Annotated in this window: 76 protein-coding genes, 1 tRNA gene and 1 pseudogene (1 of these 78 cut by a window edge); 22 read left to right on the top strand and 56 right to left on the bottom strand. The window is 71.5% G+C overall.

Annotated elements, in window-relative coordinates:
• Nucleotides 1-72: 72 nt before the first annotated feature.
• A complete protein-coding gene (locus ACFYOP_RS07840) occupies nucleotides 73-822 on the bottom strand; it encodes a helix-turn-helix transcriptional regulator (RefSeq protein WP_356896515.1) in 750 nt (249 codons plus the stop codon).
• A 143-nt stretch (nucleotides 823-965) separates the two neighbouring features.
• Here ACFYOP_RS07840 and ACFYOP_RS07835 point away from each other — a divergent pair, with 143 nt between their 5' ends.
• Nucleotides 966-1298, top strand: a complete 333-nt coding sequence (locus ACFYOP_RS07835; protein WP_356896513.1) for a hypothetical protein — start codon at nucleotides 966-968, stop codon at nucleotides 1296-1298.
• A gap of 71 nt (nucleotides 1299-1369) precedes the next feature.
• A complete protein-coding gene (locus tag ACFYOP_RS07830; protein WP_356896537.1) occupies nucleotides 1370-1579 on the top strand; it encodes a hypothetical protein in 210 nt (69 codons plus the stop codon).
• On the opposite strand, the gene pglW is transcribed toward ACFYOP_RS07830, so the two are convergent.
• Complete coding sequence (pglW, locus tag ACFYOP_RS07825; protein WP_356896511.1) at nucleotides 1548-6191, bottom strand: BREX system serine/threonine kinase PglW; 4644 nt, start codon at nucleotides 6189-6191, stop codon at nucleotides 1548-1550. The genes ACFYOP_RS07830 and pglW overlap by 32 nt on opposite strands.
• A 184-nt stretch (nucleotides 6192-6375) precedes the next feature.
• On the opposite strand from pglW, the gene ACFYOP_RS07820 reads away from it, so the two are divergent.
• From ACFYOP_RS07820 to ACFYOP_RS07805, 4 genes are all read left to right on the top strand, one after another.
• Nucleotides 6376-7494, top strand: a complete 1119-nt coding sequence (locus tag ACFYOP_RS07820; RefSeq protein WP_356896509.1) for an AAA family ATPase — start codon at nucleotides 6376-6378, stop codon at nucleotides 7492-7494.
• Nucleotides 7491-8159 (top strand): DUF4276 family protein, encoded by a 669-nt coding sequence (locus tag ACFYOP_RS07815; protein WP_356896507.1) that lies wholly within the window; start codon nucleotides 7491-7493, stop codon nucleotides 8157-8159. The genes ACFYOP_RS07820 and ACFYOP_RS07815 overlap by 4 nt, the downstream gene beginning before the upstream one ends.
• A gap of 57 nt (nucleotides 8160-8216) precedes the next feature.
• Nucleotides 8217-8687 carry a hypothetical protein gene (locus ACFYOP_RS07810; protein WP_356896505.1) on the top strand — a complete coding sequence of 157 codons (471 nt, stop codon included), beginning with the start codon at nucleotides 8217-8219 and terminating at the stop codon, nucleotides 8685-8687.
• Nucleotides 8688-8860: 173 nt separating this feature from the next.
• Nucleotides 8861-9568, top strand: a complete 708-nt coding sequence (locus ACFYOP_RS07805) for an LPXTG cell wall anchor domain-containing protein (protein WP_356896503.1) — start codon at nucleotides 8861-8863, stop codon at nucleotides 9566-9568.
• A 67-nt stretch (nucleotides 9569-9635) separates the two neighbouring features.
• On the opposite strand, the gene ppc is transcribed toward ACFYOP_RS07805, so the two are convergent.
• A complete protein-coding gene (gene ppc, locus ACFYOP_RS07800) occupies nucleotides 9636-12365 on the bottom strand; it encodes a phosphoenolpyruvate carboxylase (RefSeq protein WP_356896501.1) in 2730 nt (909 codons plus the stop codon).
• Between the two features lie 216 nt (nucleotides 12366-12581).
• Here ppc and ACFYOP_RS07795 point away from each other — a divergent pair, with 216 nt between their 5' ends.
• Together ACFYOP_RS07795 and ACFYOP_RS07790 are read left to right on the top strand one after the other, a co-directional pair.
• On the top strand, nucleotides 12582-13592 hold the full coding sequence (locus ACFYOP_RS07795; RefSeq protein WP_356896499.1) for a fatty acid desaturase: 1011 nt from the start codon (nucleotides 12582-12584) through the stop codon (nucleotides 13590-13592).
• Nucleotides 13589-14278 (top strand): TetR/AcrR family transcriptional regulator, encoded by a 690-nt coding sequence (locus ACFYOP_RS07790; RefSeq protein WP_356896497.1) that lies wholly within the window; start codon nucleotides 13589-13591, stop codon nucleotides 14276-14278. The genes ACFYOP_RS07795 and ACFYOP_RS07790 overlap by 4 nt, the downstream gene beginning before the upstream one ends.
• Before the next feature lie 106 nt (nucleotides 14279-14384).
• Here ACFYOP_RS07790 and ACFYOP_RS07785 read toward each other — a convergent pair whose 3' ends face one another.
• A complete protein-coding gene (locus tag ACFYOP_RS07785) occupies nucleotides 14385-15206 on the bottom strand; it encodes a trans-aconitate 2-methyltransferase (protein ID WP_356896495.1) in 822 nt (273 codons plus the stop codon).
• Between the two features lie 132 nt (nucleotides 15207-15338).
• Here ACFYOP_RS07785 and ACFYOP_RS07780 point away from each other — a divergent pair, with 132 nt between their 5' ends.
• Complete coding sequence (locus ACFYOP_RS07780; RefSeq protein ID WP_356896493.1) at nucleotides 15339-15836, top strand: MarR family transcriptional regulator; 498 nt, start codon at nucleotides 15339-15341, stop codon at nucleotides 15834-15836.
• On the opposite strand, the gene ACFYOP_RS07775 is transcribed toward ACFYOP_RS07780, so the two are convergent.
• The 15 genes from ACFYOP_RS07775 to rsmI all read right to left on the bottom strand — a co-directional run bounded on the left by ACFYOP_RS07775 (nucleotide 15795) and on the right by rsmI (nucleotide 34684).
• A complete protein-coding gene (locus tag ACFYOP_RS07775; RefSeq protein ID WP_356896491.1) occupies nucleotides 15795-16577 on the bottom strand; it encodes a response regulator transcription factor in 783 nt (260 codons plus the stop codon). The two genes, ACFYOP_RS07780 and ACFYOP_RS07775, sit on opposite strands and share 42 nt — an antisense overlap.
• A 272-nt stretch (nucleotides 16578-16849) precedes the next feature.
• Entirely contained in the window at nucleotides 16850-17962 is a 1113-nt protein-coding gene (gene galK, locus ACFYOP_RS07770; RefSeq protein ID WP_356896489.1) for a galactokinase, read from the bottom strand.
• The gene (gene galE / locus ACFYOP_RS07765; protein ID WP_356896487.1) at nucleotides 17959-18927 is read right to left on the bottom strand and encodes a UDP-glucose 4-epimerase GalE; all 969 of its coding nucleotides are present in this window, start codon (nucleotides 18925-18927) and stop codon (nucleotides 17959-17961) included. Before galE ends, galK begins: the two co-directional genes overlap by 4 nt.
• The gene (gene galT, locus ACFYOP_RS07760; RefSeq protein ID WP_356896485.1) at nucleotides 18928-19968 is read right to left on the bottom strand and encodes a galactose-1-phosphate uridylyltransferase; all 1041 of its coding nucleotides are present in this window, start codon (nucleotides 19966-19968) and stop codon (nucleotides 18928-18930) included.
• A 96-nt stretch (nucleotides 19969-20064) separates the two neighbouring features.
• A complete protein-coding gene (locus ACFYOP_RS07755; RefSeq protein WP_356896483.1) occupies nucleotides 20065-20754 on the bottom strand; it encodes a LuxR C-terminal-related transcriptional regulator in 690 nt (229 codons plus the stop codon).
• A gap of 269 nt (nucleotides 20755-21023) precedes the next feature.
• Nucleotides 21024-22808 (bottom strand): PQQ-binding-like beta-propeller repeat protein, encoded by a 1785-nt coding sequence (locus ACFYOP_RS07750; RefSeq protein WP_356896481.1) that lies wholly within the window; start codon nucleotides 22806-22808, stop codon nucleotides 21024-21026.
• Nucleotides 22809-22863: 55 nt separating this feature from the next.
• A complete protein-coding gene (locus ACFYOP_RS07745; RefSeq protein WP_356896479.1) occupies nucleotides 22864-24678 on the bottom strand; it encodes a PQQ-binding-like beta-propeller repeat protein in 1815 nt (604 codons plus the stop codon).
• Nucleotides 24679-25220: 542 nt separating this feature from the next.
• Nucleotides 25221-27029, bottom strand: a complete 1809-nt coding sequence (locus ACFYOP_RS07740; RefSeq protein WP_356896477.1) for an ABC-F family ATP-binding cassette domain-containing protein — start codon at nucleotides 27027-27029, stop codon at nucleotides 25221-25223.
• A 43-nt stretch (nucleotides 27030-27072) separates the two neighbouring features.
• Nucleotides 27073-28386 (bottom strand): acyltransferase, encoded by a 1314-nt coding sequence (locus ACFYOP_RS07735; protein ID WP_356896475.1) that lies wholly within the window; start codon nucleotides 28384-28386, stop codon nucleotides 27073-27075.
• Between the two features lie 433 nt (nucleotides 28387-28819).
• Nucleotides 28820-29716 carry a 4-(cytidine 5'-diphospho)-2-C-methyl-D-erythritol kinase gene (locus tag ACFYOP_RS07730; RefSeq protein WP_356896473.1) on the bottom strand — a complete coding sequence of 299 codons (897 nt, stop codon included), beginning with the start codon at nucleotides 29714-29716 and terminating at the stop codon, nucleotides 28820-28822.
• Nucleotides 29713-30573 (bottom strand): 16S rRNA (adenine(1518)-N(6)/adenine(1519)-N(6))-dimethyltransferase RsmA, encoded by an 861-nt coding sequence (gene rsmA, locus ACFYOP_RS07725; protein WP_356896471.1) that lies wholly within the window; start codon nucleotides 30571-30573, stop codon nucleotides 29713-29715. Before rsmA ends, ACFYOP_RS07730 begins: the two co-directional genes overlap by 4 nt.
• Entirely contained in the window at nucleotides 30570-32096 is a 1527-nt protein-coding gene (locus ACFYOP_RS07720) for a ubiquitin-like domain-containing protein (protein WP_356896469.1), read from the bottom strand. Before ACFYOP_RS07720 ends, rsmA begins: the two co-directional genes overlap by 4 nt.
• A 123-nt stretch (nucleotides 32097-32219) precedes the next feature.
• Nucleotides 32220-33119, bottom strand: coding sequence for a TatD family hydrolase (locus ACFYOP_RS07715; protein ID WP_356896467.1), 900 nt, complete (start codon nucleotides 33117-33119; stop codon nucleotides 32220-32222).
• A gap of 33 nt (nucleotides 33120-33152) precedes the next feature.
• Nucleotides 33153-33674: a hypothetical protein gene (locus ACFYOP_RS07710; RefSeq protein ID WP_388451047.1), complete on the bottom strand. Its 522-nt coding sequence runs from the start codon at nucleotides 33672-33674 to the stop codon at nucleotides 33153-33155.
• A 131-nt stretch (nucleotides 33675-33805) separates the two neighbouring features.
• Nucleotides 33806-34684, bottom strand: a complete 879-nt coding sequence (gene rsmI, locus ACFYOP_RS07705) for a 16S rRNA (cytidine(1402)-2'-O)-methyltransferase (protein ID WP_356896465.1) — start codon at nucleotides 34682-34684, stop codon at nucleotides 33806-33808.
• A gap of 62 nt (nucleotides 34685-34746) precedes the next feature.
• Between rsmI and ACFYOP_RS07700 the strand changes: the two genes are divergently transcribed.
• The 3 genes from ACFYOP_RS07700 to ACFYOP_RS07690 are packed head-to-tail and all read left to right on the top strand — an operon-like array spanning nucleotide 34747 to nucleotide 37350.
• Complete coding sequence (locus ACFYOP_RS07700) at nucleotides 34747-36468, top strand: phospholipid carrier-dependent glycosyltransferase (RefSeq protein WP_356896463.1); 1722 nt, start codon at nucleotides 34747-34749, stop codon at nucleotides 36466-36468.
• 34 nt (nucleotides 36469-36502) lie between these two features.
• Nucleotides 36503-36928 carry a helix-turn-helix transcriptional regulator gene (locus ACFYOP_RS07695; RefSeq protein ID WP_356896461.1) on the top strand — a complete coding sequence of 142 codons (426 nt, stop codon included), beginning with the start codon at nucleotides 36503-36505 and terminating at the stop codon, nucleotides 36926-36928.
• Nucleotides 36929-36933: 5 nt separating this feature from the next.
• Nucleotides 36934-37350 (top strand): VOC family protein, encoded by a 417-nt coding sequence (locus tag ACFYOP_RS07690; protein WP_356896459.1) that lies wholly within the window; start codon nucleotides 36934-36936, stop codon nucleotides 37348-37350.
• 16 nt (nucleotides 37351-37366) lie between these two features.
• On the opposite strand, the gene ACFYOP_RS07685 is transcribed toward ACFYOP_RS07690, so the two are convergent.
• Complete coding sequence (locus ACFYOP_RS07685) at nucleotides 37367-38143, bottom strand: DUF817 domain-containing protein (RefSeq protein ID WP_356896457.1); 777 nt, start codon at nucleotides 38141-38143, stop codon at nucleotides 37367-37369.
• 154 nt (nucleotides 38144-38297) lie between these two features.
• Here ACFYOP_RS07685 and ACFYOP_RS07680 point away from each other — a divergent pair, with 154 nt between their 5' ends.
• A complete protein-coding gene (locus ACFYOP_RS07680; RefSeq protein WP_356896455.1) occupies nucleotides 38298-39944 on the top strand; it encodes a penicillin-binding transpeptidase domain-containing protein in 1647 nt (548 codons plus the stop codon).
• 144 nt (nucleotides 39945-40088) lie between these two features.
• On the opposite strand, the pseudogene ACFYOP_RS07675 reads toward ACFYOP_RS07680, so the two are convergent.
• The 7 genes and pseudogenes from ACFYOP_RS07675 to ACFYOP_RS07645 form a co-directional block, all read right to left on the bottom strand.
• A pseudogene (locus tag ACFYOP_RS07675) lies at nucleotides 40089-40319 on the bottom strand (SDR family NAD(P)-dependent oxidoreductase); the annotation flags it as partial.
• A complete protein-coding gene (locus ACFYOP_RS07670; protein WP_356896453.1) occupies nucleotides 40316-41506 on the bottom strand; it encodes a serine hydrolase domain-containing protein in 1191 nt (396 codons plus the stop codon). The gene ACFYOP_RS07670 and the pseudogene ACFYOP_RS07675, both read right to left, overlap by 4 nt.
• Nucleotides 41507-41561: 55 nt before the next feature.
• A complete protein-coding gene (locus tag ACFYOP_RS07665) occupies nucleotides 41562-42023 on the bottom strand; it encodes an organic hydroperoxide resistance protein (RefSeq protein ID WP_356896452.1) in 462 nt (153 codons plus the stop codon).
• A 118-nt stretch (nucleotides 42024-42141) separates the two neighbouring features.
• Nucleotides 42142-42639 (bottom strand): MarR family transcriptional regulator, encoded by a 498-nt coding sequence (locus ACFYOP_RS07660; protein WP_356896535.1) that lies wholly within the window; start codon nucleotides 42637-42639, stop codon nucleotides 42142-42144.
• A 2-nt stretch (nucleotides 42640-42641) separates the two neighbouring features.
• A complete protein-coding gene (locus ACFYOP_RS07655; protein ID WP_356896450.1) occupies nucleotides 42642-43424 on the bottom strand; it encodes an ABC transporter ATP-binding protein in 783 nt (260 codons plus the stop codon).
• Nucleotides 43421-44182 (bottom strand): cobalt ECF transporter T component CbiQ, encoded by a 762-nt coding sequence (gene cbiQ, locus ACFYOP_RS07650; protein ID WP_356896448.1) that lies wholly within the window; start codon nucleotides 44180-44182, stop codon nucleotides 43421-43423. Before cbiQ ends, ACFYOP_RS07655 begins: the two co-directional genes overlap by 4 nt.
• Nucleotides 44183-44194: 12 nt before the next feature.
• Nucleotides 44195-45307 carry an energy-coupling factor ABC transporter permease gene (locus ACFYOP_RS07645; RefSeq protein WP_356896446.1) on the bottom strand — a complete coding sequence of 371 codons (1113 nt, stop codon included), beginning with the start codon at nucleotides 45305-45307 and terminating at the stop codon, nucleotides 44195-44197.
• 167 nt (nucleotides 45308-45474) lie between these two features.
• Between ACFYOP_RS07645 and ACFYOP_RS07640 the strand changes: the two genes are divergently transcribed.
• Nucleotides 45475-45816, top strand: coding sequence for an SsgA family sporulation/cell division regulator (locus tag ACFYOP_RS07640; RefSeq protein ID WP_356896444.1), 342 nt, complete (start codon nucleotides 45475-45477; stop codon nucleotides 45814-45816).
• Between the two features lie 175 nt (nucleotides 45817-45991).
• On the opposite strand, the gene ACFYOP_RS07635 is transcribed toward ACFYOP_RS07640, so the two are convergent.
• Both ACFYOP_RS07635 and ACFYOP_RS07630 read right to left on the bottom strand, forming a co-directional pair.
• Nucleotides 45992-48157 carry an MMPL family transporter gene (locus tag ACFYOP_RS07635; protein ID WP_356896442.1) on the bottom strand — a complete coding sequence of 722 codons (2166 nt, stop codon included), beginning with the start codon at nucleotides 48155-48157 and terminating at the stop codon, nucleotides 45992-45994.
• Nucleotides 48158-48271: 114 nt separating this feature from the next.
• Nucleotides 48272-48844, bottom strand: coding sequence for a TetR/AcrR family transcriptional regulator (locus ACFYOP_RS07630; protein WP_356896440.1), 573 nt, complete (start codon nucleotides 48842-48844; stop codon nucleotides 48272-48274).
• Nucleotides 48845-49043: 199 nt separating this feature from the next.
• On the opposite strand from ACFYOP_RS07630, the gene ACFYOP_RS07625 reads away from it, so the two are divergent.
• Complete coding sequence (locus tag ACFYOP_RS07625; RefSeq protein ID WP_356896438.1) at nucleotides 49044-52430, top strand: S41 family peptidase; 3387 nt, start codon at nucleotides 49044-49046, stop codon at nucleotides 52428-52430.
• Between the two features lie 103 nt (nucleotides 52431-52533).
• On the opposite strand, the gene ACFYOP_RS07620 is transcribed toward ACFYOP_RS07625, so the two are convergent.
• A complete protein-coding gene (locus ACFYOP_RS07620) occupies nucleotides 52534-53160 on the bottom strand; it encodes a MerR family transcriptional regulator (RefSeq protein ID WP_356896533.1) in 627 nt (208 codons plus the stop codon).
• Nucleotides 53161-53330: 170 nt separating this feature from the next.
• On the opposite strand from ACFYOP_RS07620, the gene ACFYOP_RS07615 reads away from it, so the two are divergent.
• The 4 genes from ACFYOP_RS07615 (at nucleotide 53331) to ACFYOP_RS07600 (ending at nucleotide 57034) form a co-directional block, all read left to right on the top strand.
• Nucleotides 53331-54881: an NAD(P)/FAD-dependent oxidoreductase gene (locus ACFYOP_RS07615; RefSeq protein WP_356896531.1), complete on the top strand. Its 1551-nt coding sequence runs from the start codon at nucleotides 53331-53333 to the stop codon at nucleotides 54879-54881.
• Nucleotides 54878-55816: an alpha/beta hydrolase gene (locus ACFYOP_RS07610; RefSeq protein ID WP_356896436.1), complete on the top strand. Its 939-nt coding sequence runs from the start codon at nucleotides 54878-54880 to the stop codon at nucleotides 55814-55816. Before ACFYOP_RS07615 ends, ACFYOP_RS07610 begins: the two co-directional genes overlap by 4 nt.
• Complete coding sequence (locus tag ACFYOP_RS07605; protein WP_356896434.1) at nucleotides 55813-56694, top strand: SDR family oxidoreductase; 882 nt, start codon at nucleotides 55813-55815, stop codon at nucleotides 56692-56694. The genes ACFYOP_RS07610 and ACFYOP_RS07605 overlap by 4 nt, the downstream gene beginning before the upstream one ends.
• 106 nt (nucleotides 56695-56800) lie before the next feature.
• Nucleotides 56801-57034, top strand: coding sequence for a hypothetical protein (locus ACFYOP_RS07600; RefSeq protein ID WP_356896432.1), 234 nt, complete (start codon nucleotides 56801-56803; stop codon nucleotides 57032-57034).
• Between the two features lie 118 nt (nucleotides 57035-57152).
• Here ACFYOP_RS07600 and ACFYOP_RS07595 read toward each other — a convergent pair whose 3' ends face one another.
• On the bottom strand, nucleotides 57153-57950 hold the full coding sequence (locus tag ACFYOP_RS07595; protein WP_356896430.1) for an exodeoxyribonuclease III: 798 nt from the start codon (nucleotides 57948-57950) through the stop codon (nucleotides 57153-57155).
• A 50-nt stretch (nucleotides 57951-58000) separates the two neighbouring features.
• Here ACFYOP_RS07595 and ACFYOP_RS07590 point away from each other — a divergent pair, with 50 nt between their 5' ends.
• Entirely contained in the window at nucleotides 58001-58486 is a 486-nt protein-coding gene (locus tag ACFYOP_RS07590) for a GNAT family N-acetyltransferase (RefSeq protein ID WP_356896428.1), read from the top strand.
• A gap of 111 nt (nucleotides 58487-58597) precedes the next feature.
• Nucleotides 58598-59548 (top strand): peptidase, encoded by a 951-nt coding sequence (locus ACFYOP_RS07585; protein ID WP_356896426.1) that lies wholly within the window; start codon nucleotides 58598-58600, stop codon nucleotides 59546-59548.
• A 130-nt stretch (nucleotides 59549-59678) separates the two neighbouring features.
• Here ACFYOP_RS07585 and ACFYOP_RS07580 read toward each other — a convergent pair whose 3' ends face one another.
• The 22 genes from ACFYOP_RS07580 to ACFYOP_RS07475 all read right to left on the bottom strand — a co-directional run bounded on the left by ACFYOP_RS07580 (nucleotide 59679) and on the right by ACFYOP_RS07475 (nucleotide 81043).
• On the bottom strand, nucleotides 59679-59861 hold the full coding sequence (locus ACFYOP_RS07580) for a hypothetical protein (RefSeq protein ID WP_356896424.1): 183 nt from the start codon (nucleotides 59859-59861) through the stop codon (nucleotides 59679-59681).
• A gap of 83 nt (nucleotides 59862-59944) precedes the next feature.
• Nucleotides 59945-60904: a ScbA/BarX family gamma-butyrolactone biosynthesis protein gene (locus tag ACFYOP_RS07575; RefSeq protein WP_356896422.1), complete on the bottom strand. Its 960-nt coding sequence runs from the start codon at nucleotides 60902-60904 to the stop codon at nucleotides 59945-59947.
• Nucleotides 60905-61172: 268 nt separating this feature from the next.
• On the bottom strand, nucleotides 61173-61649 hold the full coding sequence (locus tag ACFYOP_RS07570; protein WP_356896420.1) for a flavin reductase family protein: 477 nt from the start codon (nucleotides 61647-61649) through the stop codon (nucleotides 61173-61175).
• A gap of 90 nt (nucleotides 61650-61739) precedes the next feature.
• On the bottom strand, nucleotides 61740-62849 hold the full coding sequence (locus ACFYOP_RS07565; RefSeq protein WP_356896418.1) for an LLM class flavin-dependent oxidoreductase: 1110 nt from the start codon (nucleotides 62847-62849) through the stop codon (nucleotides 61740-61742).
• 221 nt (nucleotides 62850-63070) lie between these two features.
• A complete protein-coding gene (locus tag ACFYOP_RS07560; RefSeq protein WP_356896416.1) occupies nucleotides 63071-64327 on the bottom strand; it encodes an ATP-grasp domain-containing protein in 1257 nt (418 codons plus the stop codon).
• A complete protein-coding gene (locus ACFYOP_RS07555; protein WP_356896414.1) occupies nucleotides 64324-65661 on the bottom strand; it encodes a PLP-dependent aminotransferase family protein in 1338 nt (445 codons plus the stop codon). Before ACFYOP_RS07555 ends, ACFYOP_RS07560 begins: the two co-directional genes overlap by 4 nt.
• A gap of 61 nt (nucleotides 65662-65722) precedes the next feature.
• Nucleotides 65723-66025 (bottom strand): YciI family protein, encoded by a 303-nt coding sequence (locus tag ACFYOP_RS07550; RefSeq protein WP_356896412.1) that lies wholly within the window; start codon nucleotides 66023-66025, stop codon nucleotides 65723-65725.
• Between the two features lie 32 nt (nucleotides 66026-66057).
• On the bottom strand, nucleotides 66058-66831 hold the full coding sequence (locus tag ACFYOP_RS07545) for an SDR family NAD(P)-dependent oxidoreductase (RefSeq protein ID WP_356896410.1): 774 nt from the start codon (nucleotides 66829-66831) through the stop codon (nucleotides 66058-66060).
• A 7-nt stretch (nucleotides 66832-66838) separates the two neighbouring features.
• Nucleotides 66839-68098, bottom strand: coding sequence for an MFS transporter (locus tag ACFYOP_RS07540; protein WP_356896408.1), 1260 nt, complete (start codon nucleotides 68096-68098; stop codon nucleotides 66839-66841).
• A complete protein-coding gene (locus ACFYOP_RS07535; protein WP_356896406.1) occupies nucleotides 68098-69345 on the bottom strand; it encodes a transposase in 1248 nt (415 codons plus the stop codon). Before ACFYOP_RS07535 ends, ACFYOP_RS07540 begins: the two co-directional genes overlap by 1 nt.
• Before the next feature lie 147 nt (nucleotides 69346-69492).
• Nucleotides 69493-70779 (bottom strand): hypothetical protein, encoded by a 1287-nt coding sequence (locus ACFYOP_RS07530; RefSeq protein WP_356896404.1) that lies wholly within the window; start codon nucleotides 70777-70779, stop codon nucleotides 69493-69495.
• Complete coding sequence (locus ACFYOP_RS07525; protein ID WP_356896402.1) at nucleotides 70776-71669, bottom strand: FAH family protein; 894 nt, start codon at nucleotides 71667-71669, stop codon at nucleotides 70776-70778. The genes ACFYOP_RS07530 and ACFYOP_RS07525 overlap by 4 nt, the downstream gene beginning before the upstream one ends.
• A 138-nt stretch (nucleotides 71670-71807) precedes the next feature.
• A complete protein-coding gene (locus ACFYOP_RS07520) occupies nucleotides 71808-72944 on the bottom strand; it encodes an enolase C-terminal domain-like protein (protein ID WP_356896400.1) in 1137 nt (378 codons plus the stop codon).
• Complete coding sequence (locus ACFYOP_RS07515) at nucleotides 72937-73815, bottom strand: alpha/beta fold hydrolase (RefSeq protein ID WP_356896398.1); 879 nt, start codon at nucleotides 73813-73815, stop codon at nucleotides 72937-72939. The genes ACFYOP_RS07520 and ACFYOP_RS07515 overlap by 8 nt, the downstream gene beginning before the upstream one ends.
• Nucleotides 73816-73827: 12 nt before the next feature.
• Nucleotides 73828-75498 (bottom strand): GH3 auxin-responsive promoter family protein, encoded by a 1671-nt coding sequence (locus ACFYOP_RS07510; RefSeq protein WP_356896396.1) that lies wholly within the window; start codon nucleotides 75496-75498, stop codon nucleotides 73828-73830.
• A gap of 314 nt (nucleotides 75499-75812) precedes the next feature.
• Nucleotides 75813-76019: a transcriptional regulator gene (locus ACFYOP_RS07505; RefSeq protein ID WP_356896394.1), complete on the bottom strand. Its 207-nt coding sequence runs from the start codon at nucleotides 76017-76019 to the stop codon at nucleotides 75813-75815.
• Nucleotides 76016-76654 carry a hypothetical protein gene (locus ACFYOP_RS07500; protein WP_356896392.1) on the bottom strand — a complete coding sequence of 213 codons (639 nt, stop codon included), beginning with the start codon at nucleotides 76652-76654 and terminating at the stop codon, nucleotides 76016-76018. Before ACFYOP_RS07500 ends, ACFYOP_RS07505 begins: the two co-directional genes overlap by 4 nt.
• A 371-nt stretch (nucleotides 76655-77025) precedes the next feature.
• Nucleotides 77026-77823 (bottom strand): carbon-nitrogen family hydrolase, encoded by a 798-nt coding sequence (locus tag ACFYOP_RS07495; RefSeq protein WP_356896529.1) that lies wholly within the window; start codon nucleotides 77821-77823, stop codon nucleotides 77026-77028.
• Nucleotides 77824-77855: 32 nt separating this feature from the next.
• Nucleotides 77856-78617: an SDR family NAD(P)-dependent oxidoreductase gene (locus tag ACFYOP_RS07490; RefSeq protein WP_356896390.1), complete on the bottom strand. Its 762-nt coding sequence runs from the start codon at nucleotides 78615-78617 to the stop codon at nucleotides 77856-77858.
• Between the two features lie 14 nt (nucleotides 78618-78631).
• On the bottom strand, nucleotides 78632-79267 hold the full coding sequence (locus tag ACFYOP_RS07485) for a TetR family transcriptional regulator (protein WP_356896388.1): 636 nt from the start codon (nucleotides 79265-79267) through the stop codon (nucleotides 78632-78634).
• A 91-nt stretch (nucleotides 79268-79358) separates the two neighbouring features.
• Nucleotides 79359-80390, bottom strand: coding sequence for an NAD-dependent epimerase/dehydratase family protein (locus ACFYOP_RS07480; RefSeq protein ID WP_388451033.1), 1032 nt, complete (start codon nucleotides 80388-80390; stop codon nucleotides 79359-79361).
• A 17-nt stretch (nucleotides 80391-80407) separates the two neighbouring features.
• A complete protein-coding gene (locus tag ACFYOP_RS07475; RefSeq protein ID WP_356896384.1) occupies nucleotides 80408-81043 on the bottom strand; it encodes a ScbR family autoregulator-binding transcription factor in 636 nt (211 codons plus the stop codon).
• Between the two features lie 130 nt (nucleotides 81044-81173).
• Here ACFYOP_RS07475 and ACFYOP_RS07470 point away from each other — a divergent pair, with 130 nt between their 5' ends.
• On the top strand, nucleotides 81174-82154 hold the full coding sequence (locus ACFYOP_RS07470; RefSeq protein WP_356896382.1) for a ScbA/BarX family gamma-butyrolactone biosynthesis protein: 981 nt from the start codon (nucleotides 81174-81176) through the stop codon (nucleotides 82152-82154).
• A gap of 142 nt (nucleotides 82155-82296) precedes the next feature.
• On the opposite strand, the gene ACFYOP_RS07465 is transcribed toward ACFYOP_RS07470, so the two are convergent.
• The 3 genes from ACFYOP_RS07465 to ACFYOP_RS07455 form a co-directional block, all read right to left on the bottom strand.
• Nucleotides 82297-82370: transfer RNA gene (locus ACFYOP_RS07465), tRNA-Ala, on the bottom strand.
• Between the two features lie 96 nt (nucleotides 82371-82466).
• Nucleotides 82467-83591 (bottom strand): gephyrin-like molybdotransferase receptor GlpR, encoded by a 1125-nt coding sequence (glpR, locus tag ACFYOP_RS07460; protein WP_356896380.1) that lies wholly within the window; start codon nucleotides 83589-83591, stop codon nucleotides 82467-82469.
• Nucleotides 83592-83727: 136 nt separating this feature from the next.
• Nucleotides 83728-83891, bottom strand: the 3' end of a protein-coding gene (locus tag ACFYOP_RS07455) for a GNAT family protein (RefSeq protein ID WP_356896527.1). 448 nt of this gene lie beyond the right edge of the window; 164 of the gene's 612 nt are visible here — the last part of the coding sequence; its start codon lies beyond the right edge, outside the window — the gene reads right to left on this strand; it ends in the stop codon at nucleotides 83728-83730.

Below are 83891 nucleotides of genomic sequence, written 5' to 3'. Positions count from 1 at the left end.
GCCGGGCCCTCACCATGCCCAAGCACCGAAACCGCGTCCCCTACCCGAAAGCTGACGACCAGCGACGTCTCATCATCCCAACTGAAAAGCGGAGGCTAGAGCCGGTTCCTCCACCAGTTGTCCGGTAAAGGCGCTCTCCGTATAGACGACCCGCGGCGCCTCGTCAAAGGTCATGTGGATGGTCGTTCCGTTGAGGAAGGCTGCCGCACCTGCCTCGAAGGGGAGCACCTGCACCAGCAGGCGCCGACTGGTTCGAGCCACTCCTACCAGTGTCGTGAGCTGCTCAGCCATGACGTCGCAGTCGCCGACGCGGACCCGAAGCGCAGACTCGTGCAGGACGACCCACAACAACGGCGCCGTTGGGCTGTCGAGAAGAGCTTGTCGGTCCATGCGGGTGCGGACCAAGCGCTCCACCACCTCCTGGGCTTCGAAGCGCTGGGCAGCGCTCACCAAGGCCCGCGCGTACCCCTCTGTCTGCAACAGCCCCGGCACCAGCATCGGCGCGTACTCGCTGATCGTGCGCGCCTGTTGCTCAAGCTCCGCCGCGTCCGCGAAGTACTCCGCGTGCTTGGACTTACGCGCCAGGTGGCACAGGCGCTGGAAGTGCTCGCCCGACTCGAAGACCTCGTCCAGCAGCCTCGACACGTCCGGCTGGGGCAGCCGCTTCGCGGCCTCGAACTGGCCGATGTACGTGCCGGAGCAGAAGACCCGCTCCCCCAGCTGGTCCTGCGAGAAGCCGCCGGCCTCACGTTTGCGGCGCAGTTCGGAGCCGTAGAAGGTCCGCGGCGATGCGTACGGGTCGAGCTGGTTCTGGATGGTCATCGGCCGCGTCCCCTCGGTGTGCCCACGGGCATGCGCGTTCCCCGCGCCGCCACGTCCTCGTGCCGGGGCGAACGCCTGCCCGCAACGCTGTTGTTGGCGCGCACCCCCTACTGAGCGTAGCGCGATGCGGTCACGCTGTGAGCATGAACCGAAACACCCAACCCCGTCCGTCCGCCGACGCTGCCGCCGATCACGTCTCCTCCACCGAGTCGGCCATCGCGGCCAACCCACTGGCCACCGCGCTCGTCGCCGTGGACGAGCTCGCCGAGGTGCTGCACCGACTCGGCATCACGCTGCCGTCGCTCAGGCCGGACCTCGCCTCGTGCACCACGACCACGGCCCCGCGCCCGCTCATCGAGCTGGGACGGGTCAATCTCTACACCGCCGCGCTGCTGACCGCCGCCCTGCGCACCGCGCATACGGCGTCCACGGCAGCCGACGCGAACACCGGCCCGGAGGCGGGCGGCTCCGTGTGAGCGGGTGCCCCCCGCCGGTCCCGGTCGGCTCCGTCGCCGTGGACGGGCGGACCGGCCGGATCGGCGAGGTCATGGGCTTCGTGGGGCCGTACGTACAGCTACGGCCCCTCGGGGGCGGCCGGGAGTGGGACGCGACGCCGGAGGCGGTCCGTCCGGCGTCGCCCGAGGAGCGACTGCGCGCCGCGCTCTCCGTGATCAATGCCCGAAGCAGCCGCGGCCCGCTCCTCCCGCTGCCGCCTCCGCCGTCGGCTATGCCGCCTGGTCCTGCCCCGGGTCGTTGACCACCCATGCGTGGTTGAGGCGGATCCACTCCTCGCGGTCCTCGAGTGCGACCGTCGCGTCGTCCAGCCGTGGCGCGGCGGTCGGATCCGACAGCGGGCTGAGCAGCCACAGACCGCGTCCGCCGGCACTGCCGCTCCGCCGGGCCCGGTCCGCGATGCGTTGCAGGACACCCATGCCGCCGTAGCGGGCCATGACGGACCCGTCGTGCAGGAGAAGGGGCCTTGCGCCTGTACCCGGTCCCGGCCGGCGGGGGCCGACTCCGTCGCCGTCGTCAGCGGGCTCCGCCGCCAGTCGGCGCAGCAACTCCTTCTCGACGTCGCCCCAGGCTGCCGCCGTGTACTCGCCGAACTTCATCGCGTCGCGTGACCCCGGCTCTGCGTTGTCGGCCTCCAGGATGGTCTCCCAGGTCGGTCTGGGACGCGCCTCCACCAGGCGGCGCAGCGAGGTGAGGAACAGGACGCTGACGTCCACCGGCTCGGCCCGCCACTCGCGTCCCGGTTCGGTGAGGGTCTCCAGGGCCATGCGCTGATCGTCGTAGCGGACGGTCAGGAGCCGGAAGCCGGGACGCGTGGCCGATTCGACGAGCTGGGCGTTGGCCCGCAGGCGGAGCCGCTGCTCCGGATCCCGCACCGTCCAGTGGTCGGTGACGGGGGCCCCCGTGAGGCGGCGCCGGGTGACGGCCGAGGTGCGGTCCGCGGTGCTCTCGCCCCGCTCCGGCAGGAACACGCCTCTACGCGGCTTGCGGCGGGTCTGCCACGTGAGTGGGAAGCCCGCCTCGCGCAGCAGGTCGCCGAGAGGCTTGGGGGTGTCGGGCAGTCGGGTCGTCAGGTCGGGGAAGCGGGTGCGGACGCGCTCATGGACGGTTTCGATGGTCAGCCCGTCCTGCTCTGCCCAGGACTTGCCCGCGAGCGGAAGGAACAACCCCGCCTGGGTGAGGCGCAGGGCGCGCACCGGTTCAAGGCCGCGGCTGTAGATCTCCAAGCGTGGATTGACCGCTGCATCCTCGGAGGCGGCTGCCGCCAGGGTGACCATGCGCGCCTCGTCCAAGGAGATGTGGGTACCCGGTACGAGGTTGTGGAAGGCTGCGTCGGCGGCCACGATCTGTTCCAGCACGGTGGCTGGGCTTGCCAGTACGTCACGGGCGGCGAGCTGGTCGGCCGCCTTGCCGAGTCGGTCGGCGTAGTTGAGGAGCGCAGGGCCCGACGGGGTGTCCGGGGCATCGTTGCCCTCGTCGACCTCCAGGGCGAGCAGCATCCGGTTGGCACCGGCGTCGCCGTGCCGGCGGCTGCGCATCCGTCTGGGGGTGAGTGCCCAGTCGACCTCGTAGGCGGCGCGGGCGGCGGCGAAGCCGAGGGCGCGGCGGATTTCGGGGGCGCGCTGGGTGACACCGCGGCGGCCGACGAGGGCTTCGCCTAGTTCGGTGACGGAAGCGACTCGGCCGAGCGTCGCCAGTATTTCCACCGCCTCGTCGCGCAGCGCGACCAGGACGGGGTTCTTGGCCCAGCGCTTGCGCTGCGCGCCGAGGATCTGGGCGATGCGGCCCTCGGTGACCTGCTCGCTGGTGAGCGGGGCGACCGACTTGTTCAGTGGCCAGTCCGGCAACTGACTGGGGACCGGGCCACCCGTTTCATCGGGCAGGCGCAGCAGCAGTCGGACGGCTTCGATCTCGGTGGCGTTGCGGCCCTTGGGAGCGGGCTTCGGTACGAGGAGCGAGACGAGGGCGTCGAGGGTGACGCGGCGCAGGGCGCGGTCGTCGCCCTCCTCCCGGTCGGCAAGGGCCTCGGCGATCTCGTCGGCCGAGTCGGAGCGTTCGCCCGCGGACAGTGGGGACGGTTCGGGGGCGTCGAGAGCCAGTCGCCACTGCTTGATGCGGCGGTTGATCTCATCACGGGTTCGGTGGCCGAGGCCGGGCTGGTTGACCAGGCGGCGGGTGGAGTAGTCGAGGAGGTCGCCGACGGTGTTGAGGTCGAGACCGTTGAGGAACGACACCGCACGAGGGGTGAGACCTGCGACGAGCAGCCGGGTGTCGCGGTCGGCCTTTGCGGCGTCCGCGTCCAGGCGGGAGGCGTCGTCGGCCGTCTCGTCCGGGGGCAGGATGCCCACAGCCTGCCCGGTCTCGTCGGTGCCGTCCTCGGGGTGGCCACTGGAGCGGGCCGGGACGGGCTGGTCGGCGAGGGCGAACACGCGCTGCCAGGCACGCTGCATCTCGTGGAGGTCGGCGAAGCGCTTGCGGGCGTCACGGTGGAGCGCGGTGCGGAAGAAGTCCGTGAGGCCCTCGCGCACGGCGGAGTCGAAACCGTCCGAGGCGATCTTCGGGTAGGGCCACTGCTTCGGGTCGGTGTCCTGCGGCCGGACCGAGCCGTCCCCCCACTGGGGCAGTTCGCCGGAGGCCATCTCGTGGAGCGTCGCGGCCAGGGCGTAGCACTCGGCGTGGGCGTCGTAGCGGCCGCGGGTGATGTCCTTGTCGACGAACGGGTCGAGGTATCCCTCGGTGCCCGCCTTGGTGGCGCGGACGTCGATGCCGGCCAGGGAGAAGTCGAAGAGGACGAGCTGGCGGGTGTTGTTGGTCCGCACCCGGATGGCGATGTTGTCCGGCTTCAGGTCGCGGTGCCAGATGCCCTCGCCGTCGAGGAAGTCGACGGCCGCGAAGAGGTAGGTGGCGTAGGTCTCCAGCTGGTCGGTGAGGAGACGGCCCCGTTCGCGGAGCTGACGGGCGACGGTGGAGTCGCCGGCGTGGTCGAGGACGAGGACGGTGCGCGGGCCGATGCGGATCGGCTCGTCCACGGCGAGGTGGATGACCTTGGAGTCGTTGCGGAGCTTGGACAGGACGTCGGCCTCGCGGCGCAACGCCTCGGAGTACTTGTCGGCCCGGGCGATCTTGAGGACGACCTTGTTCTTGCCGTCCTTGTCCTCGCGGGTGAGGTCCTTGGCGAGCAGCGCACGGGAGGTGGAGCCCTGACCGAGGCTGCGAAGGATCTCGAAACGCCCCCCGCCGATGACATCGCCGGGTGCGGCGTCCAGCGGGTCGCCCTCCTCGACGGCGGCCGGCTCGGTGAGCGGCGCACCGACGGCGTGGGGGGCGAGGTCGAGGTCGACGGCGTCGAGCGACTCCAGGAACTCCGCGGCGGTGCGCGGGCGGAGAAGGGGGTTGTAGTTCGTCGCGTTCTGCACGAGCTCGTCGACGTAACCGGACAGGCCGTCGACGAGGGCCGAGGGGGTCAGGCCGTTGCCCTGTTGCAGTCGGGCGCCGAGTTCGGCCTGGCTCGGGGCCGGCGGTCGTCCGGTGAAGATCAGGTAGGCGAGGACACCGAGGCCGAACATGTCGAGGGCGACGGGGTCAGGGGTGCGGGCGGTCAGCTCGGGCGCAAGATACGGGTCGGCGGCCTCTGACACGTAGGCGGCCAGGCTGTGCGAGGGGACTATCTCGTGGCCGGTGCTCAGCGTGCCTCCGGAGCCGCCCTGGCCTCCTGTGGTGCGGGGCCGTCGCACAGCCGTCTGCCATTCGGCGAGCTGCAGGACGGGCCGCAGCCAGCGGTCCTCGTCGCTGCCGCCCCGGCGGCGCGGGCCGGGCAGGACGTGGACGGCCCGGGCGTGCAGGGCTCGGTGGTAGAGGCGGTGACGGTGTGCGTAGTGCACTGTCTCGGCAAGCTGGCGCAGCAGAGCAGAGCGGGCCTGGGCGTCGAGGCGGTCGCCGTACTGGAGGAGGTAGTCGTCCAGGCGCAGGGTCTGCGGGTCGTACTCGTAGAGCAGAGCGGGGCCCGCGCTGTGCCCGTTCTCGTCGAAGTTCTCCAAGGCGACGAGTCCGGGGTGGCCGAGGCCGTCGAGTGCCTTGGCCTCACGCTCGGCGGTGTGGCTGATCGACTGACGGGTCGGGAGGTCGGCGCCGCGCTCGCGCAGATAGATGCGTACGCGGCGGGTCCGGCGCAGCGACTCGTGGCGGCCCAGGTAGTCGGCCCAGTTCGGGCCGGTGTCGAACGGTGTGCGGTCGAGCTTGTAGGGGCCGAGGTGGTACTCCGCGTCGGAGCGGCCGATGCCGACGCTGTCGAGGATCTTGCCGAGCTGCCGGGAGAACTGCGGGTCGACCCCCCCGTGGAGATCGCGTGCCGGGCGCTTCAGCTCGCGGAGGATGTCGGGCAGGCCGGTGTGGCCTTCCTTCCCGAAGACGCCTGCGAGGTCGTTGGGCGCGAGGCGGACACGCAGGCCGGGATTGGTGAAGTAGACGATCTCCTGGACGTACGGGGCGGGGCGGCGGATGCCCGCCCGGTCCATCGCGTCTTTGATCAGCCCTTTGAGCTCCTTCGCCTTCTGGTTGGCGAGGTGGCGGGGGTTGCGGTGCACACGGGTGCGGCCGTCTGACAGCGTCTGCACCCAGCTGGAGCCGGACGAGGCGACCGTGCCCTGCCAGCTCTTCAGCTCGACCAGGTACAGCGCGGAGGGGGCGGCGACCAGCAGATCGACTTCGCGGACATGCCCGCTGTGCGCGGTGAAGGTGAAGTTCGACCAGGCGCGATAGGGCTCGTCGTCGGGCAGCAGCTCCTTGAGATGCAGCAGCCCGCTGCGCTCGTGCTGGAACTGCGACTCGGTGAGTGTGGTCCACCGGCCGTCTCGCATTGCCGCGATCGCCCCTCTCCTTGTTCAGGTCCTGTGGCTGCCTATCAGCCGACGTACCAGCGTATCGGCCACGACGGACACGTCGGCGGGCGGCTGCACGCTGCATTTACGCGTGCGTGGCAACAGATCACGTGTTGGCACTGTGCAGGCCGTTTGCCGCCGCGCCTGGCCTAGGGTTGGGCCCATGCCGCCGTACAAGCTCTCTGAGGTGACCGTCGAAGGGTATGCCTCCATCCGGTCCAGCACTCTGGAGCTGGGGGACGGTGTCACCGTGCTCGTGGGGGCCAACGGTGCGGGCAAGAGCAATGTCGTCGGGGCGCTGGAGCTGCTCGGCCGGATGGCGGACGGCGATCTTGCACTCGAGGTGGGGCTGCGGGGCGGGGCCCAGGCTCTGCAGTTCGCCGGGCCGGGTGCGGACAAGGGCATCCGGCTGAAGGTCAGCGCTTCTCCGTACCGCTATGAGGCACACCTGCTCCCAGCGGCGAACGACACGTTCGTCTTTGGCGAGGAGAAGGGCCACTTCAACGAGTGGGGCCACCCCCTGGTCGAGGACTTCGGGCGCGGCCACCGAGAGTCACTGCTGCGGGAGAAGGAAGAGGAACAGCTGTCCAGGCTGGCGGGCCCGGTGCGCTCCATCCTTGCGGGCTGCCGTGTCTTCCACTTCCAGGACACAGGGCGGGAAGCACCCGTCAAGCGTTTCAGCCACACCGCGGACAACGAGTCGCTGCGGCCGGACGCGGAGAACCTTGCGGCGTTTCTGCTGCGCATGCGCGAGGGAGAGCCAAGGGCATACCGGCGCATCGTCCGGGCTGTGAAGTCGGTCGCGCCGTTCTTCCGGGACTTCGTGCTGGCCGAGGAGCCAGGAGGAAGAATCCGGCTGCGCTGGACGCAGGAGGGCGTGGACGCGGTCTTCCCTGCCGAGGCACTGTCGGATGGCACGCTGCGGTACATCTGCCTGTGTGTCCTGCTCCTGCAACCCGATCCGCCGGCGCTCCTCACGCTCGACGAACCGGAGTTGGGACTGCATCCATTCGCGGTGGTCCAGCTGGCCGACATGCTGCGAGCGACCGCGGTACGGTGCCAGATCGTCATCGCCACGCAGTCTGTGACCCTTCTCAACCAGTTCTCACTCGACGATGTCGTGGTAGTGGAGCGGGAGGACGGGGCAAGCGTGCTCAGGCGACCGGAGCGTGAAGCCCTCCAGGAATGGCTGGAGGACTATTCGCTCGGTGAGTTGTGGGAGAAGAACGTCCTCGGTGGCCGCCCCTCGCCGGAGCTCCCCTTTCGGAGCCGCCCGGCATGATCACAGTGGGGGTGCTGTGCGAGGGGCAGACCGAAGAGAACATGGTCAACGACTTCCTTGGCCCTGAGCTCTTCCAGTTCGGCATCAGTTTGGTGCCCACGATTCTTCTGACCAGGACCGCTGCCGGGGGGACGACCGGGCGTGGCGGGGTCAGTAAATGGTCCAAGATCGAAAAGGACCTCCGAAACCGCCTCAACAGCAGCCCTCACTGGGCTGCAGTCACCACTCTGCTCGACTACTACGGCTTACCTCAGGACACTCCCGGCATGGCCGACCGCCCCGCCACGACGGCACGGGCCAAGGTCGAGCATGTGGAACGCCGGATCGCCGAGCACATCGGCCATCCCCGTTTCATCCCGTATCTGGCCCTGCATGAGACGGAGGCCTGGGTTTTCGCAGCTGCGGAACAGTTGGCCTACTGGACAGAGGACCCGGCACTCGGGCAGAAGGTGCAAGGCGTCGCCGATGCTCTCGGGGGGCCGGAACAGGTCAACGAGAAGCCTGAAACAGCACCGTCCAAAAGGCTGTTGAAGCTCTACCCCGAATACATAAAGACGTTTCACGGACCGGCCGCGGTGACGGACCTCGGGCTGGCTGACCTGCGAGCGTCTTGTCCGCATTTCAGCACCTGGATCGAAAAATTGACCAATTTGACTACTATGTGACGTGCATCGAAACCAGCGGTTGACCGCGCGTAGTCCCATGGCCAAGGATCGCGGCCCATGAAGCGGAACTCGTCCGGCCGGATACTGGTCCACGCCCGCAACGCGGCGATGACGCTCGTCGCCCTGCTGCTGCTGATCGCGGGCGTGTGGGCGTCGTGGGGCACCGCGCAGCACATCCTGCTGTCCAAGGGCCGTGAGCACGGCACGCTCGCCGTCTCGCGCTGCGACGAGGACGTCTGCACGGGTGCGTACGCGCCGCGGGCTCCGGCGCCCGAGCGTGCGAAGGTGACGATCGAGAGGTCGGTCGCGGTGAAGAAGGGCACGACGCTGGCCGTCGTGCTGAAGCCGGGGACCACCGAGGCGGTGCGTACGGGACCGGGGGGCGGTCTGTACGCCTGGGTGCCGCTGGGCGGGGCGCTGCTGCTGGCGGCCCCGGTGCTCGGCGGCGGGCTGCGGCTGACGCGGACCGCCTGGGGTGCGGCAGGTGCGGGCGGCGCACTGCTGCTGGCGTCGTTCCTGGCGCTGTGAGCGGCCAATCTTCTTACCGGACGGGCGCATTCACCTTATCGTTATCAGGGACTATCGGGATGAGTCGGCACCCTTGTTACAGAAGCGGCGCGCGAGGCTTGACCTGCCCTCCCGTTCATGATGACGCTTAGCCGCCCCCCACGGCTTCCTCCCTCTCACCCATGGACTCCCCTATGCGCATTCTTCGTTCCACCGGCGCCGTGGTAGCCGCAGCGGCGCTTTCGCTGACGGCCGCTCCCGCCGCCTTCGCGACCAACGGCGACAACGGCAACGTGAAGATTCACGATGCCGTGACCGGTGAGTTCGACCAGCGGAACGTGCCGAAGGTCTGCACTTTCTACCTCGACGGCTTCAAGTTCGACGACGCTCAGAAGGTCGACTGGCACATCGAGGCCTGGGCGAAGAACGAACTCGAAAAGGGCGAGGTCGTGAAGTCCGGATCGCTCACCCTCGACGGCTCCGGCCACGAGCGCACCGAGGTCATGACTCTGGCCGACGGCCAGTACAAACTGTTCTGGAACTTCGACGGCGAGAACGGCCGCGCCAAGCACAAGGTCTTCAAGGTCGACTGCCCGGACGCCGAGACTCCGGGTGGCGACAAGCCGGGTGACGACAAGCCGGGTGACAAGCCGGGTGACGACAAGCCGGGCGACGACGGCGACAAGTCCGGTGAGGACGCCGGCAGCACGCCGTCCGCCCCGGCGGAGTCGGGCGACGCCACGGACCCGGCGGCTTCGGAGAGCCCCGCGGCCGACGTCGCGGGCGACCTGGCCGAGACCGGCAACGGCGCGCCGATCGGCGTGCTCGCCGCGGTCGCGGCCGCGCTGGTCGCCGGTGGCGGCTACCTGGTGGCGCGGCGCCGTACGGCCCGTCAGCACTGACGCACCGATGAACGGCAGTGCCCCCCACCTTCGCTGAAGGTGGGGGGCACTGCCGCGTCGCCGTGGTTCAGCCGGTGTTGCGCAGTCCGGCGGCCACTCCGTTGACGGTGAGCAGCAGGGCGCGGGACAGCAGCGGGTCCGGCTCCTCGCCGCGTGCGGCGGTGTCGCGCTGGCGCTTGAGCAGCGCGACCTGGAGGTAGGAGATCGGGTCCAGGTAGGCGTCGCGGATGGCGAACGTCTGCTGGAGCACCGGGTTGGAGCCGAGCAGTTCTTCGTGCCCGGTCACCTTCAGCACCTCGCTGACGGTGAGGGCGTGTTCGGCCTCGATGGTCTCGAAGACGTGCTTCAGATGACCGGGCACCAGGGTGTCGACGTAGTGGCGGGCGATCCGCAGGTCCGTCTTGGCCAGCGTCATCTCGACGTTGTCGAGGAAGTTGCGGAAGAAGTGCCACCGCTCGTGCATCTCGGTCAGGACGGTGTCGAGACCCGCTTCGCGCAGCGCCCTGAGACCGGAGCCGACGCCGAACCAGCCGGGCACGATCTGCCGTGACTGGGTCCAGCCGAACACCCACGGGATGGCCCGCAGTCCGTCGAGCGAGACGCCCGAGCCGGGGCGGCGGGAGGGCCGCGAGCCGAGGTGGAGCTCGGCGAGCTGGTCGACGGGGGTGGAGGCGAGGAAGTACGCCGGCAGGTCCGGGTCCTCGACCAGTCTGCGGTACGCGGCGTGCGCGGCGTCGGAGACGGTGTCCATGGCCGCGTCCCAGCGGGCGAGCGACTCGTCGGACTGGCGCGGCGCGGTGTGCAGGGCGGAGGCCTGGAGCGTGGCGGCGACCGTCAGCTCGAGGTTCTCCCTGGCCAGGGACGGGATCAGATACTTGTCGGAGATGACCTCACCCTGCTCGGTCACCTTGATCTCGCCCTCGAGGGTGCCCCAGGGCTGGGCGAGGATCGCGTCGTGCGAGGGGCCGCCGCCGCGGCCGACGGTTCCGCCGCGGCCGTGGAAGAGCCGCAGACGGACGCCGTAGCGGTGGGCCACGTCGCGCAGCCTGCGCTGGGCGCGGTGGATCTCCCACTGGCTGGTGGTGATGCCGCCGAACTTGGAGGAGTCCGAGTAGCCGAGCATGACCTCCTGGACGTCGCCGCGGAGCGAGACGAGCCGGCGGTAGGAGGGGTCGGCGAGCATGTCGTCGAGGATGACGTCGGCGGCCTTGAGCTCGTCGGTGGTCTCCAGCAGCGGCACGATGCCGATCTTGGCCCAGCCGGCGTGCAGGTCGACGAGGCCGGCCTCGCGGGCGAGGACGGCGGCGGCGAAGACGTCGTCGGCGCCCTGGCACATCGAGATGATGTACGACTCGATGACCTCGGGCCCGAACCGTTCGAAGGCTTCCTTGACGGTGTGGAAGACGCCGAGGGTCTTCTCGCCCGCGGCGTCCAGCGGGGCCGGGGTCGGGGCGAGCGGGCGGCGGGAGCGGAGCTCCTTGGCGAGCAGCTTCTGCCGGTAGTCGCGCGGCATGTCGGCGTACCGCCAGGACTCCTCGCCGAGCCGGTCGAAGAGCTGGCCGAGTGCGTGGTGGTGGGCGTCGGCGTGCTCGCGTACGTCCATGGTGGCGAGCTGGAGGCCGAAGGCGGACAGGGTGCGGATGACGCGGTCCATCCGGCCGTCGGCGAACAGGCCGCCGCGGTGGGCGCGCAGCGAGGTCTGGACGAGGGTGAGGTCGGCGATGAGCTCGGCGGTGCCGAGGTAGTCGCGGCCTTCCTCGTGCGGGGTGCCCTTGGCGAGGCGTTCGCGGGTGTTGACCAGCTTCTGGCGGATGCAGGTGGCCTTGAGCCGGTAGGGCTCCTCCGCGTTGAGGCGCTTGTAGCGGGGGCTGATCTCGGGCAGCCGCTCCAGGTCGGTCTGGAGGGAGGCGAGCAGTTCCTCGGTGGCCCCGGCGTAGCGGATCGAGTTCGACAGCAGGCCGCGGAGGTAGTCGATGACCTCGATGGCGTCGGTGATGCCGTGCTCGTGCTGGAGGATCAGCACGTCCCAGGTGACGGCGGGGGTGACGTTCGGGTTGCCGTCGCGGTCGCCGCCGATCCAGGTGCCGAAGGTGAGCGGCCGGGTGCCCGGGGGCAGCTCGACGCCGACGCGCTCGAGCTCGGCGGCGAGGTCCTCGAGGACGTCGCCGACGGCGCCGGTGTGCAGCTCGTCGAGGTAGTAGATCGCGTTGCGGGCCTCGTCGGCGGGCTCCGGGCGGACGACGCGCAGTTCGTCGGTCTGCCAGATGAGGTCGATGTGCTCGGCGAGCCGCAGGTCGTGGCGGCGGCGGTCGGCCGCGAGGCCCGGGTTCTCCAGCAGTTCGGCGATGCGGCGCAGCTTGTTGAGCACGGAGCGGCGGGCCGCTTCGGTGGGGTGGGCGGTGAAGACGGGCCGTACGTTCAGGTTCTTCACGGTCTCGCGCAGGTGCTGCGGGTCCGCGTCCTTGAGCCGGTCGGCGGTGCGGGCCAGCAGGCCGCCCTCGGCGGCGCGCTTCTCGCGCATCTCGTGGCCGCGGTGCACCTGCTCGGTGACGTTGGCGAGGTGGAAGTAGGTGGAGAAGGCGCGGACCAGCTTGGCCGCGGTCTCCAGGTCGGTGTCGCCCAGCAGCTCTGCTGCTGCGGCACCGTCGGTGCGTGTCAGCGCGCGGACCCGCTCGACGAGGTCGAGGAGTTCGGGACCTTCCTGGCGGACGAGGGTCTCGCCGAGAAGATCGCCCAGTCGGCGGATGTCGGCGCGCAGTTCTGCACTGGCGGTGGGTGTCTGGTCGGCACTGCTCACAGGTGCGGCTCCTTGCAGTGTTTGAGCACGTCTGGAGGGGTACTGGAGGCTTGCGGACCGCGCTGTCCGACGTCACCCAGGATAGGTGTCCATTTCCTCCGCGTGGTCCGCAGGTCTCTTGCCGCGCCGCCGGGCACTGCCATACTTACGATGCCGTAGGTTACGCACCCGTAGCCAGGCGCCCGTCCCCTCTCTCCCCACCCCCAGGGAAGCCACATGACCACAAGTCCCGATCTGCTGGACGATGCCCCGAAGACCCCTGACCCCGACGTCGCCTACGCGACCCTCAGTGGTGACAGCAAGCGGTCGATCGAGCAGATCGCCCTGCTGCTGTTCATCACGGTCCCGTTCCTGGCCGTTCTCGCGGCGGTGCCGCTGGCCTGGGGATGGGGGGTGAGCTGGCTGGACCTCGGACTGCTGGTGGCGATGTACTACATCGGCTGCCACGGCATCACGATCGGTTTCCACCGGTACTTCACGCACGGTTCCTTCAAGGCCAGGCGGCCGCTGCGCATCGCACTGGCGATCATGGGCTCCCTCGCGGTCGAGGGGCCGCTGGTGCGCTGGGTGGCCGACCACCGCAAGCACCACAAGTTCTCCGACGCGGAGGGCGACCCGCATTCGCCGTGGCGGTTCGGCGAGAGCGTGCCCGCGCTGATGAAGGGCCTGTGGTGGGCCCACATCGGGTGGATGTTCGACGAGGAGCGGACGCCGCAGCACAAGTACGCCCCGGATCTGATCAAGGACCCGGCGCTCCGCCGGATCTCGCGCGACTTCATCTACTGGACGGCGCTCTCGCTGGCGATCCCCCCGCTGGTCGGCGGGCTGGTGACGATGTCGTGGTGGGGCGCGTTCACCGCGTTCTTCTGGGGCTCGCTGGTCCGGGTGGCGCTGCTGCACCATGTGACCTGGTCGATCAACTCGATCTGCCACGCGGTGGGCAAGCGCCCCTTCAAGTCGCGCGACCGCTCGGGCAACGTGTGGTGGCTGGCGGTCCTGTCGTGCGGCGAGTCGTGGCACAACCTGCACCACGCCGAGCCGACGAGCGCCCGGCACGGTGTGCTGCGCGGGCAGCTCGACTCCAGCGCGCGGCTGATCCGCTGGTTCGAGAAGGCCGGCTGGGCGTACGACGTGCGCTGGCCGCAGCAGTCCCGCATCGACGCCCGGCGCACCGGCTCCGAGGCCGATGAAACCCGCCGCGAGGATGATGCCGCGAAGACGGCATGATTGACGTCGTGGCGAGTGACGGAAGTATCGGCAGTCCGGACAAGACCAGGGTGCCCGGCGGCAGGCGTGCCCGCCGCGTCCGCATGACGGGCGCCGAGCGCCGTGAGCAGCTGTTGGACATCGGCCGTGCGCTGTTCGCGGAGAAGGGCTTCGAGGGCACGTCCGTCGAGGAGATCGCCGCCAAGGCGGGCGTCTCCAAGCCGGTCGTGTACGAGCACTTCGGCGGCAAGGAGGGGCTGTACGCGGTCGTCGTGGACCGTGAGATGCGCCAGCTGCTCGACATGGTGACGGGGGCGCTGACCGCCGGTCATCCGCGTGAGCTGCTGGAGCAGGCGGCCTTCGCCCTGCTGGACTACATCGAGACGTACACGGACGGTTTCCGCATCCTGGTGCGTGATTCGCCGGTCGCCCAGTCGACGGGCACGTTCGCGTCCCTGATCAGCGACATCGCCACTCAGGTCGAGGACATCCTGGGCATGGAGTTCAAGAACCGGGGCTTCGATCCGAAGCTGGCTCCGCTGTACGCGCAGGCGCTGGTCGGGATGGTGGCGCTGACGGGCCAGTGGTGGCTGGACGCGCGCCGTCCGAAGAAGGCGGAGGTCGCGGCGCATCTGGTGAATCTGGCCTGGCACGGGCTGGACGGTCTGGAGCAGAAGCCGCGGCTCATAGGGCACCGCAAGAGCTAGGGTCTCTCCCGGCGCGAGCAAGCGCCGGCACCGGAGAACGCAAGGGCGCCCCGCAGGCCGCGGGGCGCTTTTCCGTTGCCACCGGTCCGCTGTCACCGGCGCGGCGTCACGACACCTTGCGCGCGACGGCGAAGATCCGCCGGAAGGGGAACACCGTGCCGTGCGGGCCCGGCGGGTACGCCTTGCGGAGCAGGTCCCGGTACTGGCCGAGGAACTCCGCCCGGGCCTCCGGGTCGTCGGCGAGTTCGGTGAGCACGGGCCGCAGGGCCGTGCCCTTGACCCATTCCAGTACGGGGTCCTCGCCGCCGAGGAGCTGGAAGTAGGTCGTCTCCCAGGCGTCGGCGTCGCAGCCGAGGTCGGCGAGGCGGCACAGGTAGTCGGCGGGCTCCAGGATGTGGACGTAGCGCCGGCCGTGGTCGCCGAGGCGGGCGCGCCACCGGGGGGTCTCGCACAGTTCGCCGAGGAGCGCGTGGCTGGGGGCGGTGAAGTTGCCGGGGACCTGGAAGGCGAGGGTGCCGCCGGGGGCGAGTCCGTCGATCCAGACGGGGAACGACTCGGGGTGGTTGGGCACCCATTGGAGGGCTGCGTTGGACACGATCAGGTCGTACGGCTCCTCCGGGGTCCAGTGCGCGGCGTCGGCGGGCCGGAAGTCGAGCAGGCCGCCGCCCGCGGTGGTGCCGGCGTACGCCTTCTCGGCCTGGGCGAGCATCTGGGGCGAGAGGTCGAAGCCGGTGATGCGGGCGTCGGGCCAGCGGTCGGCGAGCAGGGCGGTGACATTGCCGGGACCGCAGCCGAGGTCGGCGATCCGGGCGGGGCGGCTGCCGGAGGGCAGCGTGGGTATACGGGCGAGCATGTCCAGGAAGGGACGGGTGCGGTGCCCGGCGTGGCGCAGGTACTGCTCTGGGTCCCAAGTGGGTGCGGAATACATGTTCGAGTCCCCCTCGCAGGAACGGAAGTCCGAAACGGAACGTGCTCCGGGGCCGACCATGCCCAATAGTCCAGCCGACTATATCTTGACATCAAGAGACTTCACGTCGACAGACCCTCTACACTGATCGACATGGAGGACGAGGTCGATCGACTGGTCGCAGCATGGCGCCGTGAGCGCCCGGACCTCGACGTGGAACCACTCGAGGTGCTCAGCCGCGTCTCCAGACTGGCCCGCCATCTCGACCGCGCCCGGCGCATCGCCTTCTCCGAGCATCAGCTCGAGCCGTGGGAGTTCGACGTGCTCACCTCGCTGCGCCGCGCCGGGGCGCCGTACCAGCTCTCCCCCGGCCAGCTGCTCACCCAGACGCTGGTCACCTCCGGCACGATGACCAACCGCATCGACCGGCTGGCCAAGAAGAACCTGGTGGAGCGGCTGCCCGACCCCACTGACCGGCGCGGGGTCCTGGTCCGGCTGACGGCCGAGGGCCGCGACCGGGCGGACCAGGCGCTGGCCGGACTGCTCGCCCAGGAGCGCGCGATCCTCTCCGAGCTGTCCCGCGCGCAGCGGGCCGAGCTGGCCGCGCTGCTACGCCAGTTGACCGCCCCGTTCGACAACATCCCCGGATAGGTCGGCGGGCCCCACGCCCGCCCGGCGGGCCAGGGCGACGGCGGCGAGGGTGGAGTGGACGCCCAGCTTCCCCAGCACGTTCTGCATATGGGTCCGGACGGTGTGCGGGGACAGGAAGAGGCGCTCGGCGACGGCTTTGCGCCCCAGGCCCGCGACCATGCAGCGCAGCACCTCCTGCTCGCGCGGCGTCAGCGACTCCACCAGCCGCTCGCTCTCGGTGCGGTGCTTGCGGGCCGCCGTCATCTCGCGCAGCACGCCGGTGAGCAGGGCCGGCGCCAGATGCGTCTCGTCGCGCAGCACCCCGCGCACCACCGCGAGCAGGCGCTGCAGCGAGCAGTCCTTGGCCACCCAGCCCCAGGCGCCTGCCTGCAGCGCGAGCGCCGCCCGGCGGGCGTCGTCCTTCTGCGCGAGCACCACGGAGCGCACCGCGGGCTGGACGGAGCGGACGCCCGCGACCAGCGAGATGCCGTCGACAAGACCGTCGGCCGCGCCGTCGGGCACCGCGCGGGCGAGCGCGACGGACCCGGGCCGCGGCACAGCGGCGGCGGCTCCCAGGTCGGCGTCGACGAGCATCACGTCGAATCTGCGGCTCTCCGCCGCGGCGCGCTCCAGGCAGCGCAGCGCGGCGGGGCCGCTGCCGGCCGCGGCGACCTCGACGTCGGGCTCCGCCGCGAGGGCCGCGGCGAGCGATTCGGCGAAAATCCGGTGGTCGTCCACGACCAGAACCCGGATACGGACCACAGGACACCCCCAGTCTCCAAGGACAGACCGGCACGGGCACGCCGCCCGGGGGGACGGAGGATCCGGCACGCGCACGGCCGCCGCCGTGCTGTGACCGATACCCCCGCCCCGGGCGCCGTACCCGGCTGTTTCGCCCCCTGATCGACACCGGCCCCCACCGGTGCTGTGGTTCAGAGTACGGACGCGGGGCGGCGGCGGAAGGCTATTCGCGGAACTGGCCGGCCGCGGTGTTCATGGTGTGATCCCTGTGTCTGCTGGGGCGTCGCGGCGCCTCAGGAGAGCCGGCGCGCGCCCTGGGACGGGGTCGCGGCGAAGACCCGCGGGGCCAGGAGCGAGGAGGCCTCGAAGGCCGCCAGGACCGACTTGGTCACGGTCGCCGACGCGGACGTCTCCGTCAGCACGATCGCCGAGCCGCCGAAGCCGCCGCCCGTCATCCGCGCGCCCAGCGCGCCGGCCGCCAGCGCCGTGTCCACGACCAGGTCCAGCTCCGGGCAGGAGACCCGGAAGTCGTCCCGCAGCGAGGCGTGCCCCTCGGTCAGCACGGGGCCGATGGCCCGGACCTCGCCCGCCTCCAGACGGTCGATCACCCGCTCCACCCGGTGGTTCTCGGTCACGATGTGCCGCACCAGGGGCCGCACCTCGGGGTCCTCGATCCGGGCGAGAGCCGCGTCCAGCCCGTCGTACGGCACGTCCCGCAGCGCGTCCACGCCGAGCGCCGCCGCACCCGCCTCGCAGCCCGCGCGCCGCTTGCCGTACTCGCCGTCGCTGTGGGCGTGCTTGACGCGGGTGTCGACGACGAGGAGTTCGAGACCGTGGGCGGCCAGGTCGAAGGGGATCTGCCGCTGGGAGAGGTCCCGGGTGTCCAGGTGCAGGGCGTGGCCCTCGGTGCAGCAGGCGGCTGCCGTCTGGTCCATGATCCCGGTCGGGGCGCCGACGTAGACGTTCTCCGCGCGCTGGCACAGGCGGGCCGTGCGCCAGGGCTCCAGGCCCAATGCGTACAGGTCGTTGAAGGCGAGGGCGGTGACGACCTCGATCGCCGCGGACGAGGAGAGGCCGGCGCCGGTGGGCACGGTCGACTCGTAGTGGATGTCCGCGCCGCCGACCGGGTGGCCGGCGTCGCGCAGCGCCCAGACGACGCCCGCCGGGTAGTCGGTCCAGCCGCCGGGGCCACCGGGGGCGAGGTCGTCGACGCGCAGCTCGACCGGGCCGCCCTCCATGTCGGCGGAGGACAGCCGCAGGACGCCGTCGTCGCGGCGGGCGACGGTCGCCACGGTGGTGTGCGGCAGCGCGAAGGGCATCACGAAGCCGTCGTTGTAGTCGGTGTGTTCACCGATCAGGTTCACCCTGCCGGGTGCCGCCCACACACCCTCGCCCGTGAAGCTCATGAACCGTTCTCCCTCCTGCGGGCGAATGCCCAGGCGTCGGACACGATGCCGGCCAGGTCGGCGCGGCTCGGCTTCCAGCCCAGGCGTTCCTGGGCCGTCGCCGCGGAGGCGACCAGTACGGCGGGGTCGCCGCCCCGGCGCTCCGCGACCACCTCGGGCACCGGGTGGCCGGTGACCTCGCGGACGGTCTCGATGACCTCGCGCACCGAGAAGCCGTTGCCGTTGCCGAGGTTGCAGATCAGGTGCTCGCCCGCGGTGGCCGCCCGCAGGGCGAGGAGATGGGCCTCCGCCAGGTCGGCTACGTGGATGTAGTCGCGTACGCAGGTGCCGTCCGGCGTCGGGTAGTCGTCGCCGTAGACGGAGATCGACTCGCGCCGGCCGAGGGCGACCTGGAGGACCAGCGGGATGAGGTGCGACTCGGGGTCGTGGCGCTCGCCGCATTCGCCGTAGGCGCCCGCGACGTTGAAGTACCGCAGGGAGACCGCCGCGAGCCCGTGGGCCGCCGCCTCGCCGGAGATCATGTGGTCGACGGCGAGCTTCGTCGCGCCGTACGGGCTGGTCGGCGCGGTCGGGTCGGACTCGGTGATGGGGGTGGAGACCGGCTCGCCGTAGGTGGCCGCGGTGGAGGAGAAGACCAGCGTGCGCACACCGGCGCCGCGCATGGCGGCCAGCAGCTCCATGGTGCCGCCGACGTTGTTCGCCCAGTACTTCTCCGGCTTCGCGACCGACTCGCCGACCTGCGAGAAGGCGGCGAAGTGCAGCACCCCGTCGTACGAGGAGTCCAGCCACCTGGCGGCGTCCTGGATCCGTCCCTCGATGAACTCGGCGCCCGCCGGGACCCCTTCCCGGAAGCCGGTGGAGAGGTCGTCCAGCACGGTCACCCGGTGGCCGGCCTCCAGCAGATGCCGCGCCACCACACTGCCGACGTATCCCGCACCGCCGGTGACCAGGTACTTGTTGCTCACTTAGCTCGCTACCTCTCGCAGTCGCCGCGCCGCGGCCTCCGGCGGCACATCGTTGATGAACACGTTCATACCGGATTCGGAACCCGCGAGGAATTTCAGCTTGCCGGCAGTGCGGCGGATGGTGAAAAGCTCGAGATGGAGACCGAAGGCGTCCCGCCCCCCGGCCCGGAACGGCGCCTGGTGCCAGGCGGCGATGTAGGGGGTCGGCGGTTCACCCGGGCCGAAGATCCGGTCGAAGCGCCTGAGCAGCTCCAGGTAGAGCCCCGGGAACTCGGCGCGCGCCGCGTCGTCGAGCCCCCGCAGGTCCGGCACCCGCCGCTTGGGGTGGAGGTGCACCTCGTACGGCCAGTGCGCCGCGTACGGCACGAAGGCGATCCAGTGCTCGCCCTCCAGCACCACCCGCTCGCCCTCCTCGCGTTCGCGTGCGACGACGTCGTCGAAGAGGTTGCGGCCGGTCTTCTCGTGGTGGGCGGCGAGGGAGCGGAGCATCAGCCCGGTGCGCGGGGTCACGAACGGGTAGCCGTAGATCTGCCCGTGCGGGTGGCCGAGGGTGACACCGATCTCCGCGCCGCGGTTCTCGAAGCAGAAGACCTGCTCGACCTGGGGCAGTTCGGCGAGTTCCGCGGTCCGGTCCGTCCACGCGTCGAGGACGAGACCGGCCTGCTCCTCGGTGAGGTCGGCGAAGGACGCGTCGTGGTCGGAGGTGAAGCAGACGACCTCGCAGCGGCCCGCGTCGCCGGCGAGGGAGGGGAAGCGGTTCTCGAAGACGGCGACGTCGTAGTCGGCGGCCGGCACCTCGCTGAGGCGGCCGTCGCGCGAGGGGCAGAGCGGGCACTCGTCGGCCGGCGGGTGGTAGGTGCGGGCCTGGCGGTGCGAGGCGATCGCGACCGAGTCGCCGAGCAGCGCGTCGCGTCTGATCTCGGCGGTGGTGGCGACGGCGTCGAGGGGGCGGCTGTCCACCGCGTCGCGCACGGCGTCGTCGCGCGAGTCGTAGTAGATGAGCTCACGGCCGTCGGCGAGCCGGATCGACGTCTTCTTCACACGGAGCTCCCTCAACCACTCCCATTCCAACAGAACCGAACACAAGAAACCACGACTCAACAGGTGGAGTCAATGTGAGTGAGCCGGGAGCCGCTGTTAAGCCGGGCCGGGCCGCCCCGTCCCGTACGCCGCCCGGTCCAGCAGACCGGTCCGGGCGGCCAGCGCCGCCGCCTCCAGCCGGGAGCCGACGCCCAGCTTCATCAGCACCCGCTGCACATGCGTACGGGCCGTGCTCGGCGCGATCCCCATGCCGACCGCGATCAGCCGGGTGTCCTCGCCCTCCGCGACCCGCACCAGCACCTCGACCTCGCGCGGCGTCAGCAGCTGGAGCAGCCGCCGGCCCTCGTCGTCCGGCTGGGCGGCCGGGTTGAGCAGCTCCGCGAAGGCGCCCTGCAGCAGCTGCGGGGCCACCGCCGCCTCGCCCGCCCGCGCCTTCACCAGCGCCCGCTCGACGCCCTCGATGCGTTCGTCGTGGCGCACGTAGCCGGACGCGCCCGCGGCGAACGCCGCGGCTATCCCGCGGGGGCTGGGCACCGGGCCGAGCACCACGACCGCCACCTGCGGCCGCTCCCGCTTGATCCGTACGACCGGGTCGAAAGCGCCCGGCTCCGCGGGCGTCGCCGTGCCCAGCAGGCACACCTCGGGCGACCGGGCGATCACCAGCTCGGCCGCTCCGGCCGCCGGCGCCGCCGCCGCGAGCACCCGGTGCCCGCGCAGTTTCAGCGCGGAGGCGAGCGCCTCCGCGAGCAGTCTGTGGTCGTCGACCACCATGAGCCGAACGCCCATAGACCCATCCCCGTCCCGCCGGCCCGGCCCCCCGGCCCTCCCCGCTACCCCGTCAGTCCCGGCAAGTTACACGCTCGTTCGACGGTGCGCGCCCCTATCTCCGCAGAAGCCCCCCAGAATGCCGAATTCCTCTCCAAACAGGCCCACTTGCTCGACAAGGCGTGGCGAACCTGCTGTACGGCGCCGTCCGGCACTGGAAACGGCGACGGCCCGGTCCCTCGCCGAAGCGAGGGACCGGGCCGCGGTGCGCGCTGTACCGCCGGCGGGCCTCAGCCCTTGGGGGCGAAGGAGATCGCCAGGTACTTCGAGCTGGTGCTGCTGCTGTTCGGATCGCTCAGGGTGTCGTCCGCGATGAACAGCCGCCCGTTCCTGAAGTGGTACTCGGACCCGGACTCGACGAAGCTCGTCTCCGCCTCCCGCACCGTCTTGTCGCCCGGGTTGTTCAGCAGGAGGGTCTCCTTGAGCGTGGCGCCGTTGATGCTGACGACCTGGCCGCCCTTGTCGTACGGGGGCCACTTGTAGGCGATGATGTCGCCGCCGTCCATGCGCAGCGGCAGCAGGTGGTAGCCCTCGCCGGCGTCGGCGCGGCCGCTGACGGACTTTCCGGTGGCGAGGTCGAAGGCGACGATCTCGTTGGTCCGCGAGTACGACTCCCCGGTGCCCTCGTGCTCCTCCGTCGGCAGATAGAGCCGGTCGTTGCCGACGACCACGAACTGGCAGCCCTCGACACCGTCGCTGGCCGGGCACCGCGCGAGGTACTTGTCGCCCGGCGCGGCGATCTTGGCCCGCAGCTTCCCGGTCTTGATGTCGATCGAGAAGAAGTCCGAGATGCCGAAGGTCCCCGTGTCGCCGACGTCGGCCGCGACGACCAGCGGGTCGGAGGAGACGACCCGCGCGTCGTCGACGCCCGCGGGCATCTTGAACGACGAGAGCGGGGTGCCGTTCTCGGGGTTGAGCGCCTGGATGGTCACCTGCCGGTCGTCGTACGAACCGCACTGGCGCACCGCGATGAGCGCCTTGCCGCCGCCGTAGCCGATGTCCTTGCACTGGTCGGCGTCGACGGTGGGCTTCCAGCGGACGGCGCCGGTGGCCAGGTCGAAGGCGGCGCTGCCGCCGAGGTAGCCCGCGGCCACCGTGTTGCCGCTGATGGTGACCTGGTCGAAGCGGGACTTGCCGTCACCGCTCGAGCCACCGGTGACGGACTTGCTCCACAGCAGCTTGCCGGCGGTGAGGTCGACGACGCCGACCTCGGAGCACGTCGGATAGCCCTTGTCGCTCTTCGTCCGCTTCCTGGCCTCGAACACGACGGCGGTCTTGTCGTCCTCCGTCGTCCGGCGGGAGGCGGCGCACACCTGGCCGGGCAGCGGCAGGCTCCAGAGCTTCGAACCGTTGGCGACGTCGTACGCGTCGATCGTGTTCACGCCCGTCTTGACGTACGCCTTGTCGGTGACCCAGGAGCCGGGCACGCCGGTCACGTCGATGCGCGGCGGGATCGGCAGCTGGAAGTTGACCTTGGACGCGGGGTCGGCCGGGGCCTTCTCCGTGCCCGGGCCGTCGGCGGCGGCCGGCTCCTCGCCGTCCTTGCCGTCCTCGCCGTCCTCGCCGCCCGAGCCGTCCGTGCCGGTCTTGGCCTGGTCCTGCTTGCCGCCGTCGTCCTTGGTGGTGGAGTACCAGAAGCCGCCGCCGATGATCAGGACGATGGCGAGGCACGCGGCGACGACGATCTGCAGCTGCGTCTTGTTCAGGAACCCGCCGCCGCCCTCCGGCGGGGCGGGCTGCGCCTGCATCGGCTGGGTCGGCGCGCTGTAGGCCGGCTGGCCGGGCGCGCCCTGCTGCGGGTAGCCGTACGGCGCGGCCGGCGGCGGGGTCTGCGGCGCGGCCTGCGGATAACCGTAGCCGGGCTCGGCCGGCGGCGGCGTCTGCGGGTACCCCGGGGGCCCGCTCTGCGGAGGCGGCGGGGTGCCGTACCCGCCGGCGGGCTGCTGCGGCGGGTTCGGCGGCTGTCCCGGCGGCGGGCCGGGCGGCTGGTTCGGCGGTGGCGGCGGCTGCGTCATGGCGTGATTACCCCTGGGGAGCGGAAGGTGGGTCCTGCGGCGGTGAAGGAGTCTGTCACTGGCCGAAGCCCATCATGGTCTTCGTCTCCTTCTCCTCCGAGTCCTTGCTGGCGCTCACACGACCGCTGGCGATGAAGAACCGCCCGTCGGCGAAGGCCATCTGCGGCGAGTAGAAGGAGTTCTCGATCTGCGCCGTCGAGGCCGGGTGCTGGAGCAGCGTCTTCGGCGCCCCGCCGGTCGGCTCGACGACGGCCACGCCGCCGCCCGTGTCGTACGACGGCTGCAGGTAGACGAGGACCTTGCCGCCCTCCATGCGCAGCGGCGTCATCTTGCGCTCACCGCCGGCCGGCGCGCGCCAGGCCTCCTTGCCGGTGTCGAGGTCGAAGGCGACGAGCTCGTTGGCCTTGCCGTAGTCGGTCTCCGTGGCCATGTAGAAGTGCTTCGCGTCGGCGGCGACACCGGTGCAGCCCTGGAGGTTCTTGCCCCAGATGATGAGCCCGCCGCCGCAGCGCGGCTGGAACTTGTCGTTCTTGCCGCCCGAGATCTGCGAGCGCAGCTTGCCGTTGTCGGTCAGCGCGATGATCGACCACTTCTTCTCCGGCTCACGCTGGGTGATGGAGACGACCAGCGGGCTGACGGAGTAGACCTTGGTGACCTCCCAGCCCTCCGGCGTGTTGTACGTCCACTGGGGCTTGCCGGTCGCCGGGTCGATCTGCTGGATCTGGTGCTTGGGCTTCTCCGGGTCGGAGTCGCAGCGGGCGCCGGCGATCAGCTTCGGCCCGCCGGCGAAGGCGAACGGCTCGCAGCCGCTCTTCGGCTTGCTGAAGATCTGCTTGCCGGTGGCCAGGTCGAAGCCGTACGAGTTGCTGCCGCCGCCGACCGCGAGGGTCTTGCCCGAGATGGACAGCGTGTAGTCGGCGAGGCCGGCGAAGATACCGGTCGGCTTGGGGATCGACTTCGTCCAGCCGGCCTTGCCCGCCTTCGTGTCGATCATCTGCATGTCGTTGCACTTGGCCTTGTCGGTGAGGCCGTCCATCACACCGATGACGATCTTGCCGTCGGCGGAGGGCTGCACCGTCGCGGAGCACACCTCGGTCTTGACCGGGACGCTCCACTTCTTCGTGCCGTCGGTCACCGAGTAGCCGGCGACCTCCCGGTACATGGCCTTGACGACCGTGTCACCGGTGATCCACGGGCCGAAGACCTCCGCGCCGTTACGGGGCAGGTCGACGTCGTTCTTCGTCAGGAAGAGGACCTTGGCCTCGCCGTCCTTGCGCCCGGCGTTGAGGTCGCCGTCGTCCTCACGGCCGGTGCCGGTGCCGTCGCCCTGGTCGACGGAGGCGGAGCCGGTGGGCTTGGGATCCTCGCTGGACTTGCTGACGCTCGGCTTGTCGTCCTTCTCGTCGTCGCCGCTCAGGGCGAACCAGGTGCCGCCGCCGACGACGAGCAGCGCGGCGGCCGACGCGGCCACGACGATCCCCGTCTTCCCCTTGAAGAAGCCGCCCGCGCCGCCGCCTCCGGGGGCCGGCGCGCCCGGGTACTGCGGCTGCGTCGGGTAACCCCCGTAGGGACCGGGCTGGTTGTACGGGCCCGCCTGCTGGCCGTACGGCCCCGCCGGCTGGTTGTACGGGCCCGGCTGGCCCGGAGGCTGCGCCGGGTAGCCGTAACCGGGCTGGGCCGGGGGCTGCTGGGGGTAGCCGTAACCGGGCGCGGGGGCGCCGGGAGGCGCCGCCGGGGGCGGCGTCTGCGGCGGGCCCTGCGGCATCTGCGGCGGCTGGGCGGGCGGCTGGGGCTGCTGGGGAGTTCCCTGCTGAGGATCCTGTGGGGCTCCGAAGCCTCCCTGCGGGGGCTGGTTCGGGGGCTGCGTCATGGCCTGCTACCTCGTGGGGTGGGAGATGCGAGTGGGAGTCGGGGATGTCCGGACGACCCGGACCGCGCTCATCTGCCGAGAGCCGTCATGGTGTTCGTTGCCAGTCGGGCCCGGGCCGGTCGGATGCACCCGGCCTCACCGCCGCCGGCGCGTGAGCGCCCCGGCCTCGCGGCGGGGACGGCGGGTGCGGGTGCCCGCGCGGGGCGGCCTGGGGCGGTACGGACGGCCGGGGAGCGCCCTGCCGCCGGCCCTGCGGGCACGGCGGAACGGACGGCGGCGACTGCCCCATCTGCGCTTCCCCCTTCGTACGGTCTGCTGCCCGGACGAACTCCCCCCGCTCCTCCGGCAAGCGCATCGACCGGAAGGAGTGAATCGGACATGAACCCCGTTGTTGTACGTCAGTCGAGCGGGCCTTCTTTGTATCACTGGTGACGCACACCGAACGGGCTCGGCCCTTCCCTGTTCCCAAGGGAGGACCGGCCCGTGATGGGGTTGTTACGCGCTCTGCACGCCTTCTCTACGGCTCGGGCGGAGGCTCTCGGTCAGGCGTCCTCCGCCAGTTCCAGCCAGCGCGTCTCCAACTCTTCGCGCTCGCCCACCAGTTCGCGGAGCTCCGCGTCCAGTTTGGCCACTTTACCGAAGTCCGTCGCGTTTTCAGCGATTTGCGCATGGAGCCTGCTCTCCTTGTCGGAGACCTTGTCGAGCCGGCGCTCGATGCGCTGCAGTTCCTTCTTCGCCGCCCGGGAGTCGGCCGCCGACTTCTCCCCGCCCGCCCCGGCCGGGGCGGGCGGCGGGCTCGCCGGCACGGCGGCCTCGACCAGCCGGGCCCTGCGCTCCAGGTACTCCTCGATGCCGCGCGGCAGCATCCGCAGCGTGCCGTCGCCGAGCAGCGCGAACGTGCGGTCCGTGGTCCGCTCGAGGAAGAACCGGTCGTGCGAGATGACCACCAGCGAACCGGGCCAGCTGTCGAGGACGTCCTCGAGCTGCGTCAGCGTCTCGATGTCGAGGTCGTTGGTGGGCTCGTCGAGGAACAGCACGTTCGGCTCGTCCATCAGCAGCCGCAGCAGCTGGAGCCGGCGCCGCTCGCCGCCGGACAGGTCGCCGACCGGCGTCCACTGCTTCTCCTTGCCGAAGCCGAACTGCTCGCACAGCTGGCCGGCGGTCATCTCCCGGCCCTTGCCGAGATCGACCCGGTCGCGGATCTGCTGGACCGCCTCCAGCACCCGCATCGCGGGCGGCAGCTCGGTGACGTCCTGCGAGAGGTACGCGAGCCGTACGGTCCGGCCGACGACGACCCGGCCCGCCACCGGCTGCTCCTCGCCCTGCGAGAAGGCCGCGGAGGCGAGCGTACGCAGCAGCGAGGTCTTGCCCGCGCCGTTGACGCCGACCAGACCGATGCGGTCGCCCGGGCCGATCTGCCAGGTCAGATGCTTCAGCAGCACCTTCGGCCCGGCCTGGACCGTCACGTCCTCCAGGTCGAAGACCGATCTGCCGAGCCGGGCGGAGGCGAACTTCATCAGCTCGGACGAGTCGCGCGGCGGCGGCACGTCGGCGATCAGCTCGTTCGCCGCCTCGATGCGGTAGCGCGGCTTGGACGTACGGGCGGGGGCGCCGCGCCGCAGCCAGGCCAGCTCCTTGCGCATCAGGTTCTGCCGCTTGCTCTCCTCGGTCGCGGCGATGCGCTCGCGCTCGGCGCGGGCGAAGACGTAGTCCGAGTAGCCGCCCTCGTACTCGTACACGTCACCGCGCTGCACGTCCCACATCCGGGTGCAGACCTGGTCGAGGAACCAGCGGTCGTGGGTGACGCAGACGAGGGCGGAGCGCCGCGCCTGCAGGTGCTTCGCCAGCCAGGCGATGCCCTCCACGTCGAGGTGGTTGGTCGGCTCGTCGAGGACGAGCAGGTCCTGCTCGTCGATCAGCAGCTTCGCCAGCGCGATACGGCGGCGCTCGCCGCCGGACAGCGGGCCGATGACGGTGTCGAGGCCCTGCGGGAAACCGGACAGGTCCAGCCCGTCGAACAGCCCCGTCAGCACGTCGCGGATCTTGGCGTTGCCCGCCCACTCGTGGTCCGCGAGGTCGCCGATGACCTCGTGCCGGATCGTCGCCTCCGGGTCGAGCGAGTCGTGCTGCGTGAGGACACCGAGCCGCAGCCCGCCGCTCTGGGTGACCCGCCCGGTGTCGGGCTCCTCCAGCTTGGCGAGCAGCCGGATCAGGGTGGTCTTCCCGTCGCCGTTACGGCCGACGACGCCGATACGGTCTCCCTCCGAGACGCCGAGGGAGACCCCGTCGAGCAGGGCGCGTGTTCCGTACACCTTGCTGACTGCCTCGACATTGACCAGGTTGACGGCCATTTCTCTCCTGACAGGGGGAACGATCGACCTCCCAGCCTACTTGTCAGGTACGGCTGCCCCGTCCGGCGCGTTCCACCAGCAGCCAGCCGACGAGCGCCATGGCCACGGCGGCGGGCGCGCTGACGTGCACGGCGACCAGCATCGCCGTCCTGCCTTCGAGCAGCCCGCCGAAGCCGACCATGGACAGGCCGAGGATGCCGAACAGACAGAGCGCGATCCCCACGGCGGCGACCGGCCCGGTGCCGGGGACCGGGGCGGCACTCCGGCGCGCGGGGCGTTCGAACCGCCGGAACGCGGCGACGAGCAGCGCCGTCACCCCGGCCGCGACGGCCAGACGCAGCGGCGTCTGCGCCCACCAGGCCGCCGTCGCCGGCTCCGGCAGCGCGACGCCGGCGGCGATCATCACCCCGTAGACGCCCAGCATCGCCGTGAGGTGCCACAGGAACGCGGTCATGGCGATCCCGTTGGCGGCCACGACCCCGCGCCACACCCGGGCCCGTCGCACGAACCGGGTGCCGGGGCCCTTCAGCAGCTCCACCGCGCCGACCAGCCACAGGCCGTGGAACAGCAGGGCGAGCGTCGGCGGGGCCATGTTCGAGACCTTCTCGCCCGGCATCCCGACCATGGACAGCGGATACGGCCCGACGGCGACCAGCGCGGCGGCCCCGGCCAGACCGGTCGCCGCGAGAGCGGCGGGCATCCGGATGCGCCCGTCGGCACGAAGGAAGCCCAGCTGGTGGACGGCGAGCCAGACGAAGGCGAAGTTCAGGAACTCGACGAAGGGGACGCCGGCGGCGAACCGCAGCACGTCCACGGCGGCCGCCGCCGCGACGAGCCCGCCGAAGGCGCCCCAGCCGAAGCGCTCGTGCAGCCTCAGCAGCGGTGGCGTGACCGCGACCATCGCGAGATAGATCCCGATGAACCACAGCGGCTGCGCCACCAGCCGCAGCGCGACGCCCGTCATCCCGCCGCCCCCGCCGAACACCTGCACGACGAGCGCGGCGGCGCCCCACACGAGGACGAACGCCATGGTGGGCCGCAGCAGCCGCTGCAGCCGGCCGCGCAGAAAGACGGCGTAGACGGGCCGGTCCTGGTGCCGCCGGCTCAGGGACCGGTAGGAGAGGGCGTGCGAGAACCCGCCGACGAAGAAGAACACGGGCATGACCTGCAGCACCCAGGTGAGCGGCTGCAGCTCCGGCACGACGGCGAGCAGATTCCCGACGCCGTCGCCGGTGACGGCGGCCATCAGCCAGTGCCCGCCGACGACGACCCCGAGCGAGGCGACCCTCAACAGGTCGACGTACCGGTCCCGGGCGTCGGGAGTGCCGGCGTCGAGCTCACGAGCGGTTGTTCCCATGGGGGTACGGTGCCGGGCGGCGGGGTGGGTGCGGGAGAGCGCTCGTACTCAGGTCGGGACCTGAGTACGCGGGCGGTGGGCGCGTTGGCGCCTGCGGCGGGCTTGCCCCTGCCCTCCCCCCCTGCGGCCTGGCGGCCGCGGGCGGCCCCAGGCCGGGCTCGATGTGCCGCTGCGCGGCGACCCGGCCGCCGGGCAACCCTGACCTCGCTGCGCGGAACAGGGCGCCCACGGGGCCACCCGGCCCCGCCGGTGCTCGACGCGGCGGGCCCGGCAAAGAACCGGCAACTCCAGCCCCGCCGGCGATTGAGGCGCGGGGCTCGAGGCAACGCCCCGACAAGACGGCCAACCAAGCCCCGTCAGGGGCACCTCCCACGGCCGCCAGGCCGTAGGGGGAGACTGAGGCGCAGGGCGGACCGGGGGCAGTGCCCCCGGGTCAGGACACGCGCCGCGCGCCCCCCGCCGGCGCCCCCGCAACCCGTGCGGTCCGGCAGGTGCCCGACGACGTCAGCGCCGACGCCACCGCCTCCGCCGCGTCCTCGTCCTTCGTGAGGAACGCCGTCGTCGGGCCCGAGCCCGAGACGAGGGAGGCGAGCGCGCCCGCCGACGCGCCCACGGCGAGCGTGTCCGCGAGGGACGGGCGCAGGGAGAGGGCCGCAGGCTGGAGGTCGTTGGAGACGGTGTCCGCCAGCGCGAGGACGTCGCCCGTGCGCAGCGCGTCCAGCAGCCGCGGCGAGGCGACCGGTTCCGGCACGGCCACGCCCTCGTTCAGCCGGTCGAACTCGCCGTAGACCGCGGGGGTGGACAGCCCGCCGTCCGCGACCGCGAACACCCAGGAGAAGCCGCCGCCGACCTCGAGCTCGGTCAGCCGCTCCCCGCGCCCGGTGCCGAGCGCCGCCCCGCCGACCAGGCTGAACGGCACGTCGGACCCCAACTGCGCGCAGAGGAAGAGCAGTTCGTCCCGCGTCGACCCCAGCCCCCACAGCATGTCGCACGCGAGCAGCGCGCCCGCGCCGTCCGCGCTGCCGCCGGCCATGCCGCCGGCGACGGGGATGTCCTTGGCGATGTGGATGTGGACGTCGGGCGCGATGCCGTGCCGGGCGGCGAGCAGTTCGGCGGCGCGGGCGGCCAGGTTCGTACGGTCCAGGGGCACCTGGTCCGCGTCCGGCCCGTCGCAGGTGATCGTCAGCGACGGGGCGGGACGTACCGTCACCTCGTCGTAGAGCCCCACCGCCAGGAAGACGTTGGCCAGGTCGTGGAAGCCGTCGGGGCGGGCCCCGCCGACCGCGAGCTGGACGTTGACCTTGGCCGGCACCCGTACCGTGACGCTCACTGCTTCGCCTCCGCGATCCGCGCGAACTCCTCCACCGTCAGGGCCTCGCCCCGTGCCTGCGGCGACACGCCGGCCGCGACGAGCGCCGCCTCCGCCGCGGCCGGCGAGCCGGCCCATCCGGCGAGCGCGGCCCGCAGGGTCTTGCGCCGCTGCGCGAAGGCCGCGTCGACGACGGCGAAGACCTCGGCCCTGGTCGCGGTCGTGGCCACCGGGGAGGTCCGACGCACCAGGGAGACCAGCCCGGAGTCCACGTTCGGCGCGGGCCAGAAGACGTTGCGGCCGATGGAGCCGGCCCGCTTGACGCCGGTGTACCAGTTGGCCTTCACGGACGGCACTCCGTACACCTTGTTCCCGGGCCGGGCGGCCAGCCGGTCGGCGACCTCGGCCTGGACCATGACGAGGGTGCGCTCGATCGTCGGGAAGTGCTCGAGCATGTGCAGCAGCACCGGGACGGCGACGTTGTACGGCAGGTTCGCGACGAGCGCGGTCGGCGGCGGTCCGGGCAGCTCCCGCACGTGCATGGCGTCCGAGTGCACCAGCGAGAAGCGCGGGGCCCGTTCGGGCAGGCGCGCCGCGACCGTCGCCGGCAGCGCGCCGGCGAGCACGTCGTCGATCTCGACGGCGACGACCCGGTCGGCCGCCTCGAGCAGTCCGAGGGTCAGCGAGCCGAGTCCCGGCCCGATCTCGACGACGACGTCGTCGGGCTTCACCTCGGCCGTGCGGACGATCCGGCGGACGGTGTTGGCGTCGATGACGAAGTTCTGGCCGCGCTGCTTGGTGGGGCGTACGCCCAGCGCGGCGGCCAGCTCGCGGATGTCGGCGGGGCCGAGGAGTGCGTCGGGATCAGTGGTGCTCACCGATACAGCCTACGGCCGCAGTGCGGCCACGGACTCGCCCCCCGTTGCACATAGAGTTTCTTCGCCCGGTACGTCTGCTCTTCCGCGGGTGCGTCCTGCGGGCGTCCGGTGCCGCCCAGGGAGCGCCAGGTCGCGGTGTCGAACTGGTACAGCCCGCCGTAGGTGCCGGAGGGGTCGACGGCGTCGGGCCGGCCGCCCGACTCGCAGGCGGCGAGCGCGGCCCAGTCGAGGCCGTCCGCTCCGCGCACGGAGGACGGCGGCTGCCGGGTGCCGACCCGCACCCGCTCGGTGACGGGTTCGCGGACGACGTCCTCGTCGATCCGCCGCGGCTTCTGACGTACGCCGTTGACCGTCCGCAGGGCGTAGGTGACCCGGCGTACGCCCGGCTCGCCCTGCCGGTCGACGACCTCGGTGCCCTGGAACAGCTCGGGGTCCGGGGTTCTGACGACGGCGAAGGGGATCGGCTCGTCCCGCACCTTCCGCCCGTCGGTGATCCGCATGACCGTGATGCTCTGGCCGTCGCGCGGGAAGCCGGTGGCCGCCACGGAGGTGGTGTCCTGGCCGCGCAGCACGATGCCCGCCTCGGTGAGCGCCTGGCCCACGGTGGCTGCGTTGGTGCGGACGGTGCGTTCACGTCCGTCGGCCATGAAGGTCACGGCCCGCTCGGTGCGGACGTCCAGGACGAGGCCGGTGCGCGGGATCGGGGTGGAGCGGGGCACGGAGAGGTACGCGCCCTGGGCGCGCACGCCGAGTTCGCGCAGGGCGCCCGCCACGGTGCCGGCCGTCGTCCAGACCTGGACCCGGCGGCCGTCGAGCGTGAGGGTGAGGGGCCTGCCGTGGCGCACGGTGATCTCGTCGCCGCTGTCGAGCGCGGCGTCGGGGCCGGGGGCGACGACGTCGTGCGCGCCCAGCTCCAGGCCCTCCTCTTCGAGGAGTTCGCGTACGTCGTCGGCGAAGGTGTGCGTGGTCCGCGGGACGCCGTCGACGGTGAGGCGGACGTCCTTGTCGTCGGCGACGAAGGCGGACGTCCCGCCGGCGAGGAAGGCGACGACGAGGGCCCGGGGGAGGAGCCGGCGCAGCGCCTCCGGCCGCTGCGCGGACCGGCGGCGCCGGGCGCCGCGCCGCGCCGTCCGGGGTCCGGGCACTGCGGGCGGGGGCGCGTCGTCCGTGCCTCCGTCGCGCCGGCGGGTCCCGCCCGCCGGTGACCACTGCCACGGGAGCCGGGCGCGGACGGTCTCGGTGAGGTCCAGGTACGGCACGGTCGGCGCCTGGGCCACGGCGTGCCGGCGGCGGCGCACCCCGGCGGAGTCGGCGGAGTCGGCGGTGTCGGCGGTGTCGGCGCGGAGGTCCAGGTACGGCAGGGTGGGCGTGTAGGCCGCCGTGAGCCGGGCGGCGATGACGGTGGGCTGCGGGGCCGGCCAGTCGTACGGCGGTGCGGCCGGTGCGGCGGCGTCACCGGCCGGTTTCGTACCCGCGCGCCGCGCGCCGCGCACCGCGCGGTGACTGCCCTGCGAATGACTCACGCTCAACGACGCTCCGTAAGGTCCGGTCAGCCACGTGGCAACGGACAGTAGCGGAGCGGTCGTCACTCTCCAAAGCGGCGCGGACACGCGGCGTCACCCATACGGAAAGACGGCCCGATCCGGTCAGTAGCCGAATGCGCGCGCGGTATTGGCCGCGACCGCCCCTGCCAGGGCGTCCTCGTCCATCCCCTTGACCGCCGCCATGGCACGGAGCGTGACCGGGATCAGATACGGGGCGTTGGGCCGTCCGCGGTACGGCGCCGGGGTGAGGAAGGGTGCGTCCGTCTCGACGAGTACGAGTTCCGCGGGCGCCACCGCGAGCGCGTCGCGCAGCGGTTGGGCGTTCTTGAAGGTCACGTTTCCCGCGAACGACATGAAGTAGCCTGCGGCCGCGTAGACTTGGGCCATTTCGGCGTCGCCGGAATAGCAGTGGAAGACGGTGCGCTCCGGTGCGCCTTCCTCGGCCAGAATCCGCAGCACATCCGCGTGTGCGTCGCGATCGTGGATGACGAGTGCTTTGCCGTGCCGTTTGGCGATCTCGATATGGGCGCGGAAAGACCGTTCCTGTGCGGCGATTCCCTCGGGCCCGGTGCGGAAATGATCGAGGCCGGTCTCGCCGACGGCCTTGACCTCGTCGAGCGCGGCGAGCCGGTCGATCTCGGCGAGCGCGTCGTCGAGCGCGGCGTCCCCGCCCGCGTCCCGCGCCCCCTGCCGCGACCGGCCTCCCCCAGCCCCGGGGGGCTGGGAGGTGCCCCCAGGGTCCCCGAGCACGATGCGCGGCGCTTCGTTGGGGTGCAGGGCGACCGCGGCGTGGACGCCCCGGTGCGCGGCGGCGGTCTCCGCCGCCCAGCGGGAGCCCTTGATGTCGCAGCCCACCTGGACGACGGTCTCCACACCGACCGCGGCGGCCCTGGCCAGGGCCTCCTCGACGGTGCCTTCCTGCATGTCCAGGTGGGTGTGCGAATCGGCGACCGCGACACCGAGCGGCTCGGGCAGCGGCGGCGGGGCGGATTTCGAACTCATGGGCGCGATCCTACGGAAGCCGCGCCCGGCGGATCATTTGCGGTGGTGGAAGGGGTGCAGCAGATGGGAGAGGTGCCAGTGACCGTCCTCGGGCGCCCCCTCCGCCCCCTCCGCCCGTTTGGCCTCGGCCTCACGGTCCATGGTCGACCCGTCGGCGGTCGCTCCGCCCTCGGCGGACCCGGCCTCTGTGGATCCGCCCTCGGCCGGTTCCGGCGCGGACGCCGCGGGAGGCGTCACCGGTGCCACCGGACCCGCCGGGGAGACGGCTGACACGGGCGAGTCGCCGTCCTTCTCGCCCAGCCCCATCAGGGTCCGCACCGTGGAGACCCGTCCCGCCCGCATGATCCGCACGACGTGTCCGCCGCAGTTGGCGCAGGTCGGGCTGGACAGGGGGGACGGAACACGCTTGCCGTCCGCCTTGTACACGACAAAGTCACCGCCCGCCGGGTCGGTGTGGTGCTCGATCTCGTAGGACTGCTCCCACCCGTGCCCGCAGCGCATGCAGGCAAAGGAATACGCCTCATGGACCTTGGCAGCGCCTGTGGTCTCACTCATGCCAGCTCCTCTCCACCTGGGTCCAGTGGACGCCTTTTCGGGCGGGAGCGCATCAGCGCCTGTCGATTGATTGTGCGGTCTTTGGTTTTTCCATACGTAAACAGGGCAGCACACGGTCTGCGCTTTGCCTTTTACGATAGACCTTTACCCTCGCCGGACGCCGGGCGTGCCGCGTTCTTCGCCGCCACGACCGCGTCGAACACCTCGCGTTTGGGCAGCCCCACGTCGGCGGCGACGGCCGCGATGGCCTCCTTGCGCCGCTCCCCCGCCTCCTCGCGCACCCGCACCCGGCGCACCAGTTCCTCGGCGTCCAGCTCCTCGGGCCCGGTCTCCGGCGCGCCCTCGACGACGACGGTGATCTCGCCGCGTACGCCCTCGGCCGCCCAGGCCGCCAGTTCGCCGAGGCCGCCCCGCTTCACTTCCTCGTACGTCTTGGTCAGTTCCCGGCACACGGCGGCCCTGCGGTCCGGTCCGAAGACCTCGGCCATGGCGGCGAGCGCGTCGTCCAGCCGGTGGGGGGCCTCGAAGTAGACGAGGGTGCGGCGCTCGCGCTCGACCTCGCGGAGCCTGCCGAGCCGCTCGCCCGCCTTGCGCGGCAGGAAGCCCTCGAAGCAGAAGCGGTCCACGGGCAGCCCGGACAGGGCGAGCGCGGTCAGCACGGCGGAGGGGCCGGGCACCGCGGTGACCTTGATGTCCTGCTCCACGGCGGCGGCGACCAGCCGGTAGCCGGGATCGGACACGGACGGCATGCCCGCGTCGGTCACCAGCAGCACCCGGGCCCCGCCGGCCAGCGCCTCCACCAGCTCCGGCGTGCGGGCGGCCTCGTTCCCCTCGAAGTAGGAGACGACCCTTCCCTTGGTGTGCACCCCCAGCGCCTGGGTGAGCCGGCGCAGCCGCCGGGTGTCCTCGGCGGCGACGACGTCGGCGCCCTCGAGCTCGGCGGCGAGCCGGGGCGGCGCGTCCGCCACGTCGCCGATGGGGGTCCCTGCGAGTACCAGCGTTCCAGTCACACACGCCATCCTCCCAGGACGTGGAGCACCGATCGCACAGCCGTGTTCCTTACGATGGCGCGGTGACCAGTACCGTGCCACAGCCCCTGCGGGGCAAGGACGACGCCGACCAGCAGCCGCCCGGCTGGGAGAGGCGGTTGCGCCGCTTCGGCTACGCGCCCCGGCCAGTGATCGGGCTGCGGGACCGCCTGGTGCCGCCGTACACCCGGCAGGTGTGGCAGGTGTTCGGCATCCCGCCGCAGGCCGCCGGGCCGCTGCTGCGCGCCGCCGCCTGGGGCGGGCCGCTGCTGGTCGCGCTGGTCGCGGGGGTGCTGCGGTTCTGGAACCTGGGCCGGCCCCACGCGGTGATATTCGACGAGACGTACTACGCCAAGGACGCCTGGGCGCTGATCAACCAGGGGTACGAGGGGAGCTGGCCGAAGGACGTCGACAAGTCGATCCTCGCCGACCCCTCGGCCGTCGCGGTCCCCACCGATCCCGGGTATGTGGTGCACCCGCCGGTCGGCAAGTGGGTGATCGGCCTCGGCGAGTGGCTGTTCGACTTCACCCCCTTCGGCTGGCGGTTCATGGTCGCCGTGCTCGGCACGCTGTCCGTGCTGATGCTCTGCCGTATCGGCCGGCGGCTGTTCCGCTCGACGTTCCTGGGCTGTCTCGCGGGGCTGCTGCTGGCCGTGGACGGTCTGCACTTCGTGATGAGCCGCACCGCGCTGCTCGACCTGGTGCTGATGTTCTTCGTGCTGGCGGCCTTCGGGGCGCTGGTCCTCGACCGTGACCGGGCCCGGTCGCGGCTCGCGGCGGCGCTGCCCGTGGCGGCGGACGGCACGCTGCGGCCGGACGCGCGGGTGGCGGAGACGCTGCGCCTGGGCCGGCGGCCGTGGCGGCTGACGGCCGGGGTGATGCTGGGGCTGGCGGCCGGCACCAAGTGGAACGGCCTGTTCATCCTGGCGGCGTTCGGGCTGATGACCGTGCTGTGGGACGTGGGCTCGCGCCGCACCGCCGGCGCGGTCAGCCCGTACCTGGCCGTCCTGAAGAAGGACCTCGTGCCGGCGTTCGTCTCCACCGTCCCGGTCGCCTTCGCGACGTACATGGCCTCGTGGTCCGGCTGGCTGGTCACGGACAAGGGCTACTACCGGGACTGGGCGTCCACCGGCGCGGGCAGGGACAGCAACTGGAGCTGGCTCTTCCCCGACTGGTGGCGCAGCTTCTGGCACTACGAGAACCAGGTGTTCGACTTCCATGTGGGCCTCACCTCCGGTCACACCTACGAGTCGAACGCCTGGAGCTGGCTGGTCCTCGGCCGCCCCGTCTCGTACTACTACGAGGACCCGAAGCCCGGCGTCGACGGCTGCCCGACGGACACGGTCGACAAGTGCGCCTCCGAGGTCCTGGCCCTCGGCACCCCGCTCCTGTGGTGGGCCGCCTGCTTCGCGATCTGCTACCTCGCCTGGCGCTGGCTCTTCCGCCGCGACTGGCGGGCGGGCGCGATCCTGTGCGGCATCCTGGCGGGCTGGCTGCCGTGGCTGCACTACCAGGAACGCACGATCTTCCTCTTCTACGCGGTCGTGTTCGTCCCGTTCCTGTGTCTTGCGGTGGCCATGATGATCGGCGCGATCCTCGGCCCACCCGGCTCCGACGAACGCCGCCGCGCGGTCGGCGCGATCGGCGCGGGCGTGCTGGTGCTGCTGATCATCTGGAACTTCATCTACTTCTGGCCCATCTACACCGGCACCCCGATCCCGGTCGACGAGTGGCGGGGCCGCATGTGGCTGGACACCTGGGTCTAGACCGTGGTGGGCGGCGCTGTGGGATGGTGATCGGGTGACGTTGGAGGACCTCGTCCGGCTGCGCCGGGCCCGTGACCTGATGGACCGCGACTACGCGAAGCCGCTCGACGTCGCGGCGCTGGCGCGCTTCGCCCTCATGTCGCCGGGCCATTTCTCCCGCAGCTTCCGCGCCGCGTTCGGGGAGACGCCGTACAGCTATCTGATGACGCGCCGGATCGAGCGGGCGAAGGCGCTGCTGCGGCGGGGCGACATGTCGGTGACGGACGTCTGCTTCGCGGTCGGCTGTACGTCGCTGGGGTCGTTCAGCTCGCGGTTCACCGAGCTGGTCGGCGAGAGCCCGAGCTCGTACCGGGCCCGCGACCATGAGAGCGGCGCCGCCGTCCCGGCCTGCATCGCGAAGATCCACACGCGACCGGTCAGGAACGGAGAAGCGGGACCGGCTCCCCCACCCGTAGCGTGAAACGCATGGACATCAAGCTTGCACAGTGCTTCATCGCCGTCGACGACCACGACAAGGCGCTCGCCTTCTACCGGGACGTACTGGGCCTGGAGGTGCGCAACGACGTCGGGTTCGAGGGGATGCGCTGGGTGACCGTCGGGTCGCCCTCGCAGCCGGAGGTGAACATCGTCCTGGAGCCGCCCGTGGCCGACCCGAACGCCTCGCAGGCCGACCGGCAGGCCATGGCGGAGCTCATGGCGAAGGGCCTGCTGCGCGGCGTCATCTTCGACACCGAGGACTGCGACGCCACCTTCGAGCGCATCCGCGCGGCGGGTGGCGAGGTGCTGCAGGAGCCGGTCGACCAGCCGTACGGCGTCCGCGACTGCGCCTTCCGCGACCCGTCGGGCAACATGCTGCGCTTCAGCCAGCCCCGCGGGCGGTGAGCGCGGGGCCGTACGGCTACGCGCTTTGTGGCCGGTGGCCGGGGCGGGACCTGGCCACCATCACGAAGGTGACCGTGATCAGCAGGGCCCACGCGCCGAACTTGGCCACCGACACCGGCTGCCAGCCGCCCAGTTGGTCCGGGTAGCTCCAGGCGCCCACGTAGGTGGAGATGTTCTCCGCGATCCACAGGAAGAACCCGATCAGCACGAAGGACAGGGCGAGCGGCATCCGGTGGTCCCGATCCCCCACCCTGAACCGCACCCACGTGCCCGCGGTCGCGCAGAGCAGCAGCGCCGCCAGTATCCAGCGGGCGTCGGGCAGCCAGTGGTGGGTGAAGAAGTTCAGATAGACGGCGCCGGCCAGGACCGCCATGGCCCCGGGCCGGTAGCCGTCCAGGCGCAGCTGGAACAGGTGCCAGGCGCGGCAGACGTAACTGCCGACGGCCGCGTAGAGGAAGCCTCCGTACAGCGGGACCCCCGCGATCTTGGTCACCGCCTCCTCCGGGTAGCTCCACGAGCCCATCCGCACCTTGACCAGCTCGAAGAGCAGTCCGATCAGATGGCACGCGGCGATCACCGCGGTGTCGCGGGCGCTGTCCCAGCCGGCCTTCCTCGCGAGTACCGCGAGTCCGACGCCGTAGACCAGCAGCAGGTCGTAGCGGGCGATCGGCAGCTGCGGCAAGGCGGTGGAGACGGCGATGCCGCCGATCAGGGCCATGGCGAAGGCGCAGCAGCGCAGTTCGAGCAGCCCGAAGCGGAGCAGCTGGCGTATCCAGTAGGAGAGGGTTCCCATGGGTGCTGGGACGCCTGCGGCGCCTGTCCGGTTCGGCCGCGTCCCGGTCCGATAACGACCGCAGACTCCGACACTCCTGTCACGTAAAGTTTGCCCTGACTCATGCCCTTGAACGCGTTCAAGGGCATGCAACTCTGGGGAGGGGGCTGCGTTCATGCGCAGTGGAGCAAAGGTCGCCATCGTCGGCGGCGTCTTCGCGGTGGTCGCGAGCGGCGTCGGATACGGGGGCTACAACCTGTACAACGGGCTGACCGGTTCCGGTGGGAGCGGTTCCAGCACCAAGTCGGAGTCGACGGAGAAGAGAACCGGACCGCCGAGCGCGGACGAGATCGAGCAGACCGCGAAGGACTTCCTGACCGCCTGGGCCGAGGGCAGGGGCCTCGAAGCGGCGCAGCTGACGAACAACCAGGCAGCGGCCGAACCGCTGCTGACCGGTTTCAGCGAGAAGGCCCACGTCACCGACGCGGTCATCGAGCCCGGTCCGGCGATGGGCGCGAACGTGCCGTTCACGGTCAAGGGAACAGTGAGCTACCAGGGGAAGAGCAGCCCCTGGTCGTACGCCTCCTCACTGACCGTGGTCCGCGGGGTGACGACGGGGAAGGCGCTGGTGGACTGGCAGCCGTCCGTGGTCCACCCGGAGCTCACGGAGGGCACGTCGCTGGTGACGTCGGAGGCGTCGGCCCCGCAGATCAAGGCGGTGGACGACGACGGTGTCGAGCTGACGCGGGAGAAGTACCCCTCGCTCGGCCCGGTCCTGGACCAGCTGCGCAAGAAGTACGGCGCCGACGTGGGCGGCACGCCGGGGATCGAGCTGGCGATCACCTCCGCGTCGGAGGGCGTGCCGGACCGGACGCTGCTCACACTGAGCGAGGGCAAGGCGGGCACCCTGCGCACGACCCTCGACGCGGGGGTCCAGGCCGCCGCGGAGAAGGCCGTGAAGAAGTACTCCGCGGCGTCCGTCGTGGCGATCCAGCCCAGCACGGGTGAGATCAAGGCGGTCGCCAACACCAAGACCGGCGAGTTCAACCCGGCGCTGCAGGGCGCCCAGGCTCCCGGGTCCACGATGAAGATCGTCACGGCGGCGATGATGATGGACCGGGGCCTGGTGAACGGGCCGAACTCGCCGGTCGAGTGCCCGTCGACGGTCCCCTGGGAGCGCGTCTTCCACAACCTCAACGACTTCTCGATTCCCGGTGCGACGTTCCAGGAGGCCTTCGCACGCTCCTGCAACACCACCTTCATCAAGCCGGTCAAACCGCTCAGCGCCAAGGGCGTCGCGGGCACCGCGCTCGGCGAGACCGCCCGCAAGTACTTCGGCATAGGTCTCAACTGGCAGTCGGGCGTCGTCACCGTCGACGGGAAGGTGCCGGAGTCCACGGGCTCCGAGACCGCCGCGTCGTACATCGGCCAGGGCCGGATCCAGATGAACGCGCTCAATGTGGCGTCCATCGCCGCGACGGCGAAAAACGGTGGGTTCAAGCAGCCGATCATCGTTCCGAAGAGTCTGGACAACCGTGAACTGGCCCAAGCCACGCGGCTGCCCGACGGCATCGCCGCCTCGCTGCGGCAGATGATGCGCGCCGCCACGGCCGGCAAAGGCACCGCCGTCGGGGCCATGGCCTCCGTCGGCGGGGACAAGGGCGCGAAGACCGGCTCGGCCGAGGTGGACGGCCAGGGCGACTCCAACAGCTGGTTCACCGGGTACGCCGACGACCTGGCCGCGGCGGCGGTCGTGCAGTCCGGCGGGCACGGCGGCGACAAGGCGGGCGAGACGGTCGCACAGGTGCTGAACGCACGCTGACCCTTTGGGGTCAATGAGTGCTCATGGCCCGCACGGCCCCGCCGGCGTGCGGGCCATGAGCACTCACGACACCGCCGGCGCGCATCCCCGTTTCGCCGAGGCCCTGCGCGAGCTCGGCCTCGACGTCCCCGTACGCCGCTTCCGGAAGCGTTCCACCGCGTACGCGACGGCCGCCTCCGCCGACGCCCGGTCGCCGACGTCGCAGCGGACGAGGGCCGCGCCCTCGATCCGGGCCGCGGCCGCCTCGGCCGCCTGAGTGCCGACGTCGGCGATGAGCACCCGGGCGCCCTCGGACGCCAGCCGCCGTGCCGTGGCCTCGCCGATGCCCCGTGCCCCGCCCGTGACCAGTGCGCCGCAGCCCTCGAAACGTGTCATAGGGCCGAACGTACCGCCCGGATCAGCGCCTGGGCACGGGGATCGGCGGTAACGCCCTTGCGCATCCCGTTCGTTGTGTAGCCGAGCGCGATGCCCGACTCGCCGTCGGCGAAGCCGAGGGAGCCGCCGCGGCCGGGGTGGCCGAAGGAGCCGGGGCCGAGCAGCGGCGACGCGGGACCGTGCAGCATGTAGCCGAGTCCGAAGCGGGTGGGCACGACCAGGACCCGGTCGGGTCCGGCGGACTCCTCGGTGCGGGCGAGGGTGAGCGTGGCCGGGGCGAAGAGCCGGGGCCCGCCGTCGACGGCCCCGATGGTCGCGGCGTAGAAACGGGCGAGCGCGCGGGCCGTGGATATCCCGCCGGACGCCGGGAGTTCGGCGGCCCGGTAGGCCGGGTCGTTCTCGTCGGGCAGCGGGTCGATGGCCTCGAAGGCGCGGCGGGTCAGCGAACCGGGGTCGCGGTACGCCTCGGCCACGGCCCGCTTGGGCCGCAGCTTGAGCCCGCCGCCCTCGGCGGTCGGCGGCTCCGTGATCTGCCCGAGCCGCCCCACCCGGTGGGCCTCTTCCGCGGGCAGCCCGATCCACAGATCGAGGCCGAGGGGGCGGGCGATCTCCTCCGCGACCCAGCGGCCCAGGGTGCGTCCGGTGACGCGGCGCACCAGTTCGCCGATGAGCCAGCTGTAGGTCTGCGCGTGGTAGCCGTGTTCGGCGCCGGGCTCCCACGCGGGCGCCTGCGCGGCCAGCGCGGCCGGTCCGCTGACGCCGTCCTGCGCCCGGGCCGGGGTGAGCGGCCGGTCCAGCACCGGCAGTCCGGCGCGGTGGGAGAGCAGGTGGCGTACGAGGACCCGCTCCTTGCCGGCCGCCTTGAACTCGGGCCAGTACGTGCCGACCGGGGCGTCCAGGTCGATCTGGCCGCGCTGGTGGAGCAGCAGGACGACGGCCGCGGCAATGCCCTTGGTGGCCGAGCGGACGACCTGCGCGGTGTCGAGCACCCACGGTTCGTGCCCGTCGACGTCCCGGGCGCCGGCCCACAGGTCGACGACCTTGCGCCCGTCCCGGTAGACGGCGACGGCCGCGCCGCGCTCGCCCCGCTGTTCGAAGTTCCGCGCGAAGGCGTCCGCGACCGCCTCGAAGCCGTCCGCCACCGTGCCCCGGACGTCCACCACGTCTGCTCCTTCGCTGCGATCCATCCCCCCATGGTGCAACGTGGTGCAGACCACCGAGCGCCCGGGGCGGCCGGGGCGGTCAGCTGAGCACGATGGAGACGTCGATGTTGTCGCGGGTGGCGTTGGAGTAGGGGCAGACCTGGTGGGCGGCGCCCACGAGCCGCGAGGCGAGGTCCTGGTCGACGAGCGGCAGCGAGACGTTGAGAGCCACCGCGAGGCCGTAACCGCGCGCCTCGTTGGGGCCGATGCCGACCTTGGCGGCGACGGTCGAGCCGCTGAGGTCGAGGCCGGCGCGGCGGCCGACGAGCACCAGGGCGTTGTGGAAGCAGGCGCTGTAGCCGGCGGCGAAGAGCTGTTCCGGGTTGGTGCCGCGGCCGTCGCCACCGAGGGCGGGCGGCATGGCCACCCGTAGCTCGATCTGCCCGTCGTGGCTGGTCACATAGCCGTCGCGGCCGCCGTGGGCGGTGGCCTCCGCCACGTACATGATCTTGGTCGGGCGGGTGTCCACCGAGTCGTTCGTGTCGACGGCCTGTTCGCTCATGCTGCGTCCCCGAGGTGCGTGCGCCGGCGGATCCGCATCGCGTGGCCCGGCGCGTGGTTTCTTCGCGGAATAACGGAATTTACATCGCGCACAACGTATCGGAGGCCGGACGGCTTTATTACTCCGGGGTAGCCAATTGCTGCTCCGGTGTGGCCTTCGCGGCCGTCTCCGCCAGCCGGTGCAGGTCGGCGCGGAGCCGGACGATCTCCGGCCCCTCCAGACCGGTGCTGACCAGCAGCTGCTCGGGCACCTTCCCGGCCCGCTCCCGCAGCGCCTCCCCCTCGTCCGTGAGCACCAGCCGCACCGAGCGCTCGTCGGCCGCCGAACGCTCCCGCCGCACCAGGCCCGCCGCCTCCAGCCGCTTGAGCAGCGGCGAGACCGTGCCGTAGTCGAGCCGCAGCGCCGAGCCCAGCTCCTTGACCGGGATCTCGCCGCGCTCCCACAGCACGAGCATCGCGAGGTACTGCGGGTAGGTCAGGCCGAGCTCGGCGAGCAGCGGCCGGTAGGCGGCCGTGACCGCCCGCTGCGCCGCGTACAGCGCGAAGCACAGCTGGTCGTCGAGCAGCAGGGACGCTGTCGCCGCCGCCCCGCTCCGGTCCTCATGTCCGCGCTCCATGTTCACGCGCCTATTGTCACGGACCTCGGGTCGAAGCCGAAGGGCAGCTCCAGCCGGTGCGCGCGCATCAGCTCGTCGTCGCCCAGCAGTTCCTGGGTGGGGCCGTCGGCGGCGATCACGCCGTCGCTGAGGATCACCGACCTGGGGCACAGCTCCAGGGCGTACGGCAGGTCGTGCGTGACCATCAGCACGGTGACGTCCAAGGAGCGCAGGATGTCGGCCAGTTCGCGGCGCGAGGCCGGGTCCAGGTTGGACGAGGGCTCGTCGAGCACCAGGATCTCCGGCTCCATCGAGAGCACGGTCGCGACGGCGACCCGGCGGCGCTGCCCGAAGGACAGGTGGTGCGGGGGCCGGTCGGCGAAGGCGGCCATCCCGACGCGCTCCAGCGCGGTCATGACGCGGGCCTCCAGCTCGGCGCCGCGCATCCCGGCCGCCGCCGGGCCGAAGGCCACGTCCTCGCGGACCGACGGCATGAACAGCTGGTCGTCCGGGTCCTGGAAGACGATGCCGACGCGGCGGCGGATCTCCGCGAGGTTCCTGCGGCCGACGGGCAGCCCGGCCACGGCGACGGAGCCGACGCCGCCGGTCAGGATGCCGTTGAGGTGCAGGACGAGCGTGGTCTTGCCCGCGCCGTTGGGGCCGAGGATGGCGACCCGTTCGCCGCGTCCGACGGTCAGGTCGACGCCGAACAGGGCCTGGTGGCCGTCGGGATAGGCGTACGCGAGCCCGCGCACGTCGAGGGAGGGGGGCGGGGTGCCCTCCGGGGAGTCGGTACGGGCAGTCATAGCGTCCATCCCAGCAGACAGACCGCGAGCGCGGTCACGGGCAGTGCGGCGGCGGAGGACCACTGGGCCCGGGTCGCCCGCGTCTCGTCGAGGACCGGCATCGTCCCGGTGTAGCCCCGGCTGACCATCGCGAGGTGCACCCGCTCGCCGCGCTCGTAGGAGCGGATGAACAGCGCGCCGGCGGACTTGGCGAGCACGCCCCAGTGGCGCACGCCGCGCGCCTCGAAGCCGCGCGAGCGGCGGGCGATCGACATCCGGCGCATCTCGTCGGCGATGACGTCGCCGTAGCGGATCATGAAGGAGGCGATCTGGACCAGCAGCGACGGCAGCCGCAGCCGCTGGAGGCCGAGCAGCAGCGAGCGCAGCTCGGTGGTCGAGGCGAGGATCACGGAGGCGGCGACGCCCAGCGTCCCCTTGGCGAGGATGTTCCAGGCGCCCCACAGGCCGGGGACGGAGAGGGAGATCCCCAGCACCTCGGTGTGCTCGCCGGGCACCACGAAGGGCATCAGCAGCGCGAAGGCCACGAACGGGATCTCGATCAGCAGCCGCTTCAGCAGGAAGCCCGCCGGGATGCGCGCCACGGCCGCGACCGCGCCGAGCAGCACCGCGTACAGCCCGAAGGCCCAGACGGCCTCCCGCGGGGTGGAGACGACGACCAGGACGAAGCAGAGGACGGCGAGCAGCTTGCAGTGCGCCGGCAGCGCGTGCACCGGCGAGTGGCCGTGGCGGTAGAGCTTGTGCGCGTGTCCCGCGCCCATGTCGGCGGCCGCCTATCCGACGGAGCTCTGGACGGATTCGGGCCTGGCGTCGTCGCCGCGCCGCCGGCGCACCACGTAGAAGACGCCGCTGCCGGCGGCCACGGTCGCGCCGACGCCGATCACCCCGGCGAGGCCGCCGGAGAGCCGCTCGTCCCCGATGTCCTTGACGCCGTAGTCCGCGAGCGGGGAGTCGGCGGCCGCGTGCTCCTCGGCCGACTTGTCGAAGCCCTTGTCGGAGGCGACCTTCTCCAGGCCGTCGGGGCTGGCGGAGGCGTAGAAGGAGACGAAGCCGGCGAGGGCGAGGCTGGTGACCAGGCCGCCCAGCCACAGCCGGCGCGGTGACCGGGCGGCGGCCGGCACGGGCTCCGCGGCTGGGGGCACCTCCCACGGCCGCCGGGCCGTAGGGGGAGCGTCCACCAGTTCGCCGCCGACGCGGAGCTTGAGCGGCACGGACAGGCCGCGGGCCCCGTACACGAGGTCGGGCCGCACGGCGACGACGGCGCCCACGGTCAGCATGGTGATCACGGCCTCGCCGACGCCGATGAGGACATGGACGCCGACCATCGCGGTGAGGACCGAGCCGACGGGGACCTCGGTGACCCCGCCGACCGCGTAGACGAGGGTGAAGGCGGCGGCCGACGCGGGCACGGAGACCAGCGCGGCGACGAACGACGCGCCGGTCACCGAGCGGCGGGTGCGCGGCAGGACCTTGACCAGACCGCGGAAGAGGCCGTACGCGACGAGCACGGTGACGACGCCCATGACGGTGATGTTGACGCCGAGCGCGGTGAGGCCGCCGTCCGCGAAGAGGATGCCCTGCATCAGCAGCACGACCGCGATGCAGAGCACGCCGGTGAACGGCCCGACGAGGATGGCCGCCAGCGCACCGCCGAGCAGATGCCCGCTGGTGCCGGCGGCGACGGGGAAGTTGAGCATCTGCACGGCGAAGACGAACGCGGCGACCAGGCCCGCGAGCGGCGCCGTACGGTCGGCGCCGGGCAGCGCGGCCGGTGATCCGCCCAGCTCGCGGCGGGCGCCGCGGAGGCTGACGGCGACCGCTCCGGCGGCCACGACCCCGGCGGCCACCGAGACGGGCGCATTGATGAATCCGTCGGGGACATGCATGGAGAGCTCCGCTTCGGACAGACGAACAACTGCTCAATGATAGTGGCCGGCTGCGAACGACTTGCAAGAGCGCATGGTTCACACCTGAGCCGACACCTGAAGACGGAGCACCACTCCCGAAATATGGGACATTAGAGACAAAGAGGATGAAGGTGAGGAGCTTGCCGATGTCGCACGCCGTCAAAGAGCAGGCAAGTGGCCGGATCGTCACCGACGCTCCTCAGCACCGGCCGGTCCGGGTCTTCCTGACGTACGACCCCGCCGAGGACCCCGGAGCCGTCAGCTTCGCCTTCCCCAGCGGCAGGGAGTGGACCTTCCCGCGCGAGCTCCTCGAATCGGGGCTGCGCCAGCCGGCCAGGGACGGCGACATCGGCATCTGGCCGTGCGGCCGGGTCCAGGCGATCATCGAGTTCCACACGTCGGACGGCGTCGCCGTCGTCCAGTTCGACGCGAAGACGCTGATCCGGTTCCTCCGGCACACCTACGCGGTGGCGACCCCGGCGCTCTGAGGCACGCCCCGCACCTGCACAAGGCGGCCGTATCCGCCGGCCCCATGCCCGGCGGATACGGCCGCTGTCCCGTGCCGGTCCCCGTCCCCACGCTGCCGTCACGGACGCCGGGGGCCCGCTCTCCCGATGACGCGGCCGTGCCGCGCCACCGGGGACCCCCGGGGTCTTCGGAATCTCAGACGCGGACCAGTTCGCGGTCCTCGTCCTGGTCGCCCCGGCCCTCCGCGAGCTCCTTGCGGAGCTTCTCGCCCTCCACGTCGACGTCGGGCAGCGCCCGGTCGAGCCAGCGGGGCAGCCACCAGGCCTTGTGGCCCAGCAGCGCGAGCACGGCGGGCACGATCGCCATCCGGACCACGAACGCGTCGAAGAAGACGGCGATCGCGAGACCGAAGCCGATCATCTTGACCATCTGCTCGCTGGACCCGATGAAGCCCGAGAAGACGGCGATCATGATGACGGCGGCGGCGGTGACCACCCGGGCCCCGTGCCGGAAACCGGTGACGATCGCCTCGCCGGGCCGCTCGCCGTGCACGTACGCCTCCCGCATCCGGGTGACCAGGAAGACCTCGTAGTCCATGGCCAGACCGAACACGACGCCCACCATGAAGATCGGCATCATCGACATGATCGGGCCGGTCTGCTCGACTCCGAACAGCGAGCCCAGCCAGCCCCACTGGAAGACGGCCACGACCGCGCCGAGCGCCGCGACGACCGACAGCAGGAAGCCGAGGGCGGCCTTGAGCGGCACCAGGACGGACCGGAAGACCAGCATCAGCAGCAGGAAGGCGAGACCGACGACGAGCGCGAGATAGGGCAGCAGCGCGTCGTTCATCTTCTGCGAGAAGTCGATGTTCATGGCGGTGGCGCCGGTGACGAGCACCTCGTCACCGCTGCGGTCACGGATGTCGTGGACCAGGTCCTCCGTCTCGACCGAGGACGGGCGGTCCTTGGGGATCACCGTGATCATCGCGGCGTCGCCGGCCTTGTTGAGCGTCGGCGGGGTGACGGCGGCGGCGCCGTCGAGGCCCTTGATCACGTCGGCCGTGCGGTCCGCGGCGCTCTTGCCGCCGTCGACGACGACCAGCAGCGGGCCGTTGAAGCCGGGCCCGAAACCGTCGGACAGCAGGTCGTACGCCTTGCGCTCGGTGGCGCTCGTGGGCTTCGCGCCGTCGTCGGGCAGGCCCATCTCCAGCGAGGCGGCGGGCACGGCGATGGCGCCGAGGCCCAGCACACCGACGAGCAGCACGGTCACCGGACGGCGCAGCACGAGGCGCGCCCAGCGGGTTCCGGCGTTGGGCTTGTCCGGGACCGGCTCGCCCTTGCGGACCTTGCGGCCCAGCACCCGCTTGCCCGCGAAGCCGAGCAGCGCCGGGATCAGGGTGAGCGCGATCAGGACGGCGATGACGACGGTGCCGGCCGCGGCGAAGCCCATCTTGGTGAGCATCGGGATGTTGACGACGGCGAGGCCGACCAGCGCGATGACGACGGTCAGACCGGCGAAGACGACCGCGGAGCCGGCGGTGCCGACGGCCCGCCCGGCGGCCTCCTCGTGCTCCCGGCCCTCCGCGAGTTCGGCGCGGTAGCGGGAGACGATGAAGAGCGCGTAGTCGATGCCGACGGCGAGGCCGATCATCATCGCGAGGGTCGAGGTGGTGGAGCCGAGGTCGAGGACGTTCGCCAGCGCGGTGATCGTGGAGATGCCGATGCCGACACCGATGATCGCGGTGAGCAGCGGCAGCCCGGCGGCGACCAGCGAACCGAAGGTGATCACCAGGACGATGCCCGCGACGACCACGCCGATGACCTCGCCGAGGCCCTGCTCCGGCATCGTCTGCAGCGCGTCACCGCCGATCTCGACCGTCAGTCCCGCGTCGCGCGCCCCGGCACCCGTCTCCTTGAGCGCCTCGCGCGTCTCATCGGTCACCTCCATCGCGCTGACCTTGTACGTGACCGAGATGTACGCGGTGGAGCCGTCCTGCGAGACGGCCCGCACGGCGTACGGGTCGGTGACGGAGGCGACCTGGCCGGAGCCGCCCTTCAGCTCGGAGACGGCCTTCTCCACCTCGGCCTTGTGGCCCGCGTCGGTCATCTTCTCGCCGTCGGGGGCCTTGAAGACGACCCGGGCGGTGGCGCCGTCGGCGCTGCCTCCCGGGAAGCGCTCCTCGAGCAGGTCGAAGGCCTTCTGGGCCTCCGTCCCCGGGATGGAGAAGGACGAGGAGGTGGCGGTGGGGGCGGTGGCCGCACCGACCCCGGCTATCGCGAGCAGCGCCACCCACAGCAGGGCGACGAGGCGGCGTCGCCTGAAGGCGGACCGTCCGAGTTTGTAGAGAAACGTGGCCACGAGGGCTACTCCCGTTTATGAGGGTGTACAGGGCATGGGGAGCCGGCCCGACGACGAGAGCGGCGCGCGTCAGGTGGTGCGGTGGTGCTGCGGGGAGCGGGCGACCCGGGGAGGTCAGACGCCGAGGGCGGGGAGGACCACGGCGTCGAGATAGTCGGTGAGGAAGGCTTGGTCGGGGGTGCGGTCCTCGATCAGATGCCGGACGACGAACGCGCCGACCAGCATGTGCGGCACGTAACCCAGCGCCGGGTTGTCCGCACTGATCTCGCCCCGGTCCACGGCCCGCCGCAGCAGCGCGTCGAGTCCGGTCATCTCCGGCTCGATCAGCAGCTCGCGCAGGGCCGTGTGGAGATCCGGATGGGCGTGGATCGCCTGGGCCAGACCCCGCATCAGCGCGGAGTCCTTCTCCATCTGGCAGTCGTCGGTCCGTCCGACCATGGCGTGGAAGTCACCGCGCAGGGTGCCGGTGTCGATGTCACCGACCTGCACGGGCTTGCTGTGCTTGAGCGCCGTCGCGACCAGCTCGGGTTTGCTCTTCCACTGGCGGTAGAGCGTGGCCTTGCTGGAGCGTGTGCGGGCGGCCACGGCGTCCATGGTCAGGGCGTCGTAACCGACCTCGCGGAGCAGGTCGAGCACTGCTTCGTACAGCTGCGCCTCGCGCTCCGGGGTGAGCCGGCTGCGGGTCATGCCGGCCTCCCGGGTCGCAGTCGATCGAACGAAACTGTTTCGTACACAACGAGGCTACCCCTCCCCCTCGGCGAAACGAAACCGTTTCGCTTGTGGCCTCGGTCACGGCACGGCGCGGGGCGGCCCCGTTCGGCATCCGGCGGGGATTCACCCGGGCCCACGAGTTGCCGCACCCCCACCGCGCGGAAAGCATTGGGGGGTGAGTGACGACGTCGCGTATCTCCGTTTCCCGCATCTGCACGACGACTTGCTGTGCTTCGCCGCCGAGGACGACCTGTGGGTCGCACCGCTGGCGCCGGAGGGGCACCGGCCCGGCCGGGCGTGGCGGCTGACCGTGGACCGCACCAGAGTCGGCCACCCGCGCTTCTCCCCGGACGGCCGCCACATCGCGTACACGAACTGGCGCAGCCTCGACCCGGAGATCCATCTGGCGCCCGTCGAGGGCGGACCGGCGCGCCGGCTCAGCTATTGGGGCTCCACCGACACCCGGGTCTGCGGCTGGACGCCCGACGGCCGGATCCTCGCGGTCTCCTCGCACGGCCAGCCGTTCTCCTACTTCTCCTGGGCCTACAGCGTCCCGACCGACGGCTCCCCCGGCGGCCGGCTCCCCTGGGGACCGGTCTCCGACATCGCCGTCACCGACGAGTCGGAGGGCCCCTCCCACGCCGGCGGCACGGGCTGCGAGCGGCGCACCCTGCTGCTCACCGGCAAGCCGCCGCACGAGCCCGCCGCCTGGAAGCGCTACCGCGGCGGGGCGATGGGCCGGCTGTGGCTGCACGGCGAACGGCTGCTCCCCGATCTGAACGGCCACCTCGACTGCCCGATGTTCATCCGCGGCGACGGCTCCGCCCGGTGGTCCGAGCACGACGGACGGATCGCCTTCCTCTCCGACCACGAGGGCGTCGCCAACCTCTACTCCTGTCGCCCCGACGGCACCGACCTGCGCCGCCACACCGACCACGACGCCTTCTACGCCCGGCACGCGTCGAGCGACGGCCGCCGGGTCGTCTACCAGTGCGCCGGCGACCTGTGGATCGTCGAGGACATGGCCTCGACGGACTCGGTGCCGCGCAAGCTGGAGGTACGGCTCGGCGGCCCGCGCGCCGGACGCCGTGCGTACCAGGTGCCGGCCGCCGGCAACGTGAACGCGATCTCGGTCGACGAGACCGGACGGGCCAGCGCCGTCAACGTACGCGGCAGCCTGTACTGGCTCACCCACCGCGACGGTCCCGCCCGGACCATCGCCGACACCCCCGGCGTCCGGGTACGGCTGCCGAAGATGCTGGGCAGCGGCGGCCAGGTCGCCTATGTGACCGACGCGGACGGCGAGGACGCGATCGAGATCGCCTCCCTGCCGCGCGCGACCGGACCGCGCGAACCGCGCCGGCTGGCCTCGGGCAGGCTCGGGCGGGTGCTGGAGATGGTCGCCGACGAGGACGGCGAACGGATCGCCGTCGCGTCGCACGACGGCCGGCTGCTGCTGGTCGACACCGCGGAGGCGGTGGACACGCCCGCGGGGGCCACGATGTGGCAGGAGCCCGAGGCGGCGGGGACCGAGGAGCCCGAGGAGTCCGCTGCGCCGTCGGCCGATGTCACCGAGCTGGTCCGCTCCGGGAACGGGCCCGTGCGCGACCTCGCCTTCTCGCCCGACGGGACCTGGCTGACGTGGTCCCAGCCCGGCATCGGACGCTCGCTGCGGCAGATCCGGATGGCCAGGATCTCCGACCGTACGATCGTGGACGTCACCGACGGCCGTTTCGAGGACGAGAACCCGGTCTTCACCAGCGACGGCCGCTATCTCGCCTTTCTCTCCTGGCGCGGCTTCGACCCCGTGTACGACGTGCACACCGGCGACCTGTCCTTCCCGCTCGGCTGCCGCCCCTATCTGGTGCCGCTGTCCTCCGCGACCCCCTCGCCGTTCGCGCTCACGCCGGAGGGCCGCCCCGCCGCCGGCGGTCTCGACCCGCTGGCGGAGTCCCCCGACAGCACGGTCCTCGTGGAGACGGAGGGTCTGGCGAGCCGGGTGACGCCGTTCCCGGTCGCCGCGTCCAAGTACTCGGCGCTGCACCCGGTCGCCGGCGGCGGACTCGTCTGGCTGCGCTGGCCCATCTCCGGCGCCCTGGGCGAGACGTTCGTCAACCCGGCCGACACCTCCGGCCGGCCGACGCTGGAGCACTTCGACATCTCCAAGGCGCGCAGGACCGAACTGGTCGGCCATCTCGACTGGTTCGCGGTCAGCGGCGACGGCACCCGGCTCGTCGTCGTCGACGAGGGCGACCTGCGCGCCGTGCCCGCCACGGAGTCGGGCGACAGCGACACCACCGTCTTCCTCGACATGCGCCGCATCCTGCACGAGGTGGACCCGGTCTCCGAATGGCGGCAGGCGTACGGGGAGGCCGGCCGCATCATCCGGGACCACTTCTGGGAACCGGACATGTGCGGCATCGACTGGGCCGGGGTGCTGGAGCAGTACCGCCCGCTGGTCGAACGGGTCGCCTCCCCCGACGAGTTCGCCGACCTGATGCGCGAGGTCCTCGGCGAACTGGGCACCTCCCACGCGTACGTCACCGGGGCGCGCCGCAACGAGGGGCCGCCGCACTACCAGCGGGCCATCGGGCTGCTCGGCGCCAACCTGGTGTGCCGGGACGGGGAATGGGTGGTCAAACGCATCCTCCCGGGGGAGTCCTCCGACTCCAGGGCCCGCTCCCCGCTGGCCGGCACGGGCATCAGGGAGGGCGCCGTCCTCACCCACGTGGACGGCCGCCCGGTCGACCCGGTGCGGGGGCCGTACCCGATGCTCGCCGCGGCGGGCGGTACGACGGTCGAGCTGACGTTCCTGCCCGCACCGGGGGAGGGCCGCCCGCGCCGGGTCGCCGTCGTCCCGCTGATCGACGAGCGCCCGCTGCGCTACCAGGACTGGGTCGCCAAACGGCGGGCCGTCGTACGGGAGGCGAGCGACGGCAAGTGCGGCTATCTGCACATCCCCGACATGGGCGGCTCCGGCTGGGCGCAGTTCAACCGCGATCTGCGCATGGAGGTCTCGCGGCCCGCGCTCATCGTGGACGTGCGCGGCAACGCGGGCGGCCACATCAGCGAACTGGTCATCGAGACGCTCACCCGCAAGATCCTGGGCTGGGACCTGACGCGCAACGCGGAGCCCGTCTCCTACACCTCCAACGCCCCGCGCGGGCCGGTCGTCGCGATCGCCGACGAGGCGACCTCGTCGGACGGGGACATGATCACGGCGGCGTTCAAGCTGCTGGGGCTCGGGCCTGTCGTGGGCTCCCGCACCTGGGGCGGCGTGGTCGGCATGACGGGCCGCCACCGCCTGGGCGACGGCACGGTGATCACGGTCCCGATGAACGCGGCCTGGTTCGACGCGTACGGCTGGTCGATCGAGAACCACGGCGTGGAACCGGACCTGGACGCGCTGCGCACCCCGCTGGACTGGGCCGAGGGACGTCATGTGGGGCTCGACGACGCGATCCGGCTGGCGCTGGACATGCTGAAGGCGGCGCCGGCCGCCGTGCCGCCGGACTACTCGGGCGCCCCCGACCTGCGTCGGCCCCCGCTGCCGCCCCGCTGACCGGACGCCGCCCGTTTCCGGGTGCGCGGTCCGTTTCCGGGTGCGCGGTCCGTTTCAGGGTGCGCGGTCCGTTTCAGGGTGCGCGGTCCGTTTCCGGTACGGCTCAGAGCTGGGGAGGTCTGCGCAGACGGCGGTCCATCGCCATGGACAGCTCCGCGTCGACGACGCTCTTCGCGAGCGGGCGCAGCTTCTCCAGCTGGTCGTCGGCGCTGTGCTCGGACAGGACGTCGATGAACAGTTCGGCCAGGGCCTCCGCGTGCACCCGCACCTGGCGGCCCGCCTCCAGCACGGCCGCGAGCGGGACGCCCTGGCGGACCAGCGCGGCCGAGACGTCCAGCAGACGGCGGCTGATGTGGACGATCTCGTCGCCGTCGGTCGCGAGATAGCCGAGTTCGAGCGCGGCGGCCAGATTCTCGGCGGTGACCTCGCCCTCGAAGTAGTCGGCGAGCGCCTCGGGGGTGAGCCGGACCGGGGTCTCCTCGGTCGGTTCGCCGAGGCCCAGGACCTCGCCGACGTCCCGGCCGGTCTCGAAGGCGGTGGCCAGGTCGGCGATGCCGTTGAGGGTGTGGCCGCGCTCCAGCAGGGCGGCGATCGTCCGCAGCCTGGCCAGGTGGTGCTCGTCGTACCAGGCGATCCTGCCCTCCCGGCGCGGCGGCGGTATCAGCCCGCGCTCCCGGTAGAAGCGCAGGGTGCGCACCGTGATCCCGGCCTCCTTGGCCAATTCCTCCATGCGGTACTCGCGCGCTTCCGTCACAGCAGAAGCCTATGTTGTACCGCCGGTAACTTGTCGCGCCCAACCCCTACCGCTCAGTAGGCCGCTGCGCTACCTTCCCAACCATGCCAGTGATTGCTGGCAGTGTTTTTGGGTTCGGCAAGGACGTTCCAGCGGGAGGCGGCGGCATGGGCCAGCAGCAGCACGAACACGTACGGGTGGCGGTGATCGGATCCGGCTTCGGCGGCCTCGGGGCAGCCGTCCGGCTGCGCCGCGAGGGAATCACCGACTTCGTCGTCCTCGAACGCGCGGCCTCGGTCGGCGGCACCTGGCGGGACAACAGCTACCCGGGCTGCGCCTGTGACGTGCCCTCGCATCTGTACTCGTTCTCCTTCGCGCCCAACCCCGACTGGCCCCGCACCTTCTCCGGCCAGGAGCACATCCGCGCGTATCTGGAGCATGTGACGGACACCTTCCGGCTCCGCCCGCATCTGCGCCTCGAGCACGAAGTGCTGAAGATGTACTGGGACCCGGAGAAGCTCCGCTGGGAGATCGAGACCTCCCGGGGCACGCTGTCGGCCGATGTCGTCGTCTCCGCGACCGGACCGCTGTCCGACCCGAAGATGCCCGACGTGCCCGGCCTCGCCGACTTCCCCGGCAAGGTCTTCCACTCGGCGCGCTGGGACCACGACTACGACCTGACCGGCAAGCGCGTCGCGATGATCGGGACCGGCGCGTCCGCGATCCAGATCGTGCCCTCGATCCAGCCCAAGGTCGACAGCCTCACCCTCTTCCAGCGCACGCCCCCGTGGGTCATGCCGCGGATGGACCGGAAGATCTCCGGGGCGGAGCGCTGGCTGCACCGGCAACTGCCGTTCACCGGCGCCGCCCGGCGCGGACTGCTGTGGGGCATCAGGGAACTCCAGGTCCAGGCGTTCACCAAGCGGCCGAACGAGCTGGGCCTCGTCGAGCAGCTGGCCAAGGCCAACATGCGCAAGGCGATCAAGGACCCGGAGCTGCGGGCCAAGCTGACGCCCTCGTACCGCATCGGCTGCAAGCGCATCCTGCTCTCCAGCACCTACTACCCGGCGCTCGCGCAGCCCAATGTGGACGTCGTCGCCTCCGGGCTCAAGGAGGTGCGCGGCTCGACCCTGGTCGCCGCGGACGGCACCGAGACCGAGGTCGACGCGATCATCTTCGGCACCGGTTTCCACGTCACCGACATGCCGATCGCCGAACGGGTCGTCGGCGCGGAGGGGATCACGCTCGCCGAGGCGTGGAAGGACGGCATGGAGTCGCTGCGCGGCGCGACCGCGGCCGGCTTCCCGAACTGGATGACGATCATCGGCCCGAACACCGGGCTCGGGAACTCCTCCATGATCCTGATGATCGAGTCGCAGCTGAACTACCTGGCCGACTACCTGCGGCAGTTGAACCTCCTCGGCGAGGGCTCGGCGCTCGCGGCCCGCCCGTCCTCCGTCCACGCCTGGAACCGCCGCGTGCAGGAGCGGATGAAGCGGACCGTGTGGAACACCGGCGGCTGCACCAGCTGGTACCTGGACGCGAGCGGCCGCAACACCACGATCTGGCCCGGCACCACCACCGAGTTCCGCAGCGCGACCCGGCATGTGGACCTCGCCGAGTACGAGGTGATCAGGGCCGCCGCGGGCGGGAAACCGGTCGCGGCGGGCGGGGCGAAGGCCACGAGCGGTACGAAGGACGCGGAGGCCGTCGCATGAGCCGGCTTCTGCGCCGCGGCAACCCCGCCCCCGTCCCCGACCGCGTGCTGACCGCCGTCTCCGCCGACGGATCACGCATCCATGTCGAGGTGCACGGCCCCGACGGAGGCACCTCCCGGGCCGAAGGCTCCGGCGGAGCGCCCACCGTCGTCCTGGCCCACGGCTGGACCTGCTCCACCCTCTTCTGGGCCGCGCAGATACGGGACCTGGCGGCGGACCACCGCGTCGTCGTCTACGACCAGCGCGGCCACGGCCGCACACCGGCCGGGCCCGTCGGCACCGACCGCCTCGCCGACGACCTGGAGGCCGTGCTCGCCGCCGTCCTGGCGCCGGGTGAGAAGGCCGTGCTCGCCGGCCACTCCATGGGCGGCATGACGATGATGGCCGCGTCCGGGCGTCCCGGCTTCCGCGAGCACGCGGCCGCCGTGCTGCTGTGCAGCACGGGCAGCGCACGGCTCGTCGACGAGTCACTGGTGCTGCCGATGCGGCCCGGGCGGCTGCGGACCCGGCTCACGCATCTGATCCTCGGCGCCCGCCTCCCGCTCGGCCCGGTCACGCCTGTCTCCCGGCGCATCCTCAAGTACGCCACCATGGGCCCCGGTTCGGCGCCGGAACGGGTCGACGAGTGCGCCCGTATCGTCCACGCCTGCCCGCGCGCCGCGCGGGTCGCCTGGTCGCGCGTCCTCGGTGAACTCGACCTGGACCAGGGGGTGCGGGGACTGGACGTCCCCGCGGTCGTCGTCGCCGGCACGGCCGACCGGCTCACGCCGTTCGTGCACGCCGAACGGCTGGCCGCCGCCCTCCCCCAGTGCCTCGAACTGGTGAAGCTCGCCGGGACGGGCCACATGACACCGGTGGAGGCCCCGGAGACCGTCACCGCCAAGATCCGTGAGCTGGTCCGTACATACCTGGACGTGAAGGAGGAGGCCGCATGAGCAAGGTGAGCCTGGAGGGACAGGTCGCGGTCGTCACCGGCGCGGCGCGGGGCGTCGGCGAGCTGCTGGCGCGCAAACTCTCCGCGCGCGGCGCGAAGGTGGCGCTGGTCGGCCTCGAGCCCGACGAGTTGAAGAAGGTCGCGGCCCGGCTGCACACCGAGGCCGACCACTGGCACGCGGACGTCACCGACCACGAGGCGATGGCGCGGGTGGCACAGGAGGTCAAGGAGCGCTTCGGCAAGGTCGACATCGTCGTCGCCAACGCGGGCGTGGCGTCCGGCGGTCCGTTCCTGCACTCCGACCCGGACTCCTGGCGGCGCGTCATCGAGGTGAATCTGATCGGAAGTGCCGTGACGGCGCGGGCGTTTCTGCCCGTGCTGATGGAGAGCCGGGGCTACCTCCTCCAGATCGCGTCCCTCGCCGCGATCACCCCCGCCCCGATGATGTCGGCGTACTGCGCGTCCAAGTCGGGCGTGGAGGCGTTCGCGCACAGCCTGCGGGCGGAGGTCGGCCACCGGGGCGTCCGGGTCGGCGTCGGCTATCTCTCCTGGACCGACACCGACATGGTGCGCGGCGCCGACCAGGACGACGTGATGCGGGAACTGCGCCAGCGGCTGCCCTGGCCGTCGAACCGCACGTACCCGCTGGGCCCGGCGGTGGACCGGATCGTGGCAGGCATCGAGCGGCGTTCCGCGCATGTGTACGGACAGTGGTGGCTGCGCGGGATGCAGTCGATCCGCGGCTACCTGCCGGCGCTCATCGGGACGGTGGGACAGCGCGAGATGCGTCGCTTCGAGCCTCGCCTCGGGTCCGTCTCGACCGGGCTCGTGGGGGCCGGCGGGGCCGCTGACGAGGCCGTACGCACCCAGAGCCACTGAGCGTCACTGATCGAAATGCGCGGTGTGCGGGTGCGTGCCAGGCTGGTCGCAGCCCCGGGGGCGTGATCGCCCCCGACCCCCCACACACTTCAAGGAGTGACCTTCCATGGGCATCTCGGACCAGTTCAAGGACAAGGCCAACGAGCTCGCGGACCAGGCGAAGCAGAAGTCCGGCAAGGGCGACCCGTCGCAGCGCGCACGCCGCGCCAAGGACGAGGTCTCCGAGCGGATGCAGGACCGCGAGCAGCAGCAGGGCGGCCGGTCCAAGGAGTCCATGCGGGAGCGCGGCGAGAGCGCGATGCGTGAGCGCCGCGACAGGCTCGAGGACTACGAAGCCTGACGAGGCGGCGCAGGCCGCCGGCCTACGTACGAAGGGCGCACCCGCCGTTGCGGGTGCGCCCTTTCCGTGCGTTTCACGGCGCGTGTGCGACCGCCGGCGAACCCCCTTGCGGGCGGGCTCAGTTCTCGTAGACCGCCGTCACCGGCGCGTGGTCGGACCACCGTTCGTCGTGCGTCGCCGCCCGTTCCACCCACGCCTTGACGGCCCGCTTCGCCAGGCCGGCCGTCGCCACCTGGTAGTCGATGCGCCAGCCGGTGCCGTTGTCGAAGGCCCGGCCGCGGTAGGACCACCAGGTGTACGGGCCCTCCTGGTCGGGGTGGAGGGCGCGGACCACGTCCACGTACTCCGCCTCGTCGAAGACCCGGCCGAGCCACTCCCGCTCCTCGGGGAGGAAGCCGGAGTGCTTCTGGTTGCCCTTCCAGTTCTTGAGGTCGGCCTCGCGGTGCGCGATGTTCCAGTCGCCGCAGACGACGACCTCCCGGCCGTCGGCCGCCGCGCGGGCCCGCAGCTCCTTCAGGTACGGCAGGAACTCGCCCATGAAGCGGATCTTCTCGTCCTGCCGCTCCGTGCCCACCTGACCGGACGGCAGGTAGAGGCTGGCGACCGTGACCCCCGGCAGGTCCGCCTCGACGTACCGGCCGCTGCCGTCGAACTCGCTCGAGCCGAAGCCGATCCGCACCGCGTCGGGTTCACGCCGCGTGTAGAGGGAGACGCCCGCGCGGCCCTTCGCCGCGGCAGGGGCGTGCACCGTGTACCAGCCGTCGGGGTCGCGCACCTCGGCCGGGAGCTGGTCGGCGGTGGCGCGGACCTCCTGGAGGCAGATCGCGTCGGCGGCGGTCGTCGCGAGCCACTCGACGAAGCCCTTCTTCGCGGCGGCCCGGAGACCGTTCACATTCACGGTGGTCACAGTGAGCATCCCGGCACCTTACCGGCAGACGCCATTCGCATACACGTACGCTTTCCGGCATGCATGTCAGAACAGTGGGCTTCGATCACCCGGACGCGGTGAAGCTCAACGACCAGGTCCAGCTCGAGTACGTCGAGCGTTACGGGGACGACGGTGACGCCACACCGCTCGACCCCTCGATGTTCGTGCCGCCGCGTGGCCTTTATCTCATCGCCTACGACAACCAGGACCGGCCGCTGGCGACCGGCGGCTGGCGCACCCAGGACGAGAACTCGGAGGGGTACTCGGACGGCGACGCCGAGCTCAAGCGCATGTACGTGATCCCCGAGGCGCGCGGCCGGGGGCTGGCCCGCCGCATCCTCGCCGCGCTCGAGGACGACGCCCGCGCGGCCGGCCGGATCCGCATGGTGCTGGAGACCGGCGACATGCAGCCGGAGGCGATCGCGCTCTACGCCTCCAGCGGCTATGAGCCGTGCGCCAAGTTCGGCTACTACCGGGAGTACCCGAGCAGCCTCTGCATGGCGAAGCTTTTGACGCGACCCTGACATTCTTTCGCGATTCGTGGCACCCTGCCTCACGCACGCCGATCCGCACCACCCTCGCCCCCCTCCCCGCCCGAACACGACCGCGGGCGGGCACGGCAGAAGGAGACATGCGTGAGACGCCACCGCTTAGCCGCCTCGGTCCTGACCGCCGTCGGCGCCCTGCTCGTCGGGGCGCTGTCCGCCACCACGGCGGACGCCGCCCCCTCCCCCGCACCCCGCCCCGCCTCCTTCGCGCCGAAGCAGGCGGCCGAGGGGTTCTGGACCGCCGAGCGAATGCGCGCCGCCACCCCGCTCGACCTGATCCGCGCCACTTCCGGCACCACCCTCCGGACGCCCGCGCCGGCCGCCTCCGGCAAGGAGACGGTCATCGCCCCCACCTCCTTCCCACAGGCCGGCGGCCCGTGGACCGGCGGCGGCGCGGTGGTGAAGACGTCGGGCCGGGTGTTCTTCACCTTCCAGGGCCGTACGGCCTCCTGCTCCGGCAACTCCGTCACCAGCCGGAACGGCAGCACGGTCATGACCGCCGGCCACTGCGTGAAGTACCAGGGCTCCTGGCACACCGACTGGGTCTTCGTCCCCGGCTACGACAACGGCCAGGCCCCGTACGGCCGGTGGAGCGCCACCCGGACCCTCGCCACGCAGCAGTGGGCGGCGAGCGAGGACATCAACTACGACGTCGGCGCCGCGGTCGTCGCCCCGCAGAACGGCAGGACACTCGCCGAGACGGTCGGGGCGCAGGGCCTGAGGTTCAACGGCGGCTACAACAAGGCGATGTACGCCTTCGGCTTCCCGGCGGCCGACCCGTACGACGGCAGCAAGCTGATCCACTGCAGCGGCAACAGTTCGAAGGACTTCCTCTTCTCCCAGGACCACAGCCTCGGCTGCAACATGACGGGCGGCTCCAGCGGCGGCCCCTGGTTCGAGTCCTTCGACGAATCCACCGGCACCGGCCTCCAGGTCTCGGTGAACAGCTTCGGCTACCGCTTCCTGCCCAACCGCATGTTCGGCCCGTACTTCGGCCCCGAGGCGAAGGCGGTCTACGACAGCGCCCAGGCGTCCTGAGTCGTGCCCGCATTCTGAACCGGCATGCCCGACGACAGCCCCGGCCGCGGTCCCGGCCGGGGCCCTCGCCAGGAACGACGACGAGATCCTCGGCAAAGTCGCCGCCTGCTGCCGAGGACCTCCGACCAGGTCACTGTGTCCGCGCGCGCTCGGCATCCGTCAGCTCGCCCCTGACGAGCGGATACACCAGCGCGCAGCCGAGAGTGACACATCCCGCGGCGACGGCTGCCCAACGCAACGCCACGTCCCACCCCTGGCCGAAGAAGCGTGCCAGTCCGGACAGTACGAGAAACGTGACCGCCGTCAGCAGCACAGCCGACCGGCTGAATCTGCGGGGACACGTCGACTGCCGTGCGGCGTCCACGAGTACCGCTGACCGGTCAGTCACTCGATCGGTCAGTCGTAGAGGCCCGCCACGACCAGGCTGTCGAAGAGCAGCTTGCCCTCCTGTGAACCGGTCACCCGCACCACGGCGTCCTCGCCGGCGTCCTGGGAAGGGAGCCTGGTCGCTGCGATGTGGCACGGGATGTCGAGTTCCACGTATCCGTGGAAGGCGCTGCGCAGTTCCAGCGGGAGGACGCGGTACGGGGCGCACACGGCCTGGGTCGCCTGCCGGGCCGCCTCCAGCAGCATCATGCCGGGGACGTGGTCGGCGGGGCGGTCGAAGAGCACCGGATGGCCGGGGTCGATCCGCAGCGTCCAGTTGTGCCCGCGGCGCGCGGCCGCGGAGGACGGGATGCCCAGGACGACGTCACGCTCGTCGAGCCGGCCCACGATCGCGGCCGGGACCGGTTCCGGCCGGGGCGGCAGCCCGTCCCCGCGTGTCCCGTCCCGGTGCTCCCGGCCGTCGGCGGACGGTACGCGCAACGCCAGCCGGCCCGCGCCGACGAACTCGTCGCCGCGCTTCAGCTCCGCCTCCAGCGTCATGCCGATCAGCGTGCCGTGCGGACGGCTGACGTCCGCGCCGGAGACCTCCAGCCGTATCTCGGCCGGGCTCGGGCCCAGCAGCAGCGCTCCCGGCACGACCTCGATGTCCAGCGCCTCCATGAACGGGCGCCGGCCCGCCGGTACGCCGTAGTAGATCTGGCCGACCAGTACGGACGCCTGCCGCAGCGTCTCTGCGGCGAGCAGCGGGTCGTGCCAGGCGCCGGCTATCGGCGGGTAGAACGTGTGCCCGCGTGGCCACTGGGCACCGAGACGGAAGGTGTCGGGCCCCAGCTGCCGCCAATCGGTGATCAGCACTTCCGCGACGGCGCTGCGGCCGACGAGGTGGCGGGGGGCTGTCCTGACAAAGCGGAGATCAGCCGTGTCCATGGCGTACTGCGGTGCCAGGAGGGCGCGCGGGGGATCGGTCACGGACACGCAGGATTGCCTTTCTCGATAGTCGACGGTGCGGAGTGCGTTTCCCATGGGCGGACTGGTAGGGCGACACGCCACGGGACGGACGGGCGGGCGGTGCACGGCCGGGACTTCGGCGATCGGTGGGCAGGACGCGCCGCGGAAGGAGACGGGGGGCCGGGGAATGGCCGGTGGTCGGGGAATGGCCGGTGGGCCGCTGAAGGAGACGGCGGGCCGCGCAGGAGGCGGCGGGGCGGCCCGCCCGTGAGGCCCCCGTCGGCCGGCATCAGACCGTCGCCAGCTCCGTCAGACGGCCGGCGTGGAAGACCAGCGGCCCGATCTGGTCGGTGACCGCACCCTCCGTCGCCTCCGCGATGACGAGCTCGTGGTCTCCCGCCTGATGGATCGTGGTGATACGGCAGTCCAGCCAGCCCAGCCCGTCCGCCGGGATGGGGTGCCCGTCGCGTGTGGTGGACCATTCCCGGCCGGTGAACCGCTCGGCCCCCTTGGTGCTGAACAGCCGGCACAGGTCGCCGTGCCGGTCGCCGAGGATGGTGACCGCGAACCCTCCCGTCTCGCGGATGGCCGGCCACGTCGTCGACGTCTCCGCCGCGCACAGGGCGACCAGCGGCGGGTCGAGCGACACCGACGTGAACGAGTTGACGGCCATGCCCACAGGGCCCTGCTCGGTCTGCGCGGTGATCAGCACGACTCCCGTGGTGAAGCGGCCGAGTATGTCTCTGAACGAGCGCTGCTCCAGCATCTGTTCTTCCGCTCAAGTGAGAAGTGGATGAAGGTCGATTCGCCGCGGGTGCCGGCCGGACGGGTCGGTCCGGCCGGCACCCGCACCGGACTACTTGGCGCGACTGGCGATCGCCCAGTCGACGGCCTCCTGCGGGCGGTCGGCGGAGCCGGTGATGCGGGGCGCCACATACCGCGCCAGCAGTTCCATGCTCCGGTTCGTCTTCTCCCAGGACGTCCAGTCCGCGACGTACACCAGGAGCGTGCCGAACCCGCCGGTGATCTCCTGGAGCCGCCGGATGCCCTCCACCACGTCGTCGACCGATCCGACGAGGGCGCCACCGGCCTCGACACGGGCCTCCAGGGCCTTCTCGCGGGGCACGTCGGGACTGATGACGTCCCGGCCGGCCGCCTTGCCGAAGTACTCGAACAGCCAGCGGTCGTAGCCCTCACGTACGTCCGCGTAGGCCTCTTCGCGGGTCTCGGCCACGTGTACCGGCAGGGCGATGCGCCATTTGTCCCGGTCGAGGGTCCGGCCGTGCTCGGCGGCGGCCTCCTCGGCGAACTTCCACTGGTGCGCCAGGTTGATGTGCGCGGGCGCGCCCGGAGTCATCAGCGCGAACGGCAGCGCGAACGAGGTCATGCTCAGGCCGTACTGGCCGATCAGCCGCGGACTGGACTGCGAGGTGCCCGAGGTGGCCATGGCGACCTCAATGCCGTCGGGGCTGAAGCGGGGCAGCTGGAGCTTGGCGTCACGCAGGTCGAACCAGTCCGTCTGCTGTGTGATCCGCTCTTCGCCGTTGACCAGTTCCATCACGGTCGGCAGCGCCTCCTCGAGTCGCCGGCGCTGCACCGGCTGCTCCAGGCCGAACATTTTCGCGTCGAACGGCACCCCCGGACCGACGCCCAGGATGTAGCGGCCGCGGGTCAGGTGGTCGAGGTGGACGGCGCGGCTCGCGACGTGGAAGGGGTGGTGGCCGGAGAGCGGTACGACACCGTGGGCCAGCTTGATCTGCCGGGTGCGCTGGGAGGCTGCGGCGATCAGAGTCTCGGGAGCCCCGACGAGCCCCCAGCCGAGGGTGTGGTGTTCGCCGAACCACGCCTCGTCGAAGTTGAGTTCGTCTGCCTGCTCGACGAGATCGAGGTTCCTGCGTATCGCGAGGTGCGGGTCCTGGCCGGTCTCGTGGACGGGGGACAGGAAGAGACCGATGCGGCTGTGCACAGCAATTCTCCTGGGAGGTGTGGAAGGCGGGAAGTGCGAAGGCGGACGGAAGCACGGGGAGGCGTGCGAACCACGGAGAGACGTGCGAAGGCACGGGGAAGCGTGCGGACACGGGGAGGCGTGTGGAGGCACGGGGAGGCGGAAGCCGGGGCGTACGGATGGCCGTCACGCGCGGGGCGTGGGGCGCCGGCCGCAGCGCGCGGGGCGCGCTGCGGGCAGGGTCACGCGAGCCGGTAGACCGCGTCCTTCAGGGTCCGGACGCGCTCGTAGTCGGCGGCGAGCCGCTCCTCGTCGGCCGCCGTGAGGAAGACCCGCAGGGAACTGGTCAGCAGGTCCACCGTGGGGCGGATCGGCGAGCCCGGCCGTACCTTGACGCCGGCGAAGAAGACGCTCTCCAGCCCGCGGATCTCCGCCACGGCCGTCTCGTCCACGGCCGCCACGATCCCGTCGAGCTCGGTGGGCGTGTTGTAGACGACGGCGTGCTGGAGCTTGCGGTAGACGCGGCCGCCGTAGCGCGCGCGGAAGCTTTCCGGCTGCGCGTACGCCTGCGCCGCGAGGTCGGCCTGGTTGTGGCCGAGGCACACGTCGTGGAAGGGGGCGTTGATGTTTCCGTTGAGGCGGGTGCCGATCTCGACGAGGGCCGGACCCTCGTCCGTCATGATCACCTCGGCGTGCGCGGGGCCCCACCGTACGCCGAGGGCGGCCAGCACCTCGTCGACGTACGAGACGAGGGCCGTCACGAGCTCGCTGTCCGGATCGACGAGGATGTCGCGGTTGTAGATGTTCTTGCCGGAGGGCAGCAGCGTCTTCTCGTACTGCCACACTCCGCAGGCGTACCGCTCACCGTCGCAGCTCACGGTGTCGACGATGTACTCGGTGCCCTTGAGATAGGACTGTACGAGGATCTCGCTGTTGGCGGTCCCGAAGATGTCCTGGGACGTGAGGACGGTCTCGGCCGCGGTGCGGACCTCCCCGGCGCTCTCGCAGATGAACACCCCGTCGGAGGCGGCCGAGCTGATCGGCTTGATGACCACGGGGTAGCGGCCCTGGTCCTCCGCCCAGGCCACCAGCGCGTCCGGGTCGCCGCTCTTGAACTGGGCGGCGCAGCGTACGCCGGCCCGGCGCAGGGCCTCGATCATCTCGTACTTGTCCCGGCGAGCCGGGGAGAGTTCGGAACCGTTGGTCGGCAGCCCCAGCCGCTCGCTCAGCCGGTCGGCGAGCTGGACGGAGGACTCCTGGCCCGCGACGACGCAGAGCGGGTCGTGGTCGCCCAGGATCTCGACGAGCTTGTCCTCGTCGGTGCACACGATGTTCTCGGCGTACGCCGACAGGTCGGGTGCCTGCATCGTGGGAATGAGTTCGGCGGTGCTCTGCACGTGGAGCACGTCGGCGCCCTGTGCGGCGAAGGTGGCGGGATAGAAGTTGCCTGCCGAGTAGCCGTCGAGGACCACCGCGAGGGGCTTGCGGGCGGGGCTCATGCGCCGGCCTCCGACTCGATGAAGCGGGCGAGGCGCGCGATGCCCTCGCGGATGGCGGCGGGGGTGAGGTTGCTGAAGCCGAGCCGCAGCGCGCGGTCGCCGCCGCCGTCGAGGTAGAACATGCTCATCGGTGCCCAGCTGACGCCGAAGTCCCGGGCGGAGCGCTCCATGGCGGCGAGATCCGCCTCGAAGCCGACCTCGACGGTGAGGAAGAAGCCGCCGCGCGGAACGTTCCAGCGCACCTGGTGCTCGGCGTACCGCTCGGGCGGGAAGTGGCCGGCGAGCGCGTCGAGTGTCGCCGCGAGCCGCTCCTGGTAGACAGCGGCCAGCTCACGGGTGGCGGAGGTCAGGTCGTAGTCGTTCTCCACGAGGATTCCGCCGATCGCCGCCTGGGACAGCGAGGAGGAACCGACCGAGAACATGGCCTTGGCCTTGGACAGTTCCTGCGCGAGCCTGCGCCGGGTGCCGTCCTCGCCGGTCACCTCCTGGTCGGCGACCAGGTAGCCGAGACGGGCGCCGGGGAAGGCCGACTTGGCGAACGACCCGAGGTAGATCACGTCGCCGCGGGTGTCGAGCGACTTGAGCGTCGGCATCTTCTCGCCGTCCCGGGCGAACAGTCCGTAGGGGTTGTCCTCCAGGATCGTGAGGCCTTCCTCCGCCGCCACGTCGAGCAGCCGCTGCCTGGCCTCCAGGGGGACGACCGTGCCCGACGGGTTGGAGAAGTCCGGGACCAGGTAGAGGGCGCGCGGACGCTTGCCGGCGGCCCGTACGGCACGGGCGGCGGCCGCCACGGCGTCGGGCTCCAGGCCGTTCGGTCCCTCGACGATGCCCTTCACCGGGATGTCCAGCATCCTGGCCGCGCCACGGATGCCCACGTACGCCGGGGAGACGGACAGCAGGACGTCGTCGGGCGAGGCGAACAGGCCGCGCAGGGCGACCAGGGTCGCCTCCTGGAAGCCGTGGGTGATCATGATGGACTCGGCGGAGACCTCGATGCCCTCGTCGTGCCGGAGCATCCGGGCGACCTCGTCCTGGATGAAGCCGTTGACCGGTCCGTACTGGAAGAGCAGCCGGGTGATGCGCTGTTCGGGAACGCCCTGCTCCCGCAGGTGCCCGAGGTAGCGCTCGACGTAGTGCGAGAGGTTCGCCAGGTCGTGGTTGCCGTCGTACGGAGCGCCCGAGGAGAACGACAGGGCCTCGGGGAACTTCATCGCGGTCTCGCTCAGCAACCGCATCGAGTCCATCTCCGGGTCGACGATGCCGGCGTGCAGCGAGGTCCGGAGCAGTGGTGTCCGCTGGAGCGGGGGGTGCTCCTGGACGGGTATGGCGGTCATGCCGGTTGTTCCTTCCGACGTGTGGGTCCGGGCGGGGCGGGACGGGAGGGGAGCGACCCGGTCAGGCGGCGGGCCGGTCGAGCGCGGCGATCCAGCTGCCCTTGCCCGGCGTCCACTGGCGGACGCGCGTCTCGGCGACGAGGCCGCCCTGGACATAGGGTTCGGTGTCCAACAGCTTCTGCAGTGCGTCGCGGTCCTCGACCTCGTAGAGCAGCAGTCCGGCGTTGGCTTCGGGGAGCGGCCCGGCGAGCAGCAGCACGCCGTCGTCGGCGAGGCTGCGGAGGTTCTCCGCGTGCGCGGGGTGCAGCTCCTGGCGGCCCGCGCGGTCGACGTTGTACTGGAATTCGACGACGAATTTCGCCATGGGAAGACTCCTTCGGGCTTACGGGCGGCGCGTCACATGTAGAGCCCGCCGTTGATGTCGATCACCGCGCCGGTCGAGTAGCCGGCGCTCTCGGAGCAGAGATGGAGCACGCTGCCGACGGCCTCGTCGACGGTGCCCATCCGGCCCATGGGCAGCTTGGACAGCACGGCCTTCTTCTGCTCCGGGTCACGCCGCTCCCAGGCGCCGGCCACGCGCTCGGTGGCGATGGGACCGTGGGCGACGACGTTGACGACGACGCCGGCCGGGGCGAGTTCGTAGGCCATCTGCTTCGTCATGCCGATGACGGCGGCCTTCGCTCCGACGTAGGCGGCGTTGTTGAAGTGGCTGTAGGTACGGCCGCCCGCGGAGGCGAAGTTGACGATGCGTCCGTAGCCGTCCCGCGCCATGCGGGGAGCACAGACCTTGATCGCGATCCAGCTGCTGACCACGTTCTCCAGGAACGATGCGTCGAAGTGGCCGGCGGTCAGGTCGGCGTAGCCGATGACACGGGTGTCCCCGCCGACACCGTTGACCAGGATCGAGGGCGCGAACTGCTCGACGATGCCGGTGAGCAGGCGCTCTGCAGCGGGTATGTCGGTGATGTCGCCGACCACCACCTCGACCTCGGTGAGCCGGCTCAGCCGGTCCGCCAGCCGGTTCACGGCCTCCTCGTCCCGGTCGAAGAGGACGAGCGTGTGGCCTTCCTCGGCCAGGCCCCGGGCCACTTCCCGCAGGATTCCGCCCGCGGCGCCGATCAGCAGGGCGGTCCGTGCGGTCTGCGCGGGCCCTGCGGTACTCGTGGTCATGCTTCGGTCACCTTGTTTCTGTGGTCGTTTCGACGGGTTCACGGTCGGGAGGCCCGGCGGACCCGGCGTCGGCGGTGGTCACGCCGAAGCCGGCGAACCGGGGCAGGAAGACAAAGCTGAGTGCCACGCCGAGGCCCAGCACGAGAGTGGAGATCCAGAGCGTCCCGTAGCCGTACGCATGGGCCACCGTCAGCCCGATCGGACCGCCGACCACGAAGGCGGCGTTCCAGGCGAAGAAGTACGAGCCCTGGTAGGTGCTGACGCGGCCGGCCGGTGCCCGGTTGGCGATGAACGTGGCCGACATCGGCGCCCACAGCACCTCGCCGAGCGTCCAGATGACGGTGGCCACGACGAACGAGCCGAAGTCTCCGGCCAGCGCGTTGGCCCCGAACCCGACGGCGATCAGCACGGCCGCCATGACCAGCGGCGTCTGGTCGCTCATACCTTTGACGACCCTGGGCACCAGGGCGAGCAGCACGATCGAGAGGACCGCGTTGGCGGCGAACACGATGCCGATGTCGCCGGGTGACAGGCCGCTGGCCCGCATGTCGAGCGGGAGCGCGGAGTTGACCTGGAGGTAGATGCAGGCGAGCAGGAACGTGAGGATCAGGAAGGCGACCAGCACCGGCGACCGGAACGGTTCGGCGATACCCGCCACCGCGCGCCGCAGCGCCGACGCGCCCTGCCTGCCGCCGATCCCCTTGTCCGCGTCCGCGGGCATCTCGTCGGCGGGAAGCGCGCAGATCAGCACGGCGTAGACGGCGCTGCACGCGGACCACACGATGAAGAGGGAGGGCGGATGGAAGGCGAGCAGGAAACCGGAGAGGACCGGGCCGAGCGACATTCCGACGTTGAAGCCGACGAGGAAGAGGCTGTAGGCGCGGGAGAACTGCTCCGGCGGGACGATCTTGGAGATCAGCCCGGCGCCTGCCGGGCGGTCCACCGCGGACAGGAACCCGGTGATCAGGGCGAGCGCGCAGAGGAGGACCACATGCTCGGCGACGACGAACAGCAGGGCGGAGACCGCGGTCACCGGCTGGGCGGCGATGATCGTGCGCCTCGGTCCGATGAGGTCGGCGACGGCACCGCCGACCAGCCCGGACATGACGACACCCGCGCCGAAGAGGCCCACGATGAGCGGTGTGGTCCGGTCGTCGACGAGATCGCCCTGCTGGAGATAGAGGATCAGGAAGGCGGGCGCCAGCGTCCCGAGCCGGCTGAACGTCTGCCCGAACCACAGCAGCCAGAAAGTCTTGGGAAGGGCCATCAGTTGCACGCCGTTCGGGTCGGCGTCCGGCGTGCCGCCGGACGTGGTGTCGGTCGTGGGGGCGCGGCCGGAACGGGGCAGGGGGTACAGCTGAGGCTGCTGTACGCGAAGGCCGCCGAGACCAGCGTCATATGGCGGTGCCAGCCCGGATAGGAGCGGCCCTCGAAGGCGCGCAGCCCGAAGTCGTTCTCCAGCCGTTCCAGCGTGTCGGTCGTCGCGGCGTGCAGCCCCGCCAGGTCCAGCAGGTCGGCTACCGGGCGGTGCGCGAGATCGGCGAGCCATACCTGCCCGGTACGGCACGCCGCCGGGTCCCATTCGGCGAACACCCGGAGCAGGGGGCGTGTCCCGGGGAGCCTCACCAGTCCGGTGAGGACGGTGACCTGTCGCGCCCCGGCGCCGTGCGTGCCGACCGGCAGGCGGGCGCCGTGCGTACCCACCGCTTCCTTTCGCGGGCGGCGGGAGCAGTGCAGGGCGAGGAAGCGCTGTGCCGCGACGGCCCCTTCCTCGCCACCGGGCAGTTGCCGGTCCGGGGCGGCGGGCACGAGCGGGAAGGAGTCGGGTACGGCCACCACGAAGTTGCGTCCTTCGCAGATCAGGCCGCGGACGACCTCGCCGGCGCCGGCGTAACCGGTCAGGTCGACGACGACCGGCAGGCCGGCCAGGTCCCGGCGTCCGCCGGACTCCTCGACCATGTCCACAGCCTGGACCGCGGCCGAGTCGGCCCGGCCGGGCCGAACAGTGTCGGGGATCCGGGCACGGCGGCGCTGCTGCGGGTCCTGTGACCACTCCTCGGGGAGAAGGAGCCGCCAGTCCACCGGCACGACCTCGCTGTCCGTAGACAGGAAGGCCCCGATCGCCACCTGGCAGTTGACCGTACGCCCCGCCTGCGGCACGAACCGCCGGTGGACGCCGCAGGAGCGGTCGCCCCGCTTCGGGAGGACCACCGGCCCGATGACCAGGGCCCGGGCGCGGCTGTGCCGGCCGATCCAGCGCGTCAGTTCGGCACGCACGGGTTCCCATTCCCACGGGCTGGCGTTGACGAACTGATGCAGGGCCTGGGGCGCCGTACTGGAGTCGGAGACGGTGGCCGCCAGGCGGCGCACCGATTTCTTGCCCGGTGTGGTGAGCAGGCCCCGCACGTAGGCGTCCGCCCATCTCCGCTGATCGGCCCGGGGCAGCCGTCCGAAGAGAACCTCGGTAAACGCGGAGACCGATGCCCATGCCTGCGTGGTGTGCTGCGTAGCCATCGCGCGTTTCCCTCCCTCTGGTGTCGCTGGTACCGGCGCGGTGTAGGCCGGTAGGTAAAACATAGAGAACGACCTCTATGTTTTCAATCCCGCGATGGGGGCTGCTGCGACTTCGGCAAGTTCACCGGCCCGCGCGGGCCCGGGAGTTCAGCCGGGACCGGCGGGCCGCAACGCCTCGTTCCGCAGCTCCCGCGCCGTCGTCTCCGCCGTGGCGCTGTCGGCGCCCGGCATGCCGTAGGTGAGCGACAGCCCCAGAGCGCCCCTGAGCGCCGACACATGCAGAGCGCCCACCGCGGGCGTCGCCTTGCGGTTGACGGCGGTGCGGAAACGCGTCACGCGTGCCGCGTGCACACCGAGCGCGACATCGACGGAGCCGGCATCGGTGACCCTGATGTCCGGGCCCGTTCCGCCGGCGGCCTCCGCCTCGACCACCCGTCTGATCCGGGCGTGCTCCCGGCGGGCCGGCCGCCATGCCGCATCGGCCGCCCGCAGCGACGAGGCGTACGCACGGGCGTGGTCGACCGTCGGACCGCCCCCGATCCGCAGCGCGGCGGCCACCTCATGGAGACAGCACCCGGCGTCCGGCATCACCACGTGCTCGGCGTACCGCCTGCGCAGAGACACCGCGTTGGACAGTACGACCTCCTCCTGGCCCGTCGTACGGGCATGGACCCGGGCCAGGGCGGCCGCCAGGAAGTGGCCCGGCGCGATCCGGCGCTCGGCACACCACCGGTTGAGGCGCAGACTCTCCCGCGGCGGCAGCGACAAGGACACGACCCCGGCCCGGCGTGCGGACCACGGCGGTCGGCGGCCTGCGGCCTGCGGAGGGCCTGCCTGCCACGCCCCGCCCGGCCGCCCGCCGGCGGTTCGCAGGTCCGGAGCGGCCGGGGGCGGCGCGACGTACGTCAACTCGTCCGTGGCTGGCGGGAGCGACTCGACGGCCGGCCGGACACCGTCCACCGCGGCCTGGCTGAAGAGCATGTCCAGCAGACCGCGGACCAGCCGCCCGGTGGAGTGCGCGTCGAAGAGGGCGGGGTGGACAGTGAAGCAGAAGCGTGTCGCGGCCGTGTCCCGGCCGTGGACGACCCGGAGCCGCCACAGTCCACCGCCCGCCGGCAGCACGTCGTTGACCTCGTCGGCGAGCAGGTCGGAGGGCCGACCGGGGCCCGCCGGCTCGCCCTGAGTCAGCTGACCCGGGCACAGACCCGGGCCCTGCTGGAACCACAGGCTGCCCCGCACCTCGCCGATCCGCAGCAAGAGCAGCGGAAACCTCCGGACCCACCGGGCCACGGCCTGCGCCACGTACTCCGGGCAGAACTCGGCGTTCACCGTGAACTCTGTGGTGACTTGGGCGTCCCCGTGCATCAGCGCGTGCTGGTAGGCGAAGGTCGCCTCGATGTCGCCGAGCCGGCGCACGTCCCTGAGGGCCGTCACCCTTCGACCGCTGCGGTCACCGGCCGCGGCCAGTGGATGCGGTTCGACAGGGTGACGTCATGGGTGGTGAACTCGAGCGTGACCCGGTCCTGGTCGGCCATCCGGTAGCCCGCGTGGAAGCTGCTGCGGTCGGCACCGATGAAGACGTAGTGCACGAGGCCGGGCCGGCGCAGCGGGCCGTACGAGAACAGCTCCGACATCATGCCGTCGAGGCCGTAGTGCAGGGCCTTTGTGCCGGTGGTGAAGTCGCCCTGCCAGCCGGGGCCGCCGTCGCGCTCGACCGTGACCCGGCCGGTCACCCGCTGCGGCGGCTCGTCGAGGAAGAGCCACGGGGCGACCGCCGCGTCGCAGAGCTTGGCGTACGACAGATGTCCCTGGTGCCGCTTGAACCGGCCGATGTCGGTGAGGTCGTTGCCGAACGTGTAGCCGACGTAGCGGGGTTCGCCCGCCTCGTCGGTCACGTACACGAGGACGATCTCCGCCTCCTCGCACAGGGCGACCGCGCTCGACGGTACGGCCAGGTCGTCGCCGGGCACCTTCAGGCAGTCGCCCATGCCCTTCAGGAACCAGTTGGGCTGGGACTGGGTGTCGGGGCCGACCTTGACATTGTGGGTCTGCATGAAGCCGCTCACCATGGCGTCGCCCGCGGACGCGGGCATGAGCGGAGGACGGAACCGCACGGACCCGCTCTCAAAGGCCGGTACGGTCACCAGCCCGCCCGAGGTCAGCTCGGCCACGAGCGCGGCACGGTCGCGCCCCGCCGCAAGGGTCGTCCGCCGCAGGTCGGTCTCCTCGCCGATCGGATACAGCACCAGCGGGGCGCCGGGCTCGGGCTTGTCGAGCCCGATGTGCCGTCGGCCTCGGTAGGTGCATTCGAAGAACACGGACATGGTGAATCTCCTCAGGAAGACAGAAAGACAGAACGACACGAAGGAAGGACGAGGCGCCGCCCGCACTCGGAAGGCCCGGAAGGCACCGCAGGGGTTCGGCGGCGACGCGTGGAGCCCTGTGGTGCGGAGCCGCGGGGGTCAGAAGTCCCGCACGAGCCAGCGGTCCGCGGCGGCGTTGAGCGCCATGCCCCAGCCCGCGCCCTCCGCGGGCGAGATGGTGTTGGTGCCCCGGTCCACCGCCGGGCGGGGCGAGACGATCATCTCGGGGAAGAAGCGGTCCGACTGCCCCGCCTCCACGGTCAGCGCGCCGGGGTGGTTGAAGGCCAGCGCCCGCCCCGCGTTGATCAGCGGGCCGACCTCGGCGACCTGCACCCCGACCTGGTAACGCAGGCCGCTTTCCCTGGCGTAGTCGACGAGCCGGGCGGCGCGCAGGACACCGCCGTTCTTCGCCACCCGGACGTTGACGGCGTCGCACGCCTCCGACTCCACGGCGATCCTGGCGTCGTCCTCACCGCACACGGACTCGTCGAGCATGACGCCGATGCCTCCGTTCCGCCGCAGGTCGCGCAGGCCGGCCCAGGAACCCTTGGGCAGCGGCTCCTCCACGTAGTCGGCTCCGCTCTCCCTGAGCCGCCAGGCGTACGGCAGCGCGGTGGCGGGCGTCCAGCTCATGTTGGCGTCGATCATGATCGTGACGTGCTCGCCGACGTGCCCACGGATCCTCTTGACCGTGCGGGCGTCGCGCTCGTTGTCCTCGGACGCCTTGATCTTCACGAAATGGAAGGGGCCGCGGGTGTCGAGGAACTCGTCGACGTCGATGCTCAGATCGAGCACCTGGGAGATCTGCAGCGGGCAGTCGGCCGGTCCACCGCCGTGCCCTGGCAGCAGCTGCCTTGCCGTGAGTCCGAGTTGCTGTCCGAGCCAGTCGAGGACTGCGGTTTCGAGGAGGCAGACGAGATTGTTGCCCCCTGTGACGGCGAAGGTCCGCGCGAACCCGTCCCGGTGCAGCCGGTCCAGCAGCTCCGCCGGCGCCATACCGGTCAACAGCGCCAGCAGCGCGTCCATGTCGACCTGGCGCAGCGCCGCCGTCACACCGGCGGTGGTCTCCCCCGTGACGTACGCGCGGGGCGCGCACTCGCCGATGCCGCTCACCCCGTCGGCGTCGAGGCTCAGCACAAGACTGTCGGAGGCCGTGCGGCGGGCGGCGGGATGGTCGAAGGAGGTACGCATGGGCAGCTGCACCCGGTACAGCCGGGCGACGTGCGGCTCAGGCATCCCGGTTCAGCCCCTGGAGCAGGGTGTAGGTCGAGGTCCAGTCGACCAGGCCGTCACTGACCGGGGTGTAGAACAGATAGTGCTTGTCGGTGGGCAGCTTCATGATGCTGCCGCGGCCGGACATCATCGTGTGGAAGACCTCGTGGGCGGCGTCGAGGTCCACGAGGGGGTCGGTCATGCCGGAGACGAAGACGGCCGGCACATCGCGGACCTGCCGCCGCGGCTCCAGATAGAGCTTCTCGAGCTCCAGCAGGGTGGCCCGGGAGCGCCGGGTGATCTGCCGTACGGCGAGGTCGTCGTCGTCGATGAAGTGCTGGTACTTGACGTCGTCGGTGAAGTCGGTGGCCTTCAGACCGGCGTCCCACAGCTCCTCACCGCGGCCGGCCGCGACGGCGCGCAGTTCCTCCTCGCCGAGCGTGGCGTGCATCCTGCCGAGCCACGTCGAGCAGAAGACGGCCGCGTCGTAGCGCGTGGTGAAGCCCTCGTGATGCATGAGGGCCGCCATGAAGGAACCGCCGAGGCAGTGTCCGAAGAGCGACAGCGGTACGTCGTCGCCGATCATCTCGCGGGCCAGGGCCACCGCGTCGGCGTAGTCGTCGAGCACGGTGGCCGTATCGGGTATCTCATGGCGGTCACCGGGGCTGATGCCGCTGCCACGCCGGTCGAGCACGAAGAAGGCGATGTCGTTGTCGGCGAACCGGGGGCCCACCTCCCACAGCCAGCCGGCGTGGCTCTGCAGTCCGTGGAAGTAGAAGACCGCGCCTTTCGTCCGGCGCGGTCGCCACAGATGGAGTGCCGGGCCGGAGCCGTCCGGCCGCAGGTCGATGATCTCGCGACGGATGTTCTGCGGGGGCCTGTTGATGACGAGCATGTGAGTGTCCTCTCAGCGGCCGACGATGTCGGCGACGAAATCGGTGTCCTTCTGGAAGGGCTTGAACTTGTATTGGGTCGCGTTGCCGGCCTGTCGGCGCGCCTCGCTGTACTCGCTGATCGCGTCCTGCCGCACGGGGACCACTTCCATGGCGCCGAGGCGTCCGCTGTCACGCTTGGAGGCGTACTCGATGTTGATCTCGCACAGCGCGCGGTCGACGGCCTCCGAGAGCTCCCGGCCGAGCGCACCGGAGGGCTCGGCCACCTCGGCCACAACGGTGTAGGAAGGCGGCTCGCCCCACCGGGGACCGCACATGTACAGGCCGGTGTCGAGGCCGCAGGCGGCCAGTCCCTGCATGATGGCCTGGGTGACCTGCGACTCGGTGATCTTCTCTCCCGTGAAGGAGTGGAAGACCCCGTCGCGGTGGACGAAGTGGATCCACGGCGTACCGTCCACGATCCGGTCGACGCGGTACACGTCGCCCGTCCACATCCGGTAGAAGCCGTTCCCCTGCGACATGATCAGGTGGTAGTCGCGGCCGGCCCGCACCTCGTCGAAGAGGAGGGTCTCGACCTTCGCCCCGGCGTCGACCAGCTCCCCCAGCGGCACATTGGCCGGCACGAACTCGAAGTAGGCCTGGTTGACGGCGAGCGGCTGGCTGTCCAGCGAGTCGTCGATCGGAATGGTGGTGACGCCCTCGGTCCCGCAGCCCATGAACGGCAGCTTCGCCACACCCGGCAGCACGGCGTCCAGCTTCTTCCGGTACAGCTCCGCGGAGGCGGACAGCCAGCAGCTGTACAGGGTGAGCGTCGGCCAGACGTCCTTGAGGCTGAAGTCGCCCCGAGCGAGGACCTGTTCGAGGTGGCGGGCCGCCGCCTCGTCCGGCTCGGTCCACGGCTCGCCCTCCAGCGTGCCGTCACGCAGGTCGCGCACCAGGGCCGGGCCGTGCTCGGCGACCAGGTCCCGCAGGGAGATCAGGGTGCTCGGATTGATCGCCGATATGTAGTGCAGCTTGCGGCCGACGAGATGGCGGATGCGGTGGTACATCCTGCCCGCGTGGGTGGCGGGGGCGTCCGGACCGAACCACGGGGACGTGTACCACGGCGGGTTCCAGTCACGGCTGTTGATCTGCGGATGCCGGTTGCTGATCGCCTGGTGCTCCACCCCGTGGACGAAGTCGTACACGTCCTCGCGGACCGTCTGGGTGTCGAGAGTGGCGTAGGGGTGCGCGAGAAGCTCGGGGTGGTGCTCCAGATACGTCCCCCACATCGCCTTCATCGCCGGAATGCGGTACGTCAGCAGCCAGTGCAGCGTGTACGGGACCCGCTTGGGCACACCCGTCGTACCGCTCGTCTTCAGCCAGCGCAGGACCGGGCTGCAGGACAGCACCCCGCCCTTGGTCCGGGCCTCCCGGTCGATCTCCGGAACGAAGTCGGCGTACCGCATGACCGGCAGCACCGACCGGAAGGCAGCGGAGTCGGCGGGGTCGGCGGCGAGGACGTCGTACCCATTGTCCTTCCAGTGCAGCGAGTCGGCGCTGATCTCGATGAGGTCGGCGAGGACCCGCGCCTGCGCCGCACCGGGGTCCTTGAGGTCGCGCAGGAGATCGTCCCGCGCCTGTCGGCATTCCTCGACGAAGGGATCCCGCCGCGCCGTCCAGTGGTCCTGCCACTTCGGTGTCATCACTGGTTCTCCTTGAAGGTCTTCGGGCTGTCGCCGCCCGCATCCGGGCAGGCGTGAGCGCCGCGCGGCACGAGGGGCCGAACGGTGAGGTGAACAGCTGTGAGGTCTGATGAGCCACGTCGCGCGCTCCCGCGCGCCGGGCGGCGTACCGGCCGTGAGCTTCTGCCGGTCCGCGTGCTGTGTTACGTGACGGGCCCGCCAGAGCCGGGCCGGTGGGCGTGCGGTGTCACGTGACGGACCCGCCAGAGCCGGGCCGGTGGGCGTGCTGCTTCAGGAACCCGGCGCTTCGGAGGCCGGGCGGTCCGGGCACGGTGTCAGGGACCCGGCTCGTCCGTCTCGCGTCCGTCCGGCGTCCGGGCGGCGAGGGCGGCCAGTTCCGTCAGGTCGTAGAGCGCCTGCCGCTTGGTCCCGTAGCGGGTGATCCTGCCCCGGCGGGCCCACTGCCGGATCGTGCCTTCCTGCACGCCCAGGGCCAGGGCGGCGAGGGACGTGGGCACGCACTTGCGCTGCTTCGTCGTCATGCCGCCTCCTTCATGGCGAGCCACTGCCGCGGGGTCAGTACGTGTCCGGCCCCGCACACCGGGCCCCGCAGCACCAGGTCGTCGCCGCCCCGGCGGGGCAGCGACACCTGGGCCTCGCAACCGGACTCCACACAGGCCCCGAGCGGTACGAGTTCAGCGGACCGCCGCACGGCCAGGTTCCGGAGCCCGGCCGCCGCCGCGGCGACCTCGTCGGCCACCCGGCCGGCGGCCGGGTGTGCCACCAGCCAGTCCTTGTGCCCGGTGAGGAACGCCGTCATGGCCGTGACGGTGCGGCGCGGCGGAGTGGTGGAGGGCCGTTCCTCGGCCACCAGCCGGGCCCACGAGGAGAGGCGGGCCACCGCCTCGTGGCGGGAGTCCAAAGCCTTGGTGCTCACCGGCAGGGTGTTCTCCCTGCTGCCGGTGACGCGCGGGGCGAGCCCGCCGTCGGCGGGCGTCAGATACTGCTCGCTCTCGCGGTGCAGTGCGGGCAGTGCCGCCAGGTCACGCAGGAACGCGCGGAGGCAGGGCCCGCAGAGCCGGGCGCCCGGTGCGGGGCGGCGGCTCGGCAGGCCACCTTCCTGGGCGGCCCTTCGGCAGCGGGTCGATGTGCAGTGCGAGGGGATGCGGTCGGCCACGGTCTCATCACCTTTCCGGGAGGCGGCTGGATGTCCGAGTGACGTCGGAGGGGATCGTTCGGAGGGGAACGCAAGGACGGGCTGGGGTCGAACAGGGCGGCACGGCGCGGGAAGCGCGCAACGCGGCGGCAACAAAAAAGCGCCGCACGAGGCGACGCGACGGCAGTTCGACGGCTCCTGGAAATGGGCAGACTGCCTCGCGAAGAAGCGTTACACAGTTGCATGGCCCACCGCAAGGGCTTCCCGGGGATCACTTTCCCCTGACTGCGCATCAACAGACGTTGCCGCCGTCTGCGTTGGAGGGCGCCAAGCACAGCGCCGCCCGCCCGTGCGACACGGGCGGGCGGCAGCGGCGGAGGCGGCATGATGGGCTACCGGGGCGTGGGCAGGCCGAGGACCCGGTCGCGCAGGACGGGGAAGTCGGCGCGGGTGCCGGCGACGAGCCCGGGGGCGAGATCCACGAGCAGCGTCTCCTCTCCCGGCCCCGCCTCGGCCACCACCTCGCCCCAGGGGTCGACGACCACGCTGTGTCCGGCCTGTTCGACCCCGGCGTGCGTACCGGCGGTGTCACAGGCCAGGACGTACGCCTGGGACTCCACCGCACGGGCCCGGGCCAGCAGCGACCAGTGGGCGCGGCGTGCGGCGGGCCAGCCGGCCGGGACGACGAGGAACTGGGCGCCGGCATCGACCAGCAGCCGGAACTGCTCGGGGAAGCGCAGGTCGTAGCAGGTGGCCAGGCCGACCGTGACCCCGAGGCCGTCCAGCGGCGCGGTGACGATCTCGCCGCCCCGCGCCATCAGCGCCGCCTCTCCCTTGTCGAAGCCGAACCGGTGGATCTTGCGGTAGGTCCGGCGCAGCCGCCCGTCCGGGGCGAAGAGGAGCGAGGTGTTGTGGAGCGCGCCGTCCGGGCCGCGTTCGACGATGGATCCGGCGTGCAGCCAGACGCCCGCGTCGGACGCCGCGGAGCTCATCGCGGCAGCCGTCGGGCCGTCGAGCGGCTCGGCGTGCTCCGCGAAGGTGTCGAAGGCGAAGGCGCCGACCGGCCAGAGCTCGGGCAGTACGACGAGGTCGGCGCCGCCCTGCGCCCGTACGAGGTCGGCGACCCGTTTCCGGCGCGTGTCGGCCGGCTCGTCGGGCCGTACCTCGATCTGGACGAGCGCGGCGCGCAGGGTGCTGTGGTCCATGGGTCGGGGTCTTCCTTTCAGCGCAGGTGGGAGGCGCCGTTGAGGTCGAGCACAGTGCCGCTCGCCCACTCGGCCCCCGGGGTCGCCAGCCACGCCACGGCGTCGGCGATGTCGGCCGGTTCGGCGATGCGCCCGAACGGGCTCTGCGCCCGGACGGTTTCGGTGGTGGGACCGTCGAGCATGGGCTCGGTCAGGTCCGTGAGGACGAAGCCCGGTGCGACGGCGGTCACCGCGATCCCGCGCGGGCCGAGCGACTGGGCGAGGGACTGGGTCAGGGCGTGGACGGCGGCCTTGCTCGCCCCGTACGCGGGGGCCTCCGGCTCGCCCCGGTAGGCGCCGCGCGAGCCGACGTTGATGATCCGCGCGCCCTGCGGGCCCTGGACACGGCGCAGAAGGTGGTCGACCAGGCACCAGGTGAGATTGGCGGTGCCGAGGAGGTTGACGTCGATCACCCGCTGCCAGTCGGCCCGCCAGTCGGCGTAGGACGTGGTGGCGACGGGCTGCTCGGTGTAGATGCCGGCGTTGTTGACCAGTACGTCCACGGCGCCCAGCTCGTCGACGGCGGTGTCGAGGACGGCTTGGGCCTGGTCCGGGTCGCCGATGTCACCGGACACGACGGTGTGACCGCTGCCGGGCAGGGCCGCCACCACGGCCTTCGCGGCGGCGGCATCGGCACGGCAGTGCACGGCCACCACATGCCCGGAGGCGGCCAGCCGCTCCGCGACGGCGGCTCCGATACCGCGCGATGCGCCGGTGACGAGCGCGTGGCGTCGAGTCATGTGCGGTGTCTCCTTCAGATCAGCAGGTCTCGGCACGTCTGTGTGGACGGCCTGCGGTCGGGTGCGCACAGGGACTGCCGGGGGGCGCCGGGAAGCCCGTCGAGCGTCAAGGTCCACAGACAGCCGAGCTGCTTCTGTACGCTCCCGGCCGGGTGGCCTGCCCGGATGAACGCCTCGGCCCCGGCCATCAGATACACGGCGAGCAGCTCCAGGTCCTCGGCGTCCGCGTTCATGCCGTCCGCGGCACGGATCCTGGTCAGCAGGTCCCGAAGTGCGGCGGTCCAGACCGAGTGCCAGCGGTCGTGTGCCGTCGCCCTTTCCTGGGCCAGCCGCGCCGCGGCACGCACACTGACCTCCGCACCCAGCAACCGGGTCAGTTCCAGGCAGAGTTCGACGACCGACCGGAGATCGGGAGCGAGCTCCGCGATCATCCGGTCCAGTGCTTCCCGGGTGACGGTCTCGCCGTCGGCGCAGACCGCCACCGCCAGATCCGCCTTGGTGCGGAAGTGGAAGGTCAGCGCCCCCATCGTGACCCCGGCAGCCTTCGTGACCGCGGCCAGCGACGTCCCGGCGTACCCGTGCTGGTCGAACTCGGTCGCGGCTGCGGTGATCAGAGCATGACGTGTGTGCTCGGCCCTCGTCTGTCTCACCACGGCTCACCCTCGGTATGCAACTGGGCTGGTCCGGAGGGGCCGTCGCACTGCAGACCTGGGCCGCGCACCACAACCAGTGGTCGGGAAACTACCCGCGGCCGGGCCGGGAGGCGTCCGAGCGCCCCATATCCGCAACGGCTTTAGCATCTTGCTCACCATGCGGGACGATCCGCGGACGCGCGTCGGACCGTCCGGCGAGGTGTGCGCGGTACCAGGGGGCGGCATCCGTCAGCCGGGCCCGCGGCCCGGGGCCTTCCGCACAGCCCGTCAGCCGCCAGATCTCCTCGCTCAGGTACCAGTGGTCCCCTGCCAGCAGCGTGAACTGACGTTCCATCAGTCGTCCCGGGGTCTCGCGCAGCCTCCGCAGGCATTCCGCCCACGGCAGGCTGCCGCTGACGGCCGGCAGCACGTCGAGATCCGCCAGGCACGCCAGCAGGTCCCGGTTGCGTACGGGGAGGGGGTGACTGGCATGGTGCACCCCGCGCGGCAAGGGGGCCGCCGAGCGCGCGAGGGTACCGATCAGCCGGGCCAGGTCGGTGACATCGACCATCGACGCCTGCCCCCGCCCGCCGTCCCAGGCAGCCGGAACCCGCTCCAGGAATTCGGCCAGCGCCGGAACCACCCACTGGTCTCCGGCCCCGAGAACCAGCCCGGGCCGCAGCACGACCGCGCCCGCGTCCAGGGCGATCCGCTCCCCCGCCAGCCTTGTTCTGCTGGCGGGGGAGACCGGAGCCGGAGTGACCCCGTCGACGGGAAGGCCGCAATGGGGACCGGCGCCGTAGACCGCCGCGGTGGACAGATGGACGATCCGTTCGACGCCGTGGCGCCGGGCCTCCGCCATGACCGCCCGGGTGCCGTCGACGTTCACGGCCGTGCATTCCTCTTCGCTTCCGGTCACACGGGAGGCGAGGTGGACGAGGACGTCGGCGCCGTCCAGCAGTCCCCGCAGGGAGCGGGGGTCCGTCAGCTCCCCCGTCACCCGTTCCAGGTCCGGTGCGTGCTCCGCGCCGGGGCGCACGGTCCGGGCCAGGGCCCGGACCGACACGCCGCGGTCGCTCCCGCCGTCGGGCAGCAGTTCCCGCAGGACCTCCCGGCCGACGAATCCGGTACTGCCCGTCACCACCACCCGCGTCCGGTTCACGAGGCGTCGGCCTCGTCAGCGTCCGGGCGGGGGCCCACCTTCAGCCCGGCGATGACCTCGGGCGGGGCTATGGCGGGCAGCAGGCATCGCCACATCGTGCCGATCCGTTCCGGGAGGTCGGCACGGCCCGATGAGAGCCGCGCCATGATCTGCGTTCCGGTGTAGGCGCCGACCAGAACCTGCGCGAAGGCCGCCTCGTCCACATCGGGCAGCAACTGCCCCTTTTCGCGGGCCTTGACCAGTTGCTCGCGGAACTGGTCCGCCCACCAGTCATAGATCGAGTAGTCGAGCAGCTCCGCCTCGTTCTGCTCCACCGCCAGCCGGACACCGGCACGAAAGAGGACGTTGTCCTGCATCTCGACGGCCAGGTACTGGCACATGTCCAGCAACTGCTGCAGACCGGCATGGTCCCGCGGGAAGTCGAGCTCGGCGGCCTGCTCCACGATGACCGCCCTGGCCAGGTCCTCCTTCGACTTGAAGTGGAAGTACATGGCGCCCGTGGTGACGCCTGCGCGCGCAAGGATCCGGTTCAGGCCCGCACCGGCGTAGCCGCTTTCGTCGAACGTCTCTGCCGCTGCGCGCAGGAGAGCTTCGCGCGTGCGTTCCGCGCGCTCCTGACGGGGTCGCGCCATGGGCTGCCTCCGGCAATCTCTCGACAAACAAAAAGAACGACCTCTATGTTATTCGAGCGGCCTCGCTTCGCCACACCGAGGGTCCGCTTCTCTGCCCTGCACACCAAAGCCGCATTCCGTTGGGGGAACCATGCAGCCGTCGAACGTCACACAGGGTCACGGAACCAACACCCTTCTGTCCGTCCCGCAGGAGTACACACACAAGACGAACGCCGGGGAAGTACTCCTCAGAGGGTGGCAGCAGATCGGGGACGACACCTTCACCGTCACCGCCGAATGGCCCGAGAACCACAGCTTCTACGCCTCCCGCAACGGCCTGCACGACCCCCTCCAGCTCGGCGAGACCATCCGCCAGACGCTACCGCTGGTCTCCCACGGCGCCTACCGGGTGCCCTTCGGCCACCAGCTGCTGTGGCAGGACTTCAGCTGGGAGATCGACCGCGAAGCATCACGCTCCGACGGCTCCCCGGCCCAACTGGAGCTGCGCATACGGTGCTTCGACATCGCATACCGCAAGGACCGGGCCTCCGCGATGTCCCTGGACATCGCGGTCGAACGCTCGGGCCGCCATCTGGCCACGGCCCGCACCCGGTTCACCATCCAGGACCCGACGGTCTACCGGCGGCTGCGCGGTCGGTACGCCGACAAGACTGCCGCCAACGCGGGCGCCGTGCCGCTTCCGCCGCCGGCCGCGATGAGCCCCTTCGGGCGCGACTCCTTCGCGGACGTCGTGCTCGCATCCACCGACCTGCCCCACATCTGGCAACTGCGGGCCGACACCGCACACCCCATACTCTTCGACCACCCCGTCGACCACGCGCCCGGCATGCTGCTGCTGGAGGCCGCACGGCAGGCGGCGCTGGCCACCGGTCATCCCGAACAGCGGGTCGTGCTCCACATGGCCTCCGTGTTCAACCGCTACGCCGAACTCGACTCCCCCTGCTGGATCACCGCGGAGCCGATCGCGGCGGAAGCCGAACAGCGTGCGGACCGGAGGGCACAGGGCGACCGCGCCATGGACCGGGTGCGCGTGTCCGCGGAGCAGAACGGCCAAGTGATCTTCTCCTCCGAGGTGACGCTCGGTCCACTGCACCCCGCGCCGCTCACCTGACACACCGGGCCGGGTGCCGGCCTGCACGGCACCCGGCCACCGGCGGCAGTTCGTTCACGGCCGGGCCCAATTGCCTCGCTCATTGCCGCACAACAAGAGAAAGCCCCAGTCGGACGAATCCGACTGAGGCTCTCAGCTGCGGTGGACCTGTGGGGATTTGAACCCCAGACCCCCTCGATGCGAACGAGGTGCGCTACCAGACTGCGCCACAGGCCCTTGCAACGAGTGAAACTCTAGCATCCCGATCGGGGTGCTTGGAAATCCGTTCCTGGGGGGTCGCCGCGCAGGTCACGGGCACCGCCGGGAGTGGTGTCACTCGTTGGCCGCGCGCGGCCGGTCCTCGTCCGCGTACTGGTCGAAGAGCGGCGTGCGGCCACGGTCGCGGGCGCGGCGGGGCTGCGGGGTGCGACGGCCCGCGGGGGCGTCGGCGGGCGGGTCCGGTGTCTCCCGGCGGGACGGCGTGGGCTCGGCGGTGGAGGAGCGGGCGGCGCTCCATGTCTCCGGATCGCTGACGTCCACGCCGCTCGACGCGCGCGGCGCGACGGGAGCGGTGACGTACGTCGGCAGCGGGACCGGGACCGGCTCCCAGCTGTCGCCGGTCACGGGGCCGCGCTGGCGCTGCTGGTCGACCCACTCCGCGTGGTCGGTCTGTTCGACGAGCGCGCGGCGGCCGGCCTCCTGCGGGGAGAGCTTCGGCGCCGGCTCCGGCTCGGCGCGCTCCGCGGGCTCCTCGTCGGGCAGGGGCGCCTCCGCGGCCGCCTGGTGGCGGTGGGGGCGGTTCTCCCGCAGCCGCTGGGCCGCGGCCTCGGCACGCCGGCGGTCCATCGTGAAGGCGAAGCGCCGCCGTTCCTGGGCGCGCATCTGGACGATGTAGGCGCTGAGGAGGACCGCGGGCGCAGCGGGCGCCCACAGGAATCCGAGCCCGCCGACCGCCGCGACCACCGCGCCGAGGGTGAACCCCAGGAAGAGGACCGTGGTGGTGCGCCTGCGCCGGGCCAGGACCTTGCTGCGCCGCGCGCGCTCGGCGGCCGCGGCGCGCTCGGAGCGACGGGCGCGCTCGGATCGACGGGCGGGCCCGGGGCGGCGGGCGGGGGCCTGGCCGGCGGGCCGGTCGGCGTCCTGCTCGGCGCTCTCGCCGGCATCCCGGCGGACCTCGGTCCGGGGCGCGGCGAAGGCCCGGACGTCCACGGAACTCAAACGGTCCGTGACGGCATCCGGGTCCACGTCGGGCTCGGGCTGCTCGGCGGTACGTTCCCGCAGCTCCTTGGCGTAACGGCGCTCCATGGCCGCTCGTCCGGACAGCAGCCGGATGGCGGTGGAGAAGCGTTCCGTCGGACGGGCTTCGTTCAGCTCGTCCTGCCTGCGGAGCCACATCGGCACCAAGTAGGCGGCCCAGGCCCCGACGATGACTGCGTAGATGAGGCCGCTGCTGCTCACGCAACACACCGTAGAGGGATTCGCACCAGGGCATCCGCCAATTGGCCCGGTGTGTCGCACGATCTGGCTGATATCACGGAACTTTTTTGTGATTGTTCAGATCGAATCACGGCCGGGAGTGACCAATTTCGAACACTTATTTTATTCCCCTGGCCGTTCCGGGTCGTGCCTGGTGCCAGCGGCGGACCATGCCCTCCGGCACCTCCTCCGCCGTCAGCGCGAAGACGAGGTGGTCCCGCCACGCGCCGTCGATGTGAAGATATCGAGGACGCAGCCCCTCTTCACGGAATCCGAGTTTCT

Source organism: Streptomyces sp. NPDC006294 (assembly GCF_042870895.1).
GTDB lineage: Bacteria > Actinomycetota > Actinomycetes > Streptomycetales > Streptomycetaceae > Streptomyces.
The sequence above is the reverse complement of the archived record's forward strand: the minus strand, read 5'-3'. Positions and strand labels throughout refer to the sequence as shown.

Coding starts and splice junctions, on each gene's coding strand:
- ACFYOP_RS07840 (WP_356896515.1), bottom strand. CDS start 822: ATGACCATCCAGAACCAGCTCGACCCGTACGCATCGCCGCGGACCTTC.
- ACFYOP_RS07835 (WP_356896513.1), top strand. CDS start 966: ATGAACCGAAACACCCAACCCCGTCCGTCCGCCGACGCTGCCGCCGAT.
- ACFYOP_RS07830 (WP_356896537.1), top strand. CDS start 1,370: ATGGGCTTCGTGGGGCCGTACGTACAGCTACGGCCCCTCGGGGGCGGC.
- pglW (WP_356896511.1), bottom strand. CDS start 6,191: ATGCGAGACGGCCGGTGGACCACACTCACCGAGTCGCAGTTCCAGCAC.
- ACFYOP_RS07820 (WP_356896509.1), top strand. CDS start 6,376: ATGCCGCCGTACAAGCTCTCTGAGGTGACCGTCGAAGGGTATGCCTCC.
- ACFYOP_RS07815 (WP_356896507.1), top strand. CDS start 7,491: ATGATCACAGTGGGGGTGCTGTGCGAGGGGCAGACCGAAGAGAACATG.
- ACFYOP_RS07810 (WP_356896505.1), top strand. CDS start 8,217: ATGAAGCGGAACTCGTCCGGCCGGATACTGGTCCACGCCCGCAACGCG.
- ACFYOP_RS07805 (WP_356896503.1), top strand. CDS start 8,861: ATGCGCATTCTTCGTTCCACCGGCGCCGTGGTAGCCGCAGCGGCGCTT.
- ACFYOP_RS07795 (WP_356896499.1), top strand. CDS start 12,582: ATGACCACAAGTCCCGATCTGCTGGACGATGCCCCGAAGACCCCTGAC.
- ACFYOP_RS07790 (WP_356896497.1), top strand. CDS start 13,589: ATGATTGACGTCGTGGCGAGTGACGGAAGTATCGGCAGTCCGGACAAG.
- ACFYOP_RS07785 (WP_356896495.1), bottom strand. CDS start 15,206: ATGTATTCCGCACCCACTTGGGACCCAGAGCAGTACCTGCGCCACGCC.
- ACFYOP_RS07780 (WP_356896493.1), top strand. CDS start 15,339: ATGGAGGACGAGGTCGATCGACTGGTCGCAGCATGGCGCCGTGAGCGC.
- galK (WP_356896489.1), bottom strand. CDS start 17,962: ATGAGCTTCACGGGCGAGGGTGTGTGGGCGGCACCCGGCAGGGTGAAC.
- ACFYOP_RS07755 (WP_356896483.1), bottom strand. CDS start 20,754: ATGGGCGTTCGGCTCATGGTGGTCGACGACCACAGACTGCTCGCGGAG.
- ACFYOP_RS07750 (WP_356896481.1), bottom strand. CDS start 22,808: ATGACGCAGCCGCCGCCACCGCCGAACCAGCCGCCCGGCCCGCCGCCG.
- ACFYOP_RS07745 (WP_356896479.1), bottom strand. CDS start 24,678: ATGACGCAGCCCCCGAACCAGCCCCCGCAGGGAGGCTTCGGAGCCCCA.
- ACFYOP_RS07740 (WP_356896477.1), bottom strand. CDS start 27,029: ATGGCCGTCAACCTGGTCAATGTCGAGGCAGTCAGCAAGGTGTACGGA.
- ACFYOP_RS07735 (WP_356896475.1), bottom strand. CDS start 28,386: ATGGGAACAACCGCTCGTGAGCTCGACGCCGGCACTCCCGACGCCCGG.
- ACFYOP_RS07715 (WP_356896467.1), bottom strand. CDS start 33,119: ATGAGTTCGAAATCCGCCCCGCCGCCGCTGCCCGAGCCGCTCGGTGTC.
- ACFYOP_RS07710 (WP_388451047.1), bottom strand. CDS start 33,674: ATGAGTGAGACCACAGGCGCTGCCAAGGTCCATGAGGCGTATTCCTTT.
- ACFYOP_RS07690 (WP_356896459.1), top strand. CDS start 36,934: ATGGACATCAAGCTTGCACAGTGCTTCATCGCCGTCGACGACCACGAC.
- ACFYOP_RS07685 (WP_356896457.1), bottom strand. CDS start 38,143: ATGGGAACCCTCTCCTACTGGATACGCCAGCTGCTCCGCTTCGGGCTG.
- ACFYOP_RS07680 (WP_356896455.1), top strand. CDS start 38,298: ATGCGCAGTGGAGCAAAGGTCGCCATCGTCGGCGGCGTCTTCGCGGTG.
- ACFYOP_RS07670 (WP_356896453.1), bottom strand. CDS start 41,506: ATGGATCGCAGCGAAGGAGCAGACGTGGTGGACGTCCGGGGCACGGTG.
- ACFYOP_RS07665 (WP_356896452.1), bottom strand. CDS start 42,023: ATGAGCGAACAGGCCGTCGACACGAACGACTCGGTGGACACCCGCCCG.
- ACFYOP_RS07660 (WP_356896535.1), bottom strand. CDS start 42,639: ATGGAGCGCGGACATGAGGACCGGAGCGGGGCGGCGGCGACAGCGTCC.
- ACFYOP_RS07655 (WP_356896450.1), bottom strand. CDS start 43,424: ATGACTGCCCGTACCGACTCCCCGGAGGGCACCCCGCCCCCCTCCCTC.
- cbiQ (WP_356896448.1), bottom strand. CDS start 44,182: ATGGGCGCGGGACACGCGCACAAGCTCTACCGCCACGGCCACTCGCCG.
- ACFYOP_RS07645 (WP_356896446.1), bottom strand. CDS start 45,307: ATGCATGTCCCCGACGGATTCATCAATGCGCCCGTCTCGGTGGCCGCC.
- ACFYOP_RS07640 (WP_356896444.1), top strand. CDS start 45,475: ATGTCGCACGCCGTCAAAGAGCAGGCAAGTGGCCGGATCGTCACCGAC.
- ACFYOP_RS07630 (WP_356896440.1), bottom strand. CDS start 48,844: ATGACCCGCAGCCGGCTCACCCCGGAGCGCGAGGCGCAGCTGTACGAA.
- ACFYOP_RS07620 (WP_356896533.1), bottom strand. CDS start 53,160: ATGGAGGAATTGGCCAAGGAGGCCGGGATCACGGTGCGCACCCTGCGC.
- ACFYOP_RS07615 (WP_356896531.1), top strand. CDS start 53,331: ATGGGCCAGCAGCAGCACGAACACGTACGGGTGGCGGTGATCGGATCC.
- ACFYOP_RS07610 (WP_356896436.1), top strand. CDS start 54,878: ATGAGCCGGCTTCTGCGCCGCGGCAACCCCGCCCCCGTCCCCGACCGC.
- ACFYOP_RS07605 (WP_356896434.1), top strand. CDS start 55,813: ATGAGCAAGGTGAGCCTGGAGGGACAGGTCGCGGTCGTCACCGGCGCG.
- ACFYOP_RS07600 (WP_356896432.1), top strand. CDS start 56,801: ATGGGCATCTCGGACCAGTTCAAGGACAAGGCCAACGAGCTCGCGGAC.
- ACFYOP_RS07595 (WP_356896430.1), bottom strand. CDS start 57,950: ATGCTCACTGTGACCACCGTGAATGTGAACGGTCTCCGGGCCGCCGCG.
- ACFYOP_RS07590 (WP_356896428.1), top strand. CDS start 58,001: ATGCATGTCAGAACAGTGGGCTTCGATCACCCGGACGCGGTGAAGCTC.
- ACFYOP_RS07570 (WP_356896420.1), bottom strand. CDS start 61,649: ATGCTGGAGCAGCGCTCGTTCAGAGACATACTCGGCCGCTTCACCACG.
- ACFYOP_RS07560 (WP_356896416.1), bottom strand. CDS start 64,327: ATGAGCCCCGCCCGCAAGCCCCTCGCGGTGGTCCTCGACGGCTACTCG.
- ACFYOP_RS07555 (WP_356896414.1), bottom strand. CDS start 65,661: ATGACCGCCATACCCGTCCAGGAGCACCCCCCGCTCCAGCGGACACCA.
- ACFYOP_RS07550 (WP_356896412.1), bottom strand. CDS start 66,025: ATGGCGAAATTCGTCGTCGAATTCCAGTACAACGTCGACCGCGCGGGC.
- ACFYOP_RS07545 (WP_356896410.1), bottom strand. CDS start 66,831: ATGACCACGAGTACCGCAGGGCCCGCGCAGACCGCACGGACCGCCCTG.
- ACFYOP_RS07540 (WP_356896408.1), bottom strand. CDS start 68,098: ATGGCCCTTCCCAAGACTTTCTGGCTGCTGTGGTTCGGGCAGACGTTC.
- ACFYOP_RS07535 (WP_356896406.1), bottom strand. CDS start 69,345: ATGGCTACGCAGCACACCACGCAGGCATGGGCATCGGTCTCCGCGTTT.
- ACFYOP_RS07525 (WP_356896402.1), bottom strand. CDS start 71,669: ATGTCCGTGTTCTTCGAATGCACCTACCGAGGCCGACGGCACATCGGG.
- ACFYOP_RS07520 (WP_356896400.1), bottom strand. CDS start 72,944: ATGCCTGAGCCGCACGTCGCCCGGCTGTACCGGGTGCAGCTGCCCATG.
- ACFYOP_RS07515 (WP_356896398.1), bottom strand. CDS start 73,815: ATGCTCGTCATCAACAGGCCCCCGCAGAACATCCGTCGCGAGATCATC.
- ACFYOP_RS07510 (WP_356896396.1), bottom strand. CDS start 75,498: ATGACACCGAAGTGGCAGGACCACTGGACGGCGCGGCGGGATCCCTTC.
- ACFYOP_RS07505 (WP_356896394.1), bottom strand. CDS start 76,019: ATGACGACGAAGCAGCGCAAGTGCGTGCCCACGTCCCTCGCCGCCCTG.
- ACFYOP_RS07490 (WP_356896390.1), bottom strand. CDS start 78,617: ATGACTCGACGCCACGCGCTCGTCACCGGCGCATCGCGCGGTATCGGA.
- ACFYOP_RS07475 (WP_356896384.1), bottom strand. CDS start 81,043: ATGGCGCGACCCCGTCAGGAGCGCGCGGAACGCACGCGCGAAGCTCTC.
- ACFYOP_RS07470 (WP_356896382.1), top strand. CDS start 81,174: ATGCAGCCGTCGAACGTCACACAGGGTCACGGAACCAACACCCTTCTG.